The sequence below is a fragment of the Pirellulales bacterium genome (genome assembly GCA_019636345.1).
In the GTDB taxonomy this organism is placed as follows: Bacteria; Planctomycetota; Planctomycetia; order Pirellulales; family Lacipirellulaceae.
In genome coordinates this window covers 519,044-634,386 of the sequence record JAHBXQ010000002.1, presented here as the reverse complement: position 1 = coordinate 634,386, position 115,343 = coordinate 519,044, and the positions used below count along the sequence as shown (strand labels likewise).

Annotated in this window: 88 protein-coding genes and 1 tRNA gene (2 of these 89 running past the window's edge); 41 read left to right on the top strand and 48 right to left on the bottom strand. The window is 66.4% G+C overall.

All coding sequences use genetic code 11. The features are described 5' to 3' along the window. Nucleotides 1-79, bottom strand: partial view of an allantoinase AllB gene (gene allB / locus KF688_06380; protein ID MBX3425289.1) — the beginning only. 1,298 nt of this gene lie to the left of the window's left edge; only the first 79 of its 1,377 coding nucleotides appear in the window; the start codon lies at nt 77-79; its stop codon lies off the left edge, out of view. A 151-nt stretch (nt 80-230) separates the two neighbouring features. On the opposite strand from allB, the gene pucL reads away from it, so the two are divergent. Further along, on the top strand, nt 231-1,088 hold the full coding sequence (gene pucL, locus KF688_06375; GenBank protein ID MBX3425288.1) for a urate oxidase: 858 nt from the start codon (nt 231-233) through the stop codon (nt 1,086-1,088). Between the two features lie 107 nt (nt 1,089-1,195). Here the strand turns inward: pucL and KF688_06370 are convergent, their stop codons facing one another. From KF688_06370 to KF688_06360, 3 genes are read right to left on the bottom strand one after another with little or no spacing between them, the layout of a single operon-like run. Beyond that, complete coding sequence (locus KF688_06370) at nt 1,196-2,449, bottom strand: M20 family metallo-hydrolase (GenBank protein MBX3425287.1); 1,254 nt, start codon at nt 2,447-2,449, stop codon at nt 1,196-1,198. Beyond that, complete coding sequence (locus KF688_06365) at nt 2,446-3,204, bottom strand: (S)-ureidoglycine aminohydrolase (protein MBX3425286.1); 759 nt, start codon at nt 3,202-3,204, stop codon at nt 2,446-2,448. The genes KF688_06370 and KF688_06365 overlap by 4 nt, the downstream gene beginning before the upstream one ends. Further along, nucleotides 3,201-4,451 carry an allantoate amidohydrolase gene (locus KF688_06360; GenBank protein ID MBX3425285.1) on the bottom strand — a complete coding sequence of 417 codons (1,251 nt, stop codon included), beginning with the start codon at nt 4,449-4,451 and terminating at the stop codon, nt 3,201-3,203. Before KF688_06360 ends, KF688_06365 begins: the two co-directional genes overlap by 4 nt. Nucleotides 4,452-4,655: 204 nt before the next feature. On the opposite strand from KF688_06360, the gene KF688_06355 reads away from it, so the two are divergent. The 3 genes from KF688_06355 to xdhC all read left to right on the top strand — a co-directional run bounded on the left by KF688_06355 (nt 4,656) and on the right by xdhC (nt 9,399). Next, complete coding sequence (locus KF688_06355; GenBank protein ID MBX3425284.1) at nt 4,656-6,137, top strand: FAD binding domain-containing protein; 1,482 nt, start codon at nt 4,656-4,658, stop codon at nt 6,135-6,137. A gap of 3 nt (nt 6,138-6,140) precedes the next feature. Further along, on the top strand, nt 6,141-8,552 hold the full coding sequence (gene xdhB, locus KF688_06350) for a xanthine dehydrogenase molybdopterin binding subunit (protein ID MBX3425283.1): 2,412 nt from the start codon (nt 6,141-6,143) through the stop codon (nt 8,550-8,552). Nucleotides 8,553-8,622: 70 nt separating this feature from the next. After that, nucleotides 8,623-9,399, top strand: a complete 777-nt coding sequence (xdhC, locus tag KF688_06345; protein ID MBX3425282.1) for a xanthine dehydrogenase accessory protein XdhC — start codon at nt 8,623-8,625, stop codon at nt 9,397-9,399. Nucleotides 9,400-9,485: 86 nt separating this feature from the next. Here the strand turns inward: xdhC and KF688_06340 are convergent, their stop codons facing one another. The 4 genes from KF688_06340 to KF688_06325 all read right to left on the bottom strand — a co-directional run bounded on the left by KF688_06340 (nt 9,486) and on the right by KF688_06325 (nt 15,949). Continuing rightward, entirely contained in the window at nt 9,486-10,595 is a 1,110-nt protein-coding gene (locus KF688_06340; GenBank protein MBX3425281.1) for an alanine--glyoxylate aminotransferase family protein, read from the bottom strand. Between the two features lie 107 nt (nt 10,596-10,702). After that, nucleotides 10,703-12,559, bottom strand: coding sequence for a hypothetical protein (locus tag KF688_06335; protein ID MBX3425280.1), 1,857 nt, complete (start codon nt 12,557-12,559; stop codon nt 10,703-10,705). Between the two features lie 80 nt (nt 12,560-12,639). Then, nucleotides 12,640-14,556, bottom strand: a complete 1,917-nt coding sequence (locus tag KF688_06330) for a Na+:solute symporter (GenBank protein ID MBX3425279.1) — start codon at nt 14,554-14,556, stop codon at nt 12,640-12,642. 331 nt (nt 14,557-14,887) lie between these two features. Beyond that, nucleotides 14,888-15,949, bottom strand: a complete 1,062-nt coding sequence (locus KF688_06325) for a glycoside hydrolase family 130 protein (protein MBX3425278.1) — start codon at nt 15,947-15,949, stop codon at nt 14,888-14,890. Nucleotides 15,950-16,286: 337 nt separating this feature from the next. Between KF688_06325 and KF688_06320 the strand changes: the two genes are divergently transcribed. Further along, entirely contained in the window at nt 16,287-17,351 is a 1,065-nt protein-coding gene (locus KF688_06320; protein ID MBX3425277.1) for a LacI family DNA-binding transcriptional regulator, read from the top strand. A 151-nt stretch (nt 17,352-17,502) separates the two neighbouring features. Next, nucleotides 17,503-18,864, top strand: a complete 1,362-nt coding sequence (locus tag KF688_06315; protein MBX3425276.1) for an MFS transporter — start codon at nt 17,503-17,505, stop codon at nt 18,862-18,864. 89 nt (nt 18,865-18,953) lie between these two features. Here KF688_06315 and KF688_06310 read toward each other — a convergent pair whose 3' ends face one another. Further along, nucleotides 18,954-20,507, bottom strand: coding sequence for a DEAD/DEAH box helicase (locus KF688_06310; GenBank protein ID MBX3425275.1), 1,554 nt, complete (start codon nt 20,505-20,507; stop codon nt 18,954-18,956). A gap of 335 nt (nt 20,508-20,842) precedes the next feature. Here KF688_06310 and KF688_06305 point away from each other — a divergent pair, with 335 nt between their 5' ends. Together KF688_06305 and KF688_06300 are read left to right on the top strand one after the other, a co-directional pair. Further along, on the top strand, nt 20,843-21,229 hold the full coding sequence (locus KF688_06305; protein MBX3425274.1) for a hypothetical protein: 387 nt from the start codon (nt 20,843-20,845) through the stop codon (nt 21,227-21,229). A gap of 47 nt (nt 21,230-21,276) precedes the next feature. Next, nucleotides 21,277-22,572, top strand: coding sequence for a hypothetical protein (locus KF688_06300; GenBank protein ID MBX3425273.1), 1,296 nt, complete (start codon nt 21,277-21,279; stop codon nt 22,570-22,572). A 72-nt stretch (nt 22,573-22,644) separates the two neighbouring features. Here KF688_06300 and KF688_06295 read toward each other — a convergent pair whose 3' ends face one another. Beyond that, nucleotides 22,645-23,802 (bottom strand): DNA-binding transcriptional regulator, encoded by a 1,158-nt coding sequence (locus KF688_06295; protein ID MBX3425272.1) that lies wholly within the window; start codon nt 23,800-23,802, stop codon nt 22,645-22,647. 305 nt (nt 23,803-24,107) lie between these two features. On the opposite strand from KF688_06295, the gene KF688_06290 reads away from it, so the two are divergent. After that, a complete protein-coding gene (locus KF688_06290) occupies nt 24,108-25,526 on the top strand; it encodes a glycoside hydrolase family 28 protein (protein MBX3425271.1) in 1,419 nt (472 codons plus the stop codon). Nucleotides 25,527-25,590: 64 nt separating this feature from the next. On the opposite strand, the gene KF688_06285 is transcribed toward KF688_06290, so the two are convergent. The 4 genes from KF688_06285 to KF688_06270 form a co-directional block, all read right to left on the bottom strand. Next, nucleotides 25,591-26,754 carry a glycosyl hydrolase 53 family protein gene (locus tag KF688_06285; GenBank protein ID MBX3425270.1) on the bottom strand — a complete coding sequence of 388 codons (1,164 nt, stop codon included), beginning with the start codon at nt 26,752-26,754 and terminating at the stop codon, nt 25,591-25,593. Nucleotides 26,755-26,789: 35 nt separating this feature from the next. Continuing rightward, nucleotides 26,790-27,797: a DUF1559 domain-containing protein gene (locus KF688_06280; protein ID MBX3425269.1), complete on the bottom strand. Its 1,008-nt coding sequence runs from the start codon at nt 27,795-27,797 to the stop codon at nt 26,790-26,792. 29 nt (nt 27,798-27,826) lie between these two features. Next, nucleotides 27,827-28,786 (bottom strand): hypothetical protein, encoded by a 960-nt coding sequence (locus KF688_06275; GenBank protein MBX3425268.1) that lies wholly within the window; start codon nt 28,784-28,786, stop codon nt 27,827-27,829. Nucleotides 28,787-28,858: 72 nt separating this feature from the next. Beyond that, nucleotides 28,859-29,590 (bottom strand): hypothetical protein, encoded by a 732-nt coding sequence (locus KF688_06270; GenBank protein MBX3425267.1) that lies wholly within the window; start codon nt 29,588-29,590, stop codon nt 28,859-28,861. Between the two features lie 453 nt (nt 29,591-30,043). On the opposite strand from KF688_06270, the gene KF688_06265 reads away from it, so the two are divergent. The 4 genes from KF688_06265 to KF688_06250 are packed head-to-tail and all read left to right on the top strand — an operon-like array spanning nt 30,044 to nt 36,711. Then, on the top strand, nt 30,044-30,601 hold the full coding sequence (locus KF688_06265; GenBank protein MBX3425266.1) for a sigma-70 family RNA polymerase sigma factor: 558 nt from the start codon (nt 30,044-30,046) through the stop codon (nt 30,599-30,601). A gap of 3 nt (nt 30,602-30,604) precedes the next feature. Further along, complete coding sequence (locus KF688_06260; protein MBX3425265.1) at nt 30,605-32,398, top strand: hypothetical protein; 1,794 nt, start codon at nt 30,605-30,607, stop codon at nt 32,396-32,398. 2 nt (nt 32,399-32,400) lie between these two features. Next, nucleotides 32,401-33,810 carry a glycosyl hydrolase 53 family protein gene (locus KF688_06255; GenBank protein ID MBX3425264.1) on the top strand — a complete coding sequence of 470 codons (1,410 nt, stop codon included), beginning with the start codon at nt 32,401-32,403 and terminating at the stop codon, nt 33,808-33,810. A gap of 3 nt (nt 33,811-33,813) precedes the next feature. Continuing rightward, nucleotides 33,814-36,711 (top strand): DUF4982 domain-containing protein, encoded by a 2,898-nt coding sequence (locus tag KF688_06250; protein ID MBX3425263.1) that lies wholly within the window; start codon nt 33,814-33,816, stop codon nt 36,709-36,711. Between the two features lie 11 nt (nt 36,712-36,722). Here the strand turns inward: KF688_06250 and KF688_06245 are convergent, their stop codons facing one another. The 7 genes from KF688_06245 to KF688_06215 form a co-directional block, all read right to left on the bottom strand. After that, nucleotides 36,723-37,514, bottom strand: a complete 792-nt coding sequence (locus tag KF688_06245) for a hypothetical protein (protein ID MBX3425262.1) — start codon at nt 37,512-37,514, stop codon at nt 36,723-36,725. Nucleotides 37,515-38,153: 639 nt separating this feature from the next. Next, a tRNA-Ser gene (locus KF688_06240) sits at nt 38,154-38,242 on the bottom strand. Between the two features lie 135 nt (nt 38,243-38,377). Further along, the gene (locus tag KF688_06235) at nt 38,378-39,910 is read right to left on the bottom strand and encodes a tetratricopeptide repeat protein (GenBank protein ID MBX3425261.1); all 1,533 of its coding nucleotides are present in this window, start codon (nt 39,908-39,910) and stop codon (nt 38,378-38,380) included. 340 nt (nt 39,911-40,250) lie between these two features. After that, complete coding sequence (locus KF688_06230) at nt 40,251-40,841, bottom strand: hypothetical protein (protein MBX3425260.1); 591 nt, start codon at nt 40,839-40,841, stop codon at nt 40,251-40,253. Between the two features lie 168 nt (nt 40,842-41,009). Beyond that, the gene (locus KF688_06225; GenBank protein ID MBX3425259.1) at nt 41,010-42,683 is read right to left on the bottom strand and encodes a S41 family peptidase; all 1,674 of its coding nucleotides are present in this window, start codon (nt 42,681-42,683) and stop codon (nt 41,010-41,012) included. A gap of 484 nt (nt 42,684-43,167) precedes the next feature. Beyond that, the gene (locus KF688_06220; protein MBX3425258.1) at nt 43,168-44,166 is read right to left on the bottom strand and encodes an AAA family ATPase; all 999 of its coding nucleotides are present in this window, start codon (nt 44,164-44,166) and stop codon (nt 43,168-43,170) included. 163 nt (nt 44,167-44,329) lie between these two features. Further along, the gene (locus KF688_06215; GenBank protein ID MBX3425257.1) at nt 44,330-45,019 is read right to left on the bottom strand and encodes a class I SAM-dependent methyltransferase; all 690 of its coding nucleotides are present in this window, start codon (nt 45,017-45,019) and stop codon (nt 44,330-44,332) included. Between the two features lie 237 nt (nt 45,020-45,256). Here KF688_06215 and KF688_06210 point away from each other — a divergent pair, with 237 nt between their 5' ends. After that, nucleotides 45,257-46,693, top strand: a complete 1,437-nt coding sequence (locus KF688_06210) for a hypothetical protein (protein ID MBX3425256.1) — start codon at nt 45,257-45,259, stop codon at nt 46,691-46,693. A gap of 89 nt (nt 46,694-46,782) precedes the next feature. Here the strand turns inward: KF688_06210 and KF688_06205 are convergent, their stop codons facing one another. The 4 genes from KF688_06205 to KF688_06190 form a co-directional block, all read right to left on the bottom strand. Beyond that, on the bottom strand, nt 46,783-47,928 hold the full coding sequence (locus KF688_06205) for an ATP-binding cassette domain-containing protein (GenBank protein MBX3425255.1): 1,146 nt from the start codon (nt 47,926-47,928) through the stop codon (nt 46,783-46,785). Between the two features lie 61 nt (nt 47,929-47,989). Then, nucleotides 47,990-49,186 carry an ABC transporter permease DevC gene (gene devC, locus KF688_06200; protein MBX3425254.1) on the bottom strand — a complete coding sequence of 399 codons (1,197 nt, stop codon included), beginning with the start codon at nt 49,184-49,186 and terminating at the stop codon, nt 47,990-47,992. Nucleotides 49,187-49,395: 209 nt separating this feature from the next. Continuing rightward, nucleotides 49,396-50,622 (bottom strand): FtsX-like permease family protein, encoded by a 1,227-nt coding sequence (locus tag KF688_06195; GenBank protein MBX3425253.1) that lies wholly within the window; start codon nt 50,620-50,622, stop codon nt 49,396-49,398. A gap of 88 nt (nt 50,623-50,710) precedes the next feature. Then, the gene (locus tag KF688_06190; GenBank protein ID MBX3425252.1) at nt 50,711-51,979 is read right to left on the bottom strand and encodes an HlyD family efflux transporter periplasmic adaptor subunit; all 1,269 of its coding nucleotides are present in this window, start codon (nt 51,977-51,979) and stop codon (nt 50,711-50,713) included. A gap of 431 nt (nt 51,980-52,410) precedes the next feature. Here KF688_06190 and KF688_06185 point away from each other — a divergent pair, with 431 nt between their 5' ends. The 6 genes from KF688_06185 (at nt 52,411) to KF688_06160 (ending at nt 55,833) form a co-directional block, all read left to right on the top strand. Then, the gene (locus tag KF688_06185; protein MBX3425251.1) at nt 52,411-53,043 is read left to right on the top strand and encodes a DUF1990 domain-containing protein; all 633 of its coding nucleotides are present in this window, start codon (nt 52,411-52,413) and stop codon (nt 53,041-53,043) included. 150 nt (nt 53,044-53,193) lie between these two features. Beyond that, nucleotides 53,194-53,496 carry a hypothetical protein gene (locus tag KF688_06180; GenBank protein MBX3425250.1) on the top strand — a complete coding sequence of 101 codons (303 nt, stop codon included), beginning with the start codon at nt 53,194-53,196 and terminating at the stop codon, nt 53,494-53,496. A gap of 336 nt (nt 53,497-53,832) precedes the next feature. Beyond that, nucleotides 53,833-54,120: a hypothetical protein gene (locus KF688_06175; protein ID MBX3425249.1), complete on the top strand. Its 288-nt coding sequence runs from the start codon at nt 53,833-53,835 to the stop codon at nt 54,118-54,120. A gap of 67 nt (nt 54,121-54,187) precedes the next feature. Further along, nucleotides 54,188-54,700, top strand: coding sequence for a hypothetical protein (locus KF688_06170; protein MBX3425248.1), 513 nt, complete (start codon nt 54,188-54,190; stop codon nt 54,698-54,700). Nucleotides 54,701-54,913: 213 nt separating this feature from the next. Continuing rightward, complete coding sequence (locus tag KF688_06165; protein ID MBX3425247.1) at nt 54,914-55,264, top strand: STAS domain-containing protein; 351 nt, start codon at nt 54,914-54,916, stop codon at nt 55,262-55,264. A gap of 146 nt (nt 55,265-55,410) precedes the next feature. Next, a complete protein-coding gene (locus KF688_06160; protein ID MBX3425246.1) occupies nt 55,411-55,833 on the top strand; it encodes an ATP-binding protein in 423 nt (140 codons plus the stop codon). 51 nt (nt 55,834-55,884) lie between these two features. On the opposite strand, the gene clpB is transcribed toward KF688_06160, so the two are convergent. From clpB to dnaK, 3 genes are read right to left on the bottom strand one after another with little or no spacing between them, the layout of a single operon-like run. Next, complete coding sequence (gene clpB / locus KF688_06155) at nt 55,885-58,533, bottom strand: ATP-dependent chaperone ClpB (GenBank protein MBX3425245.1); 2,649 nt, start codon at nt 58,531-58,533, stop codon at nt 55,885-55,887. Between the two features lie 27 nt (nt 58,534-58,560). Further along, nucleotides 58,561-59,301, bottom strand: coding sequence for a hypothetical protein (locus KF688_06150; GenBank protein ID MBX3425244.1), 741 nt, complete (start codon nt 59,299-59,301; stop codon nt 58,561-58,563). A 13-nt stretch (nt 59,302-59,314) separates the two neighbouring features. Next, on the bottom strand, nt 59,315-61,219 hold the full coding sequence (gene dnaK, locus KF688_06145) for a molecular chaperone DnaK (protein ID MBX3425243.1): 1,905 nt from the start codon (nt 61,217-61,219) through the stop codon (nt 59,315-59,317). Nucleotides 61,220-61,668: 449 nt separating this feature from the next. Between dnaK and KF688_06140 the strand changes: the two genes are divergently transcribed. From KF688_06140 to KF688_06125, 4 genes are all read left to right on the top strand, one after another. After that, nucleotides 61,669-65,370, top strand: a complete 3,702-nt coding sequence (locus KF688_06140; protein ID MBX3425242.1) for an MFS transporter — start codon at nt 61,669-61,671, stop codon at nt 65,368-65,370. A 435-nt stretch (nt 65,371-65,805) separates the two neighbouring features. Further along, nucleotides 65,806-67,986, top strand: coding sequence for a PEP-CTERM sorting domain-containing protein (locus KF688_06135; protein MBX3425241.1), 2,181 nt, complete (start codon nt 65,806-65,808; stop codon nt 67,984-67,986). 381 nt (nt 67,987-68,367) lie between these two features. Continuing rightward, nucleotides 68,368-69,477 (top strand): hypothetical protein, encoded by a 1,110-nt coding sequence (locus KF688_06130; GenBank protein MBX3425240.1) that lies wholly within the window; start codon nt 68,368-68,370, stop codon nt 69,475-69,477. A 223-nt stretch (nt 69,478-69,700) separates the two neighbouring features. Beyond that, entirely contained in the window at nt 69,701-70,444 is a 744-nt protein-coding gene (locus tag KF688_06125) for an SDR family oxidoreductase (protein ID MBX3425239.1), read from the top strand. A 427-nt stretch (nt 70,445-70,871) separates the two neighbouring features. On the opposite strand, the gene ade is transcribed toward KF688_06125, so the two are convergent. Then, nucleotides 70,872-72,518 (bottom strand): adenine deaminase, encoded by a 1,647-nt coding sequence (gene ade, locus KF688_06120; protein ID MBX3425238.1) that lies wholly within the window; start codon nt 72,516-72,518, stop codon nt 70,872-70,874. Nucleotides 72,519-72,624: 106 nt separating this feature from the next. Then, on the bottom strand, nt 72,625-73,833 hold the full coding sequence (locus KF688_06115; protein ID MBX3425237.1) for a hypothetical protein: 1,209 nt from the start codon (nt 73,831-73,833) through the stop codon (nt 72,625-72,627). 298 nt (nt 73,834-74,131) lie between these two features. Between KF688_06115 and KF688_06110 the strand changes: the two genes are divergently transcribed. After that, nucleotides 74,132-74,878, top strand: a complete 747-nt coding sequence (locus KF688_06110; protein ID MBX3425236.1) for an ImmA/IrrE family metallo-endopeptidase — start codon at nt 74,132-74,134, stop codon at nt 74,876-74,878. A gap of 77 nt (nt 74,879-74,955) precedes the next feature. Here the strand turns inward: KF688_06110 and KF688_06105 are convergent, their stop codons facing one another. Both KF688_06105 and KF688_06100 read right to left on the bottom strand, forming a co-directional pair. Continuing rightward, the gene (locus KF688_06105; GenBank protein ID MBX3425235.1) at nt 74,956-75,882 is read right to left on the bottom strand and encodes a hypothetical protein; all 927 of its coding nucleotides are present in this window, start codon (nt 75,880-75,882) and stop codon (nt 74,956-74,958) included. Nucleotides 75,883-75,928: 46 nt separating this feature from the next. Beyond that, nucleotides 75,929-76,654 carry a PTS sugar transporter subunit IIA gene (locus KF688_06100; GenBank protein MBX3425234.1) on the bottom strand — a complete coding sequence of 242 codons (726 nt, stop codon included), beginning with the start codon at nt 76,652-76,654 and terminating at the stop codon, nt 75,929-75,931. Between the two features lie 564 nt (nt 76,655-77,218). On the opposite strand from KF688_06100, the gene KF688_06095 reads away from it, so the two are divergent. The 9 genes from KF688_06095 to ispG all read left to right on the top strand — a co-directional run bounded on the left by KF688_06095 (nt 77,219) and on the right by ispG (nt 87,939). Further along, on the top strand, nt 77,219-78,691 hold the full coding sequence (locus tag KF688_06095; protein MBX3425233.1) for a hypothetical protein: 1,473 nt from the start codon (nt 77,219-77,221) through the stop codon (nt 78,689-78,691). 23 nt (nt 78,692-78,714) lie between these two features. Beyond that, nucleotides 78,715-79,224, top strand: coding sequence for a hypothetical protein (locus KF688_06090; protein ID MBX3425232.1), 510 nt, complete (start codon nt 78,715-78,717; stop codon nt 79,222-79,224). 587 nt (nt 79,225-79,811) lie between these two features. Next, the gene (murG, locus tag KF688_06085; GenBank protein MBX3425231.1) at nt 79,812-81,005 is read left to right on the top strand and encodes an undecaprenyldiphospho-muramoylpentapeptide beta-N-acetylglucosaminyltransferase; all 1,194 of its coding nucleotides are present in this window, start codon (nt 79,812-79,814) and stop codon (nt 81,003-81,005) included. A gap of 351 nt (nt 81,006-81,356) precedes the next feature. Beyond that, entirely contained in the window at nt 81,357-82,430 is a 1,074-nt protein-coding gene (locus tag KF688_06080; GenBank protein ID MBX3425230.1) for a DUF1559 domain-containing protein, read from the top strand. A gap of 164 nt (nt 82,431-82,594) precedes the next feature. Next, nucleotides 82,595-82,990 carry a hypothetical protein gene (locus tag KF688_06075; GenBank protein ID MBX3425229.1) on the top strand — a complete coding sequence of 132 codons (396 nt, stop codon included), beginning with the start codon at nt 82,595-82,597 and terminating at the stop codon, nt 82,988-82,990. Nucleotides 82,991-83,392: 402 nt separating this feature from the next. After that, nucleotides 83,393-84,778, top strand: coding sequence for a 30S ribosomal protein S12 methylthiotransferase RimO (gene rimO, locus KF688_06070; GenBank protein ID MBX3425228.1), 1,386 nt, complete (start codon nt 83,393-83,395; stop codon nt 84,776-84,778). Between the two features lie 179 nt (nt 84,779-84,957). Continuing rightward, nucleotides 84,958-85,584 carry a CDP-diacylglycerol--glycerol-3-phosphate 3-phosphatidyltransferase gene (gene pgsA, locus KF688_06065; GenBank protein MBX3425227.1) on the top strand — a complete coding sequence of 209 codons (627 nt, stop codon included), beginning with the start codon at nt 84,958-84,960 and terminating at the stop codon, nt 85,582-85,584. An 88-nt stretch (nt 85,585-85,672) separates the two neighbouring features. After that, nucleotides 85,673-86,680 (top strand): CPBP family intramembrane metalloprotease, encoded by a 1,008-nt coding sequence (locus tag KF688_06060; protein ID MBX3425226.1) that lies wholly within the window; start codon nt 85,673-85,675, stop codon nt 86,678-86,680. Nucleotides 86,681-86,802: 122 nt separating this feature from the next. Then, nucleotides 86,803-87,939, top strand: coding sequence for a (E)-4-hydroxy-3-methylbut-2-enyl-diphosphate synthase (ispG, locus tag KF688_06055; protein ID MBX3425225.1), 1,137 nt, complete (start codon nt 86,803-86,805; stop codon nt 87,937-87,939). A 262-nt stretch (nt 87,940-88,201) separates the two neighbouring features. Here ispG and KF688_06050 read toward each other — a convergent pair whose 3' ends face one another. After that, a complete protein-coding gene (locus tag KF688_06050; protein ID MBX3425224.1) occupies nt 88,202-90,424 on the bottom strand; it encodes a hypothetical protein in 2,223 nt (740 codons plus the stop codon). Between the two features lie 688 nt (nt 90,425-91,112). Between KF688_06050 and KF688_06045 the strand changes: the two genes are divergently transcribed. After that, nucleotides 91,113-92,285, top strand: coding sequence for a DUF1559 domain-containing protein (locus tag KF688_06045; protein MBX3425223.1), 1,173 nt, complete (start codon nt 91,113-91,115; stop codon nt 92,283-92,285). 161 nt (nt 92,286-92,446) lie between these two features. Continuing rightward, on the top strand, nt 92,447-92,809 hold the full coding sequence (locus tag KF688_06040) for a hypothetical protein (GenBank protein ID MBX3425222.1): 363 nt from the start codon (nt 92,447-92,449) through the stop codon (nt 92,807-92,809). Nucleotides 92,810-92,987: 178 nt separating this feature from the next. On the opposite strand, the gene KF688_06035 is transcribed toward KF688_06040, so the two are convergent. Further along, nucleotides 92,988-93,914 (bottom strand): DUF1571 domain-containing protein, encoded by a 927-nt coding sequence (locus KF688_06035; protein ID MBX3425221.1) that lies wholly within the window; start codon nt 93,912-93,914, stop codon nt 92,988-92,990. 442 nt (nt 93,915-94,356) lie between these two features. On the opposite strand from KF688_06035, the gene KF688_06030 reads away from it, so the two are divergent. Next, nucleotides 94,357-95,019, top strand: coding sequence for an MBL fold metallo-hydrolase (locus KF688_06030; GenBank protein ID MBX3425220.1), 663 nt, complete (start codon nt 94,357-94,359; stop codon nt 95,017-95,019). Nucleotides 95,020-95,048: 29 nt separating this feature from the next. On the opposite strand, the gene KF688_06025 is transcribed toward KF688_06030, so the two are convergent. From KF688_06025 to KF688_05985, 9 genes are all read right to left on the bottom strand, one after another. Beyond that, nucleotides 95,049-95,954 carry a hypothetical protein gene (locus KF688_06025; GenBank protein MBX3425219.1) on the bottom strand — a complete coding sequence of 302 codons (906 nt, stop codon included), beginning with the start codon at nt 95,952-95,954 and terminating at the stop codon, nt 95,049-95,051. Next, nucleotides 95,951-97,435: a hypothetical protein gene (locus KF688_06020; protein ID MBX3425218.1), complete on the bottom strand. Its 1,485-nt coding sequence runs from the start codon at nt 97,433-97,435 to the stop codon at nt 95,951-95,953. The genes KF688_06025 and KF688_06020 overlap by 4 nt, the downstream gene beginning before the upstream one ends. A 185-nt stretch (nt 97,436-97,620) precedes the next feature. Then, nucleotides 97,621-99,312 (bottom strand): general secretion pathway protein GspK, encoded by a 1,692-nt coding sequence (locus KF688_06015; GenBank protein ID MBX3425217.1) that lies wholly within the window; start codon nt 99,310-99,312, stop codon nt 97,621-97,623. A gap of 180 nt (nt 99,313-99,492) precedes the next feature. Further along, nucleotides 99,493-100,587 (bottom strand): type II secretion system protein, encoded by a 1,095-nt coding sequence (locus KF688_06010; GenBank protein MBX3425216.1) that lies wholly within the window; start codon nt 100,585-100,587, stop codon nt 99,493-99,495. Further along, nucleotides 100,584-101,048, bottom strand: coding sequence for a type II secretion system protein (locus KF688_06005; protein MBX3425215.1), 465 nt, complete (start codon nt 101,046-101,048; stop codon nt 100,584-100,586). The genes KF688_06010 and KF688_06005 overlap by 4 nt, the downstream gene beginning before the upstream one ends. Then, nucleotides 101,045-101,713, bottom strand: a complete 669-nt coding sequence (locus KF688_06000) for a prepilin-type N-terminal cleavage/methylation domain-containing protein (GenBank protein MBX3425214.1) — start codon at nt 101,711-101,713, stop codon at nt 101,045-101,047. Before KF688_06000 ends, KF688_06005 begins: the two co-directional genes overlap by 4 nt. 107 nt (nt 101,714-101,820) lie before the next feature. Next, nucleotides 101,821-102,261 (bottom strand): type II secretion system major pseudopilin GspG, encoded by a 441-nt coding sequence (gene gspG, locus KF688_05995; protein MBX3425213.1) that lies wholly within the window; start codon nt 102,259-102,261, stop codon nt 101,821-101,823. A 185-nt stretch (nt 102,262-102,446) separates the two neighbouring features. Then, nucleotides 102,447-103,649, bottom strand: coding sequence for a type II secretion system F family protein (locus KF688_05990; GenBank protein ID MBX3425212.1), 1,203 nt, complete (start codon nt 103,647-103,649; stop codon nt 102,447-102,449). A 196-nt stretch (nt 103,650-103,845) separates the two neighbouring features. Then, entirely contained in the window at nt 103,846-105,543 is a 1,698-nt protein-coding gene (locus KF688_05985) for a type II/IV secretion system protein (protein MBX3425211.1), read from the bottom strand. A 397-nt stretch (nt 105,544-105,940) separates the two neighbouring features. On the opposite strand from KF688_05985, the gene KF688_05980 reads away from it, so the two are divergent. From KF688_05980 to KF688_05965, 4 genes are all read left to right on the top strand, one after another. Next, nucleotides 105,941-106,414, top strand: coding sequence for a nucleoside deaminase (locus KF688_05980; GenBank protein ID MBX3425210.1), 474 nt, complete (start codon nt 105,941-105,943; stop codon nt 106,412-106,414). Nucleotides 106,415-106,478: 64 nt separating this feature from the next. After that, entirely contained in the window at nt 106,479-107,252 is a 774-nt protein-coding gene (locus KF688_05975) for an AMP nucleosidase (GenBank protein ID MBX3425209.1), read from the top strand. A 103-nt stretch (nt 107,253-107,355) separates the two neighbouring features. Further along, nucleotides 107,356-108,417, top strand: a complete 1,062-nt coding sequence (locus tag KF688_05970) for an NAD(P)/FAD-dependent oxidoreductase (protein MBX3425208.1) — start codon at nt 107,356-107,358, stop codon at nt 108,415-108,417. Nucleotides 108,418-108,465: 48 nt separating this feature from the next. After that, on the top strand, nt 108,466-109,476 hold the full coding sequence (locus KF688_05965) for a galactose mutarotase (GenBank protein MBX3425207.1): 1,011 nt from the start codon (nt 108,466-108,468) through the stop codon (nt 109,474-109,476). A 68-nt stretch (nt 109,477-109,544) separates the two neighbouring features. Here KF688_05965 and greA read toward each other — a convergent pair whose 3' ends face one another. The 5 genes from greA to dnaG form a co-directional block, all read right to left on the bottom strand. Next, nucleotides 109,545-110,024 (bottom strand): transcription elongation factor GreA, encoded by a 480-nt coding sequence (gene greA / locus KF688_05960; GenBank protein ID MBX3425206.1) that lies wholly within the window; start codon nt 110,022-110,024, stop codon nt 109,545-109,547. Between the two features lie 328 nt (nt 110,025-110,352). Next, nucleotides 110,353-111,372, bottom strand: a complete 1,020-nt coding sequence (locus KF688_05955) for a PEP-CTERM sorting domain-containing protein (GenBank protein ID MBX3425205.1) — start codon at nt 111,370-111,372, stop codon at nt 110,353-110,355. Nucleotides 111,373-111,816: 444 nt separating this feature from the next. Further along, nucleotides 111,817-112,518, bottom strand: a complete 702-nt coding sequence (locus KF688_05950) for a phospholipase (GenBank protein ID MBX3425204.1) — start codon at nt 112,516-112,518, stop codon at nt 111,817-111,819. A gap of 283 nt (nt 112,519-112,801) precedes the next feature. Further along, nucleotides 112,802-114,520: a sigma-70 family RNA polymerase sigma factor gene (locus KF688_05945; GenBank protein ID MBX3425203.1), complete on the bottom strand. Its 1,719-nt coding sequence runs from the start codon at nt 114,518-114,520 to the stop codon at nt 112,802-112,804. Nucleotides 114,521-114,740: 220 nt separating this feature from the next. After that, nucleotides 114,741-115,343, bottom strand: partial view of a DNA primase gene (gene dnaG / locus KF688_05940; protein MBX3425202.1) — the 3' portion only. 1,284 nt of this gene lie beyond the right edge of the window; only the last 603 of its 1,887 coding nucleotides appear in the window; the start codon falls outside the window, past its right edge; its stop codon occupies nt 114,741-114,743.

The following is a 115,343-nucleotide window of genomic DNA, read 5'->3' as shown; positions in this document are numbered from 1 at the left end:
CTTCGTCCCCGTCATCGTATTCGTACGCTTCGCCGAGTTGGTCGTCATCGCGGGCGTCGTCATCCGAATCGTCGTTCATGGTGCGGCGTGGCGTCGTCAAAGTGCGCGGATGTGCGAATTCGCTCAACGGGCGAAGCGTCGGCCCCAGCGCTACAGCCTCGCCGCGAGGTGTGCTATCTTACCCGCGGGCGGCTTCTTCCCATAGCGATCCCGAGCGAAGGTTGGACTGAATGAGCGTACGACTCACCTACAACTCCTATGGCAAGCACCGCGTCCGAGTGAGCAAGATCAAGCGCCCCCGCCAAGGGCCTCCGAACACGGAACGGCACGAGTTCATCGAAGCCGCGGTCGACGTCGAACTGGAAGGGGATTTCGCCGCGGCGTACACCGCGGGGGACAACACGCAGGTCGTCGCCACCGACACGTGCAAGAACACCGTCTACGCAGTCGCCAAGGACGACCCGTTCGACTCGATCGAATCGTTCGGGACGGCGCTGGCGTCCCACTTCATCAAGAAATACGCCCACGTGTCGCAGGCTAAGGCGACCCTCCTTGAGCATCGTTGGCATCGGCTGCTCGACTGTCCCCACGCGTTCTCGGGGAGCGACGGCGAGACCCCGACCGCGGTCGTCACGACTCGGCGGGGCGAACCGGTGCGCGTCTCGGCGGGGATCGAGGGGCTGGTGATCGCCAAGACGACCGAGACGGGGTTCGAAAACTTCCACCGCGACGAATACCGGACGCTCCCCGACACGGCCGATCGGATCTTTGCGACCGAGTTGACCGCCCGTTGGGACTACGCCCCCGAGGCGGCCGTTGACTACGCCCAAGCACGGGAGGCCGTGCGCCTGGCGCTCCTCAAACGGTTCATCGATCATTACAGCAAGAGCGTCCAAGAGACGTTGATGCTTATGGGCCAAGCGGCGCTCGACGCGTGCGAGGCAGTCGCGGCGATCACGCTCACGATGCCCAACAAGCACCACCTGCTCGCCCGGCTGGTTCCCGGCGATCGACCGAACGAAAACGAAGTGTTCGTGGCGACCGACGAACCGTTCGGCTGGATCACGGGGACGGTGACACGCACATAGTGCTCTGTCCCAAGGCATGGCATGGGCCGCGGGCCTCCGGGTTCATCCGTCGCACCCGCGGCGAGCGCCGTGCGGCTCCTGTCGGGGGACGAAGCCGCGTCCACCGGTCAGCTCGCCAGTTCGGCGAGGGTCAGCGCGAGCGTCGCCGCTCCCGCGGCGATTTGCTCCGGCGTGCTGAACTCGTCCGGCCGATGCGAAACGCCGCCGCGGCAGGGGATGAAGATCATCCCGGTCGGGGCGACCTGGGCGATGAACAACGAGTCGTGGTAAGCCCGGCTGATCATCCGCTGCCAAGCGTGCCCGAGTTGCGTGCAGGCGTTCTCGACCGCCGCGACAATCCGTGGGTCGCACGTCGCCGGCGGGTCGGCATTCACGGTTTCGACAGCGACGCTGACGCTGCGGCGGCACGCAATCGCGTCCGCTTCGGCGCGGATCGCTGCGAGCGCCGCTTGCCGCGTCGCCAGCGCAATGTCGCGCAGGTCGAGCGTCAGCTCGACCCGCGACGGGATCGAGTTGACTGCCCCCGGGTGGACGTGCATCCGGCCGACGGTGGCCACGAGGTCGGGGCTGGCGCTGCCGCGAGCAATCCGCTCGATCGCCAGCGTCAACTCCGCCGCTGCGCAGAGGGCGTCCCTGCGGCGCGGCATCAGCATCCCGCCGGCGTGGCCTCCCTCGCCGACGATCGTGATCCGAAACTGGGCGGGAGCGGCGATCGCCGTGACGACGCCGATCGGCAACTCCGCGGCCTCAAGCTCGGGGCCCTGCTCGATGTGCAGTTCGACGAACGCGTCGTAGTACCCCGCGGGCAAACGGGCGTCATCGAGCGAGCCGCCAAACCCCGCCGTGGTGCGGGCGGCGTCGTAGTCAATCTCGTCCTCGTCGCGGAGCATCGCGAGCTTGGAGCCGTCGAGCTGGCCCGCCATCATCCGGCTCCCCGTGCAGCCGACGCCGAAGCGTGTCGGCTCCTCCGAGGTGAACATCACCAGTTCAATCGAACGCCGCGGCCGGAAGCCCGCCGCCTGCAAGGCGCGGATCGCTTCCAGGGCGCCGAGCACGCCGACCGTGCCGTCGTACATGCCGGCGTGGAGGATTGCGTCGCAATGAGATCCCGTGCCGACGACGGCCGCGGCGGGGTCCGTTCCCTGCCACCGGGCGAAGGTGTTGCCGATCGGGTCGACGCGCACCGTCAGTCCCGCCGCCTCGTACAACCCGCGCAGGTACTTCCGCGCCGCGAGATCGGTCGGCGTGAAGACGACCCGCGTCACCGCCGGCGGGGGCTCGGGACAGGCGCTGAACCGGGCAAGCGATTCCAACTCGCCGATCAGTCGGGCCGCGTCGACTTCCACCCTCTGGAGATTCATGGCGCGAGCGGGCTCCGATGAATGTCCTTGTAGTAGATGTACTGGGCCGGCTCTTTGCCCATCGCCACGAACCACTGCGGGCAGTAGGCGGCCATCCAGATAACGTCGCCCTTCTGCACGGGGCGCCACGACTCGCCGAGTCGGTAAACCCCCTGCCCTGCCGACATGTACAACCCGTGCTCCATGACGTGGGTCTCGACGAACGGCAACGTCGCGCCAGGCTGATAGGTGAACACGTTGACTGCCATGTCGAACGCCGGCGCGATCGGCAACAGCGTAGCGAGCATCGCGTCGGGGTCGCCCAGGAACGGTTCGCACGGGGCGTCGGCGACGGCGCCGATCACCCGCGGGGGCGGCGCGACGCCGGGGAGCGGGACGTACGGTTTCTCGAACACCAGCAGTTTTCCCTCGCCGCGGCAGTGGACGACATCGGTCGAGCCCGGCGGGAAATACGCATAGTGAGCGGCGCCGAGCGTCTGGCCGGCCGCTTCGACTTCCCCCTCCAAGACGTAGACGAACCGCTGCAGGTCGACCGGCAGGGGGAGCGAGCTGACCCCGGGCTTGGCGTGGACCAAGTACTGGCAGAACCTCGGCGACCGCGGCCCAGCGCCCATCGCTGGGCTGATCTGCACGACCCCTTCGGCAGCGTCCCATCCAACGATCGGCGAGACCACGTATCCGTCGGGCGCAATCAGGGCATGATCCGCGGCGACGCGGGTTCGTGTCGAGCCGAAGGGGAAGGCGATCTGGTTCATGCGAGCGGCGCGGCGGCCAAGTTGAGGATGAAACGACGGAGCACCAAGATCGCCGCGGCGACGTCGGCGACGTCGGCCCGTTCGTCGGGATGGTGGCTCACGCCGCCGGGATGACGCAGAAACAGCATCGCCGTTGGAAACCGCTTTGCCAAGACCACCGCGTCGTGTCCGGCGCCGCTGGGCAAGGCCGGCGGATCGTACCCGCACTCGCAGCAGGCTTGCCGCAGCAGTTCGCACAGCCGCGGATCGACGCGCGTCGCGGCGTGGCCGTGACGATCGACGACCTCGAATCGCACCAGCCCGCGGTGCGCGATCTGCTCGCCGCAGGCGATCAGCGCATCGACGGCGGCCTCGCGCACCTCGTCGTCGAGATGCCGCACGTCGAGCGACAATTCGACCCGCGCGGGGACGACGTTCGAGGCGTTTGGCTCGGCGCGGATGAAGCCGACCGTCGCTCTCAGCTCGGGGGTCGCGCGGGCCAGCCGGTTCGTCTCGAGCACCAACTCGGCTGCCGCCGCCAGCGCGTCGTGCCGCAAGTCCATCGGCGTCGTGCCGGCATGGTCGGCCTTGCCCCGGAAGACGACCCGCAGCCGGCTCTGCCCCGCAATACCGGTGACGACCCCCACCGAACGACCTGCAGCCTCGAGCACGGGGCCCTGTTCCAGGTGAGGTTCGAGGTACCCCAGCACCGCGTCAATCGGGTACGCTGCGGCCGGCAGTTCGGCGGGATCGAGGCCATATGTTGTGATCGCCTGGCGAAGCGTCGCGCCGGCGCCATCGCGCCGCTCGAGCCAAGCGGGGTCGAACACGCCGGCAACCGCGGCGCTCCCCAAGTACGGCTGCGCGAACCGCACGCCTTCCTCTTCGCTGAAACCGATCACGTCGACGTGAAACGGAAGCAACGCATCGGCAAGATGCGCAACTGCCTCGATCGCCAGGACCACGCCGAGTACGCCGTCGTACTTGCCGCCATTGGGGACCGAATCGAGGTGCGAGCCGACGAGCAGCGTCTTGGCGCCGGGCGGCCCGGGGCGACGGCCGACGATGTTTCCTGCGGCGTCGACGCGGACCGTCATCCCCGCGTCGGTCATCCACCGCTCGATCAGGGCGTGGACCTCGCGAATCGCGGGACAGAGATACCGGCGCGTGACGCGGCCCGGCTCTTCCGTGCAAAGCGCCAGTTCCTCGCAGCGCTGCATGACGCGCGTGGCGGCGAGCTCAACGGGGCGGGGAGATGCTGCGGTCAAGGACTTCAATTCCGAGGGGGTGACGCCTCGAGGCGATTCGACGGTCTCGGGGACGATCTCGACGACGGGGCTCGCGACGGGCCGACGGGGCAATCCCGTTGCCCGTCGCCGCCAGCCGGGTTAGAGTAACCCAGAGGCGGCAGGTTCACGCAAGACGGGGTGCGCCCGCGCGCCCCGCGCCAGCATAGATTGCCCGGGCTTGCCATGCGAGACAGCCTTGTCCTCTTTCTCAACGGCCGGCGACACGAAATCGCCGACGCCTGGGCCGCGGCGACCCTTGCCGAATGGCTCCGCGAACGGCAGGGCCTCACCGCCACGAAAGTCGTCTGCTCCGAAGGAGACTGCGGGGCGTGCAGCGTGCTGGTCGGTCGGCTCGACGCGGCAAGCGAGGGGCTCGTCTATCGGGCGATCGATTCCTGCATCGCATTTCTGTATCAGCTTGACCGGACGCACGTCGTCACGGTCGAGGGGCTCTCTCCCGGCGGCGAGTTGTCGCCGGTGCAAGAGGCGATGGTCGCCTGCCACGGCAGTCAGTGCGGGTTCTGCACCCCCGGTTTCGTGGCGACGCTGCACGGGTTGTTCGAGGGGGACGGCGTCAGCGCCGACGCGGACGCGCCCCTGGCCGACGAAGAGCTGCGCTACGGCCTCTCCGGGAACCTTTGTCGCTGCACCGGTTACGTGCAAATTTTGGAAGCCGGACAGGCCGTCGACCCGGCTGCGGTGAAACGCATCGGAGAACTCTACGACCCGCGGCCGATAGTGGCCAAGTTCGCTCAGTTGGCTGCGACAGGCGTTGCGTTTGAATTCGAGGGGCCCGAGGGCCCCTGCCGCGTCAGTCTCCCCGCCGCGCTCGATGAAGCCGTCGCCGAACGCGCAAACCGACCCGATGCGCGACTGATCTGCGGCGGCACCGACCTGGGGGTGCAACGCAACCACGGCCGCGTCCAGCTTCGCGACGTGATTTGCCTCGCTCACGTAGCGGAGTTCGACCGGGTCGTTGTCGAAGACGACCAATTGATCCTCGGCGCCGGGGCGACTTGGCGGCAGGTCGAGCGCGCCGTCCGCGAGCCGCTCCCCGAGTTGTGGCGGGTCCTCACGCGGTTCGGAAGCCCGCAGATCCGCAACATGGGGACCGTGGGGGGGAACCTCGTCAACGCCTCGCCGATCGCCGACTCGCTGCCGGCGTTCTACGTGCTTGAGGCGACGGTGCACCTCGCCTCCCTGCGGGGCGTGCGCACGGTTCCGATCGCACAATTCTATTTGGGCTACAAGAAGCTCGATCTCATGCCTGACGAGCTGTTGACCGAGGTCCGCGTCCCGCTGCCGCGGGTCGAGCGGGGCGAGCTTCTGCGGCTCGACAAGGTCTCCAAACGCCGCGACATGGACATCAGCACGGTCGCTTCGGCTGTCTGGCTGCGGGTCGAGGACGACGTGATCGCCGAAGCGCGATTTGCGTTCGGGGGCGTCGGACCGGTCGTGCTTCGCTGCCGGCAGGCCGAAGCGGCGGCGATCGGCCGGCCCCTGTGCGAGGAGTCCCTGCGGACCGTCGGGGGCGTCGCACGCCGGGAAGTGACGCCAATCTCCGACGTTCGCGGCGGCGAGGCGTATCGTTCGCAGTTGGTCGAGAATCTGCTCGCCAAGGCGGGTCGGGAACTCGCACTTGCTCTGGCCCTGACGGAGGCCTGACGCATGGGAACCATCGGACGCTCGCTCCCTCACGATTCCGCCCGCGGCCATGTCGCCGGGTCGGCTCACTACATCGAAGACCTGCCGGCCGCGGTCGGCGAGTTGTGGGTGACGCTCGTCGGCGCCCCTGTCGCGGCGGGGAGGATCCGCGCAATACATGTCGAGCGCGCCGTCGCGACGCCCGGCGTCGTCGCGGCGTATACGCACCACGATCTTCCGGGACACAACGTCTTCGGGCCGATCATCCCCGACGAGCCGTTCTTGGCCTCCGAGCGAGTCAGCTACCTCGGCCAGCCGGTCGTGGCGATCGCAGCCGAATCGCGCCGCGCCGCCCGCACCGCGGCGAAGCTGGTCGCGATCGAGTGCGACGCCGAGGCGCCGATTCTGTCGATCGAGCAGTCGATTGCCGCCGAATCGTTCATCGGTCCCCGCCGTGTTATCGAACGCGGGGACGTCAACGCTGCATTCGCGGCAGCGCCCCACGTGCTGGAGGGGGTGTTCGAGAGCAACGGTCAGGAGCAGTTCTACTTCGAGTCGCAAGCGTCGCTGGCAATCCCCGAGGAAGAGGGGCGGGTGCGGGTGATCAGCTCGACGCAAAACCCCACCGAGACCCAGACCATGGTCGCCGAGGCGCTGGGGCTGGGGCTGCACGAGGTCGTCTGCGAATGCCGGCGGATGGGGGGCGGCTTCGGCGGCAAGGAGACCCAGTCGGCGATCCCCGCCGCCATGGTCGCGCTCGCGGCGGTCAAGACCGGCCGCCCTGCGCGAATCGTCCTGACCAAGGACGAAGACATGCGCGTCACCGGCAAACGGCATGCCTACAAGAGCTGGTACAAGGTCGCGTACGACGACGACGGGCGGCTGCTCGCCGTGGCGATCGACTTTTACTCCAACGGCGGGGCGTTCGCCGACCTGAGTACGTCGGTCCTGGAGCGAACCTTGCTCCACGCGGACAACGCGTACTTTCTCCCCGCGGCACGGATCACCGGGCATATCTGCCGGACGAACCTCCCCCCCAATACGGCGTTCCGCGGTTTCGGCGGGCCGCAGGGGATCGTCGTCATTGAGAACATCCTCCAGGAAGTCGCCCAGACGCTCGGGATCGACGCCCTCGACGTCCGGCGGGCCAATCTCTACCGCGACGGCGATGACGCCCGCAACACGACCCACTACGGCCAAGTGGTGCGCGACCATGTGCTGGTCGAGACGTTCGATCGGCTGGAGACGTCCAGCGACTACCGCCGCCGAATGGCCGAGGTCGAGCGGCACAACGCGACCCCGGGCGCGGGAACGGTGAAGGGGCTCGCCCTCACCGCAGTCAAGTTCGGCATCTCGTTCACCGCCAAGTTTCTCAACCAGGGGAACGCTCTGGTCAACGTCTACACCGACGGCACGGTCCAAGTCTCGACCGGCGGGACTGAAATGGGCCAAGGGCTCAACACGAAAGTCCGCCAGATCGTGGCCGACGAATTCGGCCTGGAGGTCGAGCGCGTGCGGCTGATGACCGCCTCGACCGAAAAGAACCACAACACCTCGCCCACCGCCGCCAGCGCGGGGACCGACCTCAACGGCGCCGCGGCGGTCGACGCCTGCCGGCAAATCAAGCAACGCATGACGGAGTTCGCGGCCGATCGGTTCGCCGCGGCACATCCGGAACTGCCTCGCTCGGCGGCCGACGTCGTCTTCGTGGACGGGTTCGTCGTCGATCGGCGACTCGCCGACCCGGCTCACCGGATCCCCTTCGACCGCTTCTGCGACGCGGCCCGGCGCGAGCGGATCGACATCGGCGCCCGGGGATTCTTCGCCACGCCGGTCGCAGGGATGGACTGGGACCAGGGTCAAGGTTCGCCGTTTTTCTACTACACCACCGGCGCCGCCGTGGTCGAGGTTTCGATCGACCGCTTCACGGGCGATCTGACGCTTGATCGGCTCGATCTGGTGATGGACGTCGGCCGCATGATCAATCCCGGCGTCGACCGCGGGCAAGTGATCGGCGGACTTGTCCAGGGCCTCGGCTGGTGCACGACCGAGGAGCTCAAATACGACGACCAGGGCGCGTTGCTCTCCACCGGGCCGACGACCTACAAGATCCCCAACGTCACCGACCTGCCGCGCACGATCACGGTCGACTTCATCGACAACCCCAAGCACGCCGTCAACGTGGCGCGCAGCAAGGCGGTCGGCGAACCGCCGCTGATGCTCGGCATCGCGGCCTGGGCGGCGGCGAAGCACGCCTTGTCGCAGGCCAACCCGGCCCACGTGGCGCCGCTGCGCCTGCCGGCCACCAACGAGGAGTGCCTCATGCGGCTGGTCGAAGCGCTCGCCGCCAAGGAAACGCCGCTCGCCCCGACCAATGGCCGCCCCCGGTCCGTGCCGGGAATCCCAGCGCCGCAGATGGACGCGGAATCCCGCTGAGGAACTGACGGCGATCGATTCCTCGTCCAAGTCGCCCACTCGCCTTCAAGCGTCCGACTTGCCCCGCGTCATGCCCACGTTCATCGAACGCTATGTCGAGTTGGCCGCCGCGGGGACGCCGTTCGTCGCCGTAACGCTCGTCGACGCCGCCGGGTCCACGCCGCAAGACGCCGGCAGCAAAATGCTCGTCACCGCCGCGAGGCTCGATCACGGCACGGTCGGCGGGGGGAAGGTCGAAGCCAAAGCGATCGGCGTGGCCCAGGATCTGCTCGCCTCAGGGGAGCGGACCGCGTTTCGCGACTGGAGCCTCAAAGCCGACGTCGGCATGACCTGCGGCGGCCGCGTGCGGTTGTACTTCGAGGCCGTGAACGTCGCCGCGTGGCGGGTCGTTGTGTTCGGCGCCGGGCATGTCACGCAGGCGCTCGCCCCCCTGCTGGCGGCGCTCCCCTGCACCGCCACGGTGATCGACCCCCGCCGCGAGTGGATCGAGCGGCTCCCCGACGGCGTCGCCAAGGTTGTCGCGGCGCACCCGCCGGACGAGGTTGCAAAGCTCGCCGACGACGCCTTCGTGCTTTGCATGACGCAAGGTCACTCGAGCGACCTGCCGGTCCTCGTGGAGATCTTCCGCCGCGAGCGACCGCTGCCGTTCGTGGGAGTCATCGGCAGCGACGCCAAGGCCGCCGTGCTCCGCAAAGATCTTGCCGCCGCCGGCGTTCCGACGGAGCGAATCACATTTCACTGCCCGGTCGGTCTGCCCCTGGGGACGAACCACCCGGCCGAGATCGCGGTGAGCATCGCGGCCCAATTGCTGCAAGTGCGAGATGCGCTGCAGGGGGCGATTCGGTAGCCTGGCAAGACAATCACGAAGGCCGGCAGGGCTCCGAGGCCTCCAGCAACTCACGTGGTCCGCGGTCCCATGGTCCTCGCTCTGCCTCACGCCGTCGCGGGCGCCAACGCGTCGATCCCCGCAAGGATCCGCGCGACGCTTTCCTCGGTGGCCCCGTGGCCCATGAGGCCGATCCGCCAGCATTTGCCCGCCAGGGCGCCGAGCCCGCCGCCGATTTCCAACTGCCGATCCGTCAGCAACTGCCCCCGCACCGCGGCTTCGTCGTCGACGTAGGAGGGGATGTTCACCAGATTCAGCATCGGCAACGAGTTGTCGGGGTCCGACGCGTAGGTAAACCCGCGCTCGACGAGCGCCGCCTTGAGTTGCTCGTGCACCCGGCGATGCCGCGCAAAGCGGGCTTCGAGCCCCTCGTCGAGCGCCAGCCGCAGGGCCTCGTGCAGCGCATAATTCATGTTGATCGGCGCCGTGTGATGATACGCCCGGTTGCCCGACCAGTAGTTGCCCACCAGTTTGAGATCGAGATACCACGAGTTGCACGGCGTCTTGCGGTTGGCGACCTTCTCCATCGCCCGCGGCCCAAGCGTCACAGGCGCCAGCCCCGGCGGACAGGAGAGGCACTTCTGCGTCCCCGAGTACGCCGCGTCGACCTGCCATTCGTCGATCTTCACCGGCAGCCCGCCGAGCGACGTGACGCAGTCGATGACGAACAGCCCCCCGTGCCGCCGGACCGCTTCGCCGATTCGATCGACCGGCTGCAACGCGCCGGTCGAAGTTTCCGCATGCACCAGCACGACGACCTTTGGCTTCAGCCGGTTCACTTCGTCGATCACCGCGTCCTGGTCGAACACCTGCCCCCAGTCGGCCGTGAGGTTGTGGACTTCCCCCCCGGCGCGACGAGCCTTGTCGGTCAGCCGCCCGCCGAACACGCCGTTGATCCCGACGAGACATGAGTCCCCCGGCTCGACGAGATTGTCCATCAGCATCTCGGCCCCGGCCGAACCGGTCCCCGAGCAGGCAAGGGTCATCTCGTTCTTTGTTAGGAAGACCGCCTGCAGCATCTCGCGGACTTCGTTCATGATCCGCATGAATTCGGGGTCCATGTGCCCGATGCAGGGCAACGCCATCGCCTCGAGCACCGAATCGGGAACGGGCGAGGGCCCAGGGCCGTGGAGATAACGCGTGGGGACGGACAGCATGACGGTCTCGCAATGGGGGAACGATCGCCAAGTAAGCGGCAAGGCGGGATTATAGCGACTCTCCCCCCGCGGCGAAATTCCGGGACCGTCTGTCTCGACCTGCGATCTCAAGGCCGCCGCTGTGCCAGGAGGTCGTAAGCGATTTCTACTCGCGAGACTTGCACCGGCGCCTGCCCGGCCGCGTTGCGAATCCGCACCACGCGAACGGCCGGATCGACCGCCTTGGCCCGAAGCAGCATCGGTTGCAGGTAAGCGTAGTCGCCGGCGCCGCGGCGGCGGCTCTCGCTCGCGGCGGCGAGCGGCGCAAATTCGACGCCGTCGGTCGATCCCTCGATCACGCACCCGTGGTCGGCCGATTCGGCGAACAGCCACGCCGCGACGCTCTCGACGGGGTTCGGCAACCGATACTCGATCGCTCCATCGGGGCCGAGTTCGACGCGGTGCATGTCCTCTTGAGCCCGCCGAGCGCGATCGGATCGGAAGGTCGCCGGCCCGGTCGTCCCCGCGCGGAGCGACTCGTCAGCCAGTTCGTCGACAAGCAGCCGATGGTCGACCCGCACGGGGCCGACGATGTTCGAGGGCGCCGACTCCCCCCCGGCGCCGCGGGCGATCACGCGGTAGTAGTAGGCTCGCCCGGGGCGAATCGTCGCGTCGCAGAAGAGCGGGCGATATTGCACGGCGGCGTCGCTCACGTGCCCGCCAATCGTCAGCCAAGGCCCCCCGGCCGCCGCGGACCGCTGGACGTCGTACCCCGAGGCCCCGGCCGAACCTTGCCACGAGATCCGCCCGGGATGCTCGATCGGCAGCAGCCGCGCCGCCGCCGGCGCCGTGAGGGCGGGCAGGTCGGCGTCGCTGATCCTTCGTGCCGCGTCGGCAAGCGTCTCCAGCAGCGGACGTTCCTCGTACAGATCGCCCGACGCGAACCCAGGCCAGTGGTACGCCTTGAACAGATTGGCCCCCAGCGGCTCGTCGTGCCAGTAGAAGCCCCCCTCGCGGCGATGAAACCGCAAACTCCAGTAGAGCGCCCCGGCGACGTCTTCCTCGATCACCGTCGCCAACACGCGGCGAGCCTCTCCGACGGGGATGAATCCGATCTCGCCGACGAAATAGGCTTTCTTCCCCCGCGCCAGCCCGGCGCCGGCGCGGATCTGTTCGACCATGTCGACTCCCGGGCCTGGGTAGTGGTGGGTCGTCACCGCGTCGACGTTCGGATCGTCGAGCGAGCCGACCGGCACGCCGTGCAGCGACCGGCCGTCGATCACGAGGTGATTCGGGTCGAGTTCCTTCAGATACGCCGCGATCTCGGCGGTCCATTCCGGGGGCGCGTCCAGCTCGTTGCCTGTCTCCCAGCCGAAGATCGTTTTGTCGTTGCGATACATGATGCCGTTGACCGTGTTGCGACGAGTCACGACGTGGCGGATCGTCGCTTTGAAGTCGTCGATGATCTGCCGATCGGTCCAGAACGCCTTCTTTTGTTTCCCGCGAAAGGCGGCGTACTCGTCGATCCCGCCCATCCAATGCCAGTTGTCGACCAGCGGCAGTATGATCCGTACGCGCTTCTCGGCGGCGATAGCAAGAGCCCGGTCAAGCGCGACGAACGCTTCCTCGTTGAACCGCCCGGGGGCAAGGACATGAACGTGCTCGCCCATGTCGGAGCCTTGGCGGCGGACGGTGACGACGTACGTCCGCGCCACGCCGCCCCCCAGTTGGCGGACCGACTCCAGCGCGTCGGCGATCTCGAACTCGTCGGGCCACCGCCAGGGGGACTCGCCAAGAAAGTCGAGGGCGTCCTCGATCGCGATCAGGTTGGGGATGTTCCAGGAGACGAACCGCAGTCGTCTTTCGCCGTCGAAGAACCGGCCGTCGCAGACCGTGACGAAATGCTCGAACTCCGGCCCCTCCGCCGCTTGCGCTCGCGGGACCGCGAAGCAGGCCGAGATCGCCCCGACCGCAATCGTCGCCATGGCCGCAACCATGCGGGCAATGCCCCTCGCACCGCCCCGACCCCGCCCGTCGCCGCCTCGCCTCGCGCAAGCCATGGCTCTCACCCCGTTGCTGCCGCTTGCCGAGCGGCGACGGGCGTCTCGACGCCGGCGATCGCCGCAAGGTCGGGCGGATAGTCCTCGATGCGGTCCAACCAGGAAATCTTCAGAAACAAGCTGGTCAAGGCGACGGTCGCCAACGACCACGCGAGCCCTCGCCAATCTTGCACGACAATGAAGACGCCGGTCGCAGTGAGCGCCGTCTGCCACGCGATGCCGACCGCCGAGTTGAGCATGTCGCGGCCGAAGTCGCGGTTCGGCTGCACCCCCGGCCGGTCGTCGGCGACCAATTCATGGATCGGCCCCCAGAAGCCCCAGGGACGGACTTTGAGGTAAAACCGCTTGAGCACGTCGAGATCGTCCGGCCTCGTTGCGAGCGAACCGCCGACGCACCCGGCAAGTGAAATGGCGAAGATAAGCGGAAAGCAGTAGATCTCGGCGTGGCGCCCGATGATCTCCGCCGTGGCGAGTCGCTCTGCGACGTTCGGCACGATCCCCGCGGCCGCCATCCCCGCGGCCATCCCCCAGAAATAGCCGTAGCTGTTGAACCTCCACCAGACCCACTTCAGCAGGTTCGCCGCCGTGTAGCCCCCGTACAGTGCGGTGACGATCCATTGGACGATCGCGCTGAGCGAGGTGACGTACAGCCCGATCGCCGTGCCGATCAGCACCACGACGATCGACACGGCATAGCTCATCGCCACATACTCACGATCGGTTCCGTCCGGCCGCACGTACCGCTTGTAGATGTCGTTGACCACATAAGCCGGCGCCGCGTTCACGGTGGCCGCGTAGGTCGACATAAACGCCGCCAACAGCGCAGCGACCAACAGCCCAAGCAGTCCGCTTGGCATGAACTCGCGCATCGCCAACGGCAAGACGGTCTCGAAGTCGACGGCGTCTCCCTTAGCCCGCAACTCGTCGGCAAAGAACGCCAGCGCGAGCACGGTCAGCCCGGCTACGAGCATGTACCGGGGCACGAGCAGCACGACGTTGACGATGCCGCTCATATAGGCCGCCTCGCGCGGCGAACGGGCCGACAGGACTCGTTGCATGTCGTAATTCGGGGCCGGGCCGGCGATGCTTTGCAGCGTTCCCTTGATGAGCATCAGCCCGACGAACCAGCCGAACAGCTGCCAACCGTCGGAGGCGATCTTTGCATCTGCGGCCGGAAGCAGCTTCGACCAGTCGAGATCGAGCCGGGCGCCAAACCGCAAGTCGCCCCACCCTGCCGGCGTCGCCGCCGCCAACGTCTCCGGGGCGACCTGCTGCATCGCAATCACGCCGACCCAAATGCACGCGATCGTCATGATCGCAAACTGCAGGATCTCGGTGAACACGACGCTGAACATCCCTCCCTTCACGACGTACGCCGTCGTCAACAACGTGATTGCAAGCCCGTAGTAATTCGCGTTCGTCGCCGGATCGATCGAAAGTTCCCAAGGCAAGAAGTTGGCCGCGCTCTTGCCGACGCCGATGAACCCGTACGCCAGGAATCCGACCACGTTGACCAGGGCAAACAACACGACCGCCATATGGGCAAGTTGCGCCCCGGGGCCGTCGCCGAAGCGAAACCGAATCCACTCGGCCCCAGTCATCACCCCTGACCGGCGCAACCAAATCGACAGAAACGCCATCATGAACACCTGGTTGAATACGGGCCACAACCAGGGGATCCAAACGCTCTTCAATCCGTAGACGAACAGCAGGTACACCATCCACATGGTGCCGCTGATGTCGAACATACCCGAGGCGTTCGACAAGCCCAGCGCGTACCAGGGAATCGAGTTGCCGCCGAGGAAGTAGTTCTGAATATTCTTCGAGGCCCGTTTCGAAATCCAAAAACCGATGCCGACCGTCGCGGCCAAATAGAGGCCGATGATCGCCACGTCGAGTCGGCTGAGGTGCAAGTCAGACATCGACCGGGCGCCCCTGCCCAGGGCGCGACGAAGGGGAACGGGGGCTGAATTTGAGCCGGGCGAACTCGCCCCCCGACCAGTCGCTGCGCGGTCGTCGGGATGCTAAGAGGTCCAGGCGAAAAGGCGAAGCACGCATTCCAAATTCCCAAGCATGCCCGAACCTCGAAATCCTCAAGCTCCAAACAACCGGGCGACTCCGTCGGATCGTCTTGATCTTCAGAGTGCGAATCTGTTCGGTTGCTCGTGCTTCGGAATTCGACCTATTTCGTTCACAGCACGAGAGACGAATGACATCCGCGCAAATCGTCCGGCAAGCGAGATCGCACGCGCGCTAGAAGACCGCGGAGTGCTCTTTCGTAAACGCGACGAGCTCGCTGAGATGAGCATACGCGATGCACGAGAACGTGTCGGCGGCGCCGTAATAAATTGCCAGCCGATCGTTCGCCTTGTCGACCAACGCCGCGCACGGGAACACGACGTTCGGCACGTGTCCGAAAACTTCGTAATCGGCCTCGGGGGTCATGACGTGCTGATTCGTGCGGGCGAGCACCTTCCACGGCTCTTCCAAATCGAGCAAGGCGGCCCCCATGCTGTAGACGAAGCCGTTGCAGGTGTCCATCACGCCGTGGTAGATCATCAGCCAGCCGTCGGCGGTCTCGATCGGGATCGGCCCGGCTCCGACCTTGGTCCGCTGCCACCACTGTCCCGTGCGATCCCCCCCTTTGCGCATCACGAGCCGATGCATGCCCCAGTGGCACATGTCGGGGCTCTGGCTCAGATAGACGTCGCCGAAGGGCGTGTGTCCGTCGTCGCTGGGCCGGCTCAACATCAAGTACTTGCCCCCGATCTTGCGCGGGAACAACACGCCGTTGCGATTGAACGGCAGAAACGCGTTTTCCAACCGCTCGAAGGATTGGAAGTCCTGGGTCTTGGCGACGCTGATCGTCGGGCCGTTGTGCCCGCCGCACCAAGTGACGTAGTACGCGTCATCGATCTTGCAAACCCGCGGATCGTAGGCGTACTCGGCCCCGTCGGGGGCGTCCTTGGCGCCGTGAAACGAGATCGGCGCCGGCTCGATGTGCCAATCGAGCCCGTCGTCGCTCCACCCGGCGTGCAGTTGCGGATACCGAGTCCGCAGTTCAACCCGAAACACGCCCGCAAAACCGTCGCCATACGGGACGACCGCGCTGTTGTAGATGCCCTGAGCCCCCGGCATGTGATGCCGCCCGATGACCGGATTTCCGGAGTGACGCCAAACGAGTTCACGGGATCCGGCGGGACGCTGTTGCCAGGGAATCGCCCCGGTTCCAACCTGGGACGTGCGTCCGTTTGAGCCGGCCTGCCCTGTCAGAGCGGCGGCGTCCGCTTCAAGCGATGAAGTCGTGTCTGCCATGGAATCCGTTTGCAGGTAAATCGGAGAGTCGATGCCGGGCGTCCCCGGGCGGTCCTGCGGTCGGAAGCAGTCGGACGGGGCTTGTCCAGTCGCCGCCCGAACAGGCGAGGAGCCGGTCGCAGCCCGCCTCGTTGCGGGATTGCGAACCGAAGGTTTAGCTTAGATCGGGTCGCGGGCATGTTCAAGTAGTTGAGCAGGTATTCTTTCGCGATTTGCCCCTGCGACGCATTGAGTCCGTCCGGCGAATCGCCGAATATGCTCCAAGATTACCGCTTCGCCGACGTGCTCGAGATTCAACTAGTTCACCTTCCACTCCCGCTCGAGGCTGCCACGAACTATGTCCGGCACCTCCGCACCCCGGTTGAAGGACGTCGCCGAGGCCGCTAACGTCTCGCTCAGCGCTGCCTCACGTATCCTCCGCGGCGAGCAGGAACGGTTCGGCGAGGAGACCTGTCAACGGGTCCTCGAGGCGGCCCGCAAACTCGGTTGGCGCCGCAATCTGCTCGTCAACGGCATCCAAACCGGCCGCACCAAAACGGTCGGCGTCATGATTCCGCCGTTCGATTCGTTCTGGGTCGACGTCCTCGCCGGGATCCACCTCTGCCTGGAATCGGCCGACTACTTGCCGATCACCGTCTGGGTCGGCGACTGCCAGGAGTTTCCGCACTTCGAGAAGGAGGAGGAACAAGGCCTACGGCAGATCAGCCGACTGCTCGATCGCCGGGTGGACGGGCTGATCCTGTGGCCGTCGTTCGCGGTGGCGTACTACGAACATTTTCGCGAGTTCATCGAGCGTCGCGTTCCGTGCGTGGTGATCGACCACGAGTTCTCAGAAGATCGGATCGCCGACTCCATTGAAACGGACGAACAGCGGTGCGCCCGCACCGTCGCCGAGCACCTGCTTTCGCTGGGCCATCGGCGGATCGCGTGCCTCTCGGCCCGCGAGACGGCTTGGCAAGCCTGGGCGGTGCGGCGCCGGGCCTCGTTCGAGGCCGCAGTTCACGAAATCGCCGGGCTCGACGTCTCGATCTGGCGACTCAATCAGTGGGGAACCAATGGCCTGGAAGTTGCCGCCGAGATCCTCTCGCTCGATCCTCGGCCGACGGCCGTCTTCTGCGTCACCGACCACGAGGCTGTCTACGTCTATGAGGCAGCCGAGCGAATGGGACTGAAGATTCCGTCCGACCTCTCTGTGATCGGGTTCGCCGATCTCGATTTTGCGGCGGCAATGCACCCCCCGCTCACCACCATGCGGCAGCGGCCGAAAGAGATCGGCCGTCGCGCGGCACAGTTAATTCTCGACCGCCTCGACGGCGACTACGGCGACAGCCCCCCGACGACGATCCGCGTCGCGGGCGACCTGATCGTACGGGCCTCGTGCAGCCCGTGCCATGCGCCGTAACGCGGGTGCGCCCCTCCGCTCCGGAAGTGTTTCTTGCGCTACGCTTGGGCGGACCTGGCGCGGCCTCGGGTGTCCTGTTCGACCCTCGCCGAGTACACTCGGCGAGCCTGATCGGTGTCCGGTCGTCGCTCCTGCTCTCTTGGACTGAGCCATGCCACAGCCCTCTCCCACGAGTCCCGTCGGAACCGTCCGCTGGGCCATCTGTCTTATCGCGGCAATCGGATTTGCGTTCGACATTTACGAACTGTTGATGCTGCCGCTGATCGTTCGTCCGGCGCTGTTGGATCTGGCCGGAGTGGCGCCGGGAACGCCGGAGTTCGAGAGCTGGGTGGGCAGGCTCTTCTTCGTCCCGGCGATGATCGGCGGGGTATGCGGCCTATTCGGCGGCTACTTGACCGATTTATGGGGCCGACGTCGGGTCCTCACCTACAGCATCCTGCTGTACGCGTTCAGCGCCCTGGCCGCGGGGTTTGCGACGAACCTCTGGTGGCTGCTCGCTTTGCGGACGACGACCTTCATCGGCGTCTGCGTCGAGTTCGTCGCGGCGGTCGCTTGGCTCGCCGAGTTGTTCCCCGAGCCGAAGACGCGCGAACGGGTGCTCGGCTACACCCAGGCGTTCTCGTCGGTCGGCGGAATGCTCGTGACGGTGGCCAACTTGCTGGCGCTCAAGTACGGCGACATGCTCCCGGCGATCTACGGCAATCACGAGGCGTGGCGATACACGCTCATCTCGGGGGTCATTCCCGCTTTGCCGTTGATCGTCATCCGCCCGTTCTTGCCGGAGTCGCCGGTGTGGGCGGCGAAGAAGGCGGCGGGGACCTTGCGACGCCCCAGCGTGAGGGAGTTGTTCTCGCCGCAACTCAAACGAACCACGATCGTCACGACGTTGATGTTCGCCTGCAGTTACGGCATCGCGTTCGGGGCCCTGCAGCACACGCCGCGAATTGTCCCGGGACTGCCCGAGGTGAAGGCCGCGGTCGCCGACATGCCGGTCCCCAGACAAAAAGTCTACGAGCAAGAGGTCGCCAACAATGTGAACCTGTTCCAGGAACTCGGCGGTCTGACCGGGCGATTCCTGCTGGCGATCCTTGCCGTGCGGATCGTCAGCCGCGTCAAGCTCCTGCGCGTGTTCCTCGTGCCGGCGCTGGCGGTCGTGCCGCTCTTGTATCTCTACCCGGCGCAGAACGATCTGCAGATGCTCAAGTGGGGAATCTTCGTCGCCGGTTTGCTGACGGTGGGGCAGTTCAGCTTCTGGGGCAACTATCTGCCGCGGGCGTTTCCGATTCACCTGCGCGGCACGGGCGAGAGCTTCGCCGCCAACATCGGCGGGCGCGTTCTGGGAACCTCCGCCGCGTTGGCGACCACCACGCTCGCCCCCTGGCTCAAACAGCAGTTCGGATACGAGAACCCGCTGGCCATGGCCGCGTGCTTCGTCGCCCTGTTCGCCTGCGCTTGCGGCACGATTCTCTCGTTCTGGCTGCCGGAGCCCGCAGGGGACGATCTGCCGGAATAAACCGCGCACGAATCTTCGCGATGCGCTGCCCAAGGCAGCCGCCGTCGGCGAGCAATTCTGCCCGCCGACGGGCCGGTCCTTGACTTCGCTTACAGTTCGCGGCGGCGACGGCGACGCGGGCGTCCCGAGGCGCCCCCGTCGGCAGGCTTGGCCGGAGCGTGAGCAGCGGCGGACGTCGTCGTCGACTTGCTGCGACGCGGCCGACCTGTCGTTTTGGCGCGGGCCCCGTGGGCCGGCCGATCGCCGCCGCGCGAGGCGCCTCCCTGCCGGGCGGGACGGCGGGCCGGACCGCGCCGGCCAAGCGAACCGCCGGAAGGATCGGCGATCTCCGCCGGCGCCGGCGTCAGCGGTTCGAAACCGGCCACGTTCTGCTCAACCGTGATCTTCGCCTTGATCAACCGCTCGATCTCGCGGAGCAAGCCCCGCTCGTCCCCCGAGCAGAACGAGACGGCAATCCCCTCGGCCCCGGCGCGGGCGGTGCGCCCAATGCGGTGGACGTAGGTGTCGGCGACCTCGGGCAGGTCGAAGTTGTAGACGTGCGAAATCTCGTTGATGTCGAGCCCGCGAGCCGCCAAGTCGGTCGCCACCAACACCGGGGGATTGTTCCCCTTGAACTGATCGAGTGTTCGCGTGCGGGCGCCTTGGCTCTTGTTGCCATGGATCGCCGCGGCTCGCACGCCGTCGCGATTCAGCCGTTTGACGAGCTTGTCGGCGCCGTGCTTCGTGCGGCTGAAGACCAACGTGCGCCCGCGGGGCGTCGATTTGAGCAGAGCCGTCAGGAGGTCTCCCTTGCGCTGCTTGTCGACCATGAATACCGACTGGGCGATCCGCTCGGCCGGGGCGCCGACGCGGGCCGCTTCGACCGACGCAGGAGAACGAAGCCACTGTTGAGCCAACTCGCGAATCGCCGCAGGCATCGTCGCCGAGAACATCAGCGTCTGCCGATCGGCGGGCACGGCGGCGACGATTCGCTTGAGGGCCGGCAGGAAGCCCATGTCGAGCATCTGGTCGGCCTCGTCAAAGACCAGGATTTCGATCCCCTTGAGATCGATAAACCCTTGCTGCATGAGATCGATCAGCCGGCCCGGCGTCGCGACGAGGGCGTCGACGCCGTGCCGCAAGGTCTTGACCTGCGGGTGCTGCGAAACGCCGCCGTAGACGACCGCGTGCCGCAGGGGGGTGTATTGTCCGTAACGTTTCAGGCTTTCGGAAATTTGGGCCGCCAGTTCGCGCGTGGGCGACAGCACCAGCGCCCGCAAACGGCGCGGTTTGGGCTGGCTCCCTTTCGGGCCGCGCGGCTGGTCTTGGGACGCGTCGCTGCGCGCAGGCCGATTCTGAGTCAGCCGATCGAGCATCGGCAGCGTGAACGCCGCCGTCTTGCCGGTGCCGGTCTGGGCGCAACCGATCAGGTCGCGGCCCGCCAGCACGACCGGAATCGCCTTGGCCTGAATTGGCGTCGCGACCTCATAACCGAGTTCGGCGGTCGCCCGGAGGAACGGTTCGGCCAAGCCGAGGGTGGAGAAGGGTGTCGTCACAGAGTGTCTTTCTGAAAAATGATCGCCGGCCAGCGCGAACGCAAACCCGGCGGGTTCGCCCGTTCGTTGCTGCACGACGGCCCCCAGGAAATAGGGGGCGTTTGCCATACTGCCGGCCTCCAGGTCCGTGAACGTCACAGGACCGGTCGTACGCCGCACGCGCAGCGGCGGTGCGGCGGAGGCCGCAAGGGGCAAGAGAATCAATCGCGCTCGAGGGCAGACGCCGGCGGCCAGGCAAATCCCGCGAGCGGGCGGACCGAAGACAGTCGGCCGACTCCCGCGGAGCCGGCTGCATCGAATGGGAATGACCACGACCGGCAATGCCGGAAGGTCTCACACCTTGAAGTTGCACAAAGGATAGCACACTGCCGGAGTTGGGCAAGGCGAAGTCGAGGCCGCGTCTTGGCTCTTGGTTCATCGCATCTTGACCTCCAGTGGTGAGAATGGAATCCAGCCCAGGATTGCCGGTCATTGCCGGTTCTCCTTTGTTTGCCGCGGGGAAGCTCGTGCAAACCCCTCAAATCGGCCCAGAAAACGGCACGCTTCGCCAAAAACGACCGGTCGGCTACAAGGAGCCAATTCCTGCCTGCATCGTGCGATGCGTTTTTTTCTCCTGTGTTTGCAATAGCGACCATGTGGCTGCAATCGCTTCCTCGGTTAATCTGGAATTAAGGAATCTGAAGTACGGGGCCGCCCACTCGGGAGCCCGCGGTTTCGCCGGTCCTTCTCCGGGCGTTGGCATTCCGGATTTTTGGACCTCCTTGTCGCAATTCCAGCCTGATCGCGACCGGGTCGGTCGCAATAATAGCCAGTATCAAACTGCCATCTGACGCCCGCTCGGTCGAGTTTGGGACACGGCAGTTCTAAGGAGTCACTTATGACGCCAGTGAGCAGCGAGGCGGCCGTACGCCGCGCGACCCCGTCCGCGTTGGGACTGGCGCCCAGCTTCGGGTTCGGCGATCGCTTGGGGGTCGCCACCCCCGGGCATTTGGCCGCCTTGCGCGAGGCGGGAGGCCCCATCCGCGGAATCTTCGCCCAGCAATCGATCCGCGAGATGACGCGCACCCAGCGTTCTCCCGAGGAGGTGATGCGGGCGGCGGCTGCGGTGCTGAGAGACGCGAATTTCGACGACCCTTGGTCGGCCGACGCGGATCATCTCAAGACGCTCGAAGACATTCGCAGCACTGCGGCCGCGGGGTTCGTCTTCTTCACCCTCGACCCGTCCGATGAGGTCGATCAGCAAGCCGACGGCTACGACGCCGCCACGCTCGCGGCCAAGTTCGCCGAGGTGCGCGATTCGGCTCCGTGGTTTGCGGATTACTCGGGACGAGTCATCCGCATGGTCGCCGGGACGATCACGCTCGACGAAACGACCCTCATGCGGGCCGCCGTCAAGTACGGCCGGGCGATCCAGCGCGCGATCGATTTGTCGCGGGCCGTCGAGACCGAGGCCAAGCGTCTCCGTCAACCGTTCGAAATCGAGCTGTCGGTCGATGAAACGGCCGAGCCGACGACTCCCGCCGAGCACTTCATCATCGCCGATCAGCTCCAACAAGCCGGGGTGCGGATCGTGAGCCTCGCCCCGCGGTTCGTCGGCGAATTCGAGAAGGGGATCGACTACCGGGGCGACGTCGCCGAACTGGAGCAACAGCTCCGCCTGCACGCCGAAATCGCCGCGGAATTGGGCCCGTACAAGCTGTCGCTCCACTCCGGCAGCGACAAGCTGTCGATGTACAGCCAGTTGGCGCAGATCACCCGCGGGCGATTCCACGTGAAGACCGCCGGCACCAGCTACCTGGAAGCGATCCGCGTCGCAGCCCGCCAGGACGAGCGATTCTTCCGCGAGATCATCGATTTCTCCCGCATGCACTACGACCGCGACAAAGCCACGTACCACGTCTCGGCTCGCGTCGAGGATGCGCCCAGCCCGGACGAAGTCCTCGACGTGGCGGTGCTCGAGCGGATCTATCTCGACCAGTGGAGCGTCACCCCCCACGGCAAGGGCTTCACCGAGCCGGGGCGGCAAATCCTGCACTGCACGTTCGGCTCGGTCCTGACTGATCCGCGGCTGGGCCCGATGCTCTCCGATCTCCTGGCAACGCATCTCGATACGTACACCGAGCTGCTCCGCGACCACTTCCAGCGCCACCTGCGGGCGCTGCAGTGGTCCTGAATTCAGCTGTGGTTCAGTTCGTCGCGCTGGCCCCGAACAGAAACGGCTCGTCCGCAAGCTCGGACCTGAACGTCACGAACGCGCGTTGCGGCGAAAATCTCGCGGGCTCACGCCGTACGCTTTTTGGAACGCGATCGCCAGATGCTTGCCGGACGAGAACCCGGAGAGCTGCGCAATGCGTTGCATCTTCACGCCTGACTGTTCGGCAAGCAGCCGCTTGGCGAGCGACAGGCGTTGTCGTCGCAGGTACTGGTAAGGCGTTTCGTGCAGCACCCCGCGGAACGCGTACTCCAACCACCGTCGTGAGACGCGGGCGTGCTTCAACACGTCGTCGATCGTGATCGGCGTGCCAAGCCGCTCGTGAATGTACGCCAACGCGTCGCGCAACCGCGGGTCTTCGACCGCGAACGTCGCAGTCGAGTCGCGCTGGACGACTTCCAGCGGCGGGATCGGGGTTTCGTCGAGCAACTGCGACTCGCCCCGCATCAGACGATCGAGCATCGCCGCTGCGCGGTATCCTTCGAGCCGGTCGTTGCGAGCGACGCTCGTGAGTCGGGGACGGGCATGCTCGCAGATGATCTGCTCGTTGTCGACGCCGATCAAGGCGACCTTCTCGGGAACCTCGCTCCCGATCTGGCGGCAAGCATCCAACGCCATTCGGGCGCGGTAGTCCGACACGGCGAACAACCCGCAGGGAGTCGCCAATTGGGCGAGCCATACGGCGAGCGCCCGGTGCTGCTGCAGCCATTTGTTCCCCCCCAGACCGAACGTGGGAGGGGACAGGAACTCGACGCAAGTCAGGTCTTCCGCTTCAAGTCGCTGGACGAACCCGGCAAGCCGCTCACGCGAGTACTGTACGTCCGACAGACCGTAGAACGCGAAGGCGCGAAAACCCTTCGAAATCAAATGCTCGGCCGCGATGGCGCCAATCGCCGGGTTGTCGACGATCGAGCGCGGCACCGGCGATTCGGCAAGGGCGCTGGAAATGTTGACGACCGGAATCGCCATGTTCGCGGCGCATCGTGCTTCTTCCTCCGTATTGAGCGCGGCGAGGATCCCGTCACCGGGCCAACCGACGAGATCGAGCACCGACAACGACAACGACTCGGGGGCCGTAATGTACGACCAGTTGCAGTCGTTCTCGACCGCGTACTTGAGCACGCCCTCGATGAACACCTCCTGGTGGGCGCCACGGGGAAATGCCAAGGCGATTTCACGAATTCGTGCCACGTTCGGGTCCCGATCGTGCAAAAGGCGGCAGGGGAATCGCGGGTTTGACTGGTCTCGCCGTCGGCAGTAATAGTTCGCCGCGGGCCTTGCGTATTTTGCGGAAATTATTGCAACAAAGCCTACTGGCCCGCAAACGCTTTCTGAGCAATTATGTCATGCAACAGGGGACAAAAACGCAAAAATCTGTGCGGGTTTTTTGCAGTTTGCCGCCGCTTGGAGTCGCATTGCGACGCCAAATCGCACTTATCACGGCCGATTTTTAGCTTTTCCGTCGCCGCCGCACGTCTTGCTGGAGAGGTCGTCCCGTGGTTGCCATCCTGTCCGCTGCATTTGTCTTAGGCGTTCGTTCCCTAAAAGCCGGAACCGTCGCCGCCGGTTTGGTCTGGGCGATGCTCGCGGGGTCGGTTTCGCCGGCAACGGCCGACGACCCCGGCGAGGCCTGGGCCAAGTTGGACGCGGTGTTGGCGTCGATCGCCGAGCCCGAGATTCCCCAACGCGATTTCGCGATCGCCGAGCACGGCGCCCAACCGACGACGAGCCCTGCCCAGGACGATGTCACCGGCCCCGACAGCCGTGACGCGATTCAAGCCGCTATCGAAGCCTGCCATGCCGCAGGGGGAGGCCGCGTGGTCGTCCCCGCAGGCCGGTGGTTCGTCAAAGGTCCGTTGCGACTGCGGAGCAAGGTCGACCTCCACTTGCAGAAGGACGCGGTGCTGCTGTTCAGCAACGATCCGAACGACTTTCTGCCGGTCGTGCTCACCCGCTTCGAGGGGGTCGAGGTCCGCAACTTCTCGCCGCCGATCTACGCCTACGACGAGCACGACGTCGCCCTGACCGGGGAGGGCGCCATCGACGGCCGAGCTTCCGACAAGAACTGGTGGAAGTGGAAAGGTTCCGGCAACGACGACGTGGCGCGACTCAACGCCATGTCCGACGCCGGCAAGCCGCCGGAGGAGCGCGTCTTCGGCGCCGACGGGAAACTGCGCGTCAACTTCGTTCAGCCCTATCGCTGCCGCAACGTACTGATCGAAGGGATCACGATCCTCCGCTCGCCGATGTGGGTGATGAATCCCGTGCTGTGCGAGAACGTGACCGTGCGCAACGTCACGGTCGTCAGTCACGGCCCGAACAACGACGGGTGCAATCCTGAGTCGTGTCGGAACGTGCTCATCGAAGGATGCCTGTTCGACACGGGGGACGACTGCATCGCGATCAAGAGCGGCCGCAACGCCGACGGCCGACGGATCAACGTCCCCAGCGAGAACATCTGCGTCCGCAACTGTCGCATGAAGGACGGCCACGGCGGGGTCACGCTGGGGAGCGAAATGAGCGGCGGCATCCGCAACGTGTGGGTCGAGAACTGCGAGATGGACAGCCCTCAATTGGACCGCGCGATCCGGCTCAAGTCGAACTTGGCTCGGGGCGGGTACCTGCAGAACATGTACGTCCGCAACGTGCGGGTGGGGCAAGTCGCCGACGCGGTCGTGCATATCGATCTGCGCTACTTCCGCGAGACCGGCAATCATCCCCCGGTCGTCAGCAACATCCACATCGAGAACGTCACGGCGGAAAAATCGAAGCGCCCCCTGTATCTTATGGGGACGCCGGAAAGCCCGATCACGGGGGTGACGATCGCCAACTGCCGCTTCGCCGGGGCGGCGAAGCCGAGCATCCTCGAAGACGTCGTTTCGTTGCACCTGCTCAACTACTCCCAACCGGAGTGAGCGCGCGACAGGGGCGATCGCCCGCAACCTCGGCGGCTGCGGCATGGCATGCGAAGCCCGTGGTTCATTCCGCGACGGAGGAGGTCGCCGAAGCTTCGACTCGGCGATCAAATACTTTGACCGCCGGCAGCGCATTCCCCTGGTCGTCGAACATGCCGCGGCCGGCGATGTGACCTCCCGCCACGGCCGGCTCCCACCAGAACACCCCCTTGCCGCGGCCGTGGGGGGTCGCCCGAACCGTCTCGTCCAGCGCCGCCAGAAACGCCCGCTGCCCTTCGGGCGTTTCCGGATACGGCGCCGGCCGATCGCGGTACTCCGCAGGGCGCCAGTTGTAGGCGGCCTCGACGATCACGATATCTTTCTCGTATCTAGCAGCCATGAAGTCGAGGTTCGCTCGCAGGTCGTCCAACGACCCGTGCCACCACGGATAGTACGACTGCCCGATGACGTCGAATTCGATCCCATGTCGGCGGCAGTTGTCGAAAAACGACTTGGTCGCCGGCAGATCGCCGCCGCGATCGATGTGGATCATCACCAGCGGCGGCTGGTCGGAACCGCTGCCGTCGCGAACTCCCCGCACGCCGGCCCTTGTCAACTCGGCGAACTCGGGCCACCGTTGCGGAAGCCGGCCAGCGGGCCACAGCATTCCGGCGATCACCTCGTTGCCGATCTGCACCATGTCGGGTGCTGCCCCCGCTTCACGAAAGGCGGCGATCACGTCGCAAGTGTAGGCGCGAACCGCCTCGACCAAGCCGTCATGGTCCAACTCGCGCCACGCAATGGGTATGAACTGCTTCGCCGGATCGGCCCACGTGTCGGAGTAGTGGAAGTCGAGCAGGAAGCGAAAACCCAGCGCCTTGGCCTGCTTGGCCGCGGCGAGCGTGTACTCCAAATCGTTTGGCAACCGGGTCGGCGTGTGGAACAACCGCAGTCGAACCCAGTCGTAGCCGTGGTCCTTCAGGATCTGCAATCCCGGCTTGACGACCCCGTCGTCCTTGAACTGGCGTCCCGTCTGCTCGGCGCTGAAGAGGAACGACACGTCGGCGCCGACGGCGTACCCAAGCCGCTCGGAGGCCGTTTCGGCCGCGGCCAGTCGAGAAAAATCGAGAGCCAGCACCAGGCCCGCGACGAGCCGCCCCTTGGCTGTCCGGCGCGCGACCCGCTGCTGTCGCACGCCTTGCTTCTGCACCGAGGCTCGTAACGGCAGAAGCGATTGCGGCGCGGGCATAGGGTTCTCGTTCCGGGCCTGAGCGATCAATCCGATCAATCCATGGTCGCCGTCAGTCCGTCGTTGCGGCAGGCAAAGTACTGCAGCACGACGAGGTCGACTGACGCGGCGACGTTGCGGGCCGAACCGTCGGCCATCGCGAAGTGGCACCCCGCGGCGTGCGAACTGCCGAAGCTGAGATCGCTGTGACACGCCTTCTTGGCGGTGACGTTCAGCACGTTCGATCGCTCCTGCAATCCCCAGCGAATCTGGGCGGAGTTGTAAATCCAGAACCCGTCCCCCACTCGCGAGGCGAGCCATTGCAGTCGCTCGGCGTTGTCGAAGTTGCCGGCCCAGAACCCGGCGCCCGTGTACCAGGGGGCCGCGACGCCGCCGAAATTCCACGAGCACTCGCCGACCAGAAACGTGTTGCTCGTGCCGTCGGTGATCTCGCCGTGCTTGGTCGTGCTGAGCGGGTACATCACGCCGTTGGTGGCGTGTCCGCCGCGGGCGTCGGCGGCGTCTTCGCACCTCGTCATCTTCGCAAGCGGCCCGCACGAGGTGAGCTGAAACGGTTCCGTGCCGGGGCAGCGGTCCTCGACCTTCGCTCCGTTCACGGCGTAGTAGTGCCCCCGCTTGGAGGTTTCCTCGGTCGTCTCGCTCGTGCCGTTGAAGACGACGGTCGGCTCGACCGCCTCCTGGCTAGGGCACCGCAAGAACGGGGTCTCGAACGGCAGCGTCGCGTCGCTGGGGCGCCGCGTGAAGTCGATCGCGGCGTACATCGCCTGCCCCTCGTAGTAAGGGAGGGTCGTCGCGAGATAGCTGTACGACCCCTTGTCGACCGAGGGGGGGAACTGTCGCCGCGCCGACTCGTAGTTCAAGGCCGCCATCGCAATTTGACGGATTTGATTGAGACACTGGGTACGTCGGCTCGCTTCGCGCGCCGCTTGGATCGCCGGCAACAGCAAGGCCACCAGCACGCCGATGATGGCGATCACTACCAGAAGCTCCACGAGGGTGAAACCATGTCGGCGCAGCGCGGTGCGATCGTTCCTCACAGACATGCTCAATCCTTTCTTCGCCCGACGGGACTTCACCCGAGAGAGCTCGTCCGTGCGATCGCCGCCAGTCCCCCGCCCAGCAAGACGGCGAGCGCGAACGACGCCGGCTCGGGAACCGCGGCGGCCGCAACGACCGCGGGCCCGCCCTGCCCGAAGTGCCGCTGCCACAGCAGGTAGTCGGCTCCGTCGACGATCTCGTCGCCGTTGCCGTCCGCCGCCAACGATGCCCCGGTCTGCCCGTACTGCCCGTTCCAGACAGTCAGATCGCCGCCGTCGACCGTTCCGTTGTCGTCGTAGTCGCCGGCGAGCGGTGCGCCAGGCTGGTTGAACGATGCGACAAACACGGCGTCCGCATACGGCGGGTTGAACGTGACGAGGTAAGTCCCGAACTCATTGGAACTGAGGAAATTGCTGACCGATTTGAAGTAATCAATCTCGGGATCGCCGTAATCGGCCGTCGGCGCCCAGACGCCCGAGCCGGGGGACGTCTCCGCATAGTCGGCGATCATCGCCGACACTTGCACCGGGATCAGCGAGTCGCCGCTGCGAGTCACGAAGATCGCCGCGTAGTCGTCGCCGAACGTCAACTCAATGCTGCTGAACTGAAAGGCAATGGGGTCTCCCATGGCGATCGAAGCGGTCGACGCGATCGTGTTCGTCGACAAACCGACGAGTTCCGTCGAAAGCGTCGTCAACTCGTCGAGATTGAGAAAGTAGTTGCTGACGATCGCGAGCTGGATATTCGCCGCCGAGTCGACGTTGCCCGACTTGTAGAACTGAAACGCGTCGAGCGCCACAAGATCGGTCGGACTCAGCCCCGGGTCGGGACTGGCGTTCTCCATCGGCGAGAACCCCTGGGCGTAAATCGTGTTCCAATTGGAACCCGTGGTGAACGACGAGGTGAACGGCGTTTGGCCGCGCGTGGCTTCGCCGGCGACGAGCAGCACCGCCCCGATCGTCGCCGCTTGCGCGGCACGGAGAATTCTCATCATGACCGACGACTCCCTATCAGGCGGTCGGCAGCGATCCGCCGACTGAAACGTTCCGTGGAAGAATCACGTGAATCAGAGAAGCCGGCGACGAAACAGCGCGGCGATCGTCGCCGCAACGGCCGCCCCGGCCAGCGTCTCGGGCTCCGGCACCGCAAACAGCGTCGCCCGAAAATTGGCGTCACCGGCGAACGAAAACGTGTTGAAGAACGAGCCGAATTGATTCGTCGCAATGAAGTTGCTGGTGGCGTATTGAAACTGATCCTCGGCCCCGTAGTTGGTCGCCGGGTGATAGCTGCCCGACCCCGGCGGGGTCTCGACGTAGTTGGTCGTCAGGGCCGAGACCAGCACGGGCGTCAACGCTCCCGCGCTTTCGGTCACCAGCACCGCCGCATAGTTGCCGCCGTAGGCGAGCGGCAAGTCGGCGAAGTCAAAAACGATCGGATCCCCCGTCGCGATCCCCGCGGTGCTGGCGATCGTGTTCGTCGACAAACCGACGAAGGCGCCGTGGCCCGTTGAAAGTCCCGTCAGATCGGCGAAGATGTTGCTGAGGATCGCCAACTGAAAGTCAGCGGCCGCATCGGCGTTGCCCGACTTGAAGAACTCGAACTTGCGGAGCGACACAGCGTCGCCGGCTCCGAGGGATTGGCTGGGCGTGTCGCCTAGCGAGGGAGAGAATCCCTGGGCGTAGACGGAACTCCAACTGCCGCCGTCCAGATACGAGACCGTGAACTCGCCGGCCCGCGCGACCGGGGCCGTCAGCAGAGTCGCTGCCAGGGCCAAACCCGCCAATTTGGTGCATCTCATGAGTCGCAAGCTCCCAAGCCGTCGATGAGAATGTTCGCCCAAACCGGCCGACTCAACGTCGGCTACGGCAGTTTGGGCCCGCCGTGACAAGTACGCCCGTTTCCCTTACGGATCGCGCAGGCAGGCAGGGCGTTGCCTCCACGAAATGATTCCCCGTCGACTCCAGACTCTTAGCTTAAAAAATCGGGATATCTTGCCGATCCGGAAGCTTACGGCGGCGCCCCGGGCCAGGCTCCGGCCCTTGGTCCGAGGCCCCCGTCCGCAACGGAACGTCGGCGGTGCACTCAGGATCGCGACACGCGGGCGCCCCCGTCCCTTCCCGCCGAACGCCGGCGAAAATCTCAGAAAATTCGCCTGGATCTTGGATAATCAACCGCGACCGAGGGGGGAAGTACTACGGGAGATTCTGCGCCTTCGTCGCGCACGCTCCTCCCAGTGACAGGCGGCGGACCAATGACCGACTCGCACGATGAGAACCGAACAGACCCCGGCGACGTCGCTCGCATGCGCGAGCTGGCGGGCGCGTGGGTCGGCGCCCAGGCCGTGATCTCGGCCTATGTCAGCGCCAATGTCGTCGATCGGCACCACGTCGAGGACATCGTCCAGGAGGTCGCCCAGGTGTGCGCCGAGAAGTTCCACGAGTTCGATCGAAGACGATCGTTCGCGTCGTGGGCGATGGGCATCGCGCGACACCGCATCCTCAAGTACTACCGAACCCGCACGCGCGATCGGCTGGTGCTGAACGAACCCGCGCTCGAGCAGCTTGAAGCGGCGCTCGAACGCCTGGAACCGGCCGCCGAAGAGCGCCGCGACGCCCTGCATAACTGCATGGCCAAGATCCAGGGACGCCGCCGCGACGTGCTGCAGATGCGCTACGGCGAAAACTGCCGCGTGGCCGACGTCGCCGTCCGCTTTGGCATGTCGGCCTCGGCCGTATCGGTGATGCTCCACCGCGTCCGAACCGAACTGCTGGATTGCATTCGACGTACTTTGGCTCAAGGGAGAGCCTGACCCATGACCGACGCCGACCCGTTGCGATTGCCTCAGGATCTCGATCCGCTCGTCGATCGGTATCTCGACGGCGTCGCCAGCGTCGAGGACGTGCGACTGCTGGAACGGCTCGTCGCCGAGGACGAGGCCGTCGCCGCGCGGATGGCGGAGCGGTCGCTCGTGCATCGCCAAATCCTGGAGCTGGTCGCCGAAGAGCAGCTTCATTCGATTATGAGCCAGTACGCCGGGGGGATGCCGGGGCCGGTGCGGCCGCGGACCGAAGCCGGCGGTTCGCGGTTCGAGGCAGGCGACGATGTCCCGATCGACTCCTGCGACGCCCCCCTCGCGCCAAATCGAGCGATGTCGCGGGGCCTGCTCGCCTTGGTCCCGCTGGCCTTGGCGGCCGCGGCGCTGGCGATCCTCGCCTGGCCCGCTCGTGCGCCGGACGCCCCCCTGGCCGAACTCGACGCGCCGGCTCGGACCTCGGTCGCGGCGACCGTGACCCAATTGTCCGACGCGGTCTGGACGCCCGGCGCCGTCCGCTACCGGCATGGCGAGCAACTCGTCGACGGCGCCGTCGTTGAACTCGATCGCGGGCTCGCCAAGATCACCTTTGAGTGCGGCGCCGAGGTCATGCTGCAGGGACCCTGCAGCTTCACGATCCGCGACAAAATGGTCGGGGTGCTGCGCCGAGGCAAGCTGGCGGCCAACGTCCCGCGGCGCGCCTTCTCGTTCGCCATCCTCTCGCCCGAAGTCGACTTCGTCGATCTCGGCACCGCATTCGGAATTTCCGTCGACGAGGACGGAGACGCCGAATTGCACGTCTTCGAAGGGGAGGTCCTCTACAGTCCCTCGCAGCGCGCGGAAGCAGACCGCTCGAAGTCGGTCCACATCCACGAAAATGGCGCGGTCAAAGTCGACAAGGGGGGAGCGGCGGTCGATATCTTGCTCAATGCGGAGGAATACTCGCCGCTGATGGCCTTGCGTAGGCCGCAGCGGAAGGGCGCCGACCCCTTCGACGGCTCCGGGCTGGCCCTGTGGCTGGCGGCCGACGCGGGGGTGTCGACCGATCGCGAGGGGCGGGTCCTCGCATGGCAAGATCTGCTATTGTCCGACAACCGCACGGCCGAGGACGCAACGCAGTCCGAACCCGCCGCCCGACCACGGTTGGAACCGCAGGCGATGAACGGCCTGCCCGCGATACGGTTCGACGGCGCGGCCAGTCATTTGGTGACGACGCCGCTGGAAACGACCGACGACCAGACCGTGGTCCTGGCGTGTCAATTCTCCCCTGGGGCGTTCGCACCAGGTCGCCAGTGGGGGGGGCAGATCATTAACTACGATGGCCCCCCTAGCCGCGAGGCGAGCAACACCCTCTCCCCCGGCATCCTGCAGATCGGCGAACCGCTGTTGGAAGCCGACTTTCGCCCCTCGCGGATTAACGCCCAGGTGTTCGCCGGGTTCATCGGAAGCGCCGTCGTCGAGACCGGGCGCGTCGACGCCGACCCGCTGGGCCCCGAACGCCCTGCGATCATCGCCTACCGTTACGACTATCGCCGCGGCAAGGCCGACCTGTGGATCAACGGCCGGCGCGTCGGCGAGTCGCGCGCCTTCGCCCCTCAGGCGCTCACCTCGCGTAAGATCATCGGCCGCCATGCGTGGAAGGAGCTGTTTTTCCACGGCGATCTCGCCGAGTTGATGATCTTCAACGACGCGGCGTCCGACGAACGACTGGCGGCGACTGTCGCGTATCTGTCCGAGAAGTACCAAATTCCGCTCGAATTGCATTCGGCGGACAAGGGCGCCGAGAGGGACTGATCGTGAACAGGCGAAGACTCTTCTTCCCCTCGTCGCCCCGCGGCGGACGACGGGCCAAGCGATTCTGTCGGGCAAGTGCGCCAGTCTGTGCGGCGGCAAGCTTGCTGCTCGGCGTCGCGCCGGCCGCGGCGGAGTTCATGACCGGCGCCGATATTTCGGCTCTTCCTGTACTTGAGAGTCGCGGCGCGGTCTACCGCGACGCGGGGCGCCCGGGCGACCTCGTGCCGATGTTCCGCGAGCACGGGGTCAACTGGTTCCGGCTGAGGCTGTTCGTCAACCCGAACGGCCAAGGGGTCGTCACGAACGACTTGGCCTACACGATCAACCTCGCCCAGCGAGTCAAAGCCTCCGGCGCCAAGCTGCTGCTCGACTTCCACTACTCCGACACGTGGGCTGATCCCGGGCGACAGACCAAGCCGGCCGCCTGGACGAATCTCACCGGCGCCGCGCTCGAGCAGCAGGTCCACGACTACACCCGCGACTCGATGGCCGCGTTCGTCGCCGCCGGCGCCGCTCCCGAAATGGTGCAGATTGGCAACGAAATCTCCAATGGGCTCTTGTGGAACGACGGCTACCCCTGGAGCGGCGGTTCGCACAACGCCGGGTTCGATCGGCTGGCCGACCTCCTCAAAGCGGGCATCGCCGGCGCAAAGGCCGGGGCCGGCCCGGAGCAGGAACCGCTGATCATGCTCCATCACGATCGGGGCGACGCATGGGGCACGACCTCGTCGTACTTCAACCGGCTCGTCGCACGAAACGTCGACTTCGACATGATCGGGTACAGCTACTATCCGCGCTGGCACGGGACGATCGCCCAGGTCGAGCAAAACGTCAACAACACCGCGGCGACGTATGGCAAACCCGTGGTGATCGTCGAGGCCGGGTTCCCGTCGCGGGGCGCCCAGTTCGAGCCGCAAGAGTACGAGTTCCCCGTCACCCCCGCCGGCCAGCAGGCCTATTTGCAGAGTCTGGTGGACCTCATGCAAAACGTCCCCGGCGACTTGGGCCGCGGGGTGTTTTGGTGGTATCCTGAGGCCGTTCCCGTCAGCGGACTGAGCGTTTACGAAGGGGGACGCTATGGGCTGTTCGACGCCGGCGGCAATCTGTTGCCGGCGATCGACGTGTTCCGAGCCGTGAATCCCCCGCTACCCGGCGACTTCACTTTCAACGGGGTCGTCGACGGCGACGATTTGGCGATCTGGTCCTCGATGTACGGCCTCGCTGGGCAAGGACTCGACGCCGACGCGGACGGAAACGGGCGCGTCGACGGGGCCGATCTCCTCGTCTGGCAACGAGCCCTGACCGAGTTTTTCCAAGCCCCTGCAACGACGATTCCCGAACCCAGCGCCTTGGCCGTCGCCGCATCGCTTGCGTTGATCGCCTGGCGTTGGCGCCGCTCCCCCTCACGGTGAAGAATGATTGGCTCGCCCCTTGCGTCGCGACTCCTTCCCCTGCCGACCCGCGCGACGCTCTCCGCTGCAGCGATCCTGGCGGCCGTGATCGCCGTGCCAAGTCCGCTCGCCGTGGCGGAGAACTCCCCTGCAACCCGCCCGGCCGGTCGCCGGTCAGTTGCGCTGACGCAGGGCTGGCGGTTTTGCCTAGGCGACCCTGCCGGCGCTGAAGCCGCCGAGTTTGACGACGCCGCGTGGCAAAAAGCGCGCGTCCCCCACGACTGGGCCGTCGCCGGGCCGTTCGATCCCGCTGAGAACGGCTACGCCGGCAAGTTGCCTTGGCGCGGCGTCGGCTGGTACCGCCGGCACGTCAAGCTCGACGAACCCGCCGGGACGCGCGTCTATCTCGACTTCGACGGGGTGATGGCGTTCCCGCAGGTCTACGTCAACGGCCATCTGGCTGGCGAATGGGATTACGGCTACACGCCCTTCCGGATCGACGCGACGCCCTTTGTGGATTTGCATGGCGACAATGTGGTCGCGGTGCGCGTCGACACGACCAAACATCAAACCCGTTGGTACCCCGGCGCCGGGATCTATCGCAAAGCGACGCTTGAACTCCGCTCCCCGGTGCACGTCGACTATCACGGCGTTTTCGTGACGACGCCCCAAGTCGCCGACGATCGGGCCGAGGTGCAAGCGGTGGTCGCCCTAGCCAACTGCGAGGCGACCGCCGCGCAGGTCGAGCTCGTCGTCACAGTGCTCGCCCCGGACGGCAAGCAGGTCGCCAAGCAGGCGCTCGCCCAAGAGTTCGCCCCCGGCGCCTCGGAGGCGACGGTTTCGTTGTCCGTCGCCCCGGTGCGGCGGTGGGACGTCGACCATCCCGAGCTGTACACGCTCGAAGTCGCGGTGCTGCACGCCGGGGAGCTCGTCGACCAGGTCGCGGTCCCCTTCGGCATCCGTACGTTCGAGTTCACAGCGGACGACGGCTTCCACATGAACGGCCGCCGCGTGCAGCTCCAAGGGGTGAATCTGCACCACGATCTGGGGCCCCTCGGCGCGGCCTTCCACGTCCGGGCCGCCGAGCGGCAACTGGAAATCATGCAAGAGATCGGCGTCAACGCCCTGCGCACTAGCCACAATCCCCCCGCCGCCGAGGTGCTCGACCTGTGCGATCGGATGGGGATCGTCGTTTGGGACGAGGCGTTCGACAAATGGAACGGCACCGCCGATCGGGTCGACGGCAAACCGTCGCACCGCGAGCACGCCGAGCGGCACCTCGGGGCGATGATGAAGCGCGATCGCAATCACCCGTCGGTCGTCGTGTGGTCGATCGGCAACGAGATTCCCGGCGATCGCGAGGGGGTGACGCCCGAACGGGTCGCCATGATCGCCGACCTCGCCCGGTCGTTCGATGCAACGCGCCCCGTCGGGCTGGGGTGCCACATCCCCCAACAGGTCGCCCAGGGGATGTTCGACAAGCTCGATCTCACCGGCTGGAACTACGCCCGGCGGTACGCCGCGTTCCGCCAGCGCTCGCCTCACCTGCCAATCATCTACAGCGAGTCCGCTTCGGCGCTCAGCACCCGCGGGTTCTACGAGTTGCCGCTGCCGGGGCTCAAGACCGAGTACTCCGCCCGCAAGCAGGTCGACTCCTACGACCTCAACGCGGCTCCCTGGTCCGATCTGGCCGACGTCGAATTCCGGCTGATGGAAGCCGACCCGTTCGTCGCCGGCGAGTTCGTCTGGACCGGGTTCGACTACATCGGCGAGCCGACCCCGTTCGAGCAGGACGCCAAGAGCTCCTACTTCGGCATCGTCGACTTGTGCGGCATTCCCAAGGACAGATATTGGCTTTATCGCAGCCACTGGCGCCGCGATGTCGAGACGGTCCACATTCTCCCCCATTGGAACTGGCCCGACCGGGTCGGCCAGCCGGTGCCGGTGTTCGTCTACACGAGCGGCGACTCCGCCGAGTTGTTCCTCAACGGCCGATCGCTCGGTCGGCGAACAAAGGGGGAAATCGCTCCCCGGCCGATGAGCCTGACCCAAGCGCAGACCGTCGCGATCAGCGCAAGCGCAGCAACCGAGCTGGCTGCGCTCGCCATCGACGATCGCGACGGCACGGCGTGGCGTACTGAGCGCGGAACCGCAACCGCTTGGCTGCAGCTAGACTTCGGCGTCGCGCAGCAGATCGGCTCGGTCCACTTGCGATTCCGCGGCGAAACGAAAAATTACGGCTACCGTCTGCAAGTCTCCGACGACGCCACGACCTGGGAGACCGTTAGCGCCAAGGCGCCAAGCGACGCCCCGATGTGGGGTGCGCCGCGCGAGGGGGTCCACCATCTTGCGGCGGCAGGGCGTTACCTGCGGGTCGACTTCACCGAGACGCGCAACGACGCTGCTCCAGAGATCGTCGACGTGCGCGTCTATCCCGCCCAGGTCGACAGCCCCTACTACGACGTCACGCGTCAGTATCGCTTGCGGTGGGACGACGTCCTCTACGAGCCGGGCGAACTGAAGGCTGTCGCGTACCGCGGCGAGGAGCAAATCGGCGTCGCAACGATGCGAACGCCCGGCCCGCCGGCGAGCCTTCGGCTTTCGCCCGATCGCGATCGGATCAAGGCCGACGGAGACGACCTGAGCTTCGTGCTCGTCGAGGCGTTGGACGAGCACGGCGTTACTTGCCCGCTGGCCGGCGACAAGGTCCGCGTCTCGCTGAGCGGCCCCGCCGAAGTCGTCGGCCTCGGCAACGGCGACCCGCTGTCGCTCGAGCCGTTTCAGGGGGATGCAATCTCGCTCTTCCACGGCAAGGCGATGGTCGTCGTCCGCTCGCGCGACGAAGGCCCAGGCGCGGCGGAACTGACGGCCGAGGCGACCGGCATGATGCCGGCGACATCGCGGATCACAGTCGGCGAGTGAGCGGAGCTAAATCAACCCCGCCCGTCGCGGCGGCCCTGCGCCCGCTTCCCGCGAGCCGAAACGTGGCCTCGCACCCGGGTGGACTTGCCGCTCACCTGGATGCGAGCCTGTTTGACCGCGGACTCGGCCTTGCGGAGCTTCGGCGTCTTGGCAACCTTCGCGCTCGTAAGGCCGACGGCCTTCTTCGGGGCGGGGGTCGAGGTCACCGACTTCTTGGTCGCCTTCTTCTTGGCGGCCGTAGACTTGGTCCCCTTCTTCGCGACCTTCTTTTTCGTCTTCTTGGCTGCCGCAGGGCCTGACTTCGGCGCGGCGCCCTTCTTCTTCGCTGTTTTCTTCTTCGCCTTCTTTGCCGGCGCGGGCGAAGCGTTCGCCGCCGAGGGACTCAACTCGTCGCGGACCTCGTCCAACTTGGCCCTTACCGCCGCGCGAACGGCACGGTGTCCCGCCGCCCGCTTCCGCTTGCTCGGTTTGGTCGCGGCGGAACGAGTCGGGGCGCCGGAGGTCGCGGCCGCGGCGGCGAGGCGTTCCAATCGCGCTCGGGCCGCGGTAAACAACGCCGCCTTCGCCTCGCTCCGCTTGGCGACCTCGACCTCGCGCGCGCCCTTGGCCTGCTGCGCGGCGCGGCGCTGCTTGACGGCAAGGCCGTTCCACTTGTCAGCCAGACTTCTCGCCCGCGTCGCCAACTTGGTGATCTCGCCCGCCGACTTGGACTTCGTCGCCGCGTCGAGACTGGCCCGCACGAGGCTCAGCTCCGCGGGGGTGCATAGTTCTTTCGCTTGAGCCGACTCGCGGGACGCTGTCATCGAAGTATCTCGCCTGGGGAGCAACAAAGATCAACAAGCGATCCCGCGGAGCTAGCGATGCCGATCGGCGATGCGCGGCGGGGTCGACGAATTTAGCAAGAGCACATGACCGCGACGAGATCGAAGGAGCATTGATCAACGACGTCGCCTACGATGTGCTTAAGCCCTTGCATGGTAACGGCTCTGCATGTCCCAGACAATACCGACGAGCGCGGCGCGGCGGAATCATGCGACTTGTTCATCCGATCGAGTCGGTCGACGACTAGCTATTTTCTATCAGGGGATCGCGGAGTTCGTCGCTCGACTTTCGCCGTCGGTTCGGCTCCGTCTGCAAAGCGAACGACGGCGCCTGGCGAGAGGCCGCAAGAACGCAAAGTCGCCGTCGGCAAAGCGCTCGCTCCGCCCTGACGGGAGTCGCTACGGAGTCGCGGATGCCGAAGCCGATGACCGTCGACGGCCTTCGGCAAGAGTCGAGACGTCGCATGCGATCCGGCATGAATTCGCAACGCGGAGGCATTGCGAATCCTGGCCCGCTAACGGGCGAACGCGGGAGACTCTGGGATCGAAGGGATCGGCCGCAAGAAAAAGCAGCCGCAGTTCGCTATCGGGAAGCGAACTGCGGCTGCTGAAGCATTCAAGCGGAGAGGACAGGATTCGAACCTGCGGAACCCCGTAAAGGGTTCACCGATTTAGCAAACCGGCGCATTCGACCACTCTGCCACCTCTCCCGGGCGTCGGCCCGCGGTTTGCCGGCCGAGCCAGGAATTCTACGCAAAACGGCCGGCGTTGCAAGGTCTGCGATCCCCGGCGCCTGCCGACCTGCCGACCGGCAAGCGGTCGTGGCGCGGCCGGGGCGGAGTGCGTCACTCGGTCGGCAGTTGCTCGGCCTCGCGCTGCCAGCGGTCGCCCAGCGATTCCTTGCCGGCCAAGCGCAAGGCCTCGGCCGCGGCTTTGCGGTACTTGGGGTTCTTTTCGTCTTTGAGCACGGCGAGGCTGAACATGTCGGCGGCTTGCTGGTACTTCTCCATCGCCATGTTCGCTTGGCCCGAGCGGTAGTAATGTTCGCCCACGCTCGGCTCCGAACGAATCGCGTTGTTGAAGCTCCCGAGCGCCTTGCGATACTCGCCGAGCTTCATGTAGGCCAACCCGCGGTTGACGTGGGCCAGCGTAAATTCGGGATCTTTGGCGATTGCCTCGGCGTAGTAATCGATGGCGGTCCGCAGGTCGTCGCTCTTGAAGTACGTGTAGCCGATCCACAGGTACACCCGCGGGTCGCGATAACCGTCGCCCGTGCTGGCGGCTTGCTCAAAGTCGCCCCGAGCCAAATCGACGTCGCCGATGTAGAACCAGTTGATCCCCCGTCGCAGGTACGCCTCGGCCAAGTAGGGCGCATCTTGCCCGGGCCGGACGATCTGAATGGCCTGCGTCAGCGTGTCGATGGAACGCTCGTACTGGCCCAAATGCCGCTGAGCGATCCCCCGACGAAACAGCGCGTATCCCGACTCCGGAAAGCGATCCTCGTACTCGTCGAGCACCGCGTCGGCGTCGGCGACGGCCTTCTCGAACGCCTCCTTGCGGGCGGCCTTGTCCTCCTCTTCCTTGCCGATCGCCAACCACGCATCGGCCCGCAGCAGGTAAGCGCCGATGTACGTCTTGGGGTCGGTCAGCTTCTCGGGCTCGTAGGCCCGGATCGCGTCGGTCAGCGCCCCGACGGCGCTCTTGTAGTCTTCCTGGAATTGATAAATGTTCGCCAGGGTCATGAAGTTGTCATGATCCTCGGGATCGACCTCGGTCGCTTTCTTGAGATCCTCCTCGGCCTTCGTGAACTCCTTGAGCATCGCCTGGGCGAGCCCCCGATCGCGGAACGAGCGGGCGTTCGACTCGTCGCGGGCGATCGCCTCGTTGAGCAGCCGGATCCCGGAGACCGGGTCCTGCATGTAAACCACCGAGATGTGCCCAAGGTTGGCAAGAATCTTGGGATCGTCGCGGTTCAGGTCGAGCGCATTGCGGAAATCGTTCAGCGCAAGCTCGACCTGGACCGGTTCGAGTTCGAGGTAGGCCTCGCCGCGGCCGTTGTAAGCGGCGGCCGAGTTGGCGTCGAGTTCGATCGCCTTGGTGTAGGCCAGCGCCGCGGCGCCATGCTCCTTGATCCCCCTCAAAGCGTCCCCTTTGACGACGTAGGCGACGTCGTAAGTCGGGTCGATCTGCAGCGCTTTGTTCACTTCGTTGAGCGCCTCGACGTACTTCTCGGCATCGAGGAGTTCGACGGCCTGCTTGTACGCCGTCTCGGCTTCCGGGTTGCGGAAGAGCTCCTGGGCGCGAACCGGCTCGGCAAATCCCCAGCCGACCGCGACCGCCGACAGCACCAATGCGAATCGTCCCACTGCAAGTCTCATAACGCCCTCATCGTCGTCGTAAAACTAGGCTCGGAACCCCAAGCGGCGCCGACGTTGCACCTTCTCCGCAACGCGACGTCGCCGTCCAAGGCCGGGCGGCCTCGAACTCGGCGGCCTCGAACTCGGCGGATCGCGGAGGAACGTCGAAGGGTCCGTATTATCGTAACACGGTCCGCGGCGCACCCGCACGCATTTTGCCGGGACGCTGGTTGAAAAGGGGGGCGGTTTGATCGTGCTGCGCCGTTGGCGCCGATCGCCCCGGGCATGCCGGTCGCAACGACCGCGTAACCGGAGCGCCCGCCACCGTGCATGCGACGGCCGAGCGTGAGCGCAGAGCGATTCAGCCCCCCTTGGCTGCGTTGTCGAACATCTGCGCCGGGGTCTCGTCCTGCGGCATCGCCACGGCGCGCCGACCATACGACTTGCCCGTGCGGGAATACTCGACGGCGAAGTTCACAGCGTCTTCATCTGTGAACTTGCGCGGAATGGTGCGACTCAAGACGCCGTGCTGATAAATATGCACGAGATGGTCGGCCGCCTCGCTGGGAACGTCCGCTTCGAGCGGCGAGGAATCGTCGTCCGCCGCCAGCGGGTCGTCGGCCGCATCGACCAGGGCCCCGGCCGGCTTGACTTCCTCGGTCTCGTCAACGTCTTCGATTTCGTCGGCGTCGAACAGCGGAGGTTCGGGCTCCTCGTCCTCGACCGGCGCGGCCTTCACGGGCTTCGCCGGGACTTTTTTGCGAGACCGGGTCGCGGGGGCCTTCTTGGCCGGCTTCGCGGCGGACTTGCTCCGCGGCGAGCGCTTCGCAGTCTTCTTCTTCGGCTTCTCTTCGTCGAGTTCCGAATCCTCGTCCGAGTCGGACGCGTCGATTTCGTCCTCGTCGACAAAATCGAAGTCTTCGCCGAACAAATCGTCGTCGTCGTAAGCCATAGCTAGACCGCCCCGCAAACCCGTCGTCAGGCAGAGAATCGCGACCGCAGAGGGGGATAACGCCGTGCGTTGGCGGTCGCCAGATGAAGCGTAAGTATCGGCGTCTGCGACCCTTCCGTCAACGGGGAGACCGCAAATCGCCGCTTTTGCCCGCCCCCAGACGCGCGGTCACCGCGTCGCCACCCGCTGCCGAGCCGCGTTCTGTACGGCTTCGATCCCGCGGCGAAGAACTTCATCTCCCAGCGGCGCGGCATGGCCGGCGGTCAAGTCGGGCTTGGCGACGACCCGCACCTCGACGTCGGGAGTCACCCCGGCCTTGCTGATCTTCTGGCCGCTAGGCGAGTAAAACAGGGCGGTCGTCAGCCGGATGCCGGCCCCAGCGTATCCCAGCGGGAAAATCCCCTGGACCGAGCCCTTGCCGTACGACCGCTGGCCGACGACGACCCCCCGGCCGCTGTCCTTGATCGCCCCGGCGAAGATCTCGCTGGCCGACGCGCTGTCGCCGTCGATCAGCACCACCAGCGGCACCCGCCACGTCCCGCCGTAGTGGGCCTGGTAATTAAAGTCTTCCTGCGGGCTGCGACCGCGGGTAGCCACGATGTTGCCCTGGGTGATGAACTTGTCGGCCACCTCGACCGCCGCGGTCAGCAACCCGCCCGGGTTGCCCCGCAGGTCAAGCACCAGCGACCGCATCCCCTGGCGATGCAGGTCCCACAGCGCGGCCTCCAACTCGCGGGCCGTCGACTTCTGGAATGCGGGAATCTTCACGTAAGCGACCCCGAACCCCGCCTGCACCGGTCCCTCGGCGGCGGAGAGCATGTGGACGTTCTCCAGCGCGGGAACGTCGACATGTTCGCGGCGAATCGTGATCTGTCGAGCGGCCTGTCCGGGGGATTGCACGCCGACTCGTACGTAGCTCCCCTCGGGACCGGTCAGCAGCGAGGCGGCCTCTTCGGTCGAGAGCTCCGCAGTGCTGCGGCCGTCCACGGCGACGATCAGGTCGTTGTCGCGAATGCCGGCCCGCTCGGCAGGACTGCCCGGGATGACGTGGACGATCAGCAGGGCCTCGTTGGCGGCCTTGAGCTCGACCCCCAGCCCGACGAAATTCCCTTCAATTTGCGAGTAAACGTCCCGCAGTTGATCGGCCGTGAGATAGCCCGAGTAATCGTCGAGCCCCCCCGCCGCGGCGGCGACGAACTCCAAAATGGCGGCCGATTGCGGGGCGCCAACCAGCTGCTCGGCGATCTTCGCCGCGTCGGCGGCCAGGGCCACCAAGTCGTCCGGCCCCAAGAGCTGCCGCCGGCTCAACGACTGATAGATCCCCTGCCGCAACTGGGCGATCTTCTCGGGGGACGTCTGCACGCGGTGCGCGGCCTGGAAGGCGGCGTCCGACAGGGCCGTCTCCAACCCGACCGCCCCACGGACTCCCAGCTCGGTCCAAGGGGGAGCGGTCACGTAATGCGTGTTGATTTTGCGGAGCAGTTCGCCGTAGAGTGCGAGCGACTGCTGAACCGACAGCGATCGCACCGAGTCGAGGAAGCTGCGGTCGTTGTACCGCCGCTCAAGGCTGTAGTGCAGCTTGGCCTGATCGAGTCGCTGCGCGAGTTGGCGATCCTCGGGAAACTCCCGCAAAGCCTGCTCGTAATGGGTCAGCGCGTCGCCCCAGCGGCGCTGCTGTTCCAACTGGGCGCCTCGCTCGAGCGCGACCGACGCCGCGGTCGTCACGGTCGGCGCATCGCCCGCGATCGTCAGCGTCGTTTGGGCTGAAACCGGCGCGGCAAGACCGGCCGCGGCGCACAGGACCAGAGACCGGCAAGAGTGGGCGAAGACCCGAAACTGCATGGGGGAATCCGTACCGTCGAGGGGAGAGGTCGTCGCTGCACATCCACGGCGAGCGCCGCTGACGCCGAGCGAGCGAACTTCAGGATGGGTTCGCTCGCTCGGCCAGGGCGGACCAGAAGCGGGTCTAGGCTTGCGGCCCGCGAAAATATAGGTCACTCGCCGCACGCCGTCAAAAAATTGCGGCGACGAAACCTGGGGATTTTCGCGACCGTCGGCCCCCACGACCGCTAAAGGCGTTGCGGCAATTCCCACCGGCGAGCCGATTCTGCCGCAATTGAGCGAACTGCGGGGGATCGGGGTTATGACGGCGGCGCCGCGGCACGTTCCCGCCCGGGGGAACAAGGGCTCGTGCGGACGTACGAAAAGCGACGGACGGGCGTCCTGCCAGAAAGGCCGGCGCATCTCGTCGCCGGCTCCACGGCCATTCCTACGCGAGGGACCGCGGGACGGTTCGGCGCCGCGTAAGCCGGCGCCGCTGGCGCCGTCAGGCGCGACTCGATCGCACCGCCGCCAGATCGCTCGCCCAGCACTCCAGCAGCGTCGCCTGATTCGCGTTGCGGTCGAGTTGCTCCTCGGCCGTCATGGTTCGGTCAAGCGCCGCCAGCAGGAACTCGACCTCCGTGCCGTCGGCAAGCTTCTCCCGCAACTCGACGCGCCACGACTCGGCGACCAGCGTCAGCAATTGCCGCAGCCGGGCGCGCTTCGCCTCGGCCTCTTTTCCCGCGGCGTTGACGAACTCCCCCAGTTCGTTGCAGAGCCGCGGCAGGTCGATCTGGTCGCGTCGCCAGGAAGCGACGAACCGGTCGCGCATCGACGCTAATTCGGGGCTGGCCAACTCGCGGGCTGCGGCGACGCTTCCCCCCGCGAGTTCCGCCAGACGCTGCGCCTCATCGGCATCAGCGGCCAATCCCTGCTCGACCAGGATGCTCGCCAGATCGCCCCGCTCCAGCGGCGCAAATCGCACGATCTGCGACCGCGACAGGATCGTCGGCAACTGGCGACTGCGGCTCGTCCCCACCAGGATGATGATCGCCCCCGGCGGCGGTTCTTCGAGCGTCTTGAGCAGGCTGTTGGCGCTTTCGATCCCCAGCCAGTCGGCGTCGTCGATGATCGCCGCCCGTCGCCGTCCCAACAGCGGACGCAGCGAAATGTTGTGGCACAACCCCGTCTGATTGCGATGGTCGCGATCGCCGACGAACAGCTCGATCGGCAACGTTCGCTTTCCTTCGGGGCGAGTCACCTCGTCGAGATCGGGATGATTGCCCGCGGCGAACAGTCGGCACGAGTCGCATTCCCCGCACGCGGTCAGTTCGACTTCGGAAGTCATCGTGCAGAGCAGACACTCGGCCAAGCGACGGGCGAAGGTTCGCTTGCCGACCCCGTCGGGGCCGACGAACAGATACGTCGACGCCAGCCTCCCGCAAGCGAGCGCCTGGCGGAACGATTCGACCGCTTCGTCATGTCCTCGAACGCCACGCCACACGCCGAGCTCCCTTGCGATTGGTTCGACTGCCGTTGAACGCGTCAGCCTAACATTCCGGCCGGAGGCCGTCGACGCGCTCGCAGCAGCGGCCCGGAGTCCGTTTGCATTTCCAGCGACGGGGGCTCGGATCGGAGCGCAGCCGCACGCAAATCGCCAACCGGCGTCACGACGGCCGCGGTCGATACACGCTGAACCGCACGCCCCAACGAGTCGGTTCGCGTTCCAACGCGAGATCGAGTTCCTCGGCGAGCACCCGGCGAAAAGGTTCGTTCATGCACGCGAACACGAGCCGCGCATCGCGGGGCCGCTCAGCGAGCGATTCGCGAATTCGCACCAGCGCCCCTCGCAGCACGCTGTCGACGAACGGGTTGAAGAAGAAAAACAGCGACTCGTCGCCGTGATACGCCATCGCCGCAGCATCGGCCTCGATCACTTCGCACGTCGCGGCCGACCGCGACCGGACCGCAAATCGACGCCAATTTTCTCGCGCCGCGTCACACAGGTCGCGGCTGAACTCGACGCCCCGGACGGTCGAAAAGCCGGCCAGCGCCGCGAGCATCAGCACCTTTCCTTTGCCGCAGCCGACGTCGACCAGGGCGCCCTGGCCCGAGGGAGTTCGCCGCAGATCGGTCAACAGGGCCCCCACGGCGAGAGTCCGGCTCCCTTCGTAGAAGCCCCCGAGTCGCCGATCCCCGTCGGCGATGGCGTGACCGTCGAGCGTCTCGACCGCCAGAGTCTCGACTCCCCACCGCCAATCAAACCAGAAGTCGGCCGGCCGCGCCGCCGCTTTGGCGACGATCCCCCGCACCCCCTGCTCGCGAGCGGCGTTTCCCAGTCGACGGAGCAATCCCATGAATCAACAACCTTCGTCTCGTTCAGGCACGCTCGCAGCGAGCTGCAGTCGCTCGGAACGTCTCCAATCGACAAGGCGCCCCGGGTGCTTGAAGTTTGACCTGCCGCGGGGCGAGAATCCAGTCGCCAGGCGCTCTTGAGCGGCTCCTTGCCTCCCGGTCTGCCGAATCCGGCAAGTCGTGAGACAATTTGAACTGACGCGTGCATCCTTTCTTCCGAGGCCACCCGCCTGTCCGACATGCCTGTGCCCGATCCGACTGTCGTCGCCCTCTCGTGCCCTAAGTGCGGGCAGCGGGTGGCGGTGCGCGCCGAAATGGCCGGCCGGAACGGCAAGTGCCCCCGGTGCGGCGAGGTGTTCCCCATCAGCGTCGTCGGCACGGGCCTCGCGCCCCCCGTCCCCCCGCCGAAGCCCCCGGCGCCGAAGCACGTCAGCTTCAACTGTTCGCTGTGCGACACGCGAATGACCGTCAGCGCGTCGATCGTGGGCCGCAAGGTCGCCTGCCCCGACTGCGGTCGCGTGCAGCGGGTCCCCCCTCCCCCGTCGCCGCCGGCGCCCACGATTCCCGCGGCGATGCTGGGCGAGCAGTACGAACTGTGGGGCCCCGACGAGGCGCCCCTCCCCGCCGAGATCGCCGCGCGACAACGGCCCGTTCTCTCCGTCCCCTGCCGACTCTGCGGCACGCTGATGCAAGCCGATCCGCGACAGGTCGGCTCGGAGATCGCGTGCCCCGATTGCGGGACCCTGACTCTTGTGAAGGCCCCCGCCGCACGGCCTCCTCAAGCTCTCCAAGCGGTCGCCGACGGGGACGAGTACGAACTCGACGAGGCGTCGGCCCCGACGCCGCGTCCCGTCCCCCGGATTGTCGCCCTGGTCGAAGCCGAACGGCACGATGCAGCGCGGGCCAAGCACGGCAACAGACCGGGGCACATTCCCGGCTACGCCGACCCCCGCGAGCCGGCCCCGCCGCCTCACCTCTGGCGGGCCTTTCGCATGCTGCGGACTGAGGGGATCCTGACCCGCTGGGTGACGCTGTCGGCGCTGCTCGTAGCGATCTCGTGGCTCGCCTCGCAAGCGTCGATGGCCATGGCGGGGGGGATGGGCGCCATCATGGCTCTCTGCTTCTTCGCCGCGGCGATCATGCTCGGCACCCTGTGGTTCCTGGCCTCCTCGGCCTTGTGGTTGGCGATCATCGCCGAGAGCTCCGACGGCCACGATCGACTTCACAGCCCGCCAGGAGCGAATTTCTACGATTGGCTGGGAGACGCAGGGGTCGTGTTCGCCTCGGGGGTGATGAGCGCCATCCCCGCTTGGCTCGCCTGGAAGTTCGTTCCGCTGGACTTCGAAGCTCGCTATGCCGTCGCGGCGGCCGTGTGGCTCGCGTGCCTGCCGGTCGCGCTGCTCTCGGCCCTGGAGCAAGGCTCGCCGCTGGCGATCGTTTCGCCGCGGCTGTGCGGAACTCTGGTGCTTCGCGCCGGAGCATGGCTGGCATTTTACGTCCAAGCGGCCGCGATCTGGATCGGCGCCGCCGCGCTCATTCAGGCCGCCCCGTCGGCTGCACTGCTGCTCGCCCCGCCGCTGGCGGTCGGCGCCTCGCTCGCCTACTTCCGCCTCGTCGGGCTCCTGGCGTGGCGTCTGGCCGAAACGACCCGCCCGCGCGACGAAGACGACAATTAGCGACAACGCCCTGCGGCGGCAAGCGCCGCGCAGAAACAGCCCCGCCGGGCCGCGGATGTCGTGAGCATGTCGCTGCTTGGAATCCGCCGTCAAGTTCGGCTGAACAGCGCCTGTTGAATCTCTTCTTTGAAGCTCGCCGCCCGTTCCAACGTCTTCGTAAAGTCAGCCTTGCCCAGCGTGTAGAACACCGACGGCTCGCGAGCGACGATCGTCGCGTTGCGCGGTTCGTCGCGGATGAGAGCCGCTTCGCCGAAGTACTGCCCTTCCTTGAGGACCGCGACGGTCCGAGTCTGCTTGCCGTCGTCGACCAGCACGTCGACGCTTCCCGAGCGGATCAAATAGAACAGTTCGCCCGGGTCGTGCTGGCGAATGACGACGTCCCCCTGCTCGGCGGTCTCGACCCGCATCTTGTCGGCGACCTCGGTGAGGGTCGTCGGCGTGAGACTGGAAAACAGCGGGAACTGCCGGAGGAATTCGCAGATGACCGAGGTCTCCTGCACCGCCGAGTCGGCCTTGATCCGCCCTCCCTCCATCTTCACGATGCGGTCGGCGACGTCGAGGATGCGGCTGTCGTGCGTGACCATGATGATCGTGCTGCCGTGGTCGTTGGCCATCTCCTGAAACAGCGTCACCACCTCGCGGCCCGACTTCTCGTCGAGCGCGGCGGTCGGCTCGTCGGCCAGCACGATCTTGGGGGTGTGCACCAATCCGCGCGCGACCGCGACCCGCTGCTTCTGCCCGCCGGAGAGTTGGTCCGGCTTGTAGTCGATCCGCTCGCCGAGGCCGAGCCGTTCCAACAGCGCGCGAATCCGCCGGTCCGACTCGCGCCGCTCCATGCCGACCAACTCGCACGCCATGTTCACGTTCTGATGGGCCGTGAGCGAGCCGAACAGGTTGTGTGCCTGGAAGATGAACCCCAACTCCTGCCGCAGCCGGTTGATCTGCTCGCGACTGGCGCCGTGGAGCTCGTTCCCGAGAACCTTGAGGCTCCCTTCCTGCACCGTCCGCAAGGTGCCGATGAGGGTGAGCAGAGTCGTTTTCCCCGAGCCCGAGGGCCCGGTCATGATCACGATCTCGCCCCGGCGGACGTCGAGATTGTTCTCGAACAGCGCCTGGCTGCGCAGTTCGCCCTCGCCGAAGTAATGGTTGACCCCCGCGACCTTGACGGTCTTGGGCAACTGCGCCCCGCCGGTGTAGACGCCGCTGGTCGCAGGAAAGGAGATGGTGGCGGACATGGGAGGTGGCAATTGGTGACTGGTGATAGGTGACGGGCGACAAGCGCCCCGCCTGCAAGTCCTAAAACAACGACGCCGGGTCGGCCGACAACAGTTTGCGTACCGCCAACAGACCCGAACCGATGCACATGGCCAAAGTCAGCCCAAGGACCGTGAGCGCCGAGACGACGGTCATCTTCATCAGCAAGCCCGTCGCTCCGGCCAGCACGTGGTACAAGCCGTAGCTCACTAGCGCCCCGGGGACAAACCCCACCAAGGCCAGCAGAACCGCCTCGGCGACGATGAGCCGGACGAAGTACCCGGTCGAGTAGCCCATCGCCTTGAGCGTGGCGAACTCCGGCATGTGATCGGCGATGTCGGAGTAAATCACCTGATAGCAGATGACCATCCCGACGATGAACCCGATCACCTTGCCGGCGAAAAACACCGTGCCGATCGGCGTGCTCGTGTCCCAGAAGGTCACTTCCTGCTTGCGAAACTGATCGCGCGTGAGCACGTAAACGCGATCGTCGATGATCGCGTCCAATCGATCCCGCACTTGGACGACGTCGGCGCCCGACTCGACGTGGACGATCCCCAGGTCGACGACGCTCAACGGATCGCCGAACTGCACTCGCTCGGGGAAAAAGTCGGCGAAGCTCCGGGCGCTCATCACCAAATTGCCGTCGTGAGCGAAGTCGGTCCCCAACTCGAACGAGCCGACCAGCCGAATCTGCTTGCGGGCCAGTTCCGCGGGGGCGGCCTCGAGCGCCGCGTCGTCGCTCACCGGGAAGTCAAAGTTCGCCTTCCGGCTGTAGACGTCGATAAGCGCCGACCCCGGCAGGTGGAGCTTGTCGAGCTGCCGCTTGATGCTCGGCGTGCGAAATACGGGGTCTTCCAGGTGGAACCCGATCGAACGGATCGGGAACCCCTTGCTCCGCCGGTTGGGGGACAGATTCTTCAGCCGCGACAACGTCAGCTCGGAGTAAAGCGGATACGCCCCGGCGACCCCTGTGACCGATGCGGCTCGCTTCACCAACGTCAGCGGAAACCGCTTCTCGGCGGCCAGCGTGTACTTGGCCCGGCTCACCAGGAAGACGTCCCCCTGCAGATCGTCGATGATCTTCACCTGGCTGTCGAACAGCGCGTTCTGAAACCCGACTTGGGTGAACATCAACAACACGGCGAACGCAATCCCCGCCAGCGCCACGGCCAGCCGGCGCCAATCGTGCGTGAGATTCTTCCACGCGAGCGGCGTTTTGCGGGGGGACAATCGCATGATGCTGGGTTTGGGGAGGACTGGAGAACAGGGGTTTCAGGATCGGCAGGATGAATGCTTGATGCGGACTTGCGTTTTCTCGGAACGTGGGCGGAGCTCGGCTAGTAAGGAGTGAATCTGATCGTCAGCCCCCCCAATCGTCATCCTCTCAATCGTGCCAATCCTGTGATCCTGTCCAGTTGTGATTCCATCGTGACAGCAACGACCGTTCAGAACAGGTCCGCAGGATCGGCCTGATACAGTTTTCTCAACGCCGCCATTCCGGACAGCACGCACATGACCACCGCCAGCACAAGCACCAAGCCCGCGATGCCCGGGGTGAGCGACATCGGCATGCCCGACGTCGCGCCGACGATCTTGTACAACACCCAACTGGCGACCAACGACGGCACATAGCCGATCAGCGCCAACAACACCGACTGCTCGAGCACCACGCGCGTCAGGTAGCGGTTCGAGTATCCCATCGCCTTGAGCGTGGCGTACTCCCCCATCATGTTGGCAATATCGGTCGAGAGGACTTGGTACACGATCGCCACCCCGACGAACATGGCCACCCACACGCCAAAGGTGAAGATCTTTCCCAGCGGCGTTTGCTCGACCCAGCGGTACTCCTCGCGACGAATCACCTCGTCCCGGGTCAGCACCTCGACGTCGGCCGGCGTGGCCGAGGTTTGCGGTCGCTCGGGGTCGGTGTCGGTCGGCCCCACCAGTCGCTGCAGCTCGCGCTGCATTGCTTCGGGTTCGATCCCCGGCGCGAGCTTCGCCAAGCCAAGGTTGATTTGATCGAGCGACTGCCACGGGCACGCCGTCGCGTACCCCGCGGGGCTGACCATGCACGCCCCGTTGCACGCCAAACCCGTCCCCAACTCGAACACGTCGATAATCCGCACGCGCCCGCCCCCCAGCACCGTCTCGACTCCCAGATCCTTGGCGCCGAACCGTCGGCCGTCGACAGGGCCGAAGTCGGCCTTGCTCTTCGAGTCGATCGCCACGAAACGCGGATCGGTCAGCCCGCGAGCCGTGGTGCGCAAGGCCTCGCTCGTGAACGGCGGATCATTCGGATCGGCGCCCAGACAGATAATGCCTCGCCACTGGCCGTCCCAATTCTCCGGCGGCAAGTCGCTGCGCTGCGGACGCTGCCACTCGCTGAGGCCCAGGTACAGCGGGCGCACCTGCGTCACCCCGGGAAACGACTCGGCCTGATAGATCCGCTCGGCCGGGAACGTCCCTGGGTCGGTCAGGTGGAGATACTCCGGCGAGCGGAGCATAAGATCGAAGTCCAGCGCGTCGTAAATCTGCGTCGCCGTCTTGCGAACCGCCCCTTTGAATCCCAACTGCATGAAGATCAGGATGACGGCGAACGCGACCCCGGCCAGCGCGACCGCGGTCCGCACCTTGTTATGCAGCAGGTTCTTCCAAGCAAGGGGCGTGTTCATGGGGACGCATGGCCGGTGTTCCGCAAGCGCTGTCGAACGTACGGGGCGAGGGTTTGCGAAGGACCGGCCGCCGCACCGGTGCGAGCGACTAGTCGCCCGCTTTCGGCGGCGCCGCTTCGTCGGCGACCGGCGTGAATTCCACCGTCGCTTGCATCCCCACCAGCCGCGCCGCCTGCGCGACGGCGCCAGGACGAGGATCGTTGATCTTGATGCGAACCTGAATCACGGACCGATCGCTGGGAGCCAGCGGATTGCGATTGGTCAGCCCGGGACTGGCCACCAGATTCCCGACCCGCTCGACGACCCCCTTCAGGCCCCCCCCCGCGACGTCGAACGGCGCCGCGAACGCCGCACTTTGGATCGTCGCCGCTTGCCCGTCGCGGACATGCTTGGCGTCCGCTTCGTACACCTCGGCGATGCAAGCCATCTCGCTTAGGTCGGCCAGTTGCAGCACCGGCAGTTGGGTCGCGGCTTCGCCCGGTTCGACGCTCACCTCAAGCACCGTATAGTCGACAGGACCGTCGGCGGGCTCCGGGGCCCGCAGCAGCGACTGGTCGCGAGACTGATCGGCCCCCTTGAGTTCCAATCTCGTCGCCTCATTGGCGTCGACCTTGCGAATCAATTCCAAGTTTGCTTCCGCGAGCTTGCGATTCGTCGCCGCCGCGTCCACCGCCTTGCGAGCGGCCTCGACGGCGTGGGGCAACATGGCCGCCGCGGCCGCGTATTCCGCTTTCGCAATCTGGGCTTGGCTTGCTTGCCGTTGGTATTGAAGTTCCGTCACTAACTCCGGGTCCGCAGCCCGCAGTTCGGCCAGCTTGGCGACGTCCGCCGCGGCCGACTCGGCCACCAGCGCAAGCGCGTCGACCTTGACTTGCTGCGAGGCCACTTCCTTCAACTTGGCCTCGGCCTGTGCGACGCCGACTTCGGCCTGATCGACCTGAGCCTCGGCCAGTGCGAGTTCATGGACGCGCCGTTCTTGGCCGATCGTGAACTTCTTCTCGATCGCCTCGAAATGCGTTTGCCGCAAGTCGTACGACTTGAGCCACGCAAGCACGCACCCCGATTGCACCTTCAGCCCTTCAACGACGCCATAGCCAGGGGCCGGTTCCGCGTCGGGATCGCGCATCCCGTTGCCGAAGCGATCGACGATCTCGGTCGGCAGCGAGCGGATCTCGACGACCCCGCCGGCCGGCTGCAGCCGGCCCAAGGCGACGATGCGTCGGGGACCGCTCGTTGCGGAGGAAGGATTGGCGCCGGGCGGCGCCTCGCGGCGACAGCCCGCGGCGAGCGTCGCAAACGCCAACAACGCCGCCGATGCGACGCGACGCCGGCGATGGCTTGGGCTGGTCGAACTCATGGCGGCAAGGTCGCGGCGGCATGCCGCGAAAGTTTGTGCGGGAAATCGGCTTCTGAGAAGTGTAAGTCGCGGCAAGCGCCTCCGGAGGGTCCGGCGTCCTATTCACCCAGAATTGGCTCGTTCCCCTGGCCATGTCAAGTAAGTCGGCTCCGCTCTTGAACTTGCGCCGAAACGGCCGGCGCGGCTGTAGCTATTTCAGCAAGAAGTGCGGTCGTGACGCCCCGGGCCGCGAACCGGCCCTTTGACGCTCGTCGACAGGCTGAGCCTTGGAAATGCCTAGCGACGAGCAAGCCGTTAAATCCAGTCAGGCTCAGCAGTTAGGGCCACTGTGCCGGCGAGTTGACGCCACGCCTGGTTCTCGCCCAATCTGCTCCGCCGACGTAGGGTTGTTGCTCGTTTTCGAGGAAATGCAAGGTCGGGACGACCCGCTGATGAGTTTCCGTCATTTCCAATCTGGCCCCGCGATTTCCCTTCGCCGCCCCACGGCTCGGGCAATTCGCGAATTTGCCGAGCGCCAACGCACGCTGAATCTCACCTACCCCGCGACGGTCGCCGGCAAATCGCCCCCGGCGGGCTTCACGGTCGATTTCCAACGCACGCTGGTGGGAACGGGCGAAGCAACCTTTCATGCCGCGTGCGACCTCGTGCATCGCTGGCGGCAGTTCCCTACGGCGTGGATCGCTCCGGTCGTCGACTCCTTGCCCGCCGCGGAAGGGGACGTCGTGGTCACGTTGGCTCGGTTCGCGGGGTTGTGGTGGCTGAACGCGTGCCGCGTGGTCGACGTGGTCGAGCCCGGCCCGGCGTTTCCCGGTCGCTCACGGCGGTTGGAGATCGCCTACGGCACGCTTCCCGGGCACATCGCCGCGGGGGAAGAACGATTCTCGATCGTCTGCGACGCCGACGACCGCGTGTGGTACGAAATCCACGCCTTCTCGCGCCCCGCTTACTGGTTGGCGCGACTTGCGCAGCCCTTGCTGCGACGCCTGCAACGCCGGTTCGGCGCCGAGTCGCTCGCGCTTGTCGCCGCAGCCGGCGCCGCCGCGCCTTGCTCGCAAGTCGTCTAGAGCGCTACACTGGCGGCACGTTCGTTGTTTCGGAGCGAAGCCGCTTTGGGCTGTCGGCTTTCGCCGTCGCCTGGCAGCGATAGCTCCCGCGGGCGCAGCTCTCGCATCCCGGCGCATCATCCGCGCACCCGATCTCCCCCCGAGCCTTCCATGCGACGCATCTCGACCTTCCTCATCGGCGTCGTCGTCGGGATCGTTCTGTTGTGGGGCGCCATGCATTTTCATCTCATCCGCTCGCAGCAGGGGTTTCATCTCGTCGCGAAACGTTCGGCCACGTTGGCCGACGCCTATGTCGACGCTCGTTCGTTCGGCCCGGCCGACTGGTTGCAGCGTCCCGCCGTCGCCGAAGCCGTGCTCCGATCGAACAACGACGCCCTGATCGACGCCCTCATGGGCGACGCCGTGCAGAACGGCCTCGACAAACTCCTCCCCCCCGCCCCGCCCAAACGGTGATTACGGCGTAGCGGGATTGTCGCCCGGACTCGCTCCAAGGCGCGAGTCCTGAGACGAACCAAGTCAGCGCCCCGGCTCGCTCCCCGTTGCGATCGGCACAATCGGGGCGAACCTCGCGGCCCGCGCAGTGCATTCGCGGCGTCCGTTTCGACCGGCTTGCGCGGCGCCGCAGCGAAAACCCGTGCGAACGCACGTCGGTCGGCGAGATTGAATCGCCGTTCGCAGCCGGACCGATAGCTCCCGATGCGGCAGTCGAGCGCAGCGCCTCCCCCCTCCCCCGCGGCGCCGGCGACGACCCCGCGCAGCCCTCTCGTTCTTGCGACAAGGATTGCAGTCATGGAGCTCAATCGCAATCAGTACTTCTTCATCGGAATGGTCGTCGTCCTGCTGGGCGCCCAGTTCCGGGCCGTGAATCATTACGTGCTGACCCCCGAGGCGACGCGGTTCCTCGCCGAGCGGACCGGCGGCGGCGGGGGCGACTCCACGATTCTCGCCCTCAGCGCCGACATGGGCGCCGCGCCGCGCAAGGTGATTCATCCGCCCGAGTGGCTCGGGTGGTGTTTGATGTCCGTCGGCGCCGTGTTCATTCTCCACAGTCTGGCGATGCGCAAACCGGGAGGCTGAACCGGCCGCGCTCGGCGCGCGTCGACCGCCATGTTTCGTCCTCCCTCGCCTTGGGTGCGAACCGTCGATGATCCGACTTCTCGAATCTCCGAGCCTTGCCCGCCGGCGTCAGCGCATTCCGCACACGACGGCGAGGTTTGCCGCGGCCAGCGCCGGCGTGTACGGTCTGGCCCTGATCGGGCTCCTTGCCCTGGCCGGGCGAACCGCGGATCGCAGCGCCGCCCAACAGCCGGCCCCCGCAGCCCGTTACGGCGACGGCGCCGACGACGCCAAACGCAACGCAACCGCGAACCGGCGGATCCGCGAAGGCTCGGTCATCCAGAACGTCATCGGCGTCTTTCGCCGCAACGGCGACACGGCCTCGTTCATCGCCGAGGACGGCATGGAGTTCGGCGGACTGCCGAATCTCAACCTCGAGCGCGTCGTCAAGCTGCTCAAGTCGGTCGAGGAGCCCGAGAGCGTCTACTGGAGCGTCAACGGCGAAGTGACCGAGTTCTCGGGACGAAACTACCTGCTGATCCAACGAGCCGTCTTCAAGGCCGCAGCCCCGCCCCCGACGCCGCAGGCGATCGCCGAATAGTCGCGTTCTCCGCGTGACTGGGGTCGAGCGACGCGCGCCCTCAGTTGAACTCCGCCGCGCCCGCCGCTCGGGTCAGGTTGACATCGCAGCCGCGGCCGATATTATCGGACAAGACCGCTTGCGGGCGGTTGTTGGCCCGGTCTTTCCCGGGGCGCGGGCTCGTCCCGACCGATCGCATCGCCCCTTGCTCCCCAGTCCTTTCGGCAACTCCCCATGGCTAATCGTCGCATCGACGTCAACGAATCGGCCGCCGTCAGCGTGGTTCGTTTTCGCGATCAGAAGATCATCGATCCTGAAGCGATTCAGGAGCTTGGACAGGAACTGTTCGATCTGGTGGACAAAGACCACCGCCACAAGATCGTGCTGAACTTCGGCAACGTCGAGTTCCTCTCCAGCGCCGCCCTGGGCAAGCTGATCACCTTCGAGAAGAAGGCCAAGCGCGAGGGGGCGAGCATCATCCTCACCAACATCTCGCCCGAGATTTATCAGGTGTTCGCCATCACCAATCTGAACAAGCTGTTTCAGATCAAAGACACCGAGGCCGACGCCCTGGCCGTGCTGTAATCGAGCGGAGCCTCCGCGAAGGGACGTTCGCGCGACTATAATTCAACACAGAGCTCACAGAGAGCGCACCAGGGGAGTCCCGCGGATCGCCGTACCGCATCCGCCGACGCCCGCCGGCTCGCTCTCTTCAACTCGGTGCGAACGCGATGCCTTCTCGCAACGGCGAATTCACGCGACACGTCACGCTGCCCAGCAATCTCGAGGCGTATCACCAGCTCATCGACGAGATCATCGACGAGCTCGAGCGCCGCGACTGGGTCCCGGAACACCTGTTCGCCATCCGGATGGCGCTCGAGGAATCGATCAGCAACGCCGTCCGCCACGGCAACAAGCACGATCCGAACAAGCAGGTGTTCGTCGACTGCCGCTGCAGCGATCGCTCGTTCTGGGTCCAGGTGCGGGACGAAGGACCCGGATTCTGCCCCGAACAAGTCCCCGACTGCTGCGCGGACGACCGGCTGGAAGTCCCCGGCGGCCGCGGCCTCGCCCTCATGCGGGCCTTCATGACCCGCATGGAATACAACGACCGCGGCAACGTTCTCACCATGGAAAAAGTGTTGCCGAAGTAAGCGAACCGAAGCTTGCGCCTTCGGCCCGCCGACGCTTCGCCAACTCTTGCCTTACGCGACGCGGCGAAACGTGAACTCGTCGCCGTCGCTGTCGATCTCGACGGTCGCCCCTTCGGGGTACTCCCCCTTGAGCAGCTCGGTCGCCAGCGGATTTTGCACCGACTGCTGGATGACCCGCTTGACCGGCCGGGCGCCGAACGTCGGGTCGTAGCCCAAGGCCGCGATCCGATTGCGGGCCGTCTCGGTGACGACGAGGTTCAGGCCGCGTTTGGCGAGCAGCTCTTCGAGCCGCGCCACCTGCAAATCGACGATCCGCCGCACCTGATCGCGCGCGAGCGGGCGGAACACGATCGTCTCGTCGATCCGATTGAGGAACTCGGGCAAGAATCGGGCCTTCAGCGCCTCTTTGAGCGCCGACTCCATGTCGTCCTCCGTGCCCCCCTCCTCGGCGATCTGCTGGATGAGTTGACTCCCCACGTTCGAGGTCATCACGACGATCGTGTTGGTGAAGTCGACCGTATGTCCGTGGTTGTCGGTCAGTCGACCGTCGTCGAGCACCTGCAGCAAGATGTTGAACACGTCGCGGTGGGCCTTTTCCATCTCGTCCAAGAGCACGACGCTGTACGGCCGGCGGCGAACCGCTTCGGTCAGTTTGCCCCCTTCTTCGTAGCCGACGTACCCTGGCGGGGCGCCGATGAGCCGACTCACGGAGTGCTTCTCCATGAACTCGCTCATGTCGATCCGCACCATCGCGTTCTCGTCGTCGAACAGCACCTCGGCCAGGGCCTTGCACAGTTCGGTCTTGCCCACCCCGGTCGGGCCGCAGAACAGAAAGCTGCCGATCGGCCGATTGGGGTCCTGCAGCCCGCTGCGGCTGCGGCGCACCGCGTTGGCGACCGCGACGACCGCCTCGTCCTGGCCGACGACCCGCTGATGGAGCCGCTCTTCGAGCACCAACAGCTTCGCCTTCTCGGCCTCCATCATCCGACTTACGGGAATGCCGGTCCACGCGCTGACCACCTCGGCGATCTCATCGGGGCCCACTTCTTGCGTAAGCAGCCTCGGCCGTTGCGAGCCGCTGCCGTCCCCGGCCGCGGCTTGGCGAGCTTCCATGTCCTCAAGTTGCGCGGCCAGCTTCTTGCGCGTCACGTCCAACTCGTACAGCGATTGATACAAATCCTCGCCGACAAGATCGCCGCGCGATTGGCGCTCCTTGATCGCCGCCGCGAGCTGTTGGTACTCGTGCTCCCCTTTCTGCAGCTTCTCGCGCACCTGGGCCACGTCCCCCACGCCCAGTTTCTCGCTTTCCCACTGCTCGCGCAGATCGGCCAGCTTGCGGCGCAGCTCGGCCATCTCGGCCTCGATCTCTTCCAGCCGCAGCGCCGCGTGTTCCTCGGTCTCCTCGGCCAACTGCCGGGCCGCGAGCTCCAACTGCACGAGCCGTCGCTGAACCTGATCGATCTCCTCGGGCACGCTCTCCAGTTCCATGGCCAGCCGGCTGGTGGCCTCGTCCATCAGGTCGATCGCCTTGTCGGGAAGAAACCGGTCGGCGATGTAACGGTGCGACAACTCGGCCGCCGCCACCAGGGCCGAGTCCTTGATCTTCACGCCACGATGGTGGGCCTCGTATCGCGGCTTGAGCCCGCGCAGAATCGCGATGGTGTCCTCCACGCTCGGCTCGCCGACGAACACGGGCTGGAACCGCCGCTCGAGCGCAGCGTCCTTCTCGATGTACTTGCGATACTCGTCAAGCGTCGTGGCGCCGATGCACCGCAACTCGCCGCGGGCCAGCGCAGGCTTGAGCAGGTTGGCCGCGTCGTTCCCCCCCTCGGCCGCGCCGGCTCCGACAACCGTGTGCAACTCGTCGATGAACAGGATCACGCCCCCCTGGGCGTCCTGCACCTCGCGCAGCACCGCCTTGAGCCGCTCCTCGAACTCGCCGCGGTACTTCGTCCCGGCGATGAGGGCCCCCAAGTCGAGCGCAACGACCCGCTTGTTCTTGAGCGATTCGGGAACGTCGCTCGCCACAATCCGCAGCGCAAGCCCCTCGGCGATCGCCGTCTTGCCGACGCCGGGCTCGCCGATGAGCACCGGGTTGTTTTTCGTGCGCCGGCTGAGCACCTGCACGACGCGGCGGATTTCCTGATCGCGGCCGATCACGGGGTCGAGCTTGCCCGCCTTGGCTCGCTCGACAAGATCGATGCCGTACTTCTTCAGTGCCTGATACTTCCCCTCGGGGTCCTGATCGGTCACCCGGGCCGATCCGCGGATGTCGCGCAAGGCCTTGAGTATGTCCTGCTCGGCGAGCGCATTGAGACGCAGCGTGTCGGCCGCCTTGGACTTCGTCTTGGCGAGCCCCAGCAGCAGGTGTTCGGTCGAAACGAACTCGTCCTGCATCTCCGCCGCAGTCGCCGCGGCCGCTTCGAGGACTTTCTGCAGGTCGGAGGAGACCTGCGGCGGGGCGCCCCCGGAGGTCTTGGGAAGCCGCTTCAGTTCCGCCTCGATCATCGCCGCAAGCTGCGCGGTGTTCACCCCCGCGTGATCGAGCAGGGGCCGCATCACCCCCTCCCCCTCGCCGGCCAGCGCCGCGAGCAAGTGGAGCGGCTCGATCTGCGGAGCCTGAGCGCTGGCCGCAGTCTCCTGGGCGCGCTGCAGGGCCTCTTGGGCCTTGGTCGTCAGTTTGTCGAAGCGGAAGGGCATGTTAGCCTTGCGTAATGTTGCAGCGGACTACTCATACTGCGCACATTCTCTGTCGTAGTAGTTTGCGATAGTACATTTATCGTCGAGCATCTCTAAGTAGATTGGGTTATCGACGATTGTACTCACACATTTATCAATGCAGTCGCACACCTCGGTTGTGAGGTTTTCGATGTCTGGGAGAACTACTGCTGTATTGTCCTTTCCATGCTCAAGCGCTTTTCGAAGCCCTTTTTTTCGTTCGCAAGAATAGAAACTCTTAACAAATTGATCGTCTATCAACAGCACGCCTGGCCGAACCACCTTCAGTGCTGTCAGCCCGGATGAACCTTCGAATACATATTCTGGATGATGAACAATCCATGCAAACTCTTTTGGATGCTTGAAAAAGTTAGCCCATCGCCGCACACGTCGTAGTGGCTCGAAATGCCGAGCGCGATATTCATCCGGAACACTTACGATGTCAAAAATGTCGGTTATTCTTTCCCAAAGCGTATTCAATAGAAACAGATATAGAGATACGGGGTGATGTGGCTTGTAGCCTACATCTTCATTCTGCATCGACTTTAAAAACCTTGATATCTGTTCTGAAAGGTCTTCGAGATTACACCCTAGGCAGTTGTGCTTCACCGGGTCGTCGCCAACGAATACCGAATGAATTCGGCACATTACCGAATCTGATGCGATACGCTCGTCGAAAATCTTCGAAGCAGCTTCGAATTTTATCTGCGCTGTAGCAGCAGTTGATTCTGTAATATTTTCAGTTGCCATCGTATCTTTCCAATTAACTCTTCACCTCGAACTCCGCGTCGATCGCGTCGTCGTCGGCGGGAGTTTCGCCCGAGTCGCTGGGCGCTGAAGCGTCCGCGCCAGGAGCGCCGGCGGCGTTCTTGTAGAGCGCTTCGCTCATCGCGTGGCTCGCGGCCTCCAGTTCGCTCACCGCGCTCTTGATGCGATCGGCGTCGTCCCCCTTGGCCGCTTCGCGGACCTTGGCGACCGCCGCCTCGAGCGCGCTCTTGTCGGAATCCTGGAGCTTGTCTCCCTGCTGCTTGACGAGCTTTTCAATCTCGTAGCACATCGAGTCCGCGCGGTTACGGGCCTCGACGAGGGTGCGCTTCTTTTTGTCCTCCTCGGCGTGGGCCGCGGCGTCGGACTGCATCTTCTTGATCTCATCGTCGCTCAGGCCGCTCGACTGCTCGATTCGGACCGTCTGCTCCTTGCCCGTGCCGAGATCCTTGGCCGCGACGCTGAGGATGCCGTTGGCGTCGATGTCGAACTTGACCTCGATCTGCGGCACGCCCCGCGGCGCGGGCGGAATCCCTTCCAGATTGAATTGCCCCAGCAGCCGGTTGTCGGCGCACATCTCGCGCTCGCCCTGGAACACCCGCACCGTGACCGCCGTCTGGTTGTCGTCGGCCGTGCTGAAGACCTGCTTTCGCTCGGTGGGGATCGTGGTGTTTTTCTCGACGAGCTTGGTCATCACGCCGCCGAGGGTTTCAATGCCCAAGGAAAGCGGCGTGACGTCCAGCAGCAGAATGTCCTGCACCTCGCCCGACAGCACGCCCCCCTGAATCGCGGCGCCGACCGCCACGACCTCGTCGGGGTTGACCCCCTTGTGGGGCTCTTTGCCGAACACTTCCTTCACCAAGTCATGCACCTTGGGGATCCGCGTCGACCCGCCCACAAGTACGACCTCGTCGATCTCGCTGGTCGAGAACTTGGCGTCCTTGAGCGCCTGCAGCACCGGCCCGCGGCATCGTTCAACGAGCCCGTCGACGAGCTGCTCGAACTTGGCCCGCGTGATGTTCATCTGCAGATGCTTCGGCCCCGTGGCGTCGGCCGTGATGAACGGCAGGTTCAGGTCGGTCGATTGAGCCGAGCTGAGCTCCTTCTTCGCCTTCTCGCACGCCTCCTGCAGACGTTGCAGAGCCATTTGGTCGGTGCGCAGGTCGATCCCCTGCTCCTTCTTGAACTCCTCGGCGACGTAGTTGATCAGCGCCTCGTCAAAGTCGTCGCCCCCCAGGTGGGTGTCGCCGTTGGTGCTCACCACGCGGAACACGCCGTCGGCCACCTCGAGAATCGACACGTCGAACGTGCCGCCCCCCAGGTCGAAAACGCAGATCTTCTCCTGGGTCTTTTTGTCGAGCCCGTAGGCAAGCGACGCGGCGGTCGGTTCGTTGATGATCCGCGCGACTTCGAGCCCCGCGATCTGGCCGGCGTCCTTGGTCGCCTGCCGCTGGGCGTCGTTGAAGTACGCCGGGACGGTGATCACCGCCTTGTTGACCTTGTGACCCAGATACGCCTCGGCCGATTCCTTGAGCTTGCGGAGCGTCTTGGCCGAGATCTCCGGCGGGGTGAACTCGTTGCCGTCGACGTCGACCTTGACGTAGTCGTCCGCAGCGCCGGTCACCTTGTAGGGGACCATTTTCTCCTCGGTCGCGACTTCGCTGTGCCGCCGACCCATGAACCGCTTGATCGAGTAGACCGTCTTGCGCGGATTGGTGACGGCCTGCCGACGCGCGGGCTCGCCGACCAGGGTCTCGCCCTTGTCGGTGAACGCGACGACGCTGGGGGTCAGCCGATTCCCTTCAGGATTGGGGATGACTTTGGCCTCTTTGCCGTCCATGACGGCGACCACCGAGTTGGTGGTCCCGAGGTCGATGCCGATGATTTTTTCGCCTGCAGCCATTGTGTGTTCTCCTTCTGCCCCGTCTTGGCGGCGCGGGGCGACGCGTGTTGGTCCTCGTCATGCAACGCTGTATTCGCGAACGCCGCCGGAGCGCATGCGCAAGCCGGCGACGGCTACGACCGCTGGAAGCCCCTTTTTGCAAAGGATGTGCCGACCGCCACACGGCTTGGCGAATCAAACGCAACCATCTATTATGAAAAGACTTACAAGAAACTGTGTCCACCTCGCCTCCTGGCAGTCCCCCCCGGCTGCTGTCACAGTGGCAGGATTCCCCCTCTGCCAGCCAGCCCCCCCGATCTCCACATCCTGCCAAAATGACAGCCCCTGGCTTTCCACTTCGACATTCCCCCTTCCCCGGTAGCTCCCTCCCCCCTCGCGCCGCGGCGATCTAAAGTAAGACGTCGCTCGCCGTCCCCGCCTTCTCTCGCCCCCGCCCGCAACCACATCGCATGACGGCCGGCCAACTTGCCAAGGGCAGCAAGCACTTTGCCGCCGTCGATCGGGACCATTCGCTCCTCTCTCCGAGCTTCCTGGCGTTGCTCGTCACCCAACTGCTGGGGGCGACCAACGACAATATTTTGCGGTGGCTGATCATCGGCATCGGCAAGCAGTATGCCGAGAATTCCGCCAGCGTCGCCGCGATCCTGACAAAGGGAACCGTGGCGTTCGTCGCCCCGTACCTGCTGCTCGCCTCGATCAGCGGTTACTTGGCCGATCGCTTCAGCAAGCGGCAAGTGATCGTCGTCTGCAAGGCGGCCGAAGCGGCGATCATGCTGCTGGCGATCGCGTCGATCCTGCTGGGGCAAGTCTGGGCGATGCTTGTCGTTTTGGCGCTGATGGGCGCCCAGAGCGCCCTGTTCGGGCCGGCCAAGCTCGGCAGCATCCCCGAGATCCTCGACGACAGCCGCATCTCCGCCGCCAACGGCATTCTGGGACTCACCACGGTCGTCGCCACCAGCATCGGCGCCGTCGTCGGCAGCGTGCTGGCCGACGTCACAGGTCATCACGGGCAGGAGCGGTGGTGGTTGTCGGCCGTCGTGCTGCTGGGGGTGGCCGCCGTCGGTTGGCTCACGAGCCTGGCCATCCGACCGCTCCCTGCGGCCGACCCGACGCGCACCTTCCCCTGGGATGCGGCTCGGCAAACGTGGCGCGATCTGCAAACCCTCGCCCACACCCCGGCCATGCTGCGCGTGGCGCTGGGGATCGCGTTTTTCTGGACGCTCGGCGGCTTGGCGAACCTCAACATCGATCAGTTCGCCGTCGAGGGGCTCGCCACCAAGCAATCGCAAATGTCGGGGCTGTTGGTCTGCTTGGTGGTCGGCGTCGGGGTCGGCAGCGTGTTGGCCGGCTTCTGGTCCAAGGGCAAGGTCGAACTGGGGATGCTCCCCCTGGGCGCCGGCGGGCTGGCGATCGTCACCTATCTGCTCTTCACGATCGAAGGAGAGCTCTTCGACCCGAGCGGCGAGTGGACCCTCAGCTACGTCGCCGCCGCGGCGCTGCTGTTTCTGTTGGGGTTTAGCGGCGGGTTGTTCGACGTGCCGCTCGCCGCGTACATGCAGCACTACAGCCCCCAGGACCGCCGGGGCTCGATCCTCGCCGCCAGCAACTTCCTCACGTTCAGCGGCATCGTGCTCGCCTCGGGGGCGTTTTGGATGCTGCGGCTGCCGACCGCCGAGGCCGAACTCGAGCACGTCCAATCGGTGCTGACGACCCCCGCCGAGAAACAATTGGCCGGCGAGCTGTGGGACGCCATGCGCGCCGCCAAGACCGCCGGCGAGCCGATCGACGTCGCCGCGATGATGCGCTCGCACCCCGAGTCGCATCATGTCGTGGAAAAGGTCTACGACGAACTGCTCGGGCATCCGCTGTTGTCGGCCCGGCAGATCTTCCTGCTGTGCGGCATCCTGACCGTGCCGGTGTTCGTGTACATCGTGGTGCTGATCCCCCAGGCGACGATTCGGTTTCTCGCCTGGCTGGTGACGCACACCGCGTACAAGATCCGCCAGTTCGGTCGCGTGAACCTGCCCGAGGAAGGGCCGGCCCTGTTGGTTCCCAATCACGTGTCGTGGCTCGACGGGCTGCTGCTCGTGGCGGTCGTTCAGCGGCCCTTGCGAATGATCGTGACCGGCAGCTTAGTGAACCGCTGGTGGTCCCGGCGACTGGCGCAAATCATGGGGGTGATTCCCATCCTGCGGACCCCGAAGGCGGCCCGCGGCGCCATCGAAACTGCCCGTCAGGCCCTCCGCGACGGCGAGTTGGTCTGCATCTTCCCCGAAGGGGGCGTCACGCGCAGCGGCCAGTTGCAGCCGTTTCGCCCCGGGATGCTCGAAATCCTCAAGGGGGTCGACGCCCCGGTCGTACCGGTCTACCTCGACGAGTTGTGGGGCAGTATCTTTAGCTTCCGCGGCGGCAAGTTCTTCTGGAAATGGCCCCGCGCTTGGGGCCGAGCCGTGTCGATCTGGTTCGGCAAGCCGCTGGTCAAACCCCGTAACATTCTCGAAGTCCGCAGCGCCGTGCAGCAGCTCGGCGCCGATGCGGTCGTCGGCCGGAGACAGCACGCCATGGTCCTTCCCCGCGTGATGATCCGCAAATGCAAGCGGGCCCTCTTCCGCTGGAAGATCGCCGACTCCACCGGCGCCGCGCTCACCGGCGGGCAATTGCTGATGCGGTCGCTCATTCTGCGCCGGCTGCTGGCCCGCGAGGTCTTCCGCGGCAATACCCCTGCCGACGAGAAGTACGTCGGCGTCCTGCTCCCCCCCTCCAACGGCGCGGTGGTCGTCAATGCGGCCCTCACCCTCGCCGGGCGCGTGGCCTGCAATCTCAACTACACCGTCAGCGCCGACGTGATGAACGCGTGCATCGCCAAGGCGGGCATCAAGCACGTGCTGACCAGCCGGCGGGTGATGGACAAGCTCGACATGCGGATCGACGCCGAGGTCGTGTTGCTCGAGGACTTCGCCCCCAAGGTGACCCGCGGCGACAAACTCGCCGGCGTCGCGCTCGCCTACGCCGCCCCGGCGACGGTCCTCGACCGCATGCTGGGTCTCACGCGCATGAACGGCGACGACGAACTGACGGTCATCTTCACCTCCGGCAGCACGGGCGAACCCAAAGGAGTCGTGCTCACTCACCACAACATCGGCTCGAACGTCGAGGCGATCGACCAAACCGTTCATCTCCGCCCCGACGACGTCCTGCTGGGGATCGTCCCGTTCTTCCACTCGCTGGGGTTCACCGTCACGCTGTGGACCGTGCTGGGGCTCGACGTGCGGGCCGCGTATCACTACAGCCCGCTCGAAGCGAAACAGGTCGGCAATCTGGCCCGCGAGCGGGGCGCCACGGTCCTGTTGGGCACGCCCACCTTCTTGCGCAACTATCTCAAGCGGTGCGAGAAGGAGGACTTCGCCAAGCTGGAGATCGCCGTCGCCGGCGCCGAGAAACTGCCGATCGCCCTTTGCGAGGCCTTCGAGCAGAAGTTCGGCGTCCGTCCCGTCGAGGGCTACGGCACGACCGAGCTCTCGCCGCTGGTCAGCGTGAACGTCCCGGCGAGCCGCAGCCACTCGCGCGAGCAGGATTGCAAGGAGGGGACGGTGGGCCGCTGCGTCCCCGGCGTCGCCGCCAAGATTGTCGACCCCGACACGTTCGCCGAGTTGCCGGTCGACGCGCCCGGCATGTTGCTCGTCAAGGGCCCCAACGTCATGAAGGGCTACCTCGGCGAGCCCGAGAAGACCGCCGCGGTCATCCGCGACGGCTGGTACGTCACCGGCGACATCGCCAAGCTCGACAAACTGGGCTTCATCGAAATCACCGGCCGCTTGAGTCGCTTCTCGAAAATCGGCGGCGAGATGGTCCCCCACCTGCGGATCGAGGAGGAACTGCAAAAGTTCTTCGGCGGCGATAACCAAGACGATACCGTCGTCGCCGTGACCGCGGTCCCCGACGAACGCAAGGGAGAGCGGCTAGTCGTTTTGCACCTGCCGACCGACAAGACCCCCGGCCAGGCGTGCCAACATCTCCAAGCCGCCGGCCTGCCGAATCTCTGGATCCCCGATGAACAGGCGTTTCTCCTCGTCGAAGCCATTCCGCTTTTGGGCACGGGCAAACTCGATCTCAAGGGGCTGGCGGATACGGCCCGCGCCCGCATGAGTTGATCGCGCTCGCGACGTGCTGGCCGAGGCCCGGAGGCCGATCCGAGCGGATCGCCCGCCGCTGGCGTCGCCAAAACCACGCCATCTCCGCAATCGACCACTCTTAAGTCGCATTCCGGCCCCCTTCAACTTGACCCCCTCGCAACGTCTGGGGATGGTGAAATTTGAGATCCGCGGTCGTTCTGTTTCTTTCAGAGGCAGCACAGAACGACCGTCCTCGTCGGATCGAGGCTGTCGCCTCGGAAACCGGCTCGTTCATCTCGCCCGTCGCGATGGTCGCAACGGCGGGCGTCTCGGTTCAGGAACAGTCAACCAGCGGCAGCTCGCGCCGACCGACGGTCGGCGCTTCGAACCCGCATCGTGCCGGCCCCCCCCTCGTCAGGGCGACAGCCGGCTCGCGCGGGCTTCGTCGTCGCGTCCGCCCGATAGGAAAGCTCGATGCCCTCGTCGCTTCTCGCCCGCACCGTTCGCTTGGCAATCTTGGCGCTCGCCGTCGCTCCGGCCGCGACCTTCGCCCAGCTTCCCTCGTTCCCTGGCGCCGAAGGCTTCGGCGCCCTCGCCACCGGCGGGCGCGGCGGCAGCGTCTACATCGTCACCAACCTCAACAACTCCGGAGCCGGGTCCTTTCGCGACGCCGTCAGCCAGCCCAATCGCACCGTGGTGTTCGAGGTCGGCGGAACGATCAACATCACCTCGCAGTTGGTCTTTTCGAACAACATCACCGTCGCCGGTCAGACGGCGCCCGGCGGCATTGCCGTCTACGGCCACGGCGCGTCGATGAGCAACCGCAGCAACATCATCGTCCAGCACATGACCTTCCGCCAAGGAATCAACTCCCCCAGCGGCACCAAGGCGCTGGGGATGAGCAACGGCAGCAACATCATGCTCGACCACGTCAGCGTGAGCTGGGGTCGGTGGGACAACATCGGGTTCACCGAAAACTCGAACAACATCACCATCCAAAACAGCCTGATCAGCGAGCCGATCGATCCGCAGAACTTCGGCGGCCTGATCGACGCGGCCCGCAACATCACCGTCGCTCGCAATCTGTGGGTCGACAACCACAGCCGCAATCCCAAGGGGAAGGCGGACATGCAGTACGTCAACAACGTGGTGTACAACTGGGGCAGCAACGGCTACGTCGGCGGCCACTCCTCGGCCCCCTGGAAGCAAGATCTCGTCAACAACTACTTCATCGCGGGGCCCAACTCCTCGCTCGGCAACGCGCTCACCCAGTTCTCGAGCACCGATCTGGTCCACCACGCGGGCAACCTGCTCGACACGGACCGCGACGGCGTGCTGGGGGGCCGGGCGGTGGTCGATTCCGACTTCAAGGGGAACTCGACCGGCGAAGCCCCCACGTTCATCTCCTCGCCCCAGAACTCGCCGACGATCCCCGTCACCGTGACGTCCCCCCTGGAAGCCTACGACTACGTGCTGGCCAAAGCGGGCAACTACCGCTATCGCGACAGCGCCGACCTGCGCGTGGTCAACCAGGTCCAATCGCTCGGCACGGCCGGGGCCGTCATCGTCAACGAGTCGGTCGTCGGCGGCCCTCCGACGATCGTCGGCGGCGTCGCCCCGCTCGACACGAGTCGCGACGGAATCCCCGACGCCTTCAAAATCCAGCATGGCTTCGGCGTTCACGACGTCATCCACAACGTGAACTCGGGCAACGGCTACACGTGGCTCGAACGGTATCTCCACTCGCTCGTCGACGCCGACCTGCCGAACGTCGAAGCCCCGTCGACCTCGCCCTGGACGATCAGCACCGCGTTCGGTCGCGGCGCCGACGCCGAGGTCTCGGAAAACGGCGTCCCCGCCGTCAGCGGCGGCAACGGTTTGGGCCCTTCGATGAACGCGCGCTACGTCGGGGCCTCGGGCGACCGCAACGAGTACGTTCTGCTGCGGTTCGATCTCGCCGGCGTCGAGGCCGATTCGATTCACGGCGCCAACCTCCAACTCACCGCCTTCCGCGACATGGCGAGCCACAACCTGCGGGTCTGGGGGCTCAAACCCGAAGCCGCCGGCCAACTGTGGGACGAAGCGACGGTCAAGTTCGACTCCGCCCCCGCCTTGGCGTTCGACGGCAACAGCGGCACCCGCGGCCTGCAACAAAGCCAAGTGACGCTGCTGGGCGAGTTCTCCACGGCCGGCGTCACCGAAGGAGGCTCGATCAACTTCGCCAGCGCCCAATTCGCCGACTACCTGAACCAACTTGCGGGCGTCGACGTCGGCGGCGCGGGGGGCCTCGCGACGCTGATCCTTGAACGCGTCACCGAGAACACCGGCCAATCTCGCTTTGCCTCGAAAGAAGCGACCAATCTGCAATCGACGAGCGCCGGCAGCGTCGCGGACGGGACCTATGCGCCGCTCCTGCAATTGCAAATTCTCGATCCCGAGCTGGCCGGCGACTTCGACGGCGACGGTCGCGTCGACGGCCGCGACTTCCTCCACTGGCAGCGGGACCCCGGCGCCGGCGATCTCGCCGACTGGATCGCCGACTACGGCGCCGGCGACGCTCCCTCAGCCGCCGCCAACGTCCCCGAGCCGCAAACGCTGGCGCTGATGACGTTGATCGGCATCGCCGCGATCGCACGCCGCCGCTGGTCGGTCTGAACAACGACGTCGCCCTGAGCACAAAGCCTGCCGCCGCCTCTTGTCGAGGGTTCGAGTGCAATGCGCGTCCGCCCGCCTTGCGAACCGCGCCGGAAAGTTTGCGCCCAGGTCGCGAGTGCTTCCGTCGTTCGGTCCCGTTTGCGATCCAGCGCCCTGTCGTTGCGTAAATCAGTCCGCCTGCAGTGATTCCGCTCTAATCTTTCTTGCCACGTGCGCAACTCGCGCTTATTCTCCAACTGCGTTGCAGGACCAGCGGTCTGCGACGTGCCGCACTTTTCGACTCATACAACTGCAGCCGCTCCTCTCGTCGTTGCTCTTCCCCTGCGCACGCTGCTTCGCGGTGCGCGTTCGCTTGTCACATCTCGTCCGTGGAGGCCCCCCATGATGATCAGCAGACTCTCGTCGCACGCCAACCGTGCAATCACGTCGATCTGCGTCTGTCTCGCGCTCGCGCTGGCGTCGTCGGCCCGCGCGGAACTGAAAGTTTACGAAGGCTTCGACTACACGGTCGGCAACCTCGCCGGCGCCGCCGGTGGGACCGGATTTGCCGCCGGGTCCTCCTGGGGCCTCACCGGAGGCCCCGCCGCCGTCCAAGCCGGCAGCCTCGGCTACACCGACGCCAACGGCAAGCAGCTCGTCACCAGCGGCAACAGCGCCATGATCAGCGGCGCCAGCGGCACCAACGCCCAAGTCGTCCGCGCCCTGGCCGACACCTATTCCGAGGGAACGACGTGGTGGAGCTTCGTCGGCGTCCGGCTCGAGCCCCACGCCACCGATCCCTCGTTAGGCGACAACGTCAATCGCGCCGCCAGCCTGCAGATCCGCAACGGCTCGAGCGAGCGGCTTGCCGTCGGCAAGGGGACCACGGCCGCCAACGCGCAAACCAACTGGTCGATCCTCCACAGCGGCGCCGTCGCCAACGCGGTCTATTCAACCGAATCGGTCCTCACCCAATCGTTCCTCCTCGTGCGAATCGACCACTTCGGCGATTCAAGCGCCTTTGACGACGTCTGGCTGTGGGTCAATCCGCTGCTGGACGCCGAGCCGTCGACCGTCGACGCCGACGCCCGCTTCGAGAACATCCTGGACTTCACCTTCAACGGCCTGCGGATGTTCGCCGGCAACACGACGTCGCCCAATCTGTGGGCCGAGATGGCGCTCGACGAAATCCGCATCGGCACGACCTACGACTCGGTCACCCCCTACGTCACCGGCGGCGGGTTCCTCGAGGCCGACTTCAACCAGGACGGCGTCGTCAGCCCGGCCGATCTGACGATCCTGCAAACCAACTACGGAACCGGCACGACCAACGCCCAGGGCGACGCCGACGGAGATCACGCCGTCGGAGGAGCCGACTACTTGATCTGGCAGCGCCAGTACAACGCCGCGGCGCCATCGACCGGCGCGATCGGCGCCGTCCCCGAGCCCGCAACGCTCGGCTTGGCGCTCGTCCTCGCTGCAGCCGCGCTCCCGCTGCGGCGACGACGTTAGCCCTCGGCGGCTCGCAGTTCGTCCGCTCGGCGATCGCGCCGGGGCGGGGGCAGCCGGCCTCGCCGGGCCGTCCCCGACGCGCGCCGGGGCGCCGGAATGCCGGACGATCGCTCCGCTCCGTGGCGCTCCTGGCCTCAGCGGCGTTCCCCCAGATCACGAGACTCCTCTCTGCTACAATCCTCGCGGAGGCGCACCTTTGTTGCCGCGAGTGTCAGGAGGAGTCATGAGCTTCGTCGTCCGCAATCAAGTCGCGCTGGTCACCGGCGCCAACCGGGGCATCGGCAAGGCGATCGTCGAATCGCTTCTCGCCCACGGCGCCGCCAAGGTCTACGCCGCAGTCCGCGACCCCGCCTCGGCCGAGCCGCTGGTCGCCGCCCACGGCGCGCAGGTCGTTCCGCTGGCCCTTAATCTGGCCGCTCCCGCGACGATCGCCGCCGCGGCCCGCGTCGCGACCGATGTCACGCTCGTGGTCAACAACGCCGGCGTCCTGCGATCCGAAACGCCCCTCGCCCCCGGCGCCCTCGACGCGTTGGCGTTCGAGTTCGACGTCAACGTCTGCGGCCTGCTGCGCGTCGCCCAGGCGTTCGCCCCTGTGCTGGCCGGCAACGGCGGGGGGGCCTTCGTGCAGCTCAACAGCGTCGCCTCGCTCCGGGCATTCCCCCCGTTCAGCACGTACTGTGCGTCGAAGGCCGCCGCGTACTCGCTGACTCAATCGCTCCGCGCTCAACTCGGCGAACAAAACACCCTGGTCGTCAGCGTCCACCCTGGACCGATCAAGACCGACATGGGGCGCGACGCCGGCCTGGAAGAGATCGCCGAACCCCCGTCGGTCGTCGCCGAATCGATCGTCGCCGCCTTGGCCGCGGGCGAGTTCCATGCCTTCCCCGACGCGATGGCCCGCCAAATGGGGCAAGCCTACGAAGGTTTTGCTCGCAATGTCGTCGAGGCCGAAGGGGAGGAAGGGTGAGCAGGACCACGGGCCCAAGACGCGCAAACTGGCTGGCGACGCGCCCCGTCCCCTGGCCATTTTTTATGGTCGCAATTGGCCGCGCATTACGAGATAATCCCCTGTGTTCGACGACGGAGAAGCGTCGTTCGCAGCCGCGGCGAATAGAAGCCGTCGGCGGATTGGCAGGCTGAATTCGCCGCCCGGCGCGCCGGCGGTTCCCGGGGGCTTGCCGAGCCGTTCGACGCTTCGCTCGCAAGACGCGGCGCGACGCCTCCGTCGACCACGAGCCGCCGCTGCTGACGTCACTTCCGCTTTCCTACGCGGCAATACGCTCCAGAGAGGTCGCTTGCTTCGAGCGTTGGGATCCCAACTTTTTTTTTCTTTTCCGTTTGAGAGGACGACGCAATGCGAGAACCGCGGCCGAAACGGGGCGACGCTCCGCCCCCTACTCCAACAACGGCGTGAACGCGAACTTGGCCCCGTCGAACAGGCCTTTGTCGCTCAGCTTGAGCGCGGGGATGACCAGCAACGCCATGAAGCTGAGCGTCATGTACGGCGCCCGCAGCGTCGAGCCCCAGCTCTTCACGGCGGCGTCAAGTTCCTGGTACGCATGCCCGACTTCCTCGCACGTGCCGGTCGCCATCAATCCGGCCACCGGCAACGGCAGCACCCACCGGTCCCCGCCGCGGTGATCGACCGCCGCGAGCCCGCCCCCCGCGTCCATCACGGCGTTGATCGCCGCGGCAATGTCGTCGTCCGTGGCGCCCACGGCGATGACGTTATGCGAGTCGTGCGCCACGCTGGACGCCATCGCCCCGGCGTGCAATCCGAAGTTCTTCACGAACGCCACGGCCGGCGGCGCCTTGGCGTAGCGATTCACGACGACCATTTTCAGCACGTCGCGCGGCGGGTCGCTGACGACCTCCCCCTCGACCACCGTCGGCTCGACGGACAGCCGATTCGTAATCAATTGCCCGTCGAGCGCCTCGATCGTCTGCAGCGTCAGCCCCGTCCGGGCCGGCACGCGCAGATCCTCGGGCCGGACGTGCGTCGGCACGAATTTGTTCGCCACGGGGGGCTCGACCCGCTCGATGAGCGTCCGACCGTTCTCCGCGACGAGGCGCCCGTCGATCCAGGTGCGCCGCACGCGGAACTCGGTCAGCGAGTCGACCTCAATGAAGTCGGCCGGATCGCCGACCTGCAACCGCCCCACGTCGAGCCCGTAGTGCTCGATCGGCACGAGGCACGCCGCTTGCAGCGCGTCGAACGGGTCGATCCCCCCGGCCACGGCCCGGCGGACCAGCGCGTCGATGTGACCCGCGAGCAACTCGTCGGGATGCTTGTCGTCGCTGCACAGCATGACCATCCCGGGGTGCTCGCCCAGCAGCGCGTAAAGCGCGTCGAAATTGCGCGCAGCCGAACCCTCGCGGATCGAGATCTTGCACCCCGCGGCCAGTTTGTCGAGCGCCTCCTCTTTGGTGAAGCACTCGTGGTCGGTCGTCATCCCCGCGGCGACGTACGCGGCGGCCTCCGCGCCTCGCAGCCCGGGGGCGTGGCCGTCGACCGGCTTGCCGCGCGACTGGGCCGCGGCGATCTTCGCCAGGCACTCGGGGTCCCCGTGCAGCACGCCGGGGAAGTTCATCATCTCGCTCAGGTAGCGAATCCGCGGGTCGTCCAGCAACTGCTCGACCTCGGCCACGGTGATCGTGGCGCCGGCCGTCTCGAACGTCGTCGCCGGCACGCACGACGGGGCGCCGAAGTTGAACTTCAACGGACACTGCGCCGCGTTGGCGAGCATGTACTCGACCCCCGCGACTCCCAGCACGTTGCCGATCTCGTGCGGGTCGCTCACCGTGGCGACCGTGCCGTGCACGACCGCGGCGCGGGCGAACTCGGTGGGCACAAGCATCGAGCTCTCGACGTGGACGTGGGCGTCGATGAACCCGGGAAGCAGAAAGCCCGCGTCGGCCGGCGCCTCGGCGAGCGGCTCGACCGCCGCGATCCGCCCCTCGGCGACGGACACCAGGGCGGGAAACACGCGCCGGCCCGCGACGTCGACGACACGGCCTGCGACCGAAAACGATGCGCTCATGACGATCCTGCGAGTGAGTGCAACACGAACCGAGCGCGCACGAACCGCGTGCGACGCGAGCGGCTGCCGCCGCAAGCCGCGTGCGATCCCTTGCACAGGGCGAAAACTACGACTTCCGTCGCCGCCGGCCGCCGCGGGGCCGGCCGCCGCGCGCGCCGCTTCCGCCGCCGCCGCGTCCGGGATTGGCCTTCCGCGCCGCCATGTTCGTCTCGACCATCACGCCGATCGCGTCGGACCAAGTCGGAATGTTCTTGTGCGAGGTCGAGCGCGTCGGGCCGTGGTCGTCATCCTCGTCGCCGTCATCGTCCGCATCGCTGCGCGAGGATCGTTCGCGCGCCGGTTCGTCGTCGTCCTCGTCGTCCTCGTCGAGCGGGTCGCGCTTCGCGCGACCCGGTTTGTCGTCTCGCTCGCCGCCGCTCTCGTCCCCCTCGCCGCGCCGGCGACGCCGACCGCGCCGACGACGCCGAGGACGCGGTTCTTCGGACGAATCCTCTTCGCGATCCTCGTCGTCCGCGGCCCCGTCGACCGGCTCAGTCGCCGCATCCTGTTCGTCGCCGTCGAGGTCCGGCTCGTCGAGTTCGGTTTCGGTCTCGCGCGCCGACCGACCGCGACCACGACCCCCGCGACGCCGGCGACGTCGACGACGGGGCCGGTCCTCGGAGCCCTTTTCCGAATCGTCCTCGCTCGACTCGTCGCTCTCTTCGTCCGCCGACCGCTCCGCCTCGATCTGAGAATCGTCCTCGTCAATCACCGACGACGCGTCCTCGTCGATGTCAACGAACGCTCCGCGGCGGGCTTCTTCGGCCTCATCGATCTCAAACGCGCTGCCGAGCGTGGCGAACGAGCCCGCTTCAAACAGCGCGTCGAACGCGCTCCGCGCCGCCTCGCCGCTCAGCTCCGGCTCCGTGCGGGCGGGATCGTCGCTCTCGTCCGTCTCCTCGACGACCTCGACGAGATCGTCTTCCCAGGAATCGTACTCTTCCTCATCCTCCTCGACCGCGGCCGGGACCGGGGGCTGCGGAGCGGGCCGCTCCTGCCGAGGGGGCGCCGGTTTGGGCGCCGGCGGAGCGACGGCGGCTTGCGGGGGCGCGGCGCGGCGCGGGGCCGGCGGGGCTTCACGAGCCTCGACCCCGAGCTCGCCGGCCAGGGCGTCCCAATCGCCCGGCTTGGTGGTCGGGGCCTCGTGCCGCGGCGTCTCCGAGACGATTGTATGCTCGATGGCCGGGCGACGACGCTCCGCCGCGTCATCGGCCGGCTGGGCCCCGATGGCTTCGGCCAGTTGGTCCCAAGTTGACTTCGATTTCGGTTGATCCATAGCCGCCGAATAGTGCGAGACCGCCGCGACCTGCAAAGCGCGGCAAACCGGCCCGCCGTCACGGCGTCGGGCCAATCGCTCAATATAGATTCTCCGCCACGCCCGTGAAAGGACGCCGCGAACCGTCCTGGACATCGACCTGGTCCGGCTTGATCAATCGCCCCTTGGTCGCATTCGACCGTGAGCGAGAGAAATAGCTTGCATTCGCACGGCAATCGGTTAGTGTACATATGTTTATATCCTAAAATCCGAACGCCGTCGTTGACCCCGACCATCGCCTGCGCTGCGAGCCCGTCGCATGTCGATTGAAGTTCCCCTTGAGCAGTTGCAGGGCGTGGTCGAGGAGGTTGCCGCCGACCTGCTGGCCGAGGGAGGACTGTTGGCGCCGCCAGTCGATGCGTTCGCGCTGGCCGACCGGCTGGGGCTGGCCGTGGCCCGCGACGGGTGGGGGGCAAGTCGGGCTCGGCTGGTGCGACTTGCCGGCGGCGGAGGCGCGCCGCGGCCGGCGATTCTCGTTGCCGACGACCCGCGACCGGAGCGTCGCCAGTGGGCCGTCGCCCACGAGATTGGCGAGAACGCCGCCCATCGCGTCTTCGCAGCGTTGGGGCTCGACCCGCACCACGCCCCGACCGGCGCGCGGGAAACGATCGCCAACCATTTGGCCGGCAGCCTGCTGCTGCCGCGAGAGTGGCTGGTCGACGCCGGCGCCGCGTGCGACTGGGACCTGACGGAACTCAAGAGCGCCTTCGCCACCGCCAGCCACGAACTGCTCGCCCGGCGCATGCTGGAGATGCCGCCGCCGGTGATCGTCACGCTCGTCGACCAGGGTCGACCGGTCTGGCGCCGCAGCAATGTGCTGCCCCGCGCCCCGCGGCTGAGCGACGCAGAGCTGGCCGCGTGGCGAACGGCCCACCAGCGCACCGCTGCGGTTGCCTGCGCGCCCGAGCAGCTGCCTCCCGGCGTGGCCGACGTGCGGGCGTGGGCGATCCACGAACCGCATTGGCGTCGCGAGATCGTACGCACGCAATTGGAGGAGCTCTGGTGAGCAAGCCGCCCGGGTCCTGCGAAGACGCTTCGCGCCGTTCGCGGCTCGCGCGGTTCCGACAAGCGGAAACGGGCGAGCTATGCCAGGTTCCGCTGGCCGACCGCGCGGGCCAGTTCCTCGGCCAGGGCATCGACGCAGTACGGCTTGCCGAGCACGGCGCAGGCGCCCGCGGCGCGGACGGCGGCGTGGTGCTCGGCTCGGGGGAAGTCGAGCAGGGCGACAACCGGGGCCGCGCGCGGGGCCAGTCGGCCGGCAAATGCGGTCAGGGCCGCGGTCTCGACGTCGTCGAGTTGCCCCCCGTCCCAGATGCCCGCGACGGGCGCCGCGTCCGACGCCCCCCCGGTGCGGTGCGTGTTCCACACCTCCGGCCGATGCCGCGGCTGCCACACGCAGCGCCAGCCGTGGGGCTTGAGCGCCAATTGCAGGGCAATGAAGCTTTCGTAGTCGCCGACGTCGATCGCCACCCGATTGGCCGCCGTTTTGTACTCGCCGTTGCGAGTTCCGTTGGCCCCGGCAAGCCGGCTGCGCCACGCCGGCCAGCGCGGGTCGACCAGGGGATCGGCCCACGCCGGCTGGCGCCCGCCGTGGCGATCGGCAAGCGCTCGACGCCACCAGGCGGCGAACTCGTACCAATACAAGCGCGGCAATCCGGCGAGCGGGCGGCCGGTGCGCCACTCCCCCTCGCACCACGTCCCGGCAACGACGACCACCCGAGTGAGCGGCGCTGCGCGGACCAACGCGGCCGCCTCGTGTTCGGCAAAATACCCGGGCCGCGGCTGGGCAAGCAGGACGACCTCCGGGGGATTCGGATTGCCGTCGATCCGCTCGATCGCCGCGGAGAGCGTGTCCAACACGGGGCTCGGCGCCTGATCTCCCAGCACGGTCGTCAGCACGCCGAACTCCCGGGCGTGCCACGGCCCGACGCCCCATGCAACGCTTTGACCGCCGCCGTCGGACGGCTCCGGCTCGGCATCGATCGTCAAGAGGCAGGGGTCAGCGTCCATGTCGCACGTTCGCGGGGTTCATGTCGCCGGGGTCAGGTCGAGGTCGTCAGCCCGCAAAGTGAGCGTCGCGCTGGAGCACCAGTTTTCGCACAGCCGCGGCGTCGGGCGCCGCGCGCAACTCGGTCAGCCATGCGGCGTCGTTGATGATGCGGCTCAAGCGGGCGAGGATTCGCAAATGTTCCTGGTCGTTGGTCGCCGCAATGAGAAAGAAGATGTCGGTGAGCCCCCCGCCCCCGCCTCCGAAGGGGATCCCCCCGGCGACGATTCCCAGCGCGACCACCGGCCCGCCCAAGATCGACGCCTGGGGCCGACGAGGGTGGAGCAGAGCGACGCCGACGTCGAGCGCGGTCGACATCATCTCCTCGCGCGCCGTGATCGCCTCGGCCATTTTGTGCGGGTCCCACAGCAACCCGGTGTCGGCGGCGAGTTCGGCCATCGCGGCGATCACCTTCCCGCGGGTGCGAGCGGCCAGCGGCGCCGCGACCGCCTCGGGGGGCATCAGCTCGGCCAGCGGCGCGTGCGACCCCATCACGTCGGATCGTTCGAAGCTCGATTCGAGCGCCGCCAACTCGACCTCGTCGCTCGCTCCGATCCGCTCCTCAAGCCACTGATTGATCTCCGGCCGCGAAAATCGCCACTCCCCCCCGATACGACGCCCCGGCACTTTGCCGCGCTCGGCCATCCGCGCCACCTGCGCCGGCATCAGGTGCAGGTACACGGCGAGCGTGGCGATGTCAAAGTCTTCGTCAGCCATAACGCGATGCGCAATCATGCACGTCACGAGAGAAGGGAAACAGCCGAACCGTCGGCGTGACAGCAATTGTCAGCAGCCGCCGCGACCGTGTCCAGCGAAAACTTCCCAGCGCTTCCCCCGCCTTGCCTCTCGCCGACGTGCATCGCTGGACAGCAATCGCGAAGGAACGCAGCGGGACGCAAATCGCACTCGCAAGGGAAGACCCGGCTCGCGACCGGTTCGATCTCGCGGTCCGAGAAGCGCCGACAGACTCATCGCGTTCGCGCCGACCTGTGCGCTTTCGCGACATGGCGCGAGATCGCCAGACGCAGGCGTCGCGGCCCGACCTCGCTAGCAACGGAATTGCCCCGCGGCGAACTCGCCTTGACGCATCGGGCGGAATGCGGTCAACTCCCGCCGCTCTCGCAACGTCGTCGCGACCCAGGCGAACGACGCGCCGCAGCAGCCAGGACGGCCGCTCGGCAAGCGACGAGCGGAGCGAACGAGAACGGATTCTCGTTCCCGCGACGACACACTGAGTCGACGGCGTTCCCGCCCGCAAATCGGGGACGGCGCTGACCGCAGGCAAGGAGGCCTGTCGCCATGTCGCTAGCGCCCAACTCGTTCGGCGTCTCGCTCGACGCCCTGTTCGCCCTCGCCGACCGCACCGGAGCCCCCGGAATCCGCGTCTCGGCCTGCACGGCCGATTGGCGCGACGTTCAAGCGGGCGATGCGTTCGTCGCCGTCCTGAGCGACGACGACGACGGACACGATCACGCAGCCGAAGCAGTTCGTCGCGGCGCCGCCGCGGTGATTTGCGATCGTCCGGTCGCCGCGTTCGGCGTCCCGGTCTATCAGGTCGAGGATTCGCGCATCGCCTACGGCGAGTTGTGCCACGCGTTGGTCGAACACCCCTCGCGACAGATCAAGACGATCGGCATCGTCGGCACGCACGGCAAGACTGCGGCGGCGACGCTGCTGGAATCGATCTTCCGCGCCGCCGACTTCGAGTTCGGCGTTCTCAGCTCGACCAAGACGAGCGACGGCATCTCGGTCGGTCCCGGTTGGGGCGAAGCGCCCTCCCCTGTCGAGTTCGCCTCGCGCCTGGCTCGCATGGAAGCGGCCGGCTGCACGCACGCGATCGTCGAGACTTCGAGCGCGGCCTTGGCTCAAGCCCGGTTGGCCGGCGTCGAGTTCGACGCGGTCTGCGTCACCTCGATCAGCGAGCGGCGGCTCGACCTGCACCACACGCGCGAAAACTATCGCAACGCCGAGCGGCGCGCCCTGGATCTGCTCTCCCCCACGGGCATGGCCGTGCTCAACGCCGACGACCAAGTCTGCTGCCGGTGGCTGGCGGAACTCGACGCTCCCGCGCTGACCTACGGCTTGGGCGACGCGGCCCAGATCATGGCGACGATCGTCGAGGAAAATGCGACCGAAACTCTGTGGGTCCTCGCGGCCGGGGAGGACTCGGCCGCGATTCGCTCGACCGTCGTCGGTCGCAAGCATGTCGAAAACTGTCTTGCTGCAGCCACGGTGGCGCTGGTCGAGGGGATCGATCTGGAGACGATCGCCCGCGGCATCGAACAGGTCGGCGTCATGCCGGGCCAGATGGAACGAATCGACTGCGGGCAGGAATTCCCGGTGTACGTCGACTCGGCCGCCGCGCCGCATTCGCTGGCCGCGGCGCTGCGGACGGCTCGTCAGTTCGCGGCCGGGCGCGTGATCTGCGTCTTGGGCGACTCGTTGCCGAACTCCGTCGACGAAACGGCTTCGCTGCGCAGCGTGATTCGCAAACTGGCCGACGTGGCGATCGTGACCGATCGCGCCGCCGGCAATCTGAATCCTGACGACCAGTGGTTGTCGACCGACCGTTTGCAGGTGGTCGCCGACCGCGGCGAGGCGATCGCCTGGGCCGTCGCCATGGCCGACGCCGGCGACGTGGTCGTCGTGGCCGGCAGCTTCGCACGACCGCGATTCGCGTTCGGCGAGCGTTCGGAAACAATTGGCGACGTTGAGGCGGTGCGCGAAATGCTTTACGCCCGCAATGTTCCCGCCCTCCGGCTTGCGGCCTGAGGGGACTTCACGAGGGAGTTGACATGAATTTGATCGTCGAACAAACGCCTCTTGCGACCGTCGGCGAGTGCGGCACCCGCCGCTCGTTGCGGCCGCGGCTGATGGCAGCCCCCGGCGCCACGATTCTGTCGGCCCCGCACGCATCGCCGGTCGTGGCCGAAGCCGCGCTCGACTCGCTGCGGCAGTTCCGGGCCGCGGGACGTCGCGTGATCTGGTGCGATGCGACCGAATTGGCCGATTCGCCCCATGTCGATCTGCACGCCTGGGGCGCGCGGTTCGTCGAGGACGGCCAAGCCGACGCCGTGATCGTGAGCGGGCACGGAGCCCGCGAGTTGGCGACGGCGGCTCGCGACGCAGGCCTGCCGGTGGGCCGGGTAGTCGTCTGCAGCGACGATCCGACTGCACGGAATCTGCTGAACGATTCGCTCATCCCTGGCGACACGGTGCTCGCCCTGGGGATCAGCGCCGCCAGTTGCGACAAACTCGCCGAACGGCTTGCCTCGCGATTCGAAGTCGCGGCGCACGCCGCCTAGCGGGGAAAACGAGAAAACGAGAGAAGGTTCAAGAGACAAGGGCGAGAGTCGTTTCATTCGACGGTTGCGGGTCAGCTCCCGGACCTCCGACCTCTCGCCATCGTACTCGCCTTCGCCACAAACCATTGCCAAGTTCCATCGTTGGTTCGTCGGATTGCGGGGTCTGGCGAACCGCCCTCCCTGGGGTTGGAGCATGATGTCCTGGCGAGCAGCATCTGGGTCTGCGGCTCGCTCGGGCGCTTCACGATGGAACTTACGTCCGGGGGCTGGGGCGATCCTTGCGATCGCCCCAGTCGCCCGGCGGATCCACGCCGGCTTCCTCCCGAGTCGGGCGAGGGGCAAGGGACCTGCGATGCGGTCGCGCCGCGTCGCCGCTCCCATCGCCCCTCCCCGGCGAGGCGAGGGGCCGCGTCGGGCGTTCCCATGCGCTCCGCACGTTCTTTCCGACCGACCCATATCATGACGCAAACCGAAGCGCTGCCGACCTCGGCCTGACGGCCGTCCGCTCCGCGCAGCGTGCGACCCGCTCCGACGGTCGCGCCGCCGGCGCCCCGATTGGCCGTGTCGACCTCCAGGACGTTTTTGCAATGGCTATGAATCCCCACGTCTTGTTCGCCGGCGGCGGTTCCGTCGGGCACCTTCATCCCGGGCTGGCCGTCGCCGAGCATCTCGCGGCGCGGATGCCGGGGATCGACCTCACGTTCGCCGGGGGCGGGTCCGCGCGCGAGCGGCATGCCGTCAAGACCGCGGGCTTTCGCTACACGGTCATCCCTTCGCAACCGACGCCTCGCAACCCCGTGCAGGCGCTGCGGTTCGTCACCGACAACGTCGCGGGCTACTGCGCCGCAAGGTGGATGCTGCGCGAACAGCGCGTCTCGCTCGTCGTGGGATTAGGAGGCTACACCAGCGCGGCGATCGTCCGTGCGGCGGTGGCGCGGGGCATTCCGGTCGTGCTCCTCGAGCAAAACGCGGTCCCCGGATGGACGACGCGGTGGCTGTCGCGCGGAGCCTCGCTGGTGTGCGCGGCGTTCGAGGAGGTGCGGCCTCACCTGCACGTGCAAGCCCCGGTGCAAGTGACCGGCAACCCGGCGCGGCCGTCGTTCGAGCAACTCTACCGCCGATTGCAGCAGCGCTCGACGTCGGCAAGTTCCGCGGCAACAGGAAGCGCCGACTCGTCGCTCGAACTGGTGGCTAATCAGCCGTATCGTCAACGCCGACTGGTCGTTCTCGGCGGCGCGGCGGGAGCGCGGTCGCTGAACGAAGCGGTCCCCGCGGCTCTCAAGAAGTTGGGAGATCGGCTCAAGGGATGGCAAATCGTCCACCAGACGGGCGAGGGGCAACTGCAGGAGACCGAAGCCCGTTACGCCGCGCTGGGACTGCAGGCGTTGGCCGTCACTTACATCGACGAGATCGCGTCGGTGCTGTTCGCCAGCGATCTGGCGATCAGCCGTGCCGGCGGGATGACGCTGGCCGAGTTGTCGCTCGCCGGCACGCCGTCGGTGCTGGTGCCGTACCCGCAAGCGGCCGACAATCACCAGATCGCCAACGCCAAGGTGTTCACCGCCGCGGGGGCGTGTCGGATGATCGACGAATCGTCCCAGGCCGGGGCGCTCGACGCGGCGCTGACGCGCGAGCTGGAGCCGCTGCTGGCCGATCATCACGTGCGGGCCGAGATGACCCGCAACATCCAGCGGTTGGCGCGGCCGCAAGCCTCGGCCGAGATCGCTGCGGCGATCCGCGATCAACTCTGCGGCGGGTCGACGGTTCGGTTGGCGGCCTGAGAAATCGGCGCCTCGGCGTCGAGGCGCCGGGAAACCAAGTGATCGCAAGTCGCTCATCGAGCCGACTTGCCTTGCACGTTCCGCGGGAACACGATTCCGCCTGCGCAGGCGCACTCGCCTGCGCTCCTGCGACAATGCGGTGCGCAGTTTTCGTGTGCGCCGCTCTCGCGTTTGCGACCGGGCGAAGATTAGGATGAGAATCGACGTCGCAACAAACGTTCGTCGAGCCCGCCTCGCCGATCGTCGCTTTGTCGCCCAGCCGCCTTGCGCCGCGCCGCTCGCAGCGAGCCGCCGCACCGGGGCCGCCTCCTCACACGTCATGCCGCAGAGTGAACATCGAGGACGCTTGCCATGCAAGTCACGCCGCTGCGTTGTGCGCACTGCGCACCGAGGTCGCGCCGCCGATCTCGGGGCTTCACCTTGGTCGAATTGTTGGTCGTCATCGCGATCATCGGCGTGCTGGTGGCGCTGCTGTTGCCGGCAATCCAAGCGGCGCGCGAGGCGGCGCGCCGCAGTCAGTGCCTGAGCAACCTGCGTCAAGTGAGCTTGGGGCTGTTGAACTACGAGTCGGCCAGGAAGTCGTTTCCCTCGGCGTTTGACTTCCCGGCCGGGACCAACCCGGCGACCTCGCCGAACATCGGGCCGAACTGGATCATCCGCGTGCTCCCCTACATGGAGCAGCAGACGGTGTACGACCGGTTCGATCTGACGAAGTACATCTCGGACACGGCGAACGAACCGGCGCGGACGACGGTGATCGACGCGCTGCGGTGCCCGTCGGATTCCTTCGCCTATCAACACATGGAAGTCCAAGGGCCGCGGACGCCGGTCTACTGGGCTCGCGGCAACTACGCCGCCAATGCGGGCAACGGACCGTTGCTGACGACCAGCACCGGGGCCACGATCGGCATCTTCGGGCCCGACTCTCCCGGGTGGAAGGACGACAAACGCCGCGGCGTGATCGGCCCGAACGTCGCGGTGAATCTGCGGCAGATCACCGACGGCGGCAGTTCCACGATCCTCGTCGCCGAGGTTCGCTCAGGCGTCACCCCGCGCGACCGTCGCGGCACGTGGGCGATGGGCCAAGCGGGGAGCAGCGTCCTGTTCTGGTTCGGATCGACCGGCGACGCAAACGGCCCGAACGTCTGCAACGCCAATGCCGACGACGTCGCCGGACCGACCAGCGCGGATCTGACGATCCTGGAACAGGAGTGCATGCCCGACTACACCGGCGACGACTGGGCCGATCAGGCGACGACGCGCAGCGCCCACCCGGGGGGCGTCAACCTGGGCATGGCCGACGGAAGCTCGCACTTCGTGTCGAACGAGGTCGAGACCAGCGGACCGTACGGCGCCTGGGGGACCGTGTGGGACAAGATGATCGCCAGCGCCGACGGGCAAGTCATCGGCGACATGCCGTTCTGACCGAGCAACCGCGGACGGGCGCGGAGGAATGCGGTCGTGATCGCTCCGTCTGACGTTGCGTCCGTCTGCTGAAGTTCGCCGCATCGATGAGTTTGACTTGACCACACCCTGAATCAAGGCGCGTCCGCCGCATGTCACGTAATGCGACAGGCCGATATGTCATTATGAATCGCACCTTCAACTTCGCCCTCGCAGCCTGCTTGTCGCTCCTCGGGACCGGGTGCGGGCCGAAGAGCGGGCTGATTCCCGTGACCGGTACGGTGAAGGGCGCCGACGGAGCGCCGCTGGGAGGCGAGAACGCGCTGGTCGTGTTCCAACCCGTCGCGGGGGGCAAACCGGCCGTCGGCGACGTCGCCGCCGACGGGTCGTTCGCTTTGACCACGACGACCCCCGGCGACGGAGCGAACCCGGGGGAGTACAAGGTGGTGCTCAAGATCTGGAAGAGTTACCGCGACCAGACGCTCGCCGTGCCGGCCCGTTACGGCGAGGCGTCGACGACGCCGCTGAAGGCCCTCGTCGACGCCGCAACGACGAAATTCGACTTTGTCGTCGAGCAGTGACTGGAGGCCCGGCGATCCCCACGAGCGAGGGAATTGGCCGCCGAGGCCACGAAGGGATCCCCGTGCCGACAATCGCTGTTCGCAACGGCGCAGGCGTCCAAGCCGGCCGGAGGGGACGCGCATCGCTCGATTCGCGTCGCCGAGTCGCTTGCCCGCTGCGGAGTCTGCGCCCCCTGTGGCGAGTTTCTCGGCCGCGGCCCGGCGGTGATACCCTGCCAAATTGAAGGGTGGCTCCCAGGGGCTCCCCTAGGGGCTCTGCTGCGCTGCGCCCCCAGCCACTCTTCCAAGGGCGCAAAGGCATCACGACCGGAAGCCCGCAGCGATTGGCGGCGGCGCGCCCTGGGTCTACAATCAGGGGTCTCGCTCTCCTGTGCCCTCCCCCGCTATACGCCGAGCCCCTCCGTGTCGTCGCAATTTACCGAGAATCTCCAGCGCGGACAGTCGAAAGGCCGTTACGCCTTCGTCAGCCTGGGATGCCCGAAGAACCTCGTCGACAGCGAGCGGATGCTGGGGATGTTGCGGCTGGACGGCTACGAGCTGGTCGCCGAGCCCGAGGGCGCCGACTTCGCCATCGTCAACACATGCGGCTTCATCGAAGCGGCGCGGGCCGAGTCGTTCGGCGCGATCGACGAGATGCTCGAGCTCAAACGGCAAGGCAAGCTGCGCGGCGTCATCGTCAGCGGCTGCCTGGCCGAGCGGCAGAAGGAGTCGCTGCTCGAGGAGCGGCCCGGGATCGACCACCTCGTCGGGGTGTTCGGGCGCGAGGAGGTGACCAAGGTCGCCGATCGACTGGTCGGGGGGCTTGAGGAACAGCGAACCGTGTTTCACCCGGCGCCGGTTCGCCCGCTCCCGGACACGGCCCGGATGCGGATCACGCCGCGGCATTTTGCGTTCCTCAAGATCAGCGAGGGATGCGATCGGCTCTGCACGTTCTGCGCGATCCCCAAGATGCGCGGGCGTCACGCCACCAAGCCGATCGAGGAGGTGATCGCCGAAGCTCGCGAACTGGCCGCCGACGGCGTGCGCGAACTGGTCGTCGTGGCTCAAGACACGACGTACTACGGCATGGACCTGTACGGCGAGCCACGGCTCGCCGAGCTCTTGCGGCAACTCGAGCAGGTCGAGGGGCTCGACTGGATTCGGCTGATGTACCTGTACCCGATGTATTTCACCGACGACGTGATCGACGTCATCGCCGGCAGCGAGCGAATCGTGCCGTATCTCGACATGCCGCTGCAACACGCCAACGACGTGATGCTGCGGCGGATGCAGCGCCGCGTGACGCGGGGCGAGACGGAAACGCTGCTCGCCAAGTTGCGCGAGCGGATTCCCGGGCTGGTCATGCGGACGACGTTCATCACCGGCTTTCCCGGGGAGACCAACGAGCAATTCGCCGAAATGGTCGAGTTCGTCCGCGAACAGCGGTTCGAGCGGGCCGGAGTGTTCACCTACTCGCTGGAGCCCGACACCCCCGCGGCCAAGCTGCCCGACCACGTCCCCGAGGAGGTTAAGGAGCAACGGCGCGAAGAGTTGATGGCCGTCCAGCAGGAGGTGGCGTTCGCGTGGAACGAGTCGCAACTGGGACGGCAGTTGGACATGCTGATCGACGCGCCCGTGCCCGGGGAGCGCAACGCCTGGGTGGCCCGCAGCTTTGCCGACGCCCCCGACGTGGACGGGGTGGCGTACGTCACGGGCGCGGGACTTCGCCCCGGGGCGCTGGTAAAATGCGAAGTCGTGGCGAGCCAGGGATACGACCTGATCGCCGCCGCCTGCGGGAAGCCGAGGTAGGATCCGAACCACGAACGCCGAAACAAATCCGATCGTCGCCTAGCGAATCACGCAAAGGGAGGTCGGCCGCCTGTCGTTTCTGAGTTTCTCGCTTCGGGCTTGTTTCGGATGCCGTTTTCCTCCGCACAAATCCCCCTCCGTCCCCTGCCCCGCCCCGGGCAGCGAAGCAATCGCCCGCAATGCCTGATTCCGCCGAACCGACGCAGCGACTGTGGAACGTCCCCAACCAAGTGACGGTTGCGCGGGTGGCGCTTTCGGGCGTGCTGTTCGTGTTGTTGTCGCTGGGAATGTATCTGCCGGGGTTGGTCGTGTTCATGATCGCCGCGGGGACCGACTGGGTCGACGGATACTGGGCCCGCAAGTACGGGCAAGTCACCAAGCTCGGCCGCGTGCTCGATCCGTTCGCCGACAAGCTGATCATCTGCGGCACGTTCATCTACCTGGCCGCGGCGCCCCGGCTGCTCGACGGGAAGCTCGTCTCGGGGATCTACGCCTGGATGTGCGTCGTGATCGTCGCGCGCGAATTGCTGGTGACCGCGCTGCGGAGCTTTGTCGAGGGGGAGGGGGGCGATTTTTCGGCCAAGTGGGCCGGCAAGTGGAAGATGGTCGCCCAATGCGCCGCCGCAGGGTTCAGTCTTGCCGTACTCAGCTACCTTGACCCGCGCCGCGGCCTGTGGATCGACGGCCCGCCCCCGGGTTGGATGACCTACGGCCTGACGGCAACCGTCTGGCTGGCGGTGGTCCTGACAGTGCTGTCGGCCGTGGGGTATGTTCAAGCGGCGTGGCGTCAATTGACGGCGCCGTAGCGCGCCCCCTCGGCCGAGCGAACCGGGGGCCGCGTTTCGCCACGTCCCCGGCCGCCCTGCGGCCGCTCCTTCCAGCCGCTGCCGCCGCATGAACTCGCTGGCCGACAACTTGGCGCTCGCCACGTACGTCGCGGCACCGACGGCCAGTTTGCTGGCGTTGGCGGCGCTGTTTCTGCGCCACATCGACGGGCGCCCCCTCGTGCCGTACGAGCCGCGCCGCCGCGTGCCGTGGAACGGTTGGGCGGCGCTGCTGTTGGTGACGCCGATGCTGCTGAACGTCGTCTCCCGGCTCGCGACCATGGAACCGCCGGCCGGAGACTTTGCAGCCCCGGCCAAAGCCGACGACGCCGCGCACGACGCGCCATCCGGGGACGACTCCGAGCATTTCATTCGCGATACGGCGCTGACGTCGCTGACGCTGACGCTGCTGGCCGTGGCGGTGTGGGCAGGACTCGCCACGTTGACCGGGGCGACGGCGCACGACCTGGGATTCCCCGCGAATCGCCGCCAACTGGCTCGCGACGTCGGCCTGGGGTCCGTCGCGTTCTTAGCGACCTTGACGCCGATCTACTTCCTGCAGATCGTGCTGAGCTACGTCATCGAGCCGGAGCACGGGCATCCGTTCGTCGAAGAGTTTTCCCGCGAGCCGTCGCTGGGGCTCATCCTGGGAATCGGGTTCGCCGCGGTCGTCGCGGCGCCGGTGTTCGAGGAAACGGCGTTTCGGTTAGTGTTGTTGGGGTGGCTTGAGAAGGCGGAGCTTGCGGGGAAGGCGGTCGAAGTTTCAGCAGAGTCGGAACAGGCGACCGCGGCGGAGGACGTCGACGGCGCCGCTTGCAGCAGCGATATGCACGTGGTCCAGGCGGATCCCTCGCCGTCGCGGGGGTGGCTTCCGATCACGGCAAGCGGGCTGCTGTTCGGGCTCGCGCACTGGGGCCACGGCGTGGCGCCGGTTCCGCTGGCCCTGTTGGGAATCGTGCTGGGCTACCTCTACCACCGCACGCATCGCATCGTGCCCTCGATCACCTGCCACTTGCTGTTCAACGGCTTGACGATGTGGCTGTTGCTGCTGGAGTATTTGCGTACCAAGGGAACCTGATTTCGATCTCGCACAATCGCACGAAGCCACACGGATTGCTTGTTCGGTCGGTTGACGCCGTGCGATTCGAGCTGTTGTCTGTGCGTCTGAGCGCCTTTGCGCGAGTTTCAACGAGCAATGCGATGAACATCCCCCGCAATCCGACCCGTGAGGTTCGCATCGGTTCGATCGCCATCGGCGCGGCGCATCCGATTGCCGTGCAGAGCATGACGGCGACGCACACTCAGGACGTCGACGCGACCGTCGCACAGGTCAATGCGCTGCACGCCGCGGGGGCCGACGTCGTACGGATCGCGGTCGACAACGCCAAGGACGCCGCCGCGCTCGCTGCAATCCGTCGGCAAACCACGGCGAACCTGTCGGTCGATCTGCAAGAGAACTACCGCATGGCGGAGCTCGTCGCCCCGTACGTCGACAAGATTCGCTACAACCCGGGGCACCTGTACCACCACGAGCGCGACAAGCCGTGGCGCGAAAAGGTGCGGTTCCTCGCCCAGGTCGCGGCGGACCACGACTGTGCGTTGCGAGTCGGCGTGAACTGCGGCAGCGTCGATCCCGACAAGCTGGGGCGGTATTCCGAGGAGGACTCGATCTCGCCGATGCTCGACAGCGCATGGGAGCATTGCAACTGGCTCGACGAGTTGGGCTTCACGCGATACTGCGTGTCGCTCAAGGACTCGGACCCGCAGAAGGTGATCGAGGTCAACCGCCGCTTCGCCGAGCAACGTCCCGACGTGCCGCTCCACCTGGGAGTGACCGAGGCGGGGATGCCCCCCGACGGGATCGTCAAGACGCGAATCGCGTTTGAGCAGCTCGTGAGCCGCGGCATCGGCGACACGATCCGGGTGTCGCTGACCGTCAGCAACCCCCGCAAGCCGGAGGAGATCGCCGCGGGGCGGGCGATCTTGGCGGACATCGCCGCGGGGCGGGTCCGCTCGGTCGTCGATTACGGGCTCTCGACGCTTAACATCATCAGTTGCCCCAGTTGTTCGCGAGTCGAGAACGAAGCGTTCATCGAGTTGGCCGAGCAGGTTAAGGAGATGACGAGCTACGCGGCCGATCACAAGCTGACGATCGCCGTGATGGGCTGCCGGGTGAACGGCCCGGGCGAAACCGACGACGCCGACCTGGGCCTGTGGTGCGGTCCGAACTTCGTGAACCTCAAGCGCGGCAGCGAGGAACTGGGGCAGTTCCCGTACGACGCGATCCTGCCGCGACTGAAGGCGGAGCTCGATGCGCTGATTGCGACGCGGACGTGAGACGCGGACGTGGGTCGTGATCCCATTTGCCAAATTGACGGGTGGCTGGGGTCGAACGAAGTGAGCCCCCAGCGGATTCCCTGGGGGCTCCGCTGCGCTGCGACCCCAGCCACCCTTCTAGGGGCGCAAATGGTATCACTACCCGGACGTGACGAAGCCGCAGGACCGGGCGGGACGGACGTCCGGACGTTGGTTTCCGCCGCGCCGGCGGAATCAGGCCGCTCCGTTCGCGGTGCTGGACCTGCCGATTGTCCGACCCGATTCAACCGGCGCTCGGGTCGCCGGTCGGCGACGGGGCGAGGTCGTCCGCCGCGGGAGGGCCGAGCAATTCGCGCAGGATCGGCTTCAACCCGTCGGCCCAAATCTGATACGACTGCTCGGTGAAGTGGAGCCCGTCCTCCGACATTCCGGGAAGCAGCAGCCCGTTTGCGTCGGCCAGCTTGTCGCCGAGGTCGAGGAAGCGAATCCGCTTGCCGTCGGCCAATTGCGCCAGCCGCTCGTTGACGCGGCGGATCGCGGGAGCGAGCTGCGGGTTCTGGCTGCGCGGGAAGAGACCCGTGAGGATGATCGTCGCTTCGGGCGCATGTCGCCGGAACTCGCCCATGATCGCCTCGATGCCGGCGACGATTTCGTCGACCTTCGCTTCGTCGGCCGGGCCGGTCCAGGGGAGGTTGTTCGTCCCGGCCTGCAGGACGAAGACCTTGGGAGCGGTCCCGTCCAGTTCGCCGTTCTGCATCCGCCAATGGATATTCTGCGTTGCGTCGCCCCCCCAGCCGAAATTGGCGGCATTCCAGCCGTGAAAATTGCGTTTCCAATTCGCGAGGAAGGCGGGGTAATCAGTCGCGCCCCAGCGGCGCGTGATCGAGTCGCCGACGAAGTACACGTCGATCCGACCTTGCTTGGCTTTAGCGACGAGTTGGCGATGGGCAAGTTGCGAGTTCGGATCGGTGCGCGGCACGCCCGCGACCCGCGGCTGAGCGGGAGCGCCAAGCGCCGGGCGATCGGCCGGCGAGTCGGCTAGGAGCTGATTCGCCCACTTCACGAAGCGTTCAATGTTCGGTTCGTCGGTGTGCCCGCCGTCGTGCTGCCGCCAGGCGAGGGCCCCGTCGAGCAGGCCCACGTTGACCCCCGGCATCGTCTCGGTCCGCCAGTCGTCGCTGCGCCCTAGGTCGCGCGCTCCCAGCAATCGGAAGACCGACTGGGCCGCGACGGCCGCCATGAAGCTCCCCCGATGATCGAGCCACTGGGCGTCTCCACGCTCGGGGACGCCGTGGCTGATGAACGTCGGCCGCGGGGCGCACAGGGCGAGCGTCATGTGGGCGTCGACGGGCAGGTCGTCGGCGGTGCGTCGGCCGAAAGTCGCTTCCTCGGCGGCGTACTTGAGAAAGTTGCCCGCCATCCAGTGATACGCCCCCGAGCCCGCGAGGTTCTCCAGGGTCTCGCCGAAGTCGCGGCGAAGGAGCTTCGTGCCGCCGGCCCCGGACGAGGCGATCAGCCCCGCGGCGAATCGTTCGTCGAAGGCCATCGCCACGAGCGCGGCCTTGCCGAAGCGGGAGACGCCGGCGATGCCGACGCGATGCGAATCGACGGCCGATTCGCTTTCCAAGTAGTCCAACCCGCGCGACGCCCCCCAGGCCCACGCCCGCAAGGCGCCCCAGTCGTCGGGCTTGCGCGGCCGGCCGAGGTTCGCAAGACCGATGATGCCGCGCGTCAGACCGGCGCCAGTCGGCTCGGCGTCGGGAGAGACGGTTCGGCCCCAGCGATTCCGCTGCAAGCCGCCGACGTCGTCCTGCACCGTCGTCGGGTTGAGGATCGCGCTCCCCCAACCGGCCGCGATGAGCCGCTCCTCGCGCGACGGTCGCCGGGGGCCCGACTCCTCGTCGCGTCCACCGGGCCCGCGCGGACCGAACGGCGACGATTCGAACGGCGTCCACCCAAAGCTCATCAAGACCGGAACAGGCCCCGTCGCATCCCGGGGCAGGGTCAACGACATCGAGATTTCGACGACGATCTCGGGACAGGCCGCATTGTCGACGACGCCGACGATGCGTTTCTGGATCGCCGGCGTGCCGAAGGCGTCAATCTCGCGCGTCTCGCGGACCTGCCAAACGACGGCGGGGACGTTGTCCGGGACGCGACCGTAGACCTCTCGCGCGAGCGCCTCGACGATCTCGGGGCGCCGCAGGTTTCGCCATTGGTCGGCCGTGGCGACCTGTTCGCCGCTTTCCAACTTGAGCACGGCGGGCAGCGTCGGGTAGGGGTTCGCACGGGCCTCGTCGTAGTTGGCGGCGTTGGGTGCGCTCGCGTCTCCGCTGCGGCCGGGGCGGAGCTTCGCAATGCCGAGTTGCCGGAGCATGTCCTGGTGATCTTGCTCGGTAGTGAACACGACCGGCTGCCGCGAGGCGTCCGTCGCCGGCGTCGCCACGACGCCATCTGACGCCGCCGCTCGGGCGGTTATGAACGCTGCGCCGAGGAACGACGCCATAGCAGTCAGTGCAGTCGATGCGAGACAGGTCATGCGCACCATGATCGACCTTTGTGACAAGCGGAGTTGCGATTCCGTGAGGAGACGCCGCAACGACCGGGATGATTAGGGCCTGCGGGCACGTCGTTTGATCGTGCTCCGACGATGAAGAGAGCTGCCGGAACTTCCGCGAATTGTAGTCGGCCGCGACTCCGAGGAATACGCGGCGACCTCGCGAAATGCAGCCGGCGCCGCATGTCCCAGTGTTTGCCCTAGTCCAGATTGTCGATATCAAGAACGCAAGTATTGAAGATGCGTCGCAGCGCCCGGGGCGACGCGACGCATCGATCGACGATCCGCAGCGGCGATCGGCGACCATGGCCCTCGATTCTCCCGCTCCCATCGCGGGCATGGCGGGTCGCCTTCGCATTTGCGGACCTGCGCATGCGCAAGGATTTTGCCGACTCGCGCCGACTTCGCGTCGCAATCGCTTTCATTGCTCAACGCATCGAGAATTGCAGTGCCGGGCGCCTTCTTCGGAACTCCGCATGCCATTGCACCGATGCGCAAAGCGCTGATCTTCGCGGAATCTTCATGCTGACGACACCCGTTCTTCACGGACATCGCTAGGATTCGCAGCTTCATCGTGCGACCGCGCGCAAGTCGGAGGACTCGCGGTCGATCAAGTGCACACCTAACAGGATTTCGCATGTCTACGGAAGTCGGCCGAAACGCCTCGCACGGGAGTCGTCGTCTCGGATTCACCCTCGTCGAACTGCTGGTGGTGATCGCCATCATCGGCGTGTTGGTGGCGCTGCTGTTGCCGGCGATTCAGGCGGCACGCGAGGCGGCCCGGCGGATGCAATGCAGCAACAACGTCAAACAACTGGCCCTGGGAGCGCTCAACTTCGAGTCGGCGAAAAAGCGGCTCCCCCCCAGCGGGCAGTGCGACTCGACCGGAGGCGCCTCGACGACGTACACGATCCACTCGACCGCGACTCACGTGCTGCCCTACATCGAGCGACAGGCGATCTACGACATGTTCGATCATCAGGCTGATCCGCGAACCGTGTACTCGGCCGCCCCGAGCGGCGAATCGCTCCGAACGCCGACAGGCTGCTTGCTCCATCCGAAGACCACGGGTCGGAATTACGACGACCCGGCCCATCCGAACGGACAACTCGCGGCGAAGACCAAGATCGACTCGTTCGTCTGTCCGTCGACTCCGGTGTCGAACGAGGCGCGCGACCCGGTGCACGGGTACGGCGGCATCGACTACATGATCGTTGCGCTGTCGGACGTCGACTCGCAACCCGGTTCGGCGACCTACGGCATGCGGACTCCCGGGGCGGGGTCGGACGCTTGGAAGACGCAGGTCGTCGCTCCGCTGTTGAACTGCGACGGCGGAGGGTTCAGCCGCGTCACCGACGGGGCCAGCAATACGATCATGTGGATCGAGGACGCCGGCCGCTCGCATCCCGACGTCGACAACTACGGCTCGTACTCGAACCGCTTTACGCCGGTGTCCGGCGCCGCCGATCCGATCGACATGTCGAGCGGCCCGAACGGCCGACGGGTGTTTGCGTGGGCCGACGCCGACGCGGTGGGGAACGGCTACTCGGGCCCCAGCAACGCGATCAGCCCCGGTTCGCGCGCGGCGAAGCTGAACAACTACGCCAGCCCCGACGGCGGGCCGCCGGAGTGCCGTTGGTCGGTCAACAACTGCGGACCGAACGACGAGCCGTTCGCTTTCCACTCGGGGGGCGTCAACGCCGCCATGGGGGACGGGTCGGTCCACTTCCTGGCCGACAGCATGGACGGCGTGGTCGTCAAGTGGCTGGTCGGCGCCGAAGACGGGCAACTCGCGGATTTCGACCTGTAACGACCGCGGCGGAAGCGGACGATGCGTTGCTCTCGATCCGCGGCGTCCGCACGCTCCCCTGTTGCCGACGTCGCGGACTCTCGACACGACTTGCCGAACGTCGACCGTTCGGGCAACAAATCACGGCACATCACGCGACAATTGTGGTCCAGGAGGAACGTATGCGAACGATTGTCATGACGCTCGCTTGCACGATCGCCCTCGGTTGCGGCGAGCCGATCGGATTGAAGCAGGCCCCCACGACCGTCTCCGGCAAGGTGACCGCAGGGGGTCGGCCGGTGGGCAACGTCGCCCTGGTCCTGCAGCCGCTCGACCACGGCCACCAGAAGACGCTGCCGGTCAATCCGGACGGCACGTTTCAGGGCGAGCTGATCGCGGGAACGTATGCGTACTCGCTCGCCCCGTCGCCAAGGACGAATTCCGCCTCTGCGCTGCGCGCAATCGGCCCGCAGTATCTCGAAGCCGACCTGCAGCGGACGATCGCCGTCGAGCCGGGGCAGGGAATCGAGATCGCGCTCGACTAGCCGCGGGCGCGACCCCCAGGGGTCGCGTCCCACGCAAGTCGAACCGAGTCGCGTCGCAGGCTTGGACCGCGGCGCCTCGGCTCGTCTGGCAGGATACGAACAGAGCCCCGACCGCGCGGCCGGGGCTCTGCATGACGCAACATCAGTTCCGATCGGCGCCGCTCGTGCGGCGAGCCGCTCAGTCTTTGAAGTACTCGGGATTCTTCCGGTCGAAGTCGGCGTCGGTGAAGCCGTTGTTGACCTTCAGATTCATGTAGGTGTAGGTCTCCTCCAGCGGCGGGGCTTCGTTGCCGCGGGGCCAGAGATAGGCTTCGTACCGGATCGGGATCCGAAGTTCGTCGTCGATGTAGACCCGGGCTTTGTGGAAGCGGAACGTGCCGATCCGCTCGATCGGGTGGGTGACCTCGAGCATCGTCACCGGTCGCTTGGGGCCGGTCTTAGGGCCGAGTTCGGTTTGGAGGTGCTTCACTTCGCACTCGCCGAACTTCACGTCGTTGCTGGCGACGGTGACCAGTTCGTCAGTCAGGGCCTTCACGCCCAGCTTGGTGATCGGGTACTTCTGCCCCTTCATCGCCAAGCGGCCGGTCGGATCGAGTTCGAACACGCCCAGCTTGCGGCGAAAGCCGCAATCGCGGGCCAGCAGTTTGCCGTTCGTGCCGGCGGGGCCTTCGGAGTACAGACACTCGCGGCCCTTGTTCGGGGCGAGAAAGAACATGTAGACGCTGAACGGCTGGTGGCGAACTTTGACGAAGGCGACCTCTTGGTCCATCAGTTCGCCGTCGATCCGCTCCTGCTTGTAGACGATCGCCGAGTAATCGCGGATGTTGCGATCGATGTCGGCCAGCGAAGCTTGGGCGATCCGCAGCGCGGGAGCCAGCGGGTGCTCGCCCGGGCGTTGGGTCAGATCGAACGCCGCGGTCGGGGCGCCTCCCGGCACGACCCGCGACGCCACTTGGGCCGGTTGCCGCTGGTCGGCGGGCTCTTCGTGGGCGACCCGGACGATCGGCTCGACCCAGCGATCTTGCTGGCCGAGGCTGACGGCGGCGGTCAGCGCCACGCTGGCAAACAGCGCCGAGCGGGCGGCGAGGCAATTCGTTTTCGACATCTCGGGGACTCTCCTCGGGCGGTCCTGCGGATCCTGCAGTTCGCCGCGGCGGGAAGGTGGCGGGTTAGGGATCGAGCTGACAGGCCCGCAAGGCGGGCGGTTCGGCAGTAGCGGGTGCGTGCGGTCGGGTTCGTCGCGGCGCCGTCGGGGCGATGAAATCGTCAATTATGCAAGTCGTGTTCCCAACTCTATGCTGGCCGACGTGCGCCCGCGGGCAACCCCCGGAACAGTCACGCGCCGGCTCGCCCGACGGCGGTCGACGCGTCACGAGACAGCGGACCCCAGGGAAGTTATCGCATGGCGCAAGCGAAATAATTACAATTCACGGCACGGGAGGTCGGCTTTGCCTAATTGGACTAGTTTCCAGGCGAGCGGCCCCGAGGCCGTCGGGGGGCGAATCGTACCGACTGCGGCCGCTGGAAGGAAGGGGACCTTGACCGCGATGAAGCACCCGCGCCTCGATGTTCGGACCGTTGTCTCTCCCCTGTTCGAGGAGAATGCATTCATCATCGCGGCGCCGGGCAGCCAGGAGTGCGTGGTCGTCGATCCGGGGCTCGATCCCGAGGGGATTCTCGCCGAAGTTAAGGAGTTGGGGCGACGGCCGGCAGCGATCCTGAACACCCACGGCCACGCCGACCACATCGCCGGCAACGGGCCGCTGAAAGCCCAGTGGCCCGGCTGCCCGCTGGTGATCGGCGGCGGCGATGCTAGCAAGCTGACCGACCCGGTCGAGAATCTTTCGGCCGGGTACGGCATTCCGGTCACCAGCCCCCCGGCCGACCAGTTGGTCGACGACGGGGACGTGCTCGAACTGGCCGGCGTCCGCTGGACGGTGCGCGACACGCCGGGCCACAGCCGGGGGCACGTGGCGTTTCTCGCGCTGGACGAGTCGCCGATCGTCGTGCTGGGGGGCGACGTGCTGTTCGCCGGCAGCATCGGCCGGAGCGATTTTCCCGACAGCGACCCAGCGGCGCTGTTCGCGTCGATCCGGCAGGTGCTGTTCAAACTGCCCGACGACTCGATCGTGCTTTCCGGGCACGGCCCGCCGACGACGATCGGCCGCGAAAAGCGCACCAACCCCTTCGTAGGCGAGCGGCGAGCTTAGCCGGTCGGCTCATGCCGGTCGGCCAAGCGCTATCCGTCGGTCGCCGGTTGGGCTTCGCCGAAGTTCTGGCCCAGCTTCACCTCGAATTTGCCGGCAGTCGTCTCGTAGAGGACGCGTCGCTCGTCGAGCTCGAGCAGCTTCGCTTCGAATGTACCGAAGCGCACCGTGTCGCCCGCCTTGTATCGTTCGACCTTGCCGGTGTCTTCGCGGCGAACGTCGACGATCCAGCCGTCGCGGCCGCCGAAGAGGAAGGTGACCTTCGCCTTGCCGGCTTGGTTCCCCGCGTCGCCGTTCGGCTTGGCCGAGGGGGGTTGGAACGGGTTGCGAGCCGTGATCGCGGCGATCGAGGCGGCGAACTTCTCGACCGCTTTGGCGTCGGGGGGAAACGCATCGTCGGCCGCCAGTTCAGCCGTGCGCGGGCTGTCGGACAGCACGAGGGCGTCGATCCGCAACGTGCCTGTGAGTTGCTGTCGATCGGGCGTCGGGGCGAGCGTCGTCTCGCTCAGCCGATGGAGGTGCGGCCCCGCGGCAAAACGGCGGAAGAACTCCAGCCATTGGGCCAGCGTCCCTTGGCCGCCGACGTTGAAGGTGAGTTCGGTCGCCCCTTCGCCGGCTAGGGCCCGGGCGCGGTCCGCGACCGAGGGATTCGTGATCCCCGCGGCCTTCAGTTCGTCCTGCAACCAGTCGCGGTAGAGCGACTCGGCGACGTCGGCGTCGGCGGGAAGCGACTGCTTCTGCCACGCCCGCAGTTGCTGACGGGCCTTCTGGCCGCGGTAGGCCTCGACGCGGGCGTCAGAGAGCGCCTGTTGCGCCGCGATTCGCTGTTGGTCGTTCACGTCGAGCTGTTCGCGGTACGACGACACGCCCCGCGAGACTCCCCACAGCAGCCCGGCCGCCGCGACGGCCGCCGTCAAACGAGCTTCGCGCGTGGTCATCGGTTCGCCCCCGGTGCATTGCCCTCGGCGGCGGGAGTTTCCCGAACCAGCGTTTCGACGGCGCCGACCGCGTACTCGGGAACGACATTGGCCGTCGGATTGACGGTCCCGCGATCGACCCGATACCCCGCGGCTCGCAGCCGGCTTTCGAGCGGTCGCAGGGCTTCGGCGTTCTTGGTCGCCATCTCGACGGTCGCCTTGGCGCCGACGAGATTGACCCGAGTCACCACCACGTCCTGATCCGCGGAGAAGCCGTCGGCGTCGGGGGGAAGGGGACGGAGACTGGCGGCGATCTCCTCGAGTCGCTGCGTCGCCTCGGCGCCGCCGGCGAACCAGCGGCTGATTTCCGCGACCCGTTTCAGGTCGCTTTGGAAGCCTTCGATCGTCTCGGCGAGCGAGGTGCGTTCCAACTCGGCCAGTTCGGCCTCTTCGAGCGGTTCTTGCAGGTTGCGGTTGGCTTTCCAGCCGATGAGTCCGCACGCCACGAGCGCCGCAACGCCGGCAAGCGAGTAGATGCGAAGTCGCGAGGGGGGCGCCGGCGGGCGGCGGGGGTTGAGCAAGTCGAGCAGCGGGCGATTGCGACTCGCCAGTTCCGCAGCCAGCGACGCCAGAGCGCCCCAGTCGTCGGGGCTCGCCGGGACAGCCGCGGCGTCGAACAGATCGCGGACCCGTCCGACCTGAACCTCGCGATGGAGCGCCGCACTGAGCCGCTCGGCCAGAGCAGTCGCGTCGTCCCCTCCGGCGAGCCAAATATCAGCGGTCGCCGCGTCGGCATGCCATTGACCGAAGGCAAGCAGCGTCCGACGCAATTCGCCGGCCAGGATCCCGGCGCACGCATCGAGATCGTCCGCGTCGGGCAAGCGGACCGAACGCGCAAGACGAACGGCTCCCCCCGAGTCGGCCCAGATGGCGGCCCAGCCCGGTTCGGCCGCGACGCCGACATGGGCGCCGTCGCCGGCGACGGCTCCCGGCGCAGCCTCGGCGCCGGCGAGCGCCCGCGCGGCCAGCGGCTGCCAGCCGAACGGCTCCGGAATGACATGCCGCAGTTTTAGTTGAGCCGCTTCGCACGCCTCGAGCGCTTCGCTCCACGCCTTGGGGCCGAGTCCGACCCCGAGCACGCGACGCGGATGCTCGGCGTCTCCTTCGAGCGGCAGGAAATCGAATCCGACCCCGTCGGCGGGGAGCGACAACTCGCGCTCGGCCTGCATAAGCACCAAGCCGGCGAGGTCCTCGTCGGGCGCAGGGGGAAGCGAAAAGTTCTGCCAAGCCAACGCGTCCCGAGCCACGGCCAACACCGCCGGCAATCGCGACTTGCGGTACGGCGCCAGCGCCTCGGCGATCAATTCGCCGCGCCGACGAGGCGAGTCGTCGGCCCCCAGCGGCACGCGTACGACCGCCTCGACGATCGGCGTCGCCTGTGCGGCGACGACGACAGCGACCGCCTCGGTCGATTTCAGTTGCAGCGCCACGGCGCGGGACATGTCGGGCTCGGACGGGTGAGTGGTGTTGCGTTTGCGTTGAGCTTGGCGGCGCGCCGCGCTATGGGCTTGAAGCGACCGGCGTTCAGCCAGACGGGCTCAAAGACCGGGAGGTCAGGGGAAACAATCCATTGTACTTGGCGAGCGGGGCGGGTTCCAAACGACGACGAGGCGCGGCTTCGACCGCGCTACGGACTCGACTCCTGGGCTCCGACGGCGGTCGGGCGGAATCCGCGACCCAGGGGGGCGAGGTCTTCGATCCGGACCACCTGCGGGGTCGCCGCCGAACGGTCGACGACCACGTGGAAACGGGCCAGATCGTTGCCCGCGTCGAAGTAGCCCAACACTTGCGCGCTGAAGACGCTCCCATCGCCGGTGACGTACGGCTCCAGCGCGCGCATCGTCGCCAGATCGACGACCGATTCGACCAACAGCCAGACCGCGTGCCGACGCGGTCCGGCGATCGGATCGTAGACGCCATCGCGACGCATCACAATTTGCTCGATCGTCGCGGCGTCGATCCCGGGAATCGAGCGAAGCACGGCCCGGGGCGCCCGGTTGACGTTGATCCGCCCCCCGACGCGCGCCACAGGGGCCGCGGTCGCCGCGTCGTACAGCTTCATCAATTCCGCGTATCCGGCGCCCTCCTGCCAAGGCGACGTCACGGTTTGCGGCGGCGAACCTTCGGCGGCGATTTGCACGGTGGCGCCGACGACGTCGAGCAGCGAGCCGATGTTCGCCGCCGGCTGACGTTGGAAGTCCAGTTGCACCGCGGCGGCGCTGACCATGTTGGCGCCCTGCCGGGGATCGCCCCCGCGGCCCTGTCGTCCGCCTCCGGGTTGCTCCCCGCCCGACTGAACGATCGAGGGCTGTCCCGCGCCAGGTTGCTGTCCGCCTCCCCGTTGACCGCCGGGTCCGCCGTCGGGAGGTTGTCCTTGCCCCCCCGCGAGGTTCTGCTGAGCGCCGTACTGCCGCATGAGGATGAGGAACTTCGCTTGCTCGTCGGTGAGGACCTGGCCGAGTTCGCTATACAGCGTCTGCAGGTTCGGACCGTTGAGGTTAATGCGTTTGCCCCCCGAGGCTTGCGGGAAGGATTCGACGCCGTCGACCGTCAGGTACGCCGCCCAGCCCCGCGTGATCTCGCCCGTCGAATTGTCGAGTTCCGCGAGCATGCCCCGCGGCGTCTCGCCGGGGTCGATCGCGAAGTTGCGGTTCTGGTCGATTCCGTAGAGCAACTCGGGCGTCACGCCACGGATCTGCAGCAATTCGTCAAGGTGGCCGATCGGCCCGTTCGCCGGCAGATAGGGAGGATTGAGCCCCTGGTAATATTCGTCCTCGGCGCCGCTGACACGGACGTTCGAGTCGGCGTCGAGCCAGTCGAGAATCGCGTCGGCGATCTCGACGGTCATCCCCGGCAGGGCGAGGAGCCGGTTGCGCGGGCCCTCCTCGTCGGTCTCCCCGGCGGTCACCAGCGAATTGAGATGGAGCTTCGACGACTCGTCCTCGAACCCGTACGTCCAACCGGAGTAGATGCCGTCGACCATCGTCGGGGCGATCACCGAGAACCGGCCGCGATCCATCGGCTCGGCGGCGTCGATCACCAGGGCGCCGCAGAGATTGGTCGTATTCTGGAAGGGCCCCCCCACAGCGGCGAGCGATTCGTCAGTCTTGGCCAGCAGGACCTGGGCGTAAGCGATCCCCGACTTGGCCAGAGACGTGCAAAGGGCCTGTCGGCCGTGCCGCCGTACGGCGCGATGCTCGCCTTGCATGAGCGCGAGATAGGCCCCCGTCCCCAAGGTCAACGCCACGACCGCCACCAACACCAGCAGCAAAATGCTGCCGCGGGATTTTGGAATCGGGTTGGCAATGGGCGCCGGCATGTCGAGCGGGGAAGAGACGCGAGGTTTTGTAAGTATTGCAGGTGTTGCTTATGGAGCGACAGAGGCTTGGGATTGTCGCCCGCTGCGGCGATGGAGGCGACTTGAGAGGCGGATTCTTGCTTCGTGCGGCCGCACCCCGACTTTTCAGACCACGCCGGACTCTTTCCGCGAGTTACGGCCTTAAGCGGCGGGAACTTGTCCCTCTCCCTCCTGCTGGTCGCCTCCATTTTGTCCGCCGCCGGGGCCGCCGCCGCGACCTTGGCCGCCTCCCTGGCCTCCGCCCTGACTGGGCCGCAGCAGCATTTGGTCAGGGGGCGCGGGCGCCGCGGACGGCATGCGGATGAATCGCCGATACACGACCACGTGGCGTTCCTCAACGAGTTTGCGCTCGAGCTGCGCGTTCTGCTGCGCTTCGACTGCAGCCTCGTACGAGGTCTCCAGCACCCGGAGCGTTGCCTCGATCCCCACGGGCAAGCCGGGCGTCACGGTCGGGTCCCATTGCTCCAGCAGGTTCGTGCCGTCGAAGTACGCGAATTTGAGTTCGAGGATCTCCGGCGCGAGGAGTTGCGTGTCGGCCTTGGCGGGGAGCTCGAGCGTCGACCCTCCCACCGGGGCGGACGACGCGATCGATCCGATTCCGCTGCTCGATTGGGCGGTCCTCGCGGCGGCGGTGGCGATTGCGTCGCGGTAGAGCCCCGAGATTCGCTTCGTCGGTTCGGCCGTCGCACCCGCGGCGGCCAGCGCGGCGGCCGTCCGGCGATCCTCGTCGAGCAACCAGTACCGCACCGTCGCGGGGAAAGTCTCGGCGGCGGTCGGCTCGGCGGTTTCGAGTTGCCGGGTCAGGCGTTCCCACCCGCGCGCGGCGCCCCGGTCGAAGCGAAGCTCCGTCGCCGTGCCGACGAACGGAGCTGCTTGCGATGAGGAGGGTGACGACGATCCGGTCGGCGATCCCTGCTGATCCGTCGCCCCCGCGCCGGCGCCCGGGGACGCCCCGCCGGAGTCGCCGCCCGCGCCAGTTCCCGAGCCGCCGCTGCCCCCCGCGCTGCGCGGCGGCGGGACGACGCGCAGCGCCTGCAGGTCCTGGTCGAGCCGGTCGAACACGGCCCGCGCGACCTGGGCCGCCTCGACGCGCGAGCGGCTCGAATCGACGCGGAACATAAACAACTCCATCGCCGTTGCGAGGAGATACAACACCCCCGTCGACAGCGCAAGCGCCAGGACGATTTCCAGCAGCGTAAAGCCGCGGGACGCGGCGAATCGACGCGTTGCGTTCACAGACTGCCTCCGCCTGATCCGCCGCCGGCCGACGACGAACTCGCATCCGCCGACGGCGAGATCTCAGCGAACCACCGCACGAGCCGATATCGCACCGGGTTGAATTGCTGTTCGAGGTCCTGCTCGACGAGCACCTCGACCGGGACGATCCCGATGATCTGCGATGTTCCCACGGCCACCGAGCAGACCCACGGGCCGTCGGTCGCGACCGTTTCCGGATCGACGGCCGACAACGGCTGCCGAGTGACCGACGCGAGATCGGCGTAGCCTGATTCGAGTTCGTCCATAACGCTCAGGGCGAGGAGTTCGGCCTGGGTCTCGGCCCGGGCGTCGACGGCGCCGCGGTTGGCCATTCGCATGATTTCGCCCAACAGCGCCACAGCGCCCCCCAGGATCGCCAGCGCGAGGATCACTTCCAGCAGGGTGAACGCCTGGCGACAATGCGTGCGACGAGTCTTCATGGCGTCCTCGGCTGGGTTGCGTCGTGACGCTGAAGCTCGGTGGCGCCCATGACCAAACTCGCCCGTCCGACGGCAGTGAGCCCGCGAAGGGTGATCCGCTGGTACTGCTTGCGATCGGTCGCCAAGGTGACCGCCGCGTCCGAAGAGCTGCCGTCGGGGAAGAACAGAATCGGCTGCGACCACTCGCCCCCTTGCGGGGCCAGCGAGGCGACCTCTCGGCGGCGGTCCTCCGGCTGAACCGAGACGATTTGCCCCGCATGGAACGTGATCTGCTCGGGGAGTTTGCCCTCGATCGGCTTGAGCTTCTCGGCCCCTGCCGCCGCGACCGTGGCCCCGGGCGGCGTCGCTCCCGCGGCCGAACCGACCGACGCCGCTGAGGGAGAGGACGTCGCCGGGCTCGCACCGGATTGCGGCGCCAGCGGATCCCAGAGTTCGACGCGGAAGCCGTCGCCGCTCAGTTGAAAGGTGAATTGCGTCACCTCGCCCGAGTCGATCGCCGCGATCCGCGCCTGCGACCACGCGGCGAGGACTCGATCGCCGCCGCGGCGCAGCCTCGAGGCAACGAAGGCGTTGTCGACCGTCGGCGCCGCGAGACTGCCGATGACCACCAACAGCACGAGCACCAAGAGGAGTTCGACCAGCGTGACGCCGCGGCGCGGCGTCACGACGCGTCGGCCTGGAGGATCGACGCACGCCGACGGGAGAGACTCCGCCGCGTTACGCCCCTCCCAGCCCCTCCCCGGCGAGGGGAGGGGAGCCTCCGCGACTCGGCTCATTTCGTTTCCCAGTTGCCGATGTCGTCGTCCGTGCCGCTCTTGCCGTCGGGGCCGTTCGACCAGAAGTCGTACCCCGACGAGTTCTTCTTGCCCTGGGCCGAGTATTGGTAATCGTTCTCCCAGGGATCCTTCTTAAGCGGCGTGAGGTAGGGGCCCCCCCACTTCTCGGCCTGCTCGGAATCGCTCGGCTTCTCCCACAGGTCGGTCAGCTTCGGCGGATGCTTGTTGAAGTCGAGGTGATAGCGCCGCACCGCTTCGTCCACGAGCGACAACTGCGCCCTGGCGGCACGGATGCTGGCCAGGTTCTGCGTGCCGGTGAACATGTTCACGGTCAGCGAGCCGATGATGACCAGGATGATCAGCACCAGCAACACTTCGATGAGCGTAAAACCCGCGGCCGTGGATCGCCGCCGCGTTTGCCCCTTGCCTCGTTCCATTGCCTCAATCCTTTTTGTCAAGAGCCGCTAAGCGTTCGTCGAGCGGGCGACTAGGGATCGGAGCGATCCCTGGAACGCGCTTGGCGGCAAGTCAAACTCTCTGGCAATCCAACCCGCGTCGGGCGTGGCCAGTTTCCCGATTTTAGCACACTGGCGCCCCATTTTCGTGGCCCAGTTCACCGTCGCTACATCGCCATGGCCGATTTCAGCATGGGCAAGAGCAGGGCGATCACGATCACCAGCACCGCCGAGGCGAGCGCCAGCAGCATGACCGGCTCCAGCAATCGCACGAACAGGTCGAGCCTTCGCCAAGTCTCCCGCTCCAGCGAGTCGGCAATGTCCGTCAGCACCGTTTCGAGCGTGTTGGACTGCTCGGCCACGCCGACCATCTCGACCACGTTGGGGGGAAAGTGGCCGCTTGCGGCCAGCGGGGCGGCCAACGATTCGCCCGCGGTGATATTGTCGGCCGCGTCGTTGATCGCCTTGGCCAGGACTCGATTGCCGGTCGAGTCGGCGCTGATCTTCAGCGACCGCACGATCGGCACGCCTCCCGAGAGCAGCGTTCCCAACACGCGGCAGAACCGCGCCACGGCGAAGTTGCGATAAATGAGCCCGGCTTGCGGCAGCCGGAGTCGCCAGCGATCAAGGAACCAGCGTCCTTCGGCAGTTTGAATTTTGGCCCGCGCCGTAAGCACGAGTCCCGCGATCCCCAGAGCGATCCACAGTCCGTACTTGCCGACCGCGTCGCTCAGAACGAGCAGCCAATCGGTGAGCGCCGGCAACTCGCCGCGAGCGCGCAGTCGGGCGAACAGCTCCTCGAACTTCGGCACGAAGAAGATCACCAGCACGGTGACGATCGACACGCCGAACACGGCCAGAAAGATGGGATACGCCAGGGCTCCCATCACGCGGCTCTTGAGTTCTGCCTGCTGGTCGGTGAACTTGGCGACGCGTTCGAGGGCCTCCTCGAGGAACCCCCCTTCGCCGCCGGCGCGAACGATGCTGCGCGACAATTCGTTGAACGCCCGGGGATGGCGGGTCATCGCCTCGGCGAGCGAGTCCCCTTCGGTGACGCGGGCGTGCAGGTCGCTGGAGATCTCCTTGAGCGACGCATTGGACGATTGGCCTCGCAGCACCTCCAGCGAACGCAACAGCGGCACGCCGCTGCGCAGCAAGGCCGCCAGCTGGGTGTAGAACTGCGACATCGCCTGCGGTCGGACCTTGAGCCCGCCGACCTGCGGCTTCTGCCCCCCGGCCGCTTTGACCTGCATTGGAAACAGGTCCTTGGCCGCGAGCGCCGCAAGCGCCTCGCGCTGCGTCGCCGCCGCGAGCAAGCCCTCGACGCGCTGCCCCCGCTGATCGCGAGCGATGTAGGCGAAGTCAGGCATCAGCGGGAAGAAGCGTCAATTGGGGATGGATCATGGCGAATTGCCAATGGAAACAGGGACACGGCAAATTACGGAAGCGAGCGGCCGTGGGTCCGACGACCGTCGAGCGACGAAGACCTTCGCCCCGCTCGACAAATCCGAAAAAACAAATCGAACTCGGCAATTCCTGTTGGGTTCGAGCCAACTTGCACTCGATCTACAGCCTGTCTCCCTTGGTGACGCGGAGCACTTCGTCGACCGTGGTTCGGCCTTCGAGCACCTTGAGCCAGGCGTCCTGGCGAAGCGTGCGCATGCCGTCGGCGACCGCCGCTTTGCGGATTTCCCAACTGCTGGCCCGGTCGTGAGCCAGTTGCCGGACGGATTCGGACGTGGGGCAGAGTTCGAAGATGCCCTGCCGACCCGCGAACCCGCCTCCTCGGCACTCCCGGCACCCGCCGGGGCGGTACAACGGCAGGTCGAGCTTGACGAACGAATCCCAAGGAAAGTCGGGCGGCAGGTCGTCGCGAATCGGATCGAACGGCTCGCGGCACTTGGGGCAGAGGGTCCGCACCAAGCGCTGAGCCATGACCGCCTCGACCGTGCTCGCCACGAGAAACGGCTCGATCCCCATGTCGACCAGTCGCGTGTAGGCGCTGGGAGCGTCGTTCGTGTGGAGCGTGCTGAACACGAGGTGCCCCGTGAGCGACGCCTGGATCGCGTTCTCGGCCGTCTCGAAGTCGCGGATTTCGCCCACGAGCACCACGTCGGGGTCATGCCGCAGAATCGACCGCAGCGACGCCGCGAACGTGAGTCCGATCTTCGGGTGAACCTGGATCTGATTGATTCCTTCGAGCTGGTACTCGACCGGATCCTCGGTCGTGATGATCTTGGTGTCTTCGCTCTTGATGTGCAGTAGCGCGCTGTAGAGCGTGGTCGTCTTCCCCGAGCCGGTCGGTCCGGTGACGAGCACGATGCCGTGCGGCATTTGAATGAGCTGCTCGAACTGTTCGTGCAACGTCCGCTCCATCCCCAGCTTGGCGAGCGAGAAGTTCATGCGGCCCTTGTCCAGAAGCCGCATCACGATCCCCTCGCCGTGCAGCATGGGGATCACCGACACGCGGACGTCGACCTCGCGACCATGGACTTTGAGCTTGATGCGACCGTCTTGCGGGAGTCGCTTCTCGGCGATATTGAGCCGCGCCATGATCTTAAGGCGGCTGATGATCGCGGCTTGAAAGCGATTGATCTCCGGCGGGGTCGGCTGCGCCTGCAGCAAACCGTCGATGCGGTACCGAACCCGGACCCCCGAGGGTTGCGACTCGATGTGGACGTCGCTGGCGCGGCTGTCGATCGCTTCGAGCAAAATCTCGTTGACCAGCCGCACGACCGAGGCTTCTTGGACTTGGGCGGAGATCTCAGCGTCGTCGACCTGCAATCCCTCGACGAGTTCGACCTCTTCCTCCTCGCGCTGGGCGAGGAGACCTTCGATGGTTTCGCTGCCGACTCCCAGGTGGGCCTTGATGCGTTTGGCGATGTGCTCGCGGGTGGCGAGGATCGGCAGCACGGGAACGCCGACCGCGGCGGCCGCGTCGTCGAGCGGAAACAGGTCGAGGGGGTCGCTGGTGGCCACCACCATTCCCGCCCCGGTCCGCCGCACGGGGAACATCGCGTGCCGATGGATCAGCTTTTGCGGAAAGCTCGCCAGGAGCGAGAGGTCGACCTCGGCGGATTCGAGATCGAGAAAGTCGATCCCCAATTCGGACCCAAGAGCCCGCAGAGCGGCTTCCTCGGGGACCATGCCCAGGTCGACGGCGCGCTGGTCGACGCGTTCGCCGTTGGTGCGCGACTGATCGGCCCGGACGAGATCGTCGCCGGTCACCAGCCCGTGTTTAAGGAGTATCTGTCCTGCGTCCATCAGCGCCTCGGGAGGAGTCGCGAGACCCCGGTCTCTGTCGCCCCCATTATTGACTCCCCGCGATCGACCGGCAAACGGGCCGGAAGGGGTCAAGTCGCCCTGCGGGTGGAGTTTCGCTCCGATTGCGTGGGATTCAGTACGTCGGCCCCGACAAGAAGCCCCGGCATCCGCAGCTCGGCGCACGGGGCCTCCCTGGGACCGATGCTCCTGACGGCTCGATTTGTTCGACCTTGGGCCGCGCGAAAAACGGAACGCGGCGAAGAGATCCAATGCAGGAAGCCCGCGCGATGCGAAAATCCCGGCTGGTCGTCGCGCCGCATCATCTGATATTCTGACATGCCGCTGCCAGCGACCCCGCCATATCCCCCCGCTTGCCCTTCCTGCCTCTGGGGTGTCAATGATCGATCCTGAAGAACTGATGCGCGTGGCGATCGAGACCTGCCGCCAGGGACTCGCCAAGGGGCAGAGCCCCTTCGGATGCGCGATCGCCCAAGGCGATCGCATTATCGCTCGCAACCACAACACGGTCGTGCTGACGACCGACATCACGGCTCACGCCGAGGTGAACGCGATTCGGGCCGCGAATCGCGAAATCAGCGATATTTTTCTGGAAGGGGCAATCGTCGCGACGACCTGCGAACCTTGCCCGATGTGCATGGCGGCGCTCCACTGGGCACGGGTCGACACGGTGTATTACGGCGCCACGATCGGCGACGCCGAGAGTGCGGGATTCAACGAACTGCAACTGCCCGCCGCCGAACTGCTGAGCCGGGGCGGGAGCAAGTTGAAGCTGATCGACGACACCCTCCGCGACGAATGCCGACAACTGTTCGCCGACTGGCTCGCCGACCCCGCTCGAAAGGTCTATTGAGGCTTGAGTCGGGAGCCTCAAGACTCAATCCCCAGGCCTCAAGACTCAAGTCTGAAGACTCGCCATGATCACCAAACTCGCGCTCGCCCAGGATTGGTTGCCGCGATATACGGGAATGCCGCTCGAGGAGTTCGGCGACTTCATCCTGCTGACGAACTTTCGCACGTACGTGGACAAGTTCGCCGAAAAGTTCGACTGCCGGATCTACGGCGCCGACCGGCCGATGCAAGCCGCCAGCAACAAGGACGGGCTGACGATCATCAACTTCGGCATCGGGTCCCCCAACGCCGCGACGGTGATGGACCTGCTGACCGCCAAACACCCCAAGGCGGCGCTGTTTCTCGGCAAATGCGGGGGGGTGCATCACTCGACCGAAATCGGCCACTTCATTCTGCCGATCGGCGCCATCCGCGGCGAGGGGACCAGCGACGACTACCTGCCGGCCAAGGTGCCGGCCTTGCCGTCGTTCAAGCTTCACAAGTTCGTCTCGCAGAAGCTGGTCGAGCGGCATTTGGAGTACCGCACGGGGGTCGTCTACACGACGAACCGCCGCGTCTGGGAGCACGACAACACGTTCCGCCGGCAGTTAGCCGACTACACCCCGATTGCGATCGACATGGAAACGGCGACGGTGTTCGTCGTCGGCCACTGCAACCAAATCGCGCGCGGGGCGCTGCTCTTGGTCTCGGACTTGCCGATGACCCCCGAGGGGATCAAGACCCAGGCGAGCGACGCCCGCGTGACCCGCGACTGGTCGAACGTCCATCTCGAGATCGGGATTGAGTCGCTCAGCGAGATCGAAGAGAAGGGCGAACAGATTAAGCATTTTCAGTATTGAGGGGGGCGCTCGCTCCGCCGAAAGCCGCCGTCCGCTTGTCCCAAGGTCCCGTCGTCCTCCAGTCCCTTCGTCCCCAAGCGCCCCCGCGAGGAACGCTCCCTCCATGGCCGACTTCAAAGTCACCGAACTTGACGAGAATCTCGACTTCGACGCACTCTCTTACTGGGACGTCGTGATCATCGGCGCCGGGCCGGCGGGGTTGGCGGCGAGCTTGACGACGGCCCACCGCGGACTGACCACCCTGGTGATCGAGGCCAAGGATCGCGCCGGCGGGCAGCCGCAGTTTCTCTATCCCGACAAGAAGATCGTCGACATCCCCGGCTTTCCCGACGGCATCAGCGGCGAGGAACTGTCGGACCGCGTCTATCGGCAGGCGGTCGACGCGCTCGTGCAGTTTCGCTTCAACGACGAGCTGGTCGCCGTCGAGGACACCGACCAGACCGAGCGCGACGATCCGCTCAAACGGGTGATCGCCAAGAGCGGCGCCTATCTGTGCCGCAAGGTGATCATCGCCTGCGGGCTGCTCCACTTTCCGCGAAGGCTGCCGGTGCTCGATGCGCTCGAATCGCGGAGCGTGTATTACAAGGTTCCCAAGATCGGCGACTACAACGGCGCGCGGGTCGTCGTGATCGGCGGCGGGGACTCGGCGATGGACGCCGCGGTGATGGCCCTCGATCGCGGCGCGGCGGTCGACGTCGTCGTGCGCGAGGAGACGCCGATCGCCAAGGCCGACACGGTCGATCGGGTCCGCGACAGCGGGGGACGCGTCCACCGCCTGTGCGAGGTCGCCTCCGCGGCCTACGACGGGGGGGCGATCGCAGCAACCCTCACGTCCGGCGAAGTTCTGGCCGCCGACTACGTCATCGTACAGATCGGCTTTTTGTCCGCGAAGGAGACTTTTCAACGGCTCGATCTCCGGCTGAACGAAGACGGCAGCATCGCGATCGACCCCTATTTCGAGACCAGCCGCCGGGGGATTTTCGCGGTGGGAGACGTTCACGGCGACATCAAACTGGTGACAGTCGCTTGGGCCGAGGGAATCCAGGCCGCGATTTACGCCTTCAAGGAGATCACCAGCCCGTACTGGCTCAACGAAAAGCGGCTTAAGGACCAGAAAATCGCCATGATCGGCGATAAGATTAGCCAGGCGGCGCGGGGCCGGTAATCGGGTATGCTCGCGAGGGTCACGCCCGGGGTGTAAGGACGACGCGGTATGGAATTCACGGCGGAAAACAAACACGGGATGCGGGCCAAGTGGTGCTCACTGGGCGCCACGCTCATGGAATGGCACGTCCCCGACCGCGACGGCGAATTCGCCGACGTCGTCCTGGGCTTCGACGCCGAACTGGAATACCTGGGCCCCGACAACCAGTACTTCGGCTGCACGACCGGTCGGTACGCGAACCGGATCGCCGGCGGAAAATTCGTCCTCGACGGGGTCGCCTACAAACTGGCTGCCAACAACGGCCCCAACCACCTTCACGGCGGCGTCGACCGCAGCCTTAGCCGGGTCGAATGGAGCGCGGAACCGTTCGAGGACACCGGCGCCAGCGGCGTGAAATTTTCGTACGTCAGCCCCGACGGCGAAGAGGGCTATCCGGGCGAGTTGACAACGACCGTCACCTACACGCTGACCGACGCGGGAACGATCCGCATCGAGTACGAGGCGACCTCCGACGCCCCGACGCCGGTGAATCTCACAAATCACAGCTACTTCAATCTCGCCGGCGCGGGGGCTGCGACGGTTCTCGACCACGAGTTGCGGCTCGACGCGGATCACTACACCCCCAAGGACGCCACGGGTATTCCCACCGGCGTCGTCGCGAGCGTCGAGGACACCCCGTTCGACTTCCGCAAGCGAAGGAAACTGGGCGCGCGGATTGCCGAACTGACCGGGCACGAAGCCGACGGATACGACCACAATTACGTCCTCAACGGCCAGTTGGGGACGCGGCGATTGATCGCCGAGTTGTGGGAGCCGACTTCGGGCCGCGTGCTGCGGTGCTTCACCGACCAGCCGGGGGTGCAGCTCTACACAGGCAACTTTCTGTGGGGGCAGACCTGCAAGGGGGGGCAGGTGTACGCAAAGCACTCGGCGGTTTGCCTGGAGACGCAGCACTACCCCGACAGCCCCAACCACCCCGACTTTCCGTCGACGACCCTCCGCCCAGGCGAGACGTACCGGCAGGTGTGCGTCTACGAAATCGGGGTCGAGGCGGAGTAGCGTTGGGGGAAGCAGCGAAGGGGAGACGATGGCGGCTTGTATCCGCCCTCCCCCCTTCATCCCTTGCTTCACTCGTTGCTGCGGATTTCCAGGATTTCGAACCGGTTCACGCCGGCAGGGACCTCGATCGCGACTTGTTCGCCGACTTTCTTCCCCAGCAACCCTTGGCCGATCGGACTGTTGACGAGGATCTTCCCTTCGTCGTAGTCCTCCTCGCCGGCGCCCACCAGGGTGAACACCTCGCTCTCGCCGAAGTCGAGATCCTTGACGACGACCGTGGCGCCGAAGACGACCTGCCCCTTGGGGAGCAACGCCGGGTCGACGATCTCGGCCCCGGCCAGCTTCGCCTTGAGCAGGTTGATTTTCGCCTGCAGCAGCCCCTGGCTCTCGCGGGCGCCGTGGTACTCGGCGTTTTCCTTGAGATCTCCCTCGGCTCGGGCGGCGGCGATCCGCATCTCGATCTCGGGCATCTGGACGTTGGCCAGTTCTTCCAGCTCGGCCTTGAGCTTGTTGTAACCGGTCCGGGTCATGGGAGTGCGTTCGGCCATGGCGGGCTCGCAATCGTCAAATCGGCGCGAGCGACGTCCCCGCGGGGGACGACTCGCAAACTAGGTGACTCGCCAAACAAAACGGGTCTCCCCAACGGAAGACCCGGCTGCAACAGAGTCCATTGTGAGCGCACGAGATTCGTGTGTAAAGACGGGTAAAAACCGCCCAGCGCTGCTGTTGAGCCAAAAAAATCGACCGCGCTTGTGCCCCGTCGACTTGCCCGCCTGCTCAAAAAGCCGCCGAGGCGGATTCGACAAACGAAAACGGCAGGGGGAACCATCGGTTCCCCCTGCCGCAAGTTCGAACATGCTCAACCGATCGCTCGCTCTAGCGACGTCGCCGGATCGCCAGGGCCGCTCCGGCCAGTGCGAGCAGGCCGAAGGTCGCCGGCTCGGGAATCACTTGAGTGGAGTTCATGTCACGAAATTCAGTTCCGACTCGAATTTCGTCGAGCACGAGCACGCCAGCCGGTTGGAAATTGGCTCCCCCGACGGTCCCTGATTGATTGCCGACGAACGGCCGCAAGCCGCCGACGCCAAGCAGCGTTCGATAGTTGGTGTCGGTGCCGATGATCGTGGCCACGGCGTCGGCGTCAAGAGGAGCAGCACCGGTCGGATCGGGATCCAACCAAAGTCGCATGTCTTGGTTGCCCCCGGCGCCGTTGTAGTCGATGCGAACGACCGCCCAGTGGAGATCATTCCAGGGATAAGTCGCAGCGCCAACGGTTTCCGGCCCGCCGCCGGCCACGCCACCGGCAGGATTGTAGGCGCCTTCTCGCTGCGCACCCGATCCGTCGGGGATGATCGACCAGGTGTTGTCGCTGGCGGCTGACGAGTTGCCGATGCCGGTCAACTCGTCGTTCAGCCCGGCGTTAAACAGGCTGACGTTCACTCCGCGCGGATAGGGGTTATTGAGCCAGTTGGAGCCGGCGCCCGTGCTGGTGTCGTTCGCAGCGCCTTGTCGCTGAGCGAGGAAGCTCACCCACAAGCTGCCGCCGGAGCCTTCCTGGGCGGCGATTGCAGCCTGAGCCTGAGCGCTGAACGTTCTTGCCGGCTGGGTCGTCCCGCTGGCGCCAGTGATCATGGCGTGCCCGCCTTGGGTGACCAAGCCCGCAGGGCCTGCCAAACTGCCCGCTTGGATTGAGGTGCTGCCGGCAGGAACGTTGGCAAGATTGTTCTCGCGACCCGTCCAGGCGGCGTTGAATCCTTGCCCGCCCGACTGGCCTGTCAATTGGGAACCGACGTTGTAGTCAAACGGTTCGTACACCAAGAGAACGGCCTGGGCCGACGAGGTCGCCCAGACGGCGACCGCGCATGCGGCCAATGTGAATAGATGACGTCGCTTCATGATGTCTCCCGGGGGTTGAAAAGCCAGCAAGTCACAAGATCACCCTCTCCCGGATGCCGGGACAAAGACCAGACCACGGCCCGACGGAACCGTTGCAAAATGCTGTCAGCGCAGACTACGCAATTAAAGAAGAGCGGCGCGGCCAAGCCCCGCAACGACCCGATGCACTGAGGGTCGATCACGCGGGCAACCGCATGAACTCAAGCTAAACCGAGCGCTGAGCTGCGACAATGCGATATAGCGAAAACTGCGCCCCAATATGCGAAAACGCAGATGAGGCATCGAAGCGCTCGACGCGGCGTGCGCAAATTCGACCCTCGTTGCAAAGAGAGCGACGAGTCTCGCTGGCAAGCGGCTTGCTCGACGGGACGTTCCCAGCGGGAAGCCAGTGCGAAACCGCTCAGCACGGCTTTTCCAGCCCGCCGCTGCGCGGCGGCGGTTCGGCTACTCGCCGAGGTACAGGATCCGGCCGCACGATTTGCAGGAGACGGCCTTGTCCATCATCAGGTCGTTTTCCATCTGCAGCGTCACCTTCTGCCCGCATCCCTGGCAGACGCCCCCGGCCATTTCGGCCATCCCCTCGGAACCCTTGCTGCGGATCAGGCGGTTGTACTCGGGGCGGAAATCTCCGGGGAGCTTCTTTTCCGCTTCAACCAGTTCCTGCTCCAGTCGGGCCACGTCGCCCGTGACGACTTGCGACTCGGCCGCGACCGTGTCGCGCGTCTTGGCCAACTCGGTCCGGCCTGCAGCGACGTTCTTCTCCGCCTCGGCGACGGCCACCTGCAGCGCGTCGACCTTGTCGAAAGCCTCCAGGATCTCGTCCGCCAGTACGCTGCCGGCCATCTCGGTGGCGGCGATCTGGTCGACCAGAGCCTGATACTCCTTGTTGCTCGCCGCGGCGTTGAGTTTGACCTTCAACTCGGCAACCTTGGTTTCGTTCGCCTTGAGGTCAAGTTGCTTGCGATCGATGCGCAGCTTGGTCTGCTTGACCGCGTCCTGGGCCGCAGCCAGGGCAGCCTCCATCTGTTCGACGTTCCGCTGGTGGACTTGGATCCGGCGGGGTCCGCGGTCGAGTCGGTCGCGCAAGTCGGCCAGTTGCGTGTGAATGCGATGCAATTGCCGGAGCAATTCGGCGGTCAGGGCCATCGGGAGTCGACTCCGGGAGCAGCGGCAAGAGAGGCGGCGGGCCCCTGCATTGTAGCGGAGTCGTCTGAAACGCCACAGGCGCCGACGCCGACGGGCTTTCAAGCACGAAGCCGCCGATTCTGCCCAACGAATCTCGTGCAAAAGCCAATCTTGCGACAAAGGCGCGAAGGCACAAGAAAGTCCGCGCAGGTCCTCGTAATCCCGAGGGCATGAACAAACCGAGGGCCCCGCGTACGTGGCCGCGGGGCCCTCGGCGTCGGTTTTCGATTCTCCGGCAGCGGCCTTACGCCGCGGCTCGCAGGGCGGCGGCTTCCTCCTGCGGGAACAGCGGCAGCGTCGCCGGCATATCGTCCCAGACCTCCTCGGGAGCGATCACGGGGCTGTCGGCCACGTATTCCTCGAGTTCGCTGCTGCGGACCGGGTTTTGCAGCTTCGAGATCGCTTTGGCCTCGATCTGCCGGACCCGTTCGCGCGTGACCTTGAAGATCCGCCCCACCTCCTCGAGCGTGTAGCAGTAGCCGTCGTGCAGCCCGTACCGCAGCCGCACGATCTCGCGTTCGCGGTAGGTGAGCGTCATGAGAAGCCCGTCGATCTTTTCCCGCAGGATGCTGTTGTTGGCCAGCTTGAGCGGGTTATCGGCGTGGCCGTCCTCGACGAACTCGCCGAAGCTGCAATCGTCTCCCTCGCCGACCGGTCGGTCGAGGCTGACCGGCGTGCGGCCGATGTCGAGCACATGGAGGCTCTCGTCGAGATCGATCCCCGCGGCCAGGGCGGTCTCCTCGTTCGTGGGCATCCGGCCCAGTTCGTGCTGCAGCCGCTTGGCGGTCTGCTGCAATTTGCTGAGCACGTCGATCATATGGACCGGGATGCGAATCGTGCGGGCCTGATCGGCGATCGCCCGGGTGATCGCCTGGCGAATCCACCACGTGGCGTACGTCGAGAACTTGAACCCACGGCGATACTCGTACTTGTCGACCGCCCGCATCAACCCGGTGTTCCCTTCCTGGATCAAATCCAGAAAGCTCATCCCCCGGTTGCGATACTTCTTGGCGATCGAAACGACCAACCGCAGGTTGCCGCTGGAGAGCTCGCGTTTTACGCGTTCCAGTTCGGTGAGCTGTCGGCGCAGGAGCCGACAGCGGTCGCGCAAGCTGCGGGGGGATTCCAGCGTCTGCTGCATCAGGTTCCGCAGTTCGTTGCGGACCGGGCGGATTCGGGCCGCGCCGGCGCCCTGCTCGAGGAGTTGCTTGAGCTGGGCGCTGAGTCGGTCCATCCGGCGGGAGATCTCTTCCAGTTCGTTCATCAGCGGCTGCACCCGCCGCGTCCGGAGGCTGAGCTCCTCGACGAGCTTGAGCATTTTGCGGCGTCGGCGGATGAATCGCGCGCGGGCCGCGGATTTCTCCTCCGTCGGCGCCGACTTGCTGGTCAACACGCCGTAGTCCTCGCGCTGAGCGTGCATCAACGCCCGCAAGGTCGGCAGGTTGCGCGGCATGCGAGCCGAGATCTCGGACTTAGTCAGGCGCTCGGTGAGCGACACCTTGATCGTCCGATCGAACGGCAGCTCGCCGGCGTGGACCCGTTCAAGCACTTCGACCGTCTTCTCCAAGGCGAAGAACGACCGGAGCACGTTGCGGCGGAACCGCTTGCGGCAGAGCTCGATCTTTTTGGCGAGCGAGATTTCCTCGTCGCGCGACAAGAGCGGAATCCGACACATCTGCGACAGATACATGCGGATCGGGTCGTCGGTCAGCTTCGGCAACTCACTGGGCAGGAGCGCCGAGGCCGCGTCGTCGGCTGCGGCCGCGTCTTCGGCGACGCGCGCCGGGCGGGCCGGTTCGACCACCTCGATCTGCATGCCGTCGAGCAGCTCGAGCAGCAGGTCCATGTGCCGCGAGTGGGCCACCTCGTCCGGCAGGAACGAGTTCGCCTGATCGTAGGTGAGATGCCCCTGGGTCTGGGCGAGGGCGGCGAGGGCGCGAAGGCGCGCAGCGGTCTGGGTCATAAAAAACTCCTCCGGCACGTCCTGTGCACAAGAAAAGTTGCGGGGGATATGGCAAACCCGTCACCCGTCCGTGGGCGACGAACCGGCTTGCCGGCGCTGGCTTCAAGGTGTTGTCGTCGTTGCTGGTTCGTGGAAGTGAGGCCCGGAGGCCGGTATGAGTCGCAGGGTCGACAGGCCTGACATTCCCCAGGCGGCAATGTCTGCCAGCCTGCGGCGCCGGCTAGTTCGACTTGCCTCCTAAGCGTCGGTAATAGTCCAACAGCGCTTGGTCCTCCTGCGTCGAATCAAGAAACGCTTTTTGACGGAACTGAGCGAGTTGCCGCTCGTCCTCGGGTTCGCGGCGGCGGCGTTCGAGGTCGGCCAGCACGCCGCGGACGCGCAGTTGCACGTCCGAGCCGGCCTTGCCGCTGCCCCGTTCGTCGCAATCGACGAGCAGGTTCTTCGCGTCGACGTCGTCCAGGGCGAGCATCCAACGATCGTAGGCGAGCAGCTCGCCCTCGGCGTCGAGCGCCGCAATGGCGGCGTAGGCGATGCGGGCCGCCTCAGAGGCGAAGTCCTCGGCCGCGATGTGGGCGAACAACTCGGTCGCCGTGTGCGGGTGGTGCAGGAGCAATTCGAGGACCTCTCGATCCCACGCTGTCGCGGACGCGCGGACGAGGTCGCCCGCGGCGCTTTCCGTTTCGGGGGGCGCCGCGTCGCTCGCACGCACCGAGGCGAGTCGCTTACGTTGGTCGCGTCGGATCGCCTTGAGCCGGTCGCGCAACGAATCGGCCGCAACGCCGAACTGCCGGGCCACCCGAGCGACGACCTGCTCCTGGCGAAG

What these genes read in the sequence shown, in the direction of transcription:
- KF688_05985 (MBX3425211.1), bottom strand. Translation starts at nt 105,543, where the DNA reads ATGGACGCAGGACAGATACTCCTTAAACACGGGCTGGTGACCGGCGAC.
- KF688_06270 (MBX3425267.1), bottom strand. Translation starts at nt 29,590, where the DNA reads ATGAGATGCACCAAATTGGCGGGTTTGGCCCTGGCAGCGACTCTGCTG.
- KF688_06305 (MBX3425274.1), top strand. Translation starts at nt 20,843, where the DNA reads ATGGAATCCAGCCCAGGATTGCCGGTCATTGCCGGTTCTCCTTTGTTT.
- KF688_06135 (MBX3425241.1), top strand. Translation starts at nt 65,806, where the DNA reads ATGCCCTCGTCGCTTCTCGCCCGCACCGTTCGCTTGGCAATCTTGGCG.
- KF688_06045 (MBX3425223.1), top strand. Translation starts at nt 91,113, where the DNA reads ATGTCTACGGAAGTCGGCCGAAACGCCTCGCACGGGAGTCGTCGTCTC.
- KF688_06310 (MBX3425275.1), bottom strand. Translation starts at nt 20,507, where the DNA reads ATGGCAAACGCCCCCTATTTCCTGGGGGCCGTCGTGCAGCAACGAACG.
- KF688_06280 (MBX3425269.1), bottom strand. Translation starts at nt 27,797, where the DNA reads ATGTCTGTGAGGAACGATCGCACCGCGCTGCGCCGACATGGTTTCACC.
- KF688_06095 (MBX3425233.1), top strand. Translation starts at nt 77,219, where the DNA reads ATGTCGCTAGCGCCCAACTCGTTCGGCGTCTCGCTCGACGCCCTGTTC.
- KF688_06175 (MBX3425249.1), top strand. Translation starts at nt 53,833, where the DNA reads ATGGAGCTCAATCGCAATCAGTACTTCTTCATCGGAATGGTCGTCGTC.
- KF688_06210 (MBX3425256.1), top strand. Translation starts at nt 45,257, where the DNA reads ATGCCTGTGCCCGATCCGACTGTCGTCGCCCTCTCGTGCCCTAAGTGC.
- greA (MBX3425206.1), bottom strand. Translation starts at nt 110,024, where the DNA reads ATGGCCGAACGCACTCCCATGACCCGGACCGGTTACAACAAGCTCAAG.
- KF688_06105 (MBX3425235.1), bottom strand. Translation starts at nt 75,882, where the DNA reads ATGGACGCTGACCCCTGCCTCTTGACGATCGATGCCGAGCCGGAGCCG.
- KF688_06150 (MBX3425244.1), bottom strand. Translation starts at nt 59,301, where the DNA reads ATGGCAACTGAAAATATTACAGAATCAACTGCTGCTACAGCGCAGATA.
- KF688_06335 (MBX3425280.1), bottom strand. Translation starts at nt 12,559, where the DNA reads ATGGCGACGATTGCGGTCGGGGCGATCTCGGCCTGCTTCGCGGTCCCG.
- KF688_06190 (MBX3425252.1), bottom strand. Translation starts at nt 51,979, where the DNA reads ATGAGTTCGACCAGCCCAAGCCATCGCCGGCGTCGCGTCGCATCGGCG.
- KF688_06165 (MBX3425247.1), top strand. Translation starts at nt 54,914, where the DNA reads ATGGCTAATCGTCGCATCGACGTCAACGAATCGGCCGCCGTCAGCGTG.
- KF688_06100 (MBX3425234.1), bottom strand. Translation starts at nt 76,654, where the DNA reads ATGATTGCGCATCGCGTTATGGCTGACGAAGACTTTGACATCGCCACG.
- clpB (MBX3425245.1), bottom strand. Translation starts at nt 58,533, where the DNA reads ATGCCCTTCCGCTTCGACAAACTGACGACCAAGGCCCAAGAGGCCCTG.
- KF688_06245 (MBX3425262.1), bottom strand. Translation starts at nt 37,514, where the DNA reads ATGACAGCGTCCCGCGAGTCGGCTCAAGCGAAAGAACTATGCACCCCC.
- ade (MBX3425238.1), bottom strand. Translation starts at nt 72,518, where the DNA reads ATGAGCGCATCGTTTTCGGTCGCAGGCCGTGTCGTCGACGTCGCGGGC.
- dnaK (MBX3425243.1), bottom strand. Translation starts at nt 61,219, where the DNA reads ATGGCTGCAGGCGAAAAAATCATCGGCATCGACCTCGGGACCACCAAC.
- KF688_06125 (MBX3425239.1), top strand. Translation starts at nt 69,701, where the DNA reads ATGAGCTTCGTCGTCCGCAATCAAGTCGCGCTGGTCACCGGCGCCAAC.
- KF688_06230 (MBX3425260.1), bottom strand. Translation starts at nt 40,841, where the DNA reads ATGGCTTACGACGACGACGATTTGTTCGGCGAAGACTTCGATTTTGTC.
- KF688_06195 (MBX3425253.1), bottom strand. Translation starts at nt 50,622, where the DNA reads ATGAACACGCCCCTTGCTTGGAAGAACCTGCTGCATAACAAGGTGCGG.
- KF688_06110 (MBX3425236.1), top strand. Translation starts at nt 74,132, where the DNA reads ATGTCGATTGAAGTTCCCCTTGAGCAGTTGCAGGGCGTGGTCGAGGAG.
- KF688_06015 (MBX3425217.1), bottom strand. Translation starts at nt 99,312, where the DNA reads ATGCCGGCGCCCATTGCCAACCCGATTCCAAAATCCCGCGGCAGCATT.
- KF688_06265 (MBX3425266.1), top strand. Translation starts at nt 30,044, where the DNA reads ATGACCGACTCGCACGATGAGAACCGAACAGACCCCGGCGACGTCGCT.
- KF688_06300 (MBX3425273.1), top strand. Translation starts at nt 21,277, where the DNA reads ATGACGCCAGTGAGCAGCGAGGCGGCCGTACGCCGCGCGACCCCGTCC.
- KF688_06090 (MBX3425232.1), top strand. Translation starts at nt 78,715, where the DNA reads ATGAATTTGATCGTCGAACAAACGCCTCTTGCGACCGTCGGCGAGTGC.
- KF688_06075 (MBX3425229.1), top strand. Translation starts at nt 82,595, where the DNA reads ATGAATCGCACCTTCAACTTCGCCCTCGCAGCCTGCTTGTCGCTCCTC.
- KF688_06050 (MBX3425224.1), bottom strand. Translation starts at nt 90,424, where the DNA reads ATGGCGTCGTTCCTCGGCGCAGCGTTCATAACCGCCCGAGCGGCGGCG.
- KF688_06225 (MBX3425259.1), bottom strand. Translation starts at nt 42,683, where the DNA reads ATGCAGTTTCGGGTCTTCGCCCACTCTTGCCGGTCTCTGGTCCTGTGC.
- KF688_06365 (MBX3425286.1), bottom strand. Translation starts at nt 3,204, where the DNA reads ATGAACCAGATCGCCTTCCCCTTCGGCTCGACACGAACCCGCGTCGCC.
- KF688_06340 (MBX3425281.1), bottom strand. Translation starts at nt 10,595, where the DNA reads ATGCTGTCCGTCCCCACGCGTTATCTCCACGGCCCTGGGCCCTCGCCC.
- murG (MBX3425231.1), top strand. Translation starts at nt 79,812, where the DNA reads ATGGCTATGAATCCCCACGTCTTGTTCGCCGGCGGCGGTTCCGTCGGG.
- KF688_05955 (MBX3425205.1), bottom strand. Translation starts at nt 111,372, where the DNA reads ATGAAGCGACGTCATCTATTCACATTGGCCGCATGCGCGGTCGCCGTC.
- KF688_06080 (MBX3425230.1), top strand. Translation starts at nt 81,357, where the DNA reads ATGCAAGTCACGCCGCTGCGTTGTGCGCACTGCGCACCGAGGTCGCGC.
- pgsA (MBX3425227.1), top strand. Translation starts at nt 84,958, where the DNA reads ATGCCTGATTCCGCCGAACCGACGCAGCGACTGTGGAACGTCCCCAAC.
- KF688_06250 (MBX3425263.1), top strand. Translation starts at nt 33,814, where the DNA reads ATGATTGGCTCGCCCCTTGCGTCGCGACTCCTTCCCCTGCCGACCCGC.
- KF688_06235 (MBX3425261.1), bottom strand. Translation starts at nt 39,910, where the DNA reads ATGAGACTTGCAGTGGGACGATTCGCATTGGTGCTGTCGGCGGTCGCG.
- KF688_06315 (MBX3425276.1), top strand. Translation starts at nt 17,503, where the DNA reads ATGCCACAGCCCTCTCCCACGAGTCCCGTCGGAACCGTCCGCTGGGCC.
- KF688_06030 (MBX3425220.1), top strand. Translation starts at nt 94,357, where the DNA reads ATGAAGCACCCGCGCCTCGATGTTCGGACCGTTGTCTCTCCCCTGTTC.
- KF688_06020 (MBX3425218.1), bottom strand. Translation starts at nt 97,435, where the DNA reads ATGTCCCGCGCCGTGGCGCTGCAACTGAAATCGACCGAGGCGGTCGCT.
- KF688_06140 (MBX3425242.1), top strand. Translation starts at nt 61,669, where the DNA reads ATGACGGCCGGCCAACTTGCCAAGGGCAGCAAGCACTTTGCCGCCGTC.
- KF688_05945 (MBX3425203.1), bottom strand. Translation starts at nt 114,520, where the DNA reads ATGACCCAGACCGCTGCGCGCCTTCGCGCCCTCGCCGCCCTCGCCCAG.
- KF688_06260 (MBX3425265.1), top strand. Translation starts at nt 30,605, where the DNA reads ATGACCGACGCCGACCCGTTGCGATTGCCTCAGGATCTCGATCCGCTC.
- gspG (MBX3425213.1), bottom strand. Translation starts at nt 102,261, where the DNA reads ATGGAACGAGGCAAGGGGCAAACGCGGCGGCGATCCACGGCCGCGGGT.
- KF688_06320 (MBX3425277.1), top strand. Translation starts at nt 16,287, where the DNA reads ATGTCCGGCACCTCCGCACCCCGGTTGAAGGACGTCGCCGAGGCCGCT.
- KF688_06370 (MBX3425287.1), bottom strand. Translation starts at nt 2,449, where the DNA reads ATGAATCTCCAGAGGGTGGAAGTCGACGCGGCCCGACTGATCGGCGAG.
- KF688_06130 (MBX3425240.1), top strand. Translation starts at nt 68,368, where the DNA reads ATGATGATCAGCAGACTCTCGTCGCACGCCAACCGTGCAATCACGTCG.
- KF688_06325 (MBX3425278.1), bottom strand. Translation starts at nt 15,949, where the DNA reads ATGGCAGACACGACTTCATCGCTTGAAGCGGACGCCGCCGCTCTGACA.
- KF688_06025 (MBX3425219.1), bottom strand. Translation starts at nt 95,954, where the DNA reads ATGACCACGCGCGAAGCTCGTTTGACGGCGGCCGTCGCGGCGGCCGGG.
- KF688_06005 (MBX3425215.1), bottom strand. Translation starts at nt 101,048, where the DNA reads ATGAAGACTCGTCGCACGCATTGTCGCCAGGCGTTCACCCTGCTGGAA.
- xdhB (MBX3425283.1), top strand. Translation starts at nt 6,141, where the DNA reads ATGGGAACCATCGGACGCTCGCTCCCTCACGATTCCGCCCGCGGCCAT.
- KF688_06355 (MBX3425284.1), top strand. Translation starts at nt 4,656, where the DNA reads ATGCGAGACAGCCTTGTCCTCTTTCTCAACGGCCGGCGACACGAAATC.
- KF688_06285 (MBX3425270.1), bottom strand. Translation starts at nt 26,754, where the DNA reads ATGCCCGCGCCGCAATCGCTTCTGCCGTTACGAGCCTCGGTGCAGAAG.
- KF688_06330 (MBX3425279.1), bottom strand. Translation starts at nt 14,556, where the DNA reads ATGTCTGACTTGCACCTCAGCCGACTCGACGTGGCGATCATCGGCCTC.
- KF688_05965 (MBX3425207.1), top strand. Translation starts at nt 108,466, where the DNA reads ATGGAATTCACGGCGGAAAACAAACACGGGATGCGGGCCAAGTGGTGC.
- KF688_05970 (MBX3425208.1), top strand. Translation starts at nt 107,356, where the DNA reads ATGGCCGACTTCAAAGTCACCGAACTTGACGAGAATCTCGACTTCGAC.
- KF688_06115 (MBX3425237.1), bottom strand. Translation starts at nt 73,833, where the DNA reads ATGGATCAACCGAAATCGAAGTCAACTTGGGACCAACTGGCCGAAGCC.
- KF688_06180 (MBX3425250.1), top strand. Translation starts at nt 53,194, where the DNA reads ATGCGACGCATCTCGACCTTCCTCATCGGCGTCGTCGTCGGGATCGTT.
- KF688_06215 (MBX3425257.1), bottom strand. Translation starts at nt 45,019, where the DNA reads ATGGGATTGCTCCGTCGACTGGGAAACGCCGCTCGCGAGCAGGGGGTG.
- KF688_06035 (MBX3425221.1), bottom strand. Translation starts at nt 93,914, where the DNA reads ATGTCGAAAACGAATTGCCTCGCCGCCCGCTCGGCGCTGTTTGCCAGC.
- KF688_06060 (MBX3425226.1), top strand. Translation starts at nt 85,673, where the DNA reads ATGAACTCGCTGGCCGACAACTTGGCGCTCGCCACGTACGTCGCGGCA.
- KF688_05990 (MBX3425212.1), bottom strand. Translation starts at nt 103,649, where the DNA reads ATGCCTGACTTCGCCTACATCGCTCGCGATCAGCGGGGGCAGCGCGTC.
- ispG (MBX3425225.1), top strand. Translation starts at nt 86,803, where the DNA reads ATGAACATCCCCCGCAATCCGACCCGTGAGGTTCGCATCGGTTCGATC.
- KF688_05950 (MBX3425204.1), bottom strand. Translation starts at nt 112,518, where the DNA reads ATGGCCCTGACCGCCGAATTGCTCCGGCAATTGCATCGCATTCACACG.
- pucL (MBX3425288.1), top strand. Translation starts at nt 231, where the DNA reads ATGAGCGTACGACTCACCTACAACTCCTATGGCAAGCACCGCGTCCGA.
- KF688_05975 (MBX3425209.1), top strand. Translation starts at nt 106,479, where the DNA reads ATGATCACCAAACTCGCGCTCGCCCAGGATTGGTTGCCGCGATATACG.
- KF688_05980 (MBX3425210.1), top strand. Translation starts at nt 105,941, where the DNA reads ATGATCGATCCTGAAGAACTGATGCGCGTGGCGATCGAGACCTGCCGC.
- KF688_06040 (MBX3425222.1), top strand. Translation starts at nt 92,447, where the DNA reads ATGCGAACGATTGTCATGACGCTCGCTTGCACGATCGCCCTCGGTTGC.
- KF688_06185 (MBX3425251.1), top strand. Translation starts at nt 52,411, where the DNA reads ATGAGTTTCCGTCATTTCCAATCTGGCCCCGCGATTTCCCTTCGCCGC.
- KF688_06205 (MBX3425255.1), bottom strand. Translation starts at nt 47,928, where the DNA reads ATGTCCGCCACCATCTCCTTTCCTGCGACCAGCGGCGTCTACACCGGC.
- devC (MBX3425254.1), bottom strand. Translation starts at nt 49,186, where the DNA reads ATGCGATTGTCCCCCCGCAAAACGCCGCTCGCGTGGAAGAATCTCACG.
- xdhC (MBX3425282.1), top strand. Translation starts at nt 8,623, where the DNA reads ATGCCCACGTTCATCGAACGCTATGTCGAGTTGGCCGCCGCGGGGACG.
- KF688_06160 (MBX3425246.1), top strand. Translation starts at nt 55,411, where the DNA reads ATGCCTTCTCGCAACGGCGAATTCACGCGACACGTCACGCTGCCCAGC.
- KF688_06170 (MBX3425248.1), top strand. Translation starts at nt 54,188, where the DNA reads ATGATCCGACTTCTCGAATCTCCGAGCCTTGCCCGCCGGCGTCAGCGC.
- KF688_06275 (MBX3425268.1), bottom strand. Translation starts at nt 28,786, where the DNA reads ATGATGAGAATTCTCCGTGCCGCGCAAGCGGCGACGATCGGGGCGGTG.